This is a genomic window from Paenibacillus planticolens (assembly GCF_013141725.1).
In the GTDB taxonomy this organism is placed as follows: Bacteria; Bacillota; Bacilli; order Paenibacillales; family NBRC-103111; genus Paenibacillus_E; species Paenibacillus_E planticolens.
The window spans coordinates 230,686-346,028 of sequence record NZ_WHNZ01000007.1; the positions used below are offsets into that span (position 1 = coordinate 230,686).

Consider the following 115,343-nt stretch of genomic DNA (forward strand, 5'->3'; position numbering starts at 1 on the left):
TCCTGCATCACAAGAAATTATTACATATATTAGCAATGGCTTCATAATTGATCCCCGTAATAGACATAATACTTTTAACGAGGCTTAGTATGATAAATAAGAATTTGGTAACGAAATTTTGGGAGGTATAACTCCTTGCTGATTCGAAAAATTGAAACATTTCCACTCCTTTACCTTCTTCCCAAGCGATATGGGGACGCTAACGGTATGAAAGCATACCGAACTTGTTATCTGATTCGAATAACGACAGATGCAGGCGTCGAAGGTTGGGGAGAATGCGTTGATTGGCTGCCGACCTTGCATAAAGGTTTTCAAGAACGAATCATTCCCTTTTTGATTGGGAAGTCAGTAGCTGACAGAATTACTTTGGTTCGGACATTGAAAAAATGGCATTCCCGTTCGTCTGCGGCTGTAAGTATGGCATTAACAGAAATTATGGCCAAAACATGCTATGTATCCGTGTGTGACCTTTGGGGAGGCAAGTTTCGAGAGAAAGTGCCGGTATATGCTTCGTTTCAGTCTTATTCAGAAGAGACAAATTGGCAAAAACATTCTCTGAAAGCTATTGAGCATGCAATCCATCAAGGTTTTGACAAGATTAAGGTAAAAATAGGCGGAAAATCTATCCCCGAAGACAAACAGCATATCGAGTCGGTGCAGACATTGTTACAAGGAAAGATCGGTTTAGCATTGGACGCTAATCAAAGCTATGACGCAACTGCTGCTTTACGTTGGCAGCCTCTGCTCGATGCTTTGCCTAATCTTCTATGGTTGGAAGAGCCGCTGCAGATCAGCCGCATTGCTGACTATGTATGGCTAAGAAATCGTTTGTCCGCTCCTCTTGCCGGCGGCGAGAATATCGAAAAAGCAGCAGATTTTATCCCTCATCTTCTCCAACAAGCTCTGGATTATATCACTCCAGATCCTCTGCATGTGTCCGGCATTGACGGTTACCGGGAAACATTAAGTCTCGCTAGAAGTTTTGGCGTTCGTGTAACACCACATGCCTATGATGGCGCGTTATCACGCCTATATGCTATTTTCGCTCAATCTTGTTTGGAGCCTTGGGGCAAGATGGAAAATGACGCAATCGAGCCTTTAGAATGGGATGTTATGGATAATCCTTTTGCAAATTTAATTCCAATTCAGCCTTCGAATAGTGAAATCACTATACCCTGCGGCAGTGGCATTGGGGTCGATATTGACATTGAGATGCTTGCTTTCTATCGATGGGACGGGAATAGTTATGGATGAATTCAAAACGAGCTCTTCTACCCTATCCCAAATCAGCAGCTCCATCATCAATGCGGCGTATCTTACCACATATGTGCCTGCACGCCTAATCTCAAAACAAACAAGCAAGACGCCGAAGCGCTTGCTTGTTTGTTTGTTTGTTTTGAGATTAGGATCAAACATCACCCGGAATGGGAGCAACATCTATTAGGGTATATAACTATTCCTACATAATATATTGAAATGAGGACTATTCATAAAAACTAATAATCACCTAGTAGGAGGCTGCACCTTTGAATACATATTTATCGTCTGCTTTGTTTGAACATCGGTTTTGGTTACAAGTAGCAGGTGACCATGCCAGATTTATCAAGAATGCATTAACTGTAAATGAGGTTCAGGAGATTGAAATGTCGATTAGGTTTATTCATGTTTTTGATGAGCTATTAAATCGCGTTCACGTTGCAAACGAATTTGAAGGAATGCACAAATTAAATCATGATGCTTATCGATATGCACAGGAACTTCGTACTTTTAAGTTACATTTACTTCGCAGAGCATTGACTGGAAAGATCGGCTTGAGCCTTTCTCAAGCATTTTTGAACCATATGATCAATGAGATCGAGGAATATCTGCGTGTTCTGGAATCCCTTTTAGCAGGGCAACCCGCCCCCATATACAACGATATACACCATCATTTATTATGGCTTTTTGATGCTTCAGGACATGCCGCAACTATCTTGGGTACATTGGACTTTTCTGAAAAACAGTTGATCGAGAAAAGTCAGGTATTTGAACTTCATTTTCGCGATTTCTATTTGAAGGCCGTTGAATTGGCAGGCTACTTGCGAACGAATTTAAACCAATTTCCGGCTTTGGCACGGTTCAATAAGGATGTAGAGGTTGAAATGATTTTGTTTCGACAATTCCTAAAAGAACTTGAAGAGTTAGGAATAGGACGTGAGGCTTTGGGTGTTTTACAGCCATTGATGGCAGATCATATGGCCCGTGAAGAGTGCTATTATCTAATCAAACTTGCACAATTAGGCGTTATTAGTCCAATAAGCTGCGATCCAGCTAGTCCACGTATTAGCGAATAATCATCCAAACTGCAAAACAATGTAGACCTTAATAAAGATTGAAATATGTTGCTCTTCTCCTCATTATACATGTGGTATAAAAGCTATATGTGAGGAGTGTGTCTGAATTGTCAAATGAGTTTGTTGTGCGTTCATTGGATGAGATCCGATTCTGGTCACGCATTATGAAAGAACATTCCTTATTTCTAAAATTAGGATTTCGTTGCGAAGATACGCTACTAATCCAAGAAGCAAATCATTTTTATAGTATTTTTGAGCAGATTGAAGACACATCCCACTCATTTACCGAAGCAACGGATCCTGAACAAATCAGACGCTTTAACATAGAAGTACATTCAGCAGCTTCTCACATTTGGGCTTTTAAAAGGAAGGTTCTTGGACTAATCATCCAATGTAAACTTCCTGGTGCAAATAACTTTCCTTTGTTAGTTGATCATACGAGTAGAGAGGCAAAAACGCCAACTCGTTGAGCAAGCACGAAATTTTAGTCGCGATTTTGACCAGCTCTTATTTCAAGCCATTGATTTAAGTGGAATGCGACCTCAATCACAAACTACACCGCTGCTAGAACAATTCCTTGACCAAAATCGGGTTTCAGTCGCTTCACTCCGTGATTTTAAAAAGACAGCAAGAGATTTAATTGATGCATGTCGTATCAAGAGTATTATTCATCCATTGCTTACCGACCACGTCTTTCGTGAAGCAGAAAGATTTTTGTTCATTATTGATATGTTTGAGGCCTGTTTAACAGGAAAATATGTACAGCAAAATCCAATATAAGAGTAAAAAACAAAAGAGAACTTTACCTAATGCCCGAATAGACATAGGAAAGTTCTCTTAATTGCATTTTCCCCATGCAACACATCATCATTTAACTTTACTGCGGGTGTATAACAGATAGGAATAAATCACAGGAATAATAGATGCAGTTAAAATCACTATGAGAAATACGATTACTGCTGCTGAACCGCTTAAGAACGAAGAAATCACGGCAATGATCCCACCGATCATCATAAGAGGGCCTGCTAGTCTGTGGGTTTTTCTCCATATTTCTTCATTCGCCAGCGTCCACGGGGTTCGTACGCCAAACATATAATTATGCTTAACTTGGGTCATGTAATTGCCCATAATCGCGAAAAACAGACCCACAACGAACAAGATCACCTTCGTCATGTCGACATGATATCCAAGGTTGTAAGCAATGATCATCCAACCAATTACAGTTAACAGAATAGCGATACCGGCTCGAGATGCTTCAAATGCTTTTGAAAATTGTTCGTAATTTGCTCTCTTGGGGTCGACGAAACGTAAAACACGGAGTATAACCGGAATAAGACCAAGCAAAATAAGCATGACGATCAACATTCCTCTGCTCATGGTACCGTTCACTTCGTTATTCACACTAAAGTGTGTAGCCATCGTTTCAGGAAGCTGGTTGTATAGAAGTAATGCCCCGACAGCCGGCGAAACGCTAATCAATATAAGAAAAATTTCTCTTATTACTTTCATCATTTTTCACCCTCACTTTTGTTAATAATATTGAACATCCATCCGATAACATCTTCTACAACTGTCGTATGCAGCGTATAAATGATGTTCTGCCCTTGCCGTTCGTCTAAGACTAGTCCTGCCTGCTTGAGCAAGTTCAAGTGATGAGAAATGCTTGGCTTGCTAATCTGGAAATGCTCCGATATTTCTCCGGGACTCATACTTTTGTCCCGTAACAACTGCAAAATTTGCCGACGAGTCGGATCCGATAATGCTTTAAAAGCCTCATTCACAACATATCACCGCCATATATTTTGAAATTTAGATAAATTTCTAAATATCTAAATATATAGTACACATATATGGATTGGACGTCAATAAGCATATGTCAGAAAAGCAGCAACAAATGAAAGACCCTCTGCCAATACATGGCGAGGGTCTTTCTGTTATTATTCGCGTACAACGAATGTTAAAATCAACTGCTCCAAAATCTGCTCCGGCGAATAGCCGCGCACATCTCTTTGATATAAATAGGAGTCACTGCTTAAAGCCGTCAACAGCATATCGGCCCGGAAGACACTACTCACAGAGTTCTGCTCGGATGCACGCATCTCATCGAATAGCTCGACAATCGGTTGATGCAATTCATGATAGAGAGGTCCGCGCTTTAGAGACCTGACCGGGTTGGTTGAAGCAAAATCCTCCACCCCTTTAAGGAATTGCGCTTTCCGCTCCCTGAATCGAATAAACAATTCGAGAAGGCCCTTCAATCGATGTGCCGGCGGCTCCGCGCGGTTCATTTGCAAGTAATTTTCAATATCCTCGAAAAGGTTGACTACGTTGTCTTTCATTAAATCCAGACATAGTTCCCCTTTGTTGCTATAACGACGATAGAGCGTCCCCGGACCGATCTGAGCTTCCGTCGCAATTTGATTCATACTTACATGTTCAACACCATTCTGCTCAAATAATCGAAGTGCCGCATCCAATATTCGTTGGCGATTCTCGGCGGCATCACGTCGTTCAGAGCGCGGTTGGGTTCCCTCAGCTTCATTCACTGTATCATCACTTCCTAGTTTGAATTACGACCTGGCTTGACAAACGGAGAGGTCTCCGTTTAATATCAAGTGGAGAGTTCTCCGCTTAATAGTAACATATCAAGAAGGAGATTACTAACCATATTAAGGAGTGTATCCCCTATGCAAAACCAACACGCTACTACCGCACTATTGCTCATGGATATGCAGAACGGCATTGTTTCCCGTTTCTCAGATAACGAGGAGGCGCTTATTCCTTTTCAAAAAGCTATGCAAGCCGCACGTCAACATAACATCCAGGTAATTTATGTACGGGTCGCCTTCCGCGAAGGGTATCCGGAGGTCAGTCCTCGCAACAAATCTTTTGCGCGAATTGCGGAGTTTGGCGGCATGACCATAGATGACACAGCTACACAAATTCATGAATCCGTACAGCCTCAGCCAGGCGAGCCGATTGTGACGAAACGCCGCGTGAGCGCATTCGCCGGCAGCGACCTTGAAGTTATCCTCCGGGCCCGCCAAATTGACACGTTGATCCTCAGCGGCATTGCTACAAGCGGGGTTGTTCTATCCACATTGCGAGAAGCGGCGGATAAAGATTTTGCCATTAGTGTGCTTTCAGATGCTTGTCTGGATGCTGATCCGGAGGTTCACCGTGCCCTTACGGAGAAAGTGTTCCCACGTCAAGCCGATGTTCTAACCGTTAATGCGTGGATTGATACTTTAATATAGACAGAAGGCCATCGCCATGCCCATTTGGAAAAGAAACTTATACGTTTGCTGGTTCGGTTTATTCGTCTCAAGTATAGGCATGAGCCAAATTGCGCCTGTCCTACCGCTTTACATCCAACATCTAGGCATTCATAGTTCCGCTTCAATTGCTCAATTCTCAGGTCTTGCGTTTGGGATTACGTATATCATTTCCGCAATTTTCTCCCCGGTCTGGGGGAAAGCGGCAGATAAATACGGACGAAAGCCCATGCTGTTACGGGCAAGTCTGGGTATGGCCATTGTTATTTTTAGTATGGGTTTTGCATCGAACGTGTATGTACTGTTGGGGCTACGCTTATTACAAGGCATTATCACCGGTTACGGGACCGCCTGCACCGCGCTGATTGCGACTCAGACAGATAAACAACACGCTGGCTGGGCGTTAGGCACGCTCTCTACGGCAAGCATTTCGGGCTCTTTGCTGGGACCTACGATTGGCGGTTTCATCGGTGAGAATGTTGGATTGCCGGATGTTTTTTATATCACAGGCGCCCTGTTGTTGGTTTCGTTTCTGACAACTGCGTTGTTCGTGAAGGAATCCTTTACCCGGCAAGATAAAAAGATACTCAGTTTCAAAGAGATCTGGCCTACCATCCCTGAGAAAAGCTTAACGATTGTGATGCTTGTGACCTTTTTTGTATTATCCCTGGCCTTATATTCCATAGAACCGATTATGACGGTATATGTGTCGCAAATTTCACAGAATTCCAATCATATTGCCTTGATCGCCGGCATCACGTTCTCCGTATCAGGTCTTGCCAATATTATTGCTGCTCCCAGGTTAGGAAAGCTGTCCGATAAAATCGGTGCGCAGAAGGTTATCTTAGCCGCACTTGTCGTGGCTGGCGTTATTTTCATTCCTCAGGCCTTTGTCACCCACCCTTGGCAGCTCATCGGGCTTCGCTTTCTATTTGGCTTAGCAGCGGCAGGTTTGATGCCTTCTGTCAATGTTTTGATCAAGAAAGTGACACCTGATGCGCTTACAGGCAGAGTTTTTGGTTTTGCCATGTCTGCCGGGTATTTAGGCGTGTTCGGGGGTGCTGTGTTAGGCGGGCAAGTCGCCGCGCATTTAGGCACGCGGTATGTTTTTTTTAGTACTAGTGCCCTGTTGCTTCTGAATGCCGTTTGGGTTTACTTTACCGTGTATAAAAAGCTGAGCCGGTCTGCGGGTAAGCTCCCGAGCTAGTCGCTCCTTATTTTTAAAACGAACCGTTGCCATTTGCGCTATTCCGACACTCAATTTGGGGCATACGTCCAATCAAACCCGATGTAACGAACATACTTTATACCGTAATGACAATTCACCAGAGGGGAATGAGAAAACATGGGTGCAGTTGGTTATGGTGCAGGTTGTGCAGGTTACGGTTCAAGTGCAGCAGCTATTTTGGTTCTTTTTATTCTTTTGGTTATCATCACTTCAGCTTTCGTATGGTAATTTCTTAATCCAACACAATGAACAGAGAGAAAAAAACGGCCGCGCAATTCGGGTCGTTTTTTTATGGAGACACATAGGGGGAATTTGCAGTTTTTTTTCGGATATTATGAAAAGGTATTAATCTAATCCTGGCACTTAATAACTCAATTCGGGTCAAACGTCCAATCAAAGCCGATGTAACGAACATACTTTATACCGTAGTGACAAATCACCAGAGGGGAATGAGTAAACATGGGCGCAGTTGGTTATGGTGGAAGTTGTGCAGGTTATGGTAACAGTGCAGCAGCTATTTTGGTTCTTTTTATTCTTTTGGTTATCATCACATCGGCTTTCGTATGGTAATTTCGTAATCCAACACAATGAACAAAGGGAAAAAACGGCCGCGTAGTACGGGTCGTTTTTTTCTTTCTCTTACCCCGGCCGTTATCTTCGAGTTTGGTGGCTGTGGAGCAATTTGGTGCATACGTCCAAGCAATCGTTATTTAACGAACATACTTTATACCGTAGTAACAAATCATCTGAGGGGAATGAGAAAACATGGGTGCAGTTGGTTATGGTTCAAGTTGTGCAGGTTATGGTAACAGCGCAGCAGCAATTTTGGTTCTTTTTATTCTTTTAGTTATCATCACATCGGCTTTCGTATGGTAATTTCTTAATCCAACACAATGAACAACGAGAAAAAACGGCCGCGCAATACGGGTCGTTTTTTCTCGTGGTGGACACATAGCACTGAATGTGCGGATCAAGATATTTAGTCAAACGTCCAATCAAGCATTGTTAAATGAACATATTTTATACCGTAGTGACAAATCACCAGAGGGGAATGAGTACACATGGGTGAAGTAGGTTATGGTGCAAGTTGTGCAGGTTACGGTACAGGAGCAGCAGCAGTTTTAGTTCTTTTTATTCTTTTGGTTATAATCACAATGACGTTTGCTTGGTAATACCTTAAACCAACACAATGAGAAAAAACGGTCCCTTTCGCTGAATTAGATTCGAATACGGACTGTTTTTTCTTCGTTTCAAAGCTCCCTGACAACATTAATACACTTTCACGTGGCTAGCCCTCTCCCTCACCGGGATTCCCCTCTCGCAGCAACACCCCAAACACTCCTGCCAGATCCAAGACCAAGTTTCTCTTACGGTAACTTCCTCTATTGTCACCTCGGGGAAAAACCGTGCAGCCAATAATGGAAAGTGGGTAAGGTACGTTCTACAATCGGGAAGCAAACCATATAGCAATCATAGGGGCTGCTTACTGGCAGTTCCTTCTCTTCCGCCTCGGGAGATTAGCGAAGAATCCCGTCAAAGATCGGGGCACATGGCTGCGAGATGAGGTGATCCAAGTGAATGCTATCATATCAGTTGTCGGAGAAGGTTTATTGGCCGACTTCGTATGCGGAAAGCTAGTGGACAGTTATCAGGTCCTTCGACAGACAGATTTCACTTTAGACCTACCTAAAGCGGCGAAATTGGTTCTGGTGCTGCACGATGAATGGCCTTCCTCCGGATACTTCGCGGCTGAAGAGCTTCTGCAGCAGGTCGGCATCCCGTGGCTGCGGGGCTTTATTTCAATGAACGAGGGCATCATCGGGCCTTTGGTTCGCCCGGGTGCGCCGGGATGCTCCCAGTGTGCGGATAACCGGCGTTTCACGGCGTCACCTGGGGATATACAAAGCGAAAAATCTTCGCCTTCAGGAATATGGCATACCGCCCACTTGCTGATTGCCGAAACGCAGCGAGTGCTGTTGGGCAGCCGAGCCTATACGGAAGAGCATATGTATATCGTTAACCTGAAAACTCTGGACAGCTCGCTCCATTTCATTCTGCCTGACCCGCTCTGTGAGGTATGCGGCAGTTTGCCCGATGATTCATCGGCGGCGGCAATCTTTTTGCTCGAACCGAGACCGAAAATAAACACCGACAGTTACCGCTGTCGTCCGATAGACGACCTGAAACAACATTTGTTCAGAGACTATTTGGATTCCCGGACTGGCGTTTTTAATGCCAAGATGCTTGACCTCGAGTCGCCTTTTGCCGGGGTGGGGGTCAATCTGCCGTCGTTTCTGCTGGGAGATGAGGTAACGGGAGGCCGCAGCTTCTCTTATGCGGAAAGCGAATTGACCGCGATCTTGGAAGGCTTGGAGCGGCACTGTGGTGTAACCCCTCGTGGCAAACGGACCGTAATTTATGACAGTTTCAACGGTATTGCGGATCACGCGCTCGACCCATCCAAGGTTGGGTTATATTCAAAGGAACAGTATGCACAGCCTGATTTCACGTTCGAACCGTTTGATCCAGACCTTCCGATCGATTGGATATGGGGCTATTCGCTAGTGCAGAAGCGTCCGATCCTTGTTCCGGAAAGCCTTGCTTATTACAGCTCGGGATTCGGCAGCGGCTTTGTCCAGGAAGGCTCCAACGGGTGTGCGTTAGGCGGGAGCTTGGAGGAAGCCGTCTTGCACGGGATTTTGGAAGTGGCGGAGCGTGACTCGTTCCTGATGACTTGGTACGCACAGTTGCCTATCCCGCGCCTGGACCCCTTTTCCGCTAACGATCAGGAACTGAAGCTCATGGTAGAACGGCTGCGCGCAGTTGCCGGATATGATATACATTTGTTCAACATGACCATGGAGAATGGGATTCCAAGCATTTGGGCGCTCGCGAAAAGCGTAAGCCCGGGGAAGTTGAATCTGATCTGTGCAGCTGGAGCTCATTTGGATCCGGTACGGGCCGCCAAAAGCGCCATTCACGAATTGGCTGGCAGATATATCTTCCTGCAAGAGAAATTTGAAACTGGCCTGGAACATTTTAAGCAAATGCTCGACGATCCGTTCCTCGTTTTTCAAATGGAGGATCATGCCATGCTATACGGTTTGCCGCAAGCCGAGGAACGACTGAAATTTTTGCTGGACGGACAGCGTCCGCTCAGAACGTTTGACGAGGAGTTTAGGCGTAAGGCAGGACATGCGGATCTGACAGATGATCTGAAGGACATCATCGAGGTGTTTCGCAGCTTGAACCTGGATGTGATCGCGGTGGACCAGTCGTCGCTGGAAACGCTCCGAAACGGGCTTCACTGTGTAAAAGTACTGATTCCGGGAATGCTTCCGATGACGTTCGGGCATCATTTGCATCGCTTGACGGGGCTGGAGAGAGTATTGCGGGTGCCTGTGGAACTTGGGTATGCGAAAGATCCGCTGACTGCCGGGCAGCTCAATCCTCACCCGCATCCGTTTCTATAAGAATCGTAGAGATCAGGATTGTCAACAAATTAACGTTATCCTAACTCCAATGTGACAATCACTGTTGCACTAGAGGATTAACCTAAGCCCTCACATACACAATTAAACCAATACATCTCCTACTTGTCCCGTCTCGTTTGAGAGGCTATCCCAGTCATTTCTTGATTTGTGGGATAGCCTTTTGTGCAATATGCTTCTGTGGACCAAATAAAGGAAAAAGTCCCCTCTAAATGGAATGCAGATGCTTGTCAGATCCATTTAGAGGGAAAAACCCCTTCTATTTGCACTAATTTCGTCAGAATCTACGAAATCTGGTGAAATTACCTGGAGGTTTTCCTTCTAAATTCTCTGCAAGATCATCGCTCGATCCATTTAGAAGGAGATTTTCCAGTTAATTCACATTGCCTTTTCGTTAAGCATGGATTTTGGACCCTCAAGAAACTATTTTGGGGACAGCCTCAAATGACTCACTCTAATTCAGCGTAGACGCCGCTTGGCTAATTAGGGAGACAAACAGTTGGATGTCAAACTGTTGTCCCTGCCTCCTTTATTGAATAGGTACCTTATCTGTTCCTCAACATGCCAATCAGACTTCGCTCATACTCTAAGCCTTGGACGACGAACCGAAGACGACAAACTCGACATAACTGTCTAATAGCTTAATGAGGCTGCCGGATTATCTCCAGCAGCCTCTGATGTTCTTGCTAAGCTAGCGAACCTGTTTTCCCCTCATGATAGTCTTCCCATAGCGGGCCGATGTATTTTTCTAATGTTTGTACGACATCATCTCTTCGGCTCTCTTCGATATTTACAGTGTCATTTGAAATTTCATTTCTAATTCGTATCAGCACATATAAAGGGGGTAATGCAGCTTCACGGAGAGCCTTAATCATGTTTTCTTCTTGTGGAGTAATATCCATAACGTATCTTATTTCCTTTCATGTAGATATTTGCTTGAGATAATCTCATTATAAACCCTGACCTCAGTGTTAAGGTCAAGAGAAAGTAATCTACTATACACAAATAAACCGGATTCCTGTGTAACTAAGATTCCGGTTTATTTATTTCGCTATCTTTTACCATTCGACCTACTTACTTATCCGTTCTAGGGTAATAAGAAAATCCCGAATTGTTTACTATAAATTGTTTTTCCTTTTTCAATGAGTTGATTAATTCTGGTCCTACATGTAAGTTGTGTTGTACTATTTGATGAGGTGTGAGCGCCAACCACTGATTTAATGAAATATCTTCAAAGCGGTCACTCTTAAACATCTCCAAAGCCCACACGGTTTCATTGCCTGTGTTTTGAATATAGTGTCCGAAGGCACGCGGTACATATCCAACATCCCCAGCACGATAATCGAATGTACGAGCCGTACCATTGGGTGCCAGAACCGTCATTCGCGCCGTGCCTGAGATATAATACTGCCATTCATCATTGTTTGGATGCCAGTGCATTTCTCTCATTGCGCCCGGCTTGATCTCCAGTAACGATGCGGCAATTTGAGTCGAAATTGGAAAGTTGGTTGAATCCACTATACGTACTGTACTCCCGCCAGGAGTAATAATCGGCTCTTGTGCAAACAGTCGATGTGTAAAGGTTTTTGGTACCATACCTTGAGGGTCTGCTACTTGTTGGGTTTCGATTGGGCCGGGAACGTTTGCTTGAAAAATGTACAACTGATGGTTCGGTATATGGGCAAAAGTGCTTGTTGGAACACCAAAATTCGCCGATAATACGTCCTTTGGCGTATGTGCGAACCAATCAGTGAGTGATAGCGTATTGAGGTCAGAGAAATTACCGTCCGGGAAGACAAGCAAAAACTCACAGCCTTCCTCAAGTCCTTGAATCGAATGCGGAATTCCGGGAGGGAAGTACCAAAGGTCGCCTTTGCCCACGTCAGCAATGAAATTCCTCCCGTTCTGGTCAACGGATGTAATGCGCGCTCGCCCGACAAGCATAAGTGCCCATTCCGCTTGCTGATGCCAATGTAGCTCTCGCACGCCACCCGGAGTCAGGGCCATATTCACCCCCGCAATTGTGGTTGCAATCGGCAGCTCTTTAACCGTCACTTCCCGCGACCAGCCGCCATGATTCAACTGCATATGAGTGTCAGAGAAAGAGAACTTCATATTAGGCAGCGACCCAGCATCGGTGACAGGCGAAACAAGCATGTCAGGGTTCTCCAGATCTCGCATGACGTCCCGTGGGCCTAAATCCCACCAACCGGCACCATCGCTCCTGAATGGCTGTGGTACATAACCATTTCGTGATTCGTTTTCCATAATTAGTTACACCTCTTGTTCAAATATCATACTTGTCACTGGTTAAATGCCTATTTTAAGGTATGATTAGAGTGAGGTTTTGGAAATTTGTCCCTCAAAGACGTGATGTTTGAACTAGGTTAATAACGCGCTCGCTCGAAATAATCCCAGGACAAATACATACAAATAATTGCAACTACGAAAAAGATCACAGTAATCAGAGTGTTTCTACGGAATTTCACGCCATATGCAGTAAAAAAAATAGCTGCCGCTAATTTAGCAATACTTTGGTAATAACCATTATATGAAAAAAATGAACTGCTAAATATTATCGTAATAAGCAAAGTTAAAGAAACTAAAACCTTAAACCACAAAGGTTCCCTTAAGAATTGTTTATACATAAACTTAATCCTCTGCATTGCGGTCAATCCCTTCTCATTTTTACTTTTATTTCTATATTAGCATGAAAAAACCGAACCCGTTCCTTGAAAATAGTAGCTCCCCCACTGACACATTGAATCTTGTGTTTTAATCACAAACGCACACGCCAATGACAGGGATTTTCCCACCGTCAATAGCGTGTGCACCGGAAATTTCAAACAATAATTGAATCAAAAATTAATTTTCCGAAAGCCAGCTGTCAAGAATCATTCTTGCTACTGCCGCAAGGACTTGAATATCGATTTTGCCGCTATTAAAGATATCCGCTGCTTCGATTTCACTCCAGTTGGCATCTGTTGACTTCGTTCCATAATGCTTGGCAATGATTGATAGATCACTGATGGTGACATTTGTTTGACCAGGAACTAGAGTAACCATCTTCGTCTGGAACGATTGCAGTGCCGTATTCACATCTGTTATCGCCGTATTCACTTCCGTCTGCGTTGCCGCCGAACTGTTAAATACTGTGTTAGCGCTCGTTATAGCCGCCTGCAATGCCGCTCTCGCAACTGCCGGATATTGACCTATTTTGTTGCCTTCGGTCACTGCATCATACTTGCTTTGCGCAGCTGTAATCGCTTTGCTCAATTCTGATTTGTCTACAGTCCCAGGATCAGTGTGTACCGAATTATTAAACGTTGTCAACGCCGCATTTAACGCACTCAACGCATCCGCGACTTCCGATTGCGTTGATGCTGCGTTATCGTGTACCGCTTTGGCGTTGTTAATGGCTGTCTGTAATATCGCTTTCGATCCATTCGGATACTGGCCGATATTGTTTCCTTCCGTCGCTGCATCATGTTTACTCTGAGCAGTAATAATCGCTGCGTTCAATTCCGCTTTATTCACATCTTTAATTTGAATGCTGAGAGATACTCCGGTTACTGGCGTACCCGAACCCGCGAGGGAAACGTTAAAGTCCGATAACGATACGGTCGTTTCCCCTGCTGCAACCCCCGCCTTGATTTTGGCGCGTACGGTTAACAGATTGCCAATCGTACTTATCGCATTGTCATTTCCCTTACTGGCCATAATGATACGAATCTGGCCTTTATCGGCCTTCATCCCGGTCCCCAACACGTTGAAATGACTTCTTAGTGAGCTCAGGGCACTGTCAGCCAAGGAGATAGAACCGTTGCTGTTGATTACTGTGTCGAACTCCAACAAGTTCGGATCATAATTCAGAATGACATCGAGTGTCGTGAAGCTTGTGAGCAAGCTGCTCAGGCCAATCGTTAAATCGAATGGTTGTTGTTGATTGACAGCCTTCGGACCGGTTAATGCAGCTGCGGTTACATTTTCAATTTTCGGAGTAGAAAAAGGTATCGTGCTGCCGTTCAAAGTAAAATTCGTAAATTCAGCAGTTTTAACAGGAATAGCAGAATTGAATTTTCTTGTAAATATGCCTACTTTGGGATTCGTTAACGTAATGTCGAATGTATCGGCAACCTGAGTCCAATTAGTACCGTCGCTGCTATAGTAGCCCTTGTAAATTGTTCCGGATTTTTCAATTTTCAAGAAGATATCCGCAGGAGCCACTAGGTCATTGTAGTTTTTATCCGTTTGAGCGGCATTTTTTATTTGAGAAAATCTGAGCTGTTTGGAAGCACCCGGGTTAGCACCGTTAGCTTGACGTCCCAATGTAATCGCATTGCCATCATCCTGATAGACGATCAATCCAGCCCATTCAAACCCATTGGATGCATCAAACTTGAGCTTGGTGGAAATGGTGAAGTCGCTAGTACCGGGATTTCTCAGCAAAATATTACTCGGTTTAGATCCGCCCCAGCTTCCCTCGCTTGTCATCAATCTCATTGCGTCCGGACTGCTTTCTGCGAACCAATTGCTGCTGATTTCTCTTATCCAAGACCAGCCGTCGCTCAAGTTTTTCCCCGGACGCGGACCTGGATCCGGGTATTGCCCGTTATAACTATATACTCTGACATAATCTACAAGCATTTGTTTTGGTTTCGTCCAATCCGTCGTCGCGTCAGGATTGCCCGGCCAATCGCCTCCGACCGCCAAATTCAATTGAAGATAGAACAACTGATCGAATGGAGCGGGGAAAGGGTAATCCGACGGTTTACTGTTGTCTTTGCTGAACCAATCATTTTTAGTTAAATAAAGAATGTCGTCAACATACCATTTGATTTCCCCTGGGGACCATTCCATTTTGAATGTATGGAAATCATCTGAGAATTTCTGATTATTGGGGAGAGTATAATTTCCTCCCGTATGTGTCCACGGATTACCGTAATGGATTGTACCGTATACCGTGCCCGGATCATGTCCGAGCAACTCCATGATGTCGATTTCACCACCAACCGGCCATCCACCGTAAACATTTTGATTGGTTGGCATCATCCAAATCGCAGGCCACATTCCTTTGCCTTCCGGTAATTTAGCCCGTACTTCGTATCGGCCATATGTCCAATCGCCTTTCGATTTTGTCTCCAGTTTGCCGGAAGTATATTGGCTGCCTTGATAGCTTTCCTTGTGTGCTTCAATAATTAAATTCCCATTCTCGACACGGACATTCTCGGGGCGATTCGTATAATTCTGCAGCTCGTGATTGCCATAACCGCCGCCGCCTGTGGTGTAGTTCCACTTGGATTCATCTAACTTAGAATTGTTAAACTCATCATTCCATACTAACGTCCATTGAGAGTCATTTGTGGCTGCTGCAGCATATCTCGGTGATAACGACGCTGCCAACGCAAATAGTACAATAACTAGAAAAGATGTGATTACTTTTTTGAATGTCAAGGTTTCACACTCCCAGACTCGTTCTTATCTAATGCCATATAAATCAAGGAGGACGACAGTTGCGCCATCCTCCCCCATCTTGAAATTAATTATCTAAAAGCCAGTTGTCGAGAACCATTCTTGCTACTGCCGCAAGGACTTGAATATCGATACTGCCGCTATTAAAGATATCCGCTGCTTCAATTTCACTCCAATTAGCATCTGATGATTTCGTTCCATAATACTTGGCGATGATGGATAGATCATTGATGGTGACACTTGTTTGACCCGGCACGAGAGTAACCATCTTCGTCTGGAACGTTTGCAGTGCCGTATTCACATCTGTTATCGCCGTATTCACTTCCGTCTGCGTTGCCGCCGAACTGTTAAATACTGTGTTAGCGCTCGTTATAGCCGCCTGTAATGCCGCTCTCGCAGTCGCCGGATATTGACCTATTTTGTTGCCTTCGGTCACTGCATCATACTTGCTTTGCGCAGCTGTAATCGCTTTGCTCAGTGCTGATTTGTCTACATTTCCAGGATCGGTGTGTACCGAGTTATTGAACGTTGTCAACGCCGCATTTAGAGCACTCAACGCATCCGCGACTTCCGATTGGGTTGATGCTGCGTTATCGCGTACCGCTTTGGCGTTGTTAATAGCTGTCTGTAATATCGCTTTCGATCCGTTCGGATATTGGCCGATATTGTTTCCTTCCGTCGCTGCATCATGTTTGCTCTGAGCAGTAATAATCGCAGCGATCAATTCCGCTTTATCCACATCTTTAATTTGAATGCTGAAAGATACTCCGGTTACTGGCGTATCTGAACCTGTAAGGGAAACGTTAAAGCCCGATAACGACACCGTCGTTTCTCCTGCTGCAACCCCCGCCTTGATTTTGGCGCGTACGGTTAACAGATTGCCAATCGTACTAATCGCATTGTCATTACCCTCGCTGGCCATAATGATACGAATCTGGCCTTTATCGGCCTTCATCCCGGTCCCCAACACGTTGAAATGACTTCTAAGTGAGCTCAGGGCACTGTCAGCCAAGGAGAGAGAACCGTTGCTGTTGGTTACTGTGTCGAACTCCAGCAAGTTCGGATCATAATTCAGAATAACATCGAGTGTTGTGAAGCTTGAGAGCAAGCTGCTCACGCCAACCGTCAAATCGAATGGCTGCTGTTGATAGACAGCATTCGGACCGGTCAATGTAGCTGCAGTTACATTTTCAACTTGTCCGCTGATGGTAATCTTCGCTTCTCCTTTGACACCTGAGCTGTCATGAGCTGTCGCAATGACTTTCACCACGCCATCCTTAACAGCGGTTAACAATCCTCCGCTACTAATCGTCGCCTTATCCGTTGCCGTTCCATCCTCATTGACGACGGACCAAGTGAACGTTTTATCAATGGCATTCGCAGGCAGTACTTCTGCAGACATCTGCAGTGTGCCGCCTTTCGTCGCGATCGCTGATGCTCCGCCCGCTCCGGATACAGAGATTGAAGAAACAACTCCAAGTTGGCCAGTGATGTCAATCGTAGCGCTTCCGGTTTGTCCAGATCCGTCAATGGCAGTCGCGATGACTTTTACCTGACCATTCTTAACAGCGGCAATCACGCCTGCAGTACTGATGGTCGCCTTATCGGTAGCCGTTCCATCCGTGTTCATAATGGACCAGATGACTGATTTGTTATCCGCATTAGCAGGCAATACATCTGCCGTCATTTGCAATGTGCCATTCAAAGCTGTAATTGCCGTTGCTCCACCAGCTCCCGTAACAGCAATAGAACTAACTGGATTCCAGTAGGGGATAACGCTGCCGTTCAAAGTGAAATTCGTAAATTCTGCCGTTTTTGGAGCGATAGCTGTATTGAGCTTCCTTGTAAAAATACCGACTTTGTTATTTGTCAACGATAAGTCGAACGTATCGGCTACCTGCGTCCAAGTGGCTCCGTCGCTGCTATAATATCCTTTGTAAATTGTACCTGTTTTTTCAATTTTCAAATAAATATCCGCAGGATACACGCGGTCGTCGTAGTTTTTATCCGTTTGCGCGCCGCCTTTGACCTGAGAGAACCTGATCTGATTGACGCCAGGGGTACCGTTTGCCTGCCTTCCCAATGTGATCGCATTGCCATCATCCTGATAGACAATCAATCCAGCCCATTCAAAACCATTCTTCGCATCAAAATTCAACTTCGTGGAGATTGTCAGGTCGCCTGTGACGGGACCTCTTAGAAGGATATTACTAGGTTTAGAGCCGCCCCAGCTTCCTTCAATCGTCGTTAATCTCATACCGTTAGCATTATTGGGAACTGTCGCCCATTCTGCTTGGCTTTCCCTCACCCATGACCATCCACTGGCTAATAAAACGGACTGACCTATGAAGGTGATGGTTTTCTCTCCTTTTACGCCGGAATCGTCGTTAGCTGACGCGATCACTTTCACGGTTCCATCTTTAAGAGCAGTTAACAAGCCTCCGGCACTAATTTTAGCCTTATCTGTCGTTGTTCCGTCCGCATTCACAACGGACCAAGTAACCGATGTAACGTCTGCATTCGCTGGCGCTACTGACGCAGATAGTTGCAAAGTGCCGCTTTTCATTGTAATCGTTGATACGTCGCCAGAAGAAGATACGGAGATAGCGGAAACTTTCGTAAATTGATTGCTAATGGTGATCGTTGCTTCACCTTTCACTGCTGTACCGTCTTTAGCTGTCGCGACAACTTTCACCGTGCCGTCATCATAAGCGGTTATCAATCCTGATGAATCAATTGTAGCCTTGTTCGTTGCCTTACCGTCCGTGCCTACGACCGACCAAGTGACATTCTTATTCTCCGCATTCGCGGGCGTTACCGCAGCAGACATTTGCAGAGTGCCGCCTTTTGTTGTAATCGTCGTTGCGTTGTTAGCTCCTGTTACTACAATACCCGTCACGGGTACGTTCGGACCGGATGCTACTGTAATAACAGCTTTAGCCTTCAACAGACTGCCGGCAATTGTTCCATTAACAGTGAACACTCCTGCAGAAGCATATTTGGAAGGATCGATGCTATCCCATGCAACAGGTACCATTCTCGTACTTTGATCGTTGTACACTTGGGCAACCAGTGCAGGTAACACAGGTGCTTTCTGAGCAATCGTGTTTATTTCTACATCTTTAATGCTTTGAATTGTTCTTGGTACGTAATCTGTCAATCTCTGATTTTGTCCTCCTACGATTACGGCACCACCCATGTTATTCACAATATGAGTGATCTCGCTTCCAGCCATACCGCTTAAGAAAACAGTCGTCGCATGGTGGACCTTAACCCCTGGCTTATCCGGAACTTCTATTGCGCTCTCAAGTTTCACAGGTGCATCTCGGAAGAAGGAATATACTCCTAATCCGTAAGCTTCATGTTGATTCACCGAGTCCGCTACTTTGTAACCAGCATAACCATTAACAGTCCCGAAATTGCTCATCCAGCTTTGTTGATCCGGAACGTCGTATGGAATTTCACATTGATAAAAATACATCTTGCCGCGTTCACCATTCCAAAGCGTCTGATACTCATGGAAATGCTCTACAAAGAGGCCGTATATCGTTACGTCATTTCCATTTACGATCATCCCATTGGTCGTTAGGTTTGAATTCCATGCAGCACCCGTGCCGTGATCTGCGCGCCATACCCAGAAATGATCGCCAATGACGTGGTTGCTGTTGATTTCGATACATACTTCGGCTAAGGCAAGAGCATCCCCACCCACTCTAAAGTAGAGGTCATGAAGAGAAATTGGATTAGCAGAGTGATCAGATGAACTGCCTTTTGGTCCAACCTCTAACAAAACAGGCGAGCTCTTTGACCCAGCTTCGAACAACAGTCCGGCAACTTTAACTCCATCAACATCAGCAACTTGCAGCGCCACAGATCCATTGTCTGAGTGCAAAGTAGCAAGTCCCAGCCCCAACACAACCGTGTTTGGATTTGTTACCACAATCGGCTTGCTTACATGATATACGCCCGGAGTAAGCAGCAGGTGCTTACCTTGACTAAGCGCGGCATTGACTTTATCTACGTCGAAAGTATCAACGTCTGCGATATAGAACTGATCGATCGGAATGGATGTTCCATCTGCAACTCCGTTCGCCCAACTGGTTCCTTGCGCAGCAAGGGAAACATTCGGAACGAAAACGCTGTATTTATCGGAAGCGTCAATGGTGAGGAAGGGTTTCTCCCGAATAATTGGCGTTTGATCGACGATTGTATAAGCGTTTGTTGGGTAGTTCTCCACTGGATTATTCGTGTTCCCAACAAGCGTCATATTCCATAGCGAACCTGCCCATTCACCCCAATTGTTATTTCTGGAAAACCACTGCTGTTGTGATCCAGGAACCACTTTTCCATCGATCTTGGAATCGGATAGGAAGCCACCGCTGGCCCATCCTCCTACATCGTGAAGTGACAGATTTCCTTTAACATGCAGACGTCTCATAGATGCGGCCTGTGATACAGCATATTTCATATCTCCGCCTTGTGGCGTTACGGCGAAGTTCTCAATGGATCGCCAGAAGTTTTGAGTTGCATTATGGTTCGCCATCCAGTTGGCATCAACCGTTACCCCGCCATTGATCATGACATCGTCAGGCATTTTCCCCAGACCGGCAACATGTGTGTAGAAGCCCACTCTAACTGCCGTACTGTATGTGCCTGGTTTAAAGAGAAGCGCGTACCTCTCGGAACCAAATTGATTCGTTTCCTGTTTAGTAAACACGTTTGTAGCAATTGTCTGAATGTCTGCTGCTGGCATTGCCGGATCAAACACATAGACATTTTTACCAAACTCAGGAGGAGTTAATGCAGCAATCGCAGTAGATAATGCTGATTCTACGCCTCCGCTCACGGATGATACTTTGTAGTAGTATCTAGTATTTGGTGTCAAACCCGTATCCGTGTAGTTGTATGTCGTTATCGCTTCAGTGTTAACTTTGTTGAATATTCCGTCACTAGTAGTGGATCGGTAGACGTTATAGCTTGTTGCGCCGGGCACGGTTGTCCAGGCCATGCTTATCGTTTTTGTAGTCGATGTGCTTATACCGAATTGATCAGGCAGCGTAGTTGCTAAGGCCGCAGCTGACATCGCTGATTCTCCGTCTAAGCCGACCGCTGTAATTTTGTAGTAAAATCCAGAATTTGCGGGCAATCCCGTATCTACAAAGCTGGTTGAGCCAATCGCTGTCGTATTGATCTTGACGAAAGTACCGTTACTTGTTTTCGAGCGGTACACGTTATAGCTGTCTGCACGAGTTACGATTGCCCAACTCAGAGTAACGGAGTTCGTTGTTGTGGCATCGACGAATGGTGCTGCTGGTGTATCCGGTGTACCTAGTGAGGTGTGGATCATGAATGTTTCGTTGACACCTATTGTCGTGCTGGATGCAGTTAAATAGGGACCACTAGGATTCGCAGTATTAACCGAAACATACAATTTTTTGCCACCGATACTTTTATTTGCCTTTATCGCTACATATCCAGTCTCAACTCCGTTGCCATCCTTTAATTTTTCAATATAGAATTTTTCCCAGCTAGTGGTTGTCACTCCAGGTGTAGCTTTTGTTGGTTTTAATGCTTCGGTTTGAATAGTAACACTATTTACTACGTAATTTTCTGTGGTAAGAAACATGTTGTTCGCCTTGGACTTAATATTGATTGAGCCGTCCAGATTTCCATTTGAATCTTTACCGTCAACGATCAAAAATGATTCCGCATCAGCTGCTGTAGTGTTATTAGCTGTACTATCAGCTGTTATCCCATTTGTACCAGAAGCTTTTACCATTTTTGAATTGGCCGACGCAGTGATAGAAGAATAATCTTTGGCGACATACGCATGGGATACATCAGGCATCGTCATGAAAAGGCTTACAACTAAGGATAAAACTAAAATGATAGATAAACCTCTTCTCAGCATTTACACAACCTCCAACGAATGAAATAGTCATGACTTGATACTTTTTCCTGCTATGTAGTTTAAAACGATCCAATATGTGTCGCTTCAACTTACAATTTGTTACAAATCGTATCATTAACTTCAAAATAAACGAATACACCTTTCATTCAGCCGAACGACTTGCATCACGCCACTAAGTAAGCGGTTACATTTCTTTGCCGATCACCCCCCTTTTTCCAAAAATTGAATGCTGTCTCGTTGTTGATATTTTCATCATAAAGAAATTCCGACTAAATTGAAAGCTGTAAACTTAAGAAAAATAGGAGATTAATTTAAGGTATTGGCTAAATTATGCTCATAATACGCTTAAATAGAAAAAGAAAAGCCGCCAATAGATGGCGACTCTCTTCATGACGATGAATCTCAGTACAAAGTGCCGAGCGCTTGAGTTGTAAATGGTAGAAGTTCATTTAACCGGCCTTCACGTATTTTTTTAGCCCATGCAGGATCGGCCAAAAGCGCCCGTCCCGCAGCTACCAGATCAAATTCACGGTTGTTATCGAAAGAGATTTAAGGACACAATTGGAACAATTCCTCCTCCCGCTTGTCTAAAGTAGAAATCACCAAGCAGATCCAAAAACGTTGGGAATGGCTGCTACCATATTAAGCTTGTCGATCTATGAAATCACCTATCAATGGAATCTGGGAGGAAAACAGGAATCTCCCAATGATTTAGCCGGGAGGGTATTGCCTTTGCTGATGAATGGGGTTGTGTCGTTGAAAAATTAAGGAGCTGCCACTGGCAGCTCCTTAATTTTTCGATCATTTAGTTGCCGACAGAAGATTTTTTTCTTTTAGTGAGGCGAACGCTACGAGAATACCAAGCAGCGCAAAAACCGCATCGATAATGAAAGCTGTGTATCGCTCGGTTCAAATCGATAGGCTTCAGCATTTCCAATGTACCGCTTGTGCCCAAGTCAAAAAAGAATTATTGTAATTCTAATTTATCAAATATCTTAATAAATATCTTTGCGATATTACGAGCATCATCAATACCTCTATGGTGTGTCCCATCTAGCTGTAATTTAAGCATATGCAGAGCCCTCTCCATGCCAACTCCGCGCTCATTACCAATCATCTTACCATGTTGATGTTTGATGCTTATATGGTTCTTAATCCATTCTTGACGTACTCTATTCAGCTCACAATCTTTCTTCAGCTGGCTTTTATCATAGAAGCCCCATGAACAAAGGAAGTAGTCCTCCTTTCCGATCCATTCTTGAAACTTGCCGATTGCTTGTGGAAAGTAAGGTGCAGCATTTACATTTTCCTGAGTAATGGACGTAAGTTCCTTGCAAAAATCAGACAGCCACGGATGAACCTTTGGCTTGATAAACGTTTGAAACTCATCAACGAACTCAAGCTTAGTATTCATCTTCACTGCACCAATCTCAATAATTTCATTCTGCTTTGTTCGGTCATTCTCCCAACATGTTGCTTCTAAATCAAAAATGATATAGTTCATAAATATCACATTCCATTCTCTCCGCTATTTTTACTTATTTTATATTTTTCTTGGGGTGAATGCATGTGAAATAACAGTTGAATAAAAACTTTCCAAACAGAATTTCAGAGAATGTTAAATGAGCGTTTTGGTCATTATAAAATCTATTTGTTCATCATCACCCATAAAGAAAGTGTGGGCCCCTGTTTGAGCAAAACCCATTTTAGTATAAAAGGCAATTGCGCTCTCGTTTTTTTCCCAAACCCCCAGCCAGATCTTCTCCTTCTTCCGTTCTTTCGCTATCTCTATAGCTTTATTTATTAGATATTTACCAAGCCCCTGCTTATGAAATTTTTTCCTTATGTAAATCCTCTCGATTTCAAGTGAATCATTGCCCATTCTTTCCGTTTGAGCCTCATTGATGTTTAGCTTCAAATACCCGGCAATTTCCTCATTCGAATAAATAAAATAAAATTCCGAAGAAAGATTCGATAACTCTTTTTCTAATTGTTTTAGGTTAAATGCTTTTTCCAAGTAGACGTTCATATTTTCAGGCGAATTGTCATTTTTAAATGTCTCATTATAGGTTTCAAGACCAATTTCTTGAAGTAATACTAAATCTTTGATTGTGCAGTTTTTAATAATTATAGTCATTTCACTTGTTCTCCTTTTACTGAATCAATAATTTCTCTTACTTCCCTTTTTTACAAACTCCCAGTCTTTTTCTACATTTTTTCTGACTCTTTGCAGCAGGTCAAAAATCGTTTCGGCTTCACTCTCAGAGAATCCAGATAGTGCGACGAGATTGGAATAATCATTTTCCTTTTTTATAAAAGGGTAAACCGTCTTCCCTTTCTCTGTAGGAAATAGTTTTTTAATTTTTTGGTTATATGGATCATCATGCTTTTCAATAAATCCATTAATCTCCAGTTTCTGTATAGCGCGAGCAGCTGTTGTCCGGTCTACTTTTATCATCTCAGCTAACTTTTCTTGAATAATTCCTGGATTTTCACATATTCGCACGAGGTACAAGTACTGTCCTTTTGTAAGGTCATATTGTTTAAATTCGATATTGCTTATAGAATCCAAAGCCCTAGCAATCATTCCAACCTCACGAAGAATTTCCTTCATAATAGCAACTCCACTGATATTTTATTTTTCAAACGTCATAAAAAATAGTACATTATTTTTGTTGTATTTACAACAAAAATTATAGCCGCTTTGACATACTAAACTTATCGTTCATTCAATTCAAAAAGAAGAACTGCATTGCTGCTGTCCCATAAGCAGATTCTTGATGATATCATTACTGAAGGCTACAGCGAAGAAAGAAATAAATGGAAATTATCCATCTAAACTCCCTGTAAATGGACTTTCAGGGAATTTATAAAGAAAAACTCCCGTTAATTTGACCGGATTCAGAGAATTCTCATGAAATCGGTGCAAATACAGGGAGTTTTTCCTGTTAAATGGATCTAACAAGCTTCTGAAGTCAAATTAGAGGGAATTTTTTCCTTAATCTGACCATAGAAGCATATATGCACTCCTCATTCCTATTCCCAGTTCAGAATCCGGGTAGCAAGAATAGCCAGATCCTGAATGTCTACCTTGCCGTCGCCGCTCAGATCGAACTGCTGCCACGAGCTCCAGTCGGAATCCGCGGACGACTTGCCGTAGGCTTGAGCCAGCATCGCCAGATCACCGATGCTGATCTTGTTGTCATTGTTGAAGTCGCCGCCGATCGGTTTGATTACCGAATCCAGGAACGTCTGCAGCGCCGTCTGCAGTTGTGCTGCAGCCAGATCCACAGCCGCCTGATCGGCTGCCGGGTTATTCGCGACCGCCTTGGCCTGATCGATCGCAGCCTGCAGCACTGCCTTCGAGCCTGTCGGATAATTACCAACTCCGCTGCCCTCCGACGCTTGGTCATGCTTCGCCTGGGCGTCCGCAATCAACGCATTCAGAGCCGTCTTATCTACCACCGCCTGCTGCTGAATGCTCAGGCTGTGGCTTGTTCCGCCGACCGTCGTCTCAACGCCGTTTGCATCCGCCGTAACCAGCTTGCTGAGCAGGATCGACGTATTCCCTACCGATCCCGGCTTCGCCCGCAGGGTCAGCTTCAACAGATCCCCGTTCGGATCTGTTTGCTTTACGCCAAGATGAACGCCCAGAACGCGCAGCTTGCCGCCCGCCTGTTTGTGATCAATGATGACAAATTGCCCATCGGCCATCGTGACAGGATCGGATGCCAGTTCCAGCATCGTCGGATCGAACTCGAAGATCAGATCCTGCGCCAATACTCCGGACTCCAAATTCTCCCCGCTGTAGATCAGCTCGAACGTTTCACCAGGCTGTACCGTGGCCGGTGCCGTTAGCTTGATCTTGCTCTGGGTATTCGGAGCCATCGTCGGAATAGCGATGTCGTTCCTCATGGAAGGCAGCTTAGCCTCGTCGCCTAGATAGAAACTGGCGAATCCCATCTGATCATAGCCGGTGTTCTTGTTCGCCACGCCGTTGCGATACATCGGGTCGTGCATCAGCGTGCGGATGCCGTACTCAGTCGGCGACAAGGTCGTGACGATGGCCAGACGGTTATTGCTGGCCCGGAGAATGAGCTCCTCGCGCCAGTCTCCAAACATGTCGGCCTTGAGTGTAGGTGTGCTCTTATTGCCGGTCGACGTAAGGCCGGTCGCGAGGTATGAGGACGTCGCGAAGGTCAAATCGTTGACCGTGTTAATGGTGGCGCTGTTGACAGCCATGGCCGTCAGGCCGCCACCGAACCAGATGGCGTTCTGGCCGCTGCCCAGGTTTCGACTGCCGTTCAGGAGCTCGCCGGTGATCATGCTCCTGGCACCGTTCTGCGAGTATCCCTGCGCACCGGGCCAGCGGTTAGAGAAGTTGCCGGCCACCGCGCCCTCGGCGTCAGTACCTGCGTATACGCTGAAGATGAGCGAGTTTTCATAAATAATCTCGCCCTGCTCGTTCAGCCGCTTGCCCTTCATCGGGTCGTGTGCCTCCGGACCGGGCATCCAGCCGTAATGCTTACCGTTACGTATGTCGTCCAGCATGTGCTCCTCGCTGCCGGACCACATTCTGATGTTGTTATCCTTGGCTACCGGGAGCAGCGCGCTGCGGTCGCCGTGACGGAGCGGAGCCCACACGTTCAGTGGATTGTTCCGGACCGCGTCGGTGGCGAACTCAAAGCTGTCAACAACCGGAGGAATGCCGTTCTGCCCCTCGATTGTGGGCATGATGTCGCCGTTGAGTACCTTGGGCAGGATCATGGTCTTGTCGGCATTCAGGCCGAGGACCATGGCTTTCATCACGATCTCATCCCGGCCGTCGCCGTCAAGGTCTGCGGATTGGGTTTGATGATTGCCTCGGTTCTGGTAATCATAGGCCGTGCCGCCAAGCGCCCAGTACCGCGGATCGGCCGAGTCGAAACTAGCCTGAAGGTTGACCTTGCCATTCACGATGTTGTAGGCGGCGAAGGTCGTCCTTGCATAGTAGCCACGCTGGGAAACAGCGTAATTGTTAACGCCGTCAAGTGCGGCCACGACGCCGAGGTAGCGGTTGGCGCGGTTGCCTTGTGCGTCGCCCCATACAGCCGCCTTCCAGGGATGCTCAAGCCAGTAGGCTTCTTTCTCGGCCATTATCTGCGCTTTATAATCACTAGACGAATTGCCAGCGCCGGGGCCAGGGAAGGCCAGATAAGAGAAATTGCCGCGCTGGGATTCTGGCGTCATGGCCCAGTTCTCGCCGTCGACGCTGCCCTCATATGGGAACGGATATTTGGCGCTGTCCACGAGCACGCCCTTGCCAGCTTTGGCGTCCCATTTATAGGCAGAGAAAAACTCCTGATCGTCTTTAGCGGGGCCGATCGGGCCAACATGGTATGTCTTAATCCACCGTTTAACAGCCGGATCATTGACTCCGTCATTGCCGCCCCCGGCTATCGGGCTGCGGTAGGAGATGGTGAAGTTGTTAAGAAGAGACCAGTAGGTGTCAAGGGCTTGTTCGTTGCCAGTGGCAAAGTATTCTTTAAACTTGTCCGTGGTGGCGTTCAGACCATCCTGGCCGCCCACGACGGTATTAAGGGTGTCCTGATATTTGATGGACTGCGACTCTTCGTCCCAGTTGCCGATACGGGTGCCTAGGGCGGTCTTGAGCATCAGCTCGGCCTTGCCGTCACCGTCAAAGTCTTCGCAGAACAGGGTGGTCTCGTGGTCGTTGCCCGCTCTCACGTTATAGCCCATGTCGACGCGGAACAGCAGGGTACCGTCCAGCTTGTACACGTCTATGTACTCTGGAGCGGTTGTGGTGTTACTTCCACCGAATATCGGTTCGGAGTACATGGGGTCTTGCTGGGTACTACGCCACTTAACGACGATCTCGTATTCGCCGTCTCCGTCAAAATCTCCAACCGTCATGTCATGGGTGGAGTAAGCGGCACTTTGTGACGTATATATCGCGCCGGTGCTGGTTTTCGCATAGGGGAGCTTGGTGCCTTTGTCCAGTTCCTCGACGTACTTTATGAACTTCGCTTCCAGCTCAGTGTACAGGGCGTCGCTGATGATGCGGTCGGTCCCGAGGGAATTGGTCGGCTGCCAAGTTTCATGGTTGTACCCGTTAAGTTTATCGACCCATCCGCTCAGATCTGTAACGCTGACCGGGGTCTTGTTGTCATGGGGCTCGCGGAAAGCCCTTAGCAAATCCATGTCGACGACGTACCAGTGCTGGCCCCCCGTACCGGGGATAACCATGTTAGCCGTGGTCAGATTGGTGCCCGGGCCGAACCTGTAGCCGCGGTAGGTGAAGTGCGCGAGCGGCACGGGGTCCGGAGCCGGCTTCATCGGAATATAGTGAACAGCGCCCCTGTTGGCCTGCCCCGAGCTTCCCGCCAAGGCCGACAGCATGGGGACGGACTGGCCCTGCCTCAATCCCTCAACGCCGCCTATGACCGGCGCCACCTCATAGATGGAAGTTATGAGGCCATTCGGGTCGGTGTAGTTAGAAGGAGTGACGTTTTCTTTCACAATGCCGGGGTTTGTCGCGTAATTGCTCTCGGGCTTTACATCCCGGGGCGTGATCGTGGTAATCTTCATAAAGTCCGCGTCACCGTCTTTGCGGTAGACATTCCAGGAAAGACCATCGGGCTCGTTTCCAAGGAAGCGCCAGCTCAGAAATATGCCTTCTGGGATCTGGGCAGCGACCAGGCCTCGTGTCAGATACTCCATCTGACGTAGACTAGGCGCCGCATGATCAGCCGAGGCCGGGACGCCGAAAACGAACAGAGATAGGCACATGGCCAGCGCTAGGGACAGAGATACGAGTTTGTGCAGTGTCTTTTGCATTTTTTGCTTTCCTCCCTCTAAAAGGTTGATAGATCAAAAATATGATACAAAATGTATCTGAATATAGCTTATGAAGACATACTCTCCAATGTCTCAGGGTATCTGTGTGTCTACATTTTTTCGTTTCAATCATCATTCATTGTGCTTCAAACGATTTGTGCTTAGTGCTGATTTCATGTAATACTTTTAATAGTTTTCCGCATTACCGTTGATAGCCATTCATACACGACAGATTTGCAACCATTCGATTCCCCCTTCCTGATTCCATTTCGTCTTAAACCACCAGATTCGCTCCGGGTAATCCCACCTTACACCACGTGTCAGGCAAGGGGTAGGCTAAAAATCATACCTTTTTGTTCAAAAAACAGAGGTGTTAGTCCGTCGTTATTCGGAATCTATACGTCAAGCTCCTATTGGTCTATATTAGAAATAGGAGATAATCGAAAAAAGGAATAAAACCAATCATGAACCTTTTAAAAGAACTATATGCAGAACGGAGAACGTACGCACCTGTAACCGAATCGCATACGCATAACTATGCGCAATTAATCGTCCCCATGGATGGGGAGATGTCGATACAGACCCAATCGCAACGGCTGCGGCTTACATCGGATACATTATTTCTCGTGCCGCCGAATTGCGAGCATATATTTTGCTCGAACGGTCATCCGAACTCTTTCATCGTGCTCGACATTCCTTCTGAAATGCTCCCAACGACAGGGATTTCCGCTCCTAACGAAGGTATGGTGTATTCGGTGACAAACGAGTGGCGTGGTATCCGTAATCTGCTGCACAGCGAGCTCGAAAATGCACCGGAAAGTAGAGAAGGTGTTCGTTCGCTCTTCCCTTACATTTCACGGCAACTAACGAAGAATCCCAGCCTGCCTGCTTCTATCCAATACATTCACGAACACTTTGCCGAATCCATCACCGTCGAGCAGCTTGCTGCTGTGGAGCACTATAACAGGACGCACTACAGCGAATGGTTTCGCAAAATGACCGGAAGCTCTCCGTCAATGTATATTCAAAAAGTGCGCCTTACGAAAGCGAAGGAATTGCTTCTTCACACGGATTGGCCGATTCTTCATATTGCTATGCAGGTCGGCTTGGAGCATCAGGCTTCCCTAACGCGGCTTTTTCGGCGATTAGAGGGGACAACTCCTAGACAATACCGTGAGGGTATTCGATCAAGCGAATAGCCGTCATTGGGTTAAACCGTTACAGTTATCCAGACAAAAGCCTTCAGCAATCCTTTCGTACAATTGATTACATGCCAACGCAATCGAGCAATCACAATTGTATGATAAGGAGAGCAAGACACATGATAGCTATAGAAGATTTCGACAGGCTGGACATGCGAATCGGCACGGTCATTGAGGCGGAGTCATTCCCAGAGGCGCGCAAGCCAGCGATTAAGCTGCGCATCGATTTCGGCGATCTGGGCATTAAACAATCGTCCGCACAGATAACACGCCGCTATTCACCTGAGTTGCTTATCGGCAGACAAGTTGTCGCTGTTGTCAATTTCCCGTCCAGGCGTATTGCCGGGTTTAAATCCGAGGTACTCATCTTAGGCGGCATCCCCAGCGAAGGAGATGTCGTGCTTCTGAAGCCCGATCATCAAGTACCGAATGGATCGCCGATCCATTGAAAAAAGATCGTTTCATCCCCAAAGAGGTTGAAACGATCTTTTTATATTACAATTCCATTATCTCACTGTTATTGTCCCAAAATACATATACATACCGCAGTGAAATTTATAGGTACCCGGTTTTAAATCTTTTAATGTAATGAAATTATCGCCTTTTTCCAAATAGACATCTATCCCTAAATCAGGAGAGGCTACACTTTTAATACAAGTAAAACCGCTTTTCTTTTTGAAATTCAGCTTTGTTGGCACACCAGCCTGAACCTCGATATTGGCAGGATAAAAGCCGTTATCCTTCACATTTATCGTAGCAACTTGAAATCCATCTTGTTGAGTAACCACGGGTTCTTCGGCTGATGACTCCGGCTGCTGAAAATAAAATAAAGCAAAGATAAAAAGACAAATCATTAGGACTCCCGATACAAGACCTATCCTTGAGAACTTGGACATACGATTCTTCATGCCAGTATCCCCTCTCACTTCATTATTTTGCATAAAAAAATCAACCTAGCCAATGAGCGGCAAGGTTGATTATACACCTTTTCATGAAATTAGAGTGTCTCTCTAGTGCTAATAGTATGAATGAATAATGAAAATTTAGTTTCAATCTGATGAACTATAGGATTGATTGCTGATATTTTAAAAAAATACTCGTTCCCCTAACCAAATTGCCCCCAATACAAACGCCACTATTGATCCTGCATAAACGGCATGCTTTGAAAATTTCCAACGGTGCAACAGCAGCAACAAAGGGAATAGAACCCCAACAATTGTAATTTGAACAGTTTCGATGCCAAGGTTAAAGCTGATAAGAGCCGTAGCGAGCTGCGCTTTCGGAAGGTTCATTTCTACCAATAAATCGGCAAAACCCATACCATGAATTAAACCAAACAAAAAAGTAATGACCCAACGATAGTTAACCTGTTTACGTACAACATTATCGACGGCTACAAAACAGATGCTAAGCGCAATCATAGGCTCGACAAACCATGCCGGCACATGAATAATTCCTAATACAGTCAATGTTAATGTAATACTATGAGCAATCGTAAAGGCGGTAATCATGGAAGCATACTGCTTAAACTTCTGACTAGCGATGATTAGCGAAAACAAGAATAAAAGATGATCATATCCACCTAAAATATGCTCCATTCCTAGATTAAAAAATGAATACCAACCTGACATTTTATTTCCTCCTTGTTCTGATTGCTTAAACCCGTGGAAGTAAGCAAATATGCTTTAATTCTATAAGATCATTATTAAATGAAACTATCATTTTTGTTAACCTACTGTTAAACCTATTACAAATCTAAAAGAAGCGACGATAAAGTTCTTGTCGACATTCTCCGCGAAGTTGAGCATATTTTCGTTGTCGATGCTTTGCGGCTTTGTATATGGGCTAAGAGCTCAATGCGACACCTATTCCGAATTATTCGGGCCAGGTGTCGCATTTTCGTTCTCATAACAAGTTATATTAATTAAAAACCGTAAGCTGCTTCTTTCCTTTCCCGAAGATCGGAATAAACTTCCGTTAATAATACAGTATCTTCAACTAAACGTTCAATTCGGAAAATGACATCATCATTTATAATTTCTTTGAGATGAAAATCTTTTTCTTCTATGAATACATATGTTTGAACGATTTGTGCTTTCATATAAGCCAAAATTGGCTTCAAATGGTGTTCCGCAACCAAATAATGTTTGGATGAACCTGCGGTTATAAGCATGGACAATACCTTATCGCGCAATGCATCCACGGGCAACAAATCAAAAAGGTTTTTCAAGGTACCGGGAATAGATGCCTGAAAAATAGGTGCTCCAATTACAATGGAATCCGCTTCCATCACGCTTCTTGTAACATAACCCGTATCGCCTGCATACTCCATATAATTTCTGCCATCGCTAAATTGAACCTGATAATCAGCTAAATCAATAATATTTGTCTCCACATCCGGATATTTCTCAGCGAAAGCTTTCTGATATAATTAATAGCTGTTCTTGTTTTTGATCCCACGACCGAAGCAGATAAGAGAACAATCTTCATTTTTTACACCTCCGCTGTTTTTCTCGATGTATATTTTTTGACTGCGGGCAAAATCTCATTGCCGATAGTTTCGATCATGCTCCGTATTTTTTCAAAAGGTACGCCGCCGAAATCCACTTGCGCGAGATAACGCTGATGGCCTAATTGTTCATGCTGATAGAGGATTTTTTCAATAATTAACTGCGGACTGCCGACATTCAATACATTACGGGCATCGGTGCTTTGTGCAAACAACTGCTTCGAAAAGCCTTGTCCGTTTGTCAGCCTTATTCCTTCATTGAGATGAGGATAAAATTCCTGAAGAGCTTGTTGAGTCGAATCGGATGAATAAAAGAGACCAGTGGTACCAACCGGTAGCGTGGCGGGGTCGAAACCATTCGCTCTGGCCGTTTCACGAAATGCGTCGATCGTATTCTTAAATACGCTGGCAGGGCCAGCCAGCATAGCCGTCATCATTGGAACGCCGGCGTAGCCTGCTTTTATTGCGCTTGCAGGCGATCCGCCAACAGCGCGCCAAATCGGCAGCCATCCATGTAATGGTCTGGGAATCACACTGGCATTATTCAATGGTTTTCGAAATTGCCCTTCCCAAGTAACGACTTCTTCCTTGTTTATTTTAGTTAATAAATCGAATTTTTCTTCAAATAATTCCTCGTAATTTCTAAGATCGTAACCCAATAATTCAAATAAGCCAACGCGAGATGCGCGGCCGGCAATGATTTCTGTGCGCCCCTTGGAGATCAAATCAATCGTTGCGAAATCCTCGTACACCCGAACTAGATCCGATGTGCTTATGATCGTGGAGGAGCTTCCGATTTTCATTTTTTCTGTGGCCTGAGCTATGGCTGACAGAACAACCGTATGCGCTTGGTTACGAAATAGCTCTGGTGACTTTCCCCAACGCTAAAAAAGTCAACACCCGCTTGCTCAGCCAACTTTGCCATTTCAATGATTTCAAGAATGCGTTGCTCGGCAGATATACGTCTTCCAGTATGGGGATTAGGGAGATGGTCCCCTAATGTATATATGCCGAACTCCATGCCTTTACTCGGATCAATCCTGTACTTATCCAATATTCTCACCTCTGTTTAATGTGATTCACAATTCATTATTTCATTTATGGGAGGAAATGATACAAAAGAACTATATTGGAAAAGACGAATTATCAATCGAACATCCTAAAATTAACTGCAACCCTTCTCTAATAAATTTCGTCATAGATATCGAATACAACATAGAGAGGCAGGACGAATAGCCATGTTAAAAAGAACGATTGCATCCACCGCTATGGCAGCCGTGTTACTGGCCCCAGTCTTGATTGGAGCCCCGGTTCAAGCCATTGAAAATACATCTAGTCATACCGTAGTCAAAACATTCTCCCTTTCTGCGAACACAGGGGAATCATCTCCGTATCTAGAAGATGGCAATCTTATGGTGCCGGTTCGCGAAATCGCTCAAGGGCTCGGCTGGGATGTCACATGGGACGGGAAGTCCCAAGAAATAAAGCTCGTTAAAGGAAATAGTATCATCCGGCTCGTTCCGAACAGGATCCACGGAACAATCGGCGATTTCGAGCCGTTTTTGCTGACGACACCTGTTGTATTAAAGAACGACATTTCCTTCGCTCCTCTCAGAGTATTAGCTGCCAGAATGGGGGCGGAAACGTTGTGGGATTCCAAAAGTAGTATGGCGTCTATCGCGATTCCAAATGAACTGCAGCAATCTCACCTTAACTTCGATTTCAGCAAAGATAATGAAGGATGGAAAACCGGCGTCGCCGATCTCCCGGTCGCCTATCAAGACAAGGACTACCGAATAAACGCTAAAGTGGATACGGTTAACCTGAACGATGGCACAGAAATACATGGCATGATGTTAAGCGGAATGAACCGCAGCGACGATCTGTTCATGTTTATGTCCAAAAAGCTTGACAGCCCAGCGGGTTTGAAACCGAATACGGAATACGAAGTGAAATTACGTTTCGACATGGCCACCAACGAGGCTGAGAGCTCCATGGGAATCGGCGGCGGTCCCGCTTCTTCGGTATATGTGAAAGCCGGCGTTGTGGACCGAGAGCCTTCTGTCATAGAAGACAGTACTTATGCGAACACGCCTTACTATCGCCTGAACCTCGACAAAGGCAACCAATCGACGGATGGTAAAGAAGTAGCTCTCCTTGGAAACATCGCCAAACCGGACGCTGAGAAAAGTGGATTCCAGCTGAAAACCTTCGAACGTTCGTTCAATGTAAGAAGTAACGCTGCCGGCGAATTATACGTCATAATCGGCACGGATTCCGGCTTCGAAGGGTTGCAGACGATCTATTTCACTAACATCGATTTGACACTCGTTTCTAAAGGTTAACATATCTCATCGTTCTCAATAGATAAGAGAAAGATCGTTCTCCCGCCTTCTCGGCTGGTCAGAACGATCTTCTTATATTCGAAGGGTCACCTCCATTATTTATTGACACCCATAAACTTAACTGCTATATTTCTATAAAACATACTATTCCTATAAGAATTATAAATTTGGAGGTGTTTCATTCTTATGAAACCATTGAAATCTCGTAAGCCCTTGCAAATAGCCGTTTTAACAGCTGTCCTCCTATCCTCAGTAGGCACAATAGGCAGTGCGTCCGCAGCAAGTGATTCAGCAGTCTCATACAAGCAGTTTTTGAATGATCAGTATGCCATCACATTGTCAGACTCCATATCAAAAGGCGATTTCGTTATCGCTGTGAACCGCATCTTGAAAGCGGAAGCGAAAGATCAGACCAATGTATTTACAGACTTACAAAAGGACAGTCCTTATTACAATGCTGCACTTGCTTTACACGAAAAAGGTATTCTATCCGAAGGCAAACTGCAGGGTGATCAGCCGCTTACCCAGCTGCAAGCGACTTTCATAGCTTTGAAAGCCTCCGGCTTGAAAGAACTCGCCTACACCTATCCCAAGGATAAAATCAAGGCCGCTCTCGCTAAAGTACATATTGATTACGATCAAAACAATCAATTAACGCTGCAAGCCGCCCAAGAGCTGGCCGCCGCAATTGATACTGGTCTTGTCTCTTCTGGTTTTGAAGCGAATGCTGCGGCTAGCCAAAGCTTTGCTAGCGAACTGCTTAGTAAAATTCTGACTTTCAACGGACAATACAAGCATTTTATTGGAACAACTTCCGATGATGATATTTTCCGCAAAATTAACGATGCCTGGCGTACGGAGGATCTAATCTCATCCACAGATTTGCGTTCTGTCTTCGATGAAGCCTTGAAAAAGAATCTCATTACTGGCTACAATCTGAAGGATTCTCGTTTCGATGCAAACTTTGATCCAAAGCAATCTCTCACCTATGGACATTCTGACATTACGCATGCGATTCAGTTAATAGGATTGCTGCGCAGCGAGAACATACAGGCAAAAGTACAGCTGGAGCCCAAAACGTCTGCCTTTATTTATCTGAAAGAATGGGGCGAGCCGACACAATCCGACGATTATCAAGTCGTCCAAATCGAGAACGGCAATTTCATCGCCTATGCCAAGGAATACGACATTGAGTTCGAATTCGATAACGCTGAGCAAAAGAACAAGTTCCAACAGGTCATTTTCCAATACGCTAAAAAGAACAGTAATGACCAAACAGGACTCATTTTTTCTTCCTGGTGGCAGCCACTCTACTATTCATTATCCGATGTGAAAGACTATAAAGTGATCGCTAACAATAAAGTCAGTAAAGGCCATTATTATGCACAGTCCTTCTCACTCAGCGATAAATCTGACGAAGTTGTTGCTGGGCTAAAGAAAATTAACCCTAGCTTGAACGTCGACTCCTATAAGTTCTGGGTGGACGAACCTTTCTACAATTATCTGCTAGGTGAGTATAAATAAAAAATAAAACAGTTGCCCGGGATTCCTATTCTCCCGAGCAACTGTTTTTTTACAAACACTCAAATCTCTCTCATATACATGTTCTGATCCTGCAAACGAATCAGTACTTTGCCGAAACGTCCCCCCTCCTCGATGACTACTTTGCCGGACGGATATGCTTGCTCCAAATAGTCAGCAATTATGTTCCGATTCCGTTCATCTACAGGCAGCCGGTGATGGTGCAACCAAGTCAGCGCTTCTTGCAGCGCCGCTTCTCTGGAGACTTCCGTCGTTTTCGTTTCCCGCGTGATTAGCGATTCGTAGGCATAGCCTTTAAGATACAGCAGATGCTGCAAATATCCCATTTCCATATGTTTCGTATGGAAGGGCTTGCCGGTGACGAGCGGCCAGATTTCATTCACTAGGCTGTTCTCTGGAGAACTTGCCGGCATACTGATATAACAAAACTTCCGAGCACACTTAAGTATCTTTTCCACGCTATCCCAATTGTGAATGACCGGGCACATTGAGACAAAGACAAGATCGAAGGACTGACTCCAGCCTTTGGTCTGCACGTCGATCTCTTCAAACAGTTCGGGTACAATATTCACTTTGTCTTCGGCGAACTTCGAGATGTTTTCTTCCAACAACTCGACCAGAGGAAGTGAGGACTCTACAGCGGTTACACGGGCTCCCCGCTCCGCAAACGGCACTGAAAACACTCCCGAAGCAGCCCCAATATCCAAAATGGAGGCGTTTTCGAATCGAACCCCTTGTCCTTCAAGCCAATTCATGACTCGTTTGGTGCGTTTTCTTCCCTCTTCGTTAAACGATTGTTCGTTGAAAGACTTGGCCTTATGGTCAAAAGATCGGGCAGGATCGACTCCCGCCTTTTGCATCTTGTTTAATATCGTATTGGAATCGTCTTTCCAAGCTTTTTCCCAAATAGCCGCATCAAAAAAATTGTTCATGATCGTTCCTCACACTTTCTATATAGTATATGGACTTTCCTAAAAGGACAGCAGTCCTAACCTGCCGCCTGTTCATGTTGCGGCGACTTCTCTTTACGGAGGAAAAGACCGAGTACGACCGCAATAAGGGCGATGAAGACGCCGATCCAGAACGCATTATGGATACCGGCTGCCAGCCCTCTGGCTATTTCCGCTGGAGACTGAGGATCGCTCGCTCCGCTCAAGTACTTTTTCTGTCCACCTGACATAATACTGATGTACAGGGCAGTACCGATTGCGCCGGACACCTGCTGCAGCGTATTCAAAATCGCTGTCCCGTGCGGGTGCAGATGGTTCGGCAGTTGATTGAGCCCAGCTGTCTGTGCGGGCATCATCACTAGCGTGATGCCAATCATCAGCGCGATGTGCACGGCGACGAGGAAGCCGGTGCCCGTCGTTTCGTCGAACCGGGTAAATAGCCACAGTGAAGCGGCGGCAGCAGCATGCCGGTCCCAATCGCTTGAATAATCCGGCCTACCAGCAGCACGCCGAAATCCGGCGACATCGCCGAGATGGCCGTACCGACGAAGAACAGACTCATCGCCGACAGAAACATTTGCCGGGTCGTGTACCATTGCTGCAATACCGCCGTCACCGGAACGAGCACACCAACGACGAGCAAATAGGCGGTGGCAAGCCATTGAACCGTCGTCGCAGACACGCCGAACGATTTCATCAGTTCGGGGAGGGCATTGCCCATTAGCGTCTCGTTCAAAGCGGCAACGAACATCCCGATGATCAGTGCGAACATGATCGGACCGCGCTTTACATTTTTTATATCTATCATCCGTTTCTCCTCCAAGTCTCTACATTCAGTTCAAATTCAACTATTATAGATCGATAATATCTATAATTATAACAAAAAAAAAGAATTGATCCTTTACGGATCTTCATTATCCTTAATTAAAACGCAAGAAGTGCATCACTTCTTGTTTACTTCGTGACTGCAACGTTTGAACGCCTCATCCAATACAGACTGAATCGTATGTTCCCTCAAGTATTGGTGCAGATGCTGTTCCGCGCCGTTCATAACTTTCTCAACCAAACATTCATTTTTTCCCGGTCGTTGCTGATCTTGCTGGGGAGCCCCCTCTTCCGCTAACAACTGATGCTGCCGCGAACTCGAATTCGAGCATTCGAATAGCTGTTGTCTTCCTTCAATCACTTGAATCACATCAAAAAACGTAATCTGATCCGCCGGTCGTCCAAGCTCGTAACCGCCGTTCACTCCTGTCACAGCACGTACGATTCCATCCTGCCTTAGCTTAGACATGATTTTGGATAAATAGCTTTCAGAAACACCAAGTGCACCAGATAACTCCTTGATCCCGACGTTGTTGCAACGCTCCGAGTGTCCCAGATGCATTAAGGCGTGCAGGGCATAATCTGTACTTTTGGAGAACTGCAAGGTTTCCTCCTCCCTCCTCAAAATTATCATTATTATGGATCTTCATTATCTATAATATTGGATTCAATTCCAAATCGCAATGTCTTTCTTGTTTCTTGCGGTCTCGCCCTCCTTATATTGCCCGGCTGAGCGTTAGGCTGGGAAGACATCTTCAATATTCGAACGTTCAGCCGGGCAAAATTGGAGGAATTCCTCTCTTGCGACAGTCTTTAAATCAGAGTAACTCCAGAGCTTTCAATAAGGCATATTCACTTGATTTGGCGCCTTCTTGAGAATAATGCGCATCCGGAAACATTGGAGCCAAATGATGATATCCAGGGTATACATGTAATTCAACTAAGACACCGTCAAATGCTAGTTGTTTTGCAAATAATATAGCTTCATCTATGAACAAATCAATGCTTCCTATGCTTATATAAGTGGGTGGTAAACCAGCAAGTGATTTTGCGCGCGCAGGCACATAATACTCGCTTGTCCCCTCTTGGCCGGGCTCATGTCCTAGTACCGATTTCCAGCCGAAATAATTGCTGTTTCTTGTCCAAACGAACTCGCCGGCATATGGATGCTCTGGCGAAATACTCGTTCGATCATCGAGCATTGGGCTGCGCAGTCTTAGATGATGGATGTCGAATTCTTTCTGATCCCTAACATACAGGGCTAGTCCCGCCGCTAATCCACTACCAGCGCTGCTGCCCGCAATAGCTACTTTCTGAGTATCTATCGCTAATTCCTCGGCATGTTCAATGCACCATTTTAGGCCCGAGTAACAGTCTTGCAATTGACTGGGCTGAATATGTTCCGGTGCTAGACGATAGTACACAGATACGCAGCAAAAACCATGCTGCACAGCTAGTAGCGCGTTCCCTCGGCGATCAACGACCGGACTGCCCAAAACCATTCCCCCGCCGTGAATCGAATAATATAACGGCATCTTACTGTACTTTGATTCGCGGGGCTTAATAATTTCTATGCGAATATCGGGACCGCCAAAATAACTTGGCACCGACCTTTCTTCGAATGTGACAGGAAACAGCTGCGTTACATCGATTTGCGGCAGCATTTTTGATTGATTTATCCGTGATTCCATTAGTGTAGTTTCGGAAAGATCGCTTGTCGGTATTAGATCAATCGCGCGAATAATCTCGGGATCGATCAGATGCCTGCTTCTGTTTTTTGGTTCGTTCATCGTTACCGTTTCCTCGCTTTCTTGATGTTGGGTCCAGTATTCCCCGTCTGAATTGATTTCAATAGTTACATTTTTCTCCTGCGGCATTGATTCCTCGTCCGCTTATGTATTATTCTAAAGAACATAATAAGCTATTAAAATGAAAACAATAACTTAGAATCATTTTCGACATAAAAAAACACTGATGAAAAAACTTCACCAGTGTCGTTTGCTACTTATTTCGAGAATAAACAATTTTCTTAATGGTTTCAATGGAGAGAAAATAGTCCTTAGCAAGCTGTTCAATATTGCTCTTAGTCTTGAAAGCGTGTCTAATAGCGGCATTTCGGTGATCTATCCACTGCCTTCCGCCACTTAAGCTTCCCCAATGATTATATTCCTTCTCCTGCTTAGGAATATAAATCGTCTCACCCTGGACATATTGTTGAATTTCCATAATCAGCTTTTCGGGTAATATTTTTTTGGCATTCGTATATTTCATTCCGCTTCACTCCTTATTTTGGATAATAAGGTGCAAAGCCAAAATATTAGAAAAGTTTATTCAGCGTTAGATAAAATTCCGCCCCATGCAAAGTAACGCCTCTCTAATACTGGCTTTGCATGAGTGTAAGAAGTCACAGACAATCTCAAGAGATTCTCCATCAGTAAAGCACCTCCTTTTATTTTGTCAGTATACCATATTTCAAATGAATTCGCCTGGATAGAAAGCAATCTCCCATCAATCTTTAGAAAGGCCATTTGTATTTTGCAATACAATTCTCCATCCGTCCGGATCACATATAGTGATTCCATTCCGCTTCCAATAAGGGTTTTCGGGTTCTACTTCGTAATAGCCCATCGAAGCTAGTCTAGACACGATTCCATTCCTAAGTGCTAGTACTGGAATGTAAAATACTAATAAATTATCTTCTGATGGAGGCAAAATGGGAGTTGCATTAGTATGTTGAGTAAATTCCAAATGATAATGAACACTTGGCATACCAAACATAACACCATCATAACCATCATGATTTGTAAATGAACCTACAATTTCTAGACCAAGACCTTTATTATAGAATTCAATAATCTTTTCTAGTTGGTGTGTAGGTCGAGCTACACGAAATTGTGTTGCAGGGAATTGTTCTGACCACTCATTATTCATATAGTCCTCCAAATTATTAATGGATTTCAGTGATTGGCGAATCGATGCGCCAGCCCTTTCCTTCAACGAAACGGACCTTAATGTCCTTTTGTTCCACCTGGTTGTTCCCTACTGGCACTGTATAGTGGTAGGTCTTCTCATCGATAGAGTCCTTCAACAAAACGGCTGTGGAGTCTCCCCAGCTCATAAGAGAACCGCCATCCGCATTCACCTGGGCGAGCTTGTTGTCAACCTCAATGTAATCACCAGCCTGAACAAGCTGATTCCAGAAAGCTGCCACCTGTTCCGACGTGTAGATCTTTTCCAAAAAAGCGATGAGCTTCTCCTTCGAATTTAAATCGTCCCCCATCCAACGAAACTCATGCTGCTTACCTTTTACCGTAAAGGTCTTCACAGGTCCTTCAGGATGCTGGGTGCCACCGCGGCCTACGACCCAGTAGAGCTTCTGAGCTAAGCCGGCCAGTTGTACAGCTCGCTTCGGATTCATATCCGTTAATTTGGTGAAGGGATCGGACTCCACAATCACAGCTTGGTTACCCGGATCCCAAGTAACGAACGCGCCCAATGCCTCGGCGAGCCCTCTTGCCGGAATCATCGTACTGCCGTTGATGATCTGCGCCGGCACTTCCGTATAAAGCTCTGATCCGTTAACGATCAGTTTGATGGTGTTCGGAGACGCATAAGACACGACCGAGAATGCCAAAGTACCCACCACAATACCGCTAACAAATGACTTCCAATTCCAATTTACCATTTCCACCACTCCTATATTTGTTATCACTCTATGCGACAGACAGATTCACATTTCGCTCTTCAATATAGAGAAGTACACCACTAATGACTAGGGTGGAAAGTACATAACTTTTGGCTAAACTTCCGGAACCATTGCAGATGCTGCGAGTTTATCTTTGAGAATCAAGAATAAACATAGATGCATCTTGCCCCATAAATATTTTACTTCCATGATAAAATGTTTTGGATTGAATATCCCTGTACCCTATTTTAGCCATCATGTCAGCTAGGTCATCTTGATTAAATCCGTTATGAACGATATCTGAAACAATTTCCTCATTTTTATTAAAATCCACGATCAGTAAATGTCCTCCTTCATTGAGAACATCGAACAATTTTGATAACACGAACTCAACATCTTTAATGTGGAGCAGAACCTGAGCCATAATGATATAGTCGGCATGCAAATCTGAAAGCCCTTCCTTTTCAAAATCAAAGCATAATGTATCTACATTCGGAATATTAAAATCAGAGATTTTTTGCTTAATTTGATTAATCATGTTGGGTGAGGTATCCAGAAAAAGCATAGAATTAAACTCGTTTAGCAAGTTCATTCCAACAAGACCGGTCCCACAACCAAAATCAATAGCATGTTTATCTTTAGCGTCGACTACATATTCACGGATGGCATCTGATGATACCTTTGCAATTTGAATTCTTTCAGAAGTGTCATATATATTAGCTATCGTTTCAAACTTATCTGTATTTCCCATTCTTATCTCTCCGATCTAAAATTTACATTAGTATTTAAATCCAAAGCCACTCCTATACAGTGGTTTATTGAATAGAACTTCTCTTTACTCTAGGAAGAGACCTTCTTCTACATACAAAAAAGACGGCTTCCCGATGAGAGGGTAGCCGTCTTTTTCAATAAAACTACGGAGAGGCGATGAGGGTAATCTGTACCGTATCGCTTGTTTCTTTACCAGGAACTGTTGCCTCTAAAGATAACTGATCGCCTATTCGGTAGCCTTTATAATACCAGTAGAACGAATAGCTGCCATCTGCTGCGGCGACTGCAGTTTGAAGGCTCCCTGTTGTATCGTTCGTTAATGTAACAATGGCCCCAGGTTCTGCAATTCCATTGAAGGATTCTGTTTCTAAGATGTCATCGTTAATGGTTGGAACTTCCGTCTGACCCTTTGTCGCTTGTACAACAAATGGGACAGGATTGCTCCTTGTCATGCCGTTAACTTGAGCTCTTAGTTCAACAACATCCCCTGCTTTCAAATGGACATAGGATTGGAAGAGCTGAGAGGTTGAGAAATTACGATCCCAACCTGTACCAAAAGATCCTACAATAGAGTCGTATTTATTCGTCAGGGTCATATTCGTGTAACTTAATTCTGAATTCAAAGTGCCTTGCAGCATAAATCCGTTCGTATATACAACTCCAGTAACCGTCGGTGCCGCAGTCTTAGGTGAGGCTTCTAACGTCAAATAGACCAGGTCGCTCGTTGCTTTGCCAAAGCTTGTAGCGTTGACTTTTATTTGATCGCCTGCATGAAGGTAACCCGCAGGAAACATAGAAAAGCTGAATGATCCGTCAGAAGAAGCAATGAGCCACGAGCTAAAACCACTTGGCAAAGCACGAAAACTTACGAAAGCTCCTGGTTCAGCCCAACCGGAAAAAGCAGCCTCTGTAGCCTTAGCTGTTAATTGTAGTTCCTCACCTTCAGTTAGGTTGGCAACTGGATTTTCAAGCAATCCGTATGCCCAGAAACTGCCTTCTTGCGCTACAGCCCGAGAGGTTACATAAGTTCCATCTTGTTTCTTCAGATAAACATATGTCCACTTGTTCGTCATCCCAGGCACTGTGTTTCCGCTAATGCGGAAGAAATTCGTATAAATGTCGCCTGTTACCGTTGGTTTTTCTGTTCGCTTGGCTGTGCCCACCGTCACTTCAATCGGCACGCTGGTATCCTCACAAATCACAGCCGCTATAATGGTCATGTGGTCTCCGCTCTGTATTACATTGTTTGCATCAGGATAGAAAGTAAAAAATCCATCTACATTGGAGGCTACAGTTCTCATCTCTTTACTGCTGGAGTCGGATTTTAGGATGACAGTTGCCCCAAATTCTGCCCAACCACTAATAAGAGTTTCATTGACGACATCTGTCATGACAGATGCGGTGCGACCTTGAGTAGGTTTTACAATAAAAACAGCAGGGTCGCTGGAATTTTTACCCAATCACCAATTAATTCATTTTGGCTCCATGCGAGAGTGAAAACAACACTGCTTGCTCTGTATCCATTCGCAGCCCTTTGATTGTGATGGCTTTGAAATCCACACCTTCCATTTTAGCTCCCCTTACATCAGCACCCTGTAATTTCGCTTTAGCTAGCATTGTTCTCGTAAGATCACAATTTCTTAAGTCGGCTTTTTCTAAATTGGCTTCGGTTAAATCAGCTTCCAAAAATTTAATTCCACGTAAATCTTGTTTAACCAATCTGGCACTTCTCAAATTCGTATAAGACCAATCCCCTTGGTGTATGGTGATTCCATCCAGATTGGCACTGGAAAAATCTGAGCCCGTCATTTTGCAGTTTTCAAACTTCGAGACAAATAGATTGGCTTCGATAAAGTTACAATTTTCAAACGCGGATTCCATATGAATGGAGCTGTTTAACGCGGCCCCCCGAAAATTACATTCAACGAAACGGCAGTTCCTCGTTGTGATCTCCTCTAACGACCCGTTAGCAAATGTACAACGATGAAACGTGCAACTTAATAGCTCGCCATACCTCAAATCTTGATTGCTAAAGTCTACTCTTTCATAATTTTGATTGATATGTTCAAACATGATACTCCTCCTCATTGCCCAATAGTTGACCCATCAACTATTGGGCGTGTACAAATCATTTTTTCATATTATCGCGCATTTTCATAAGAAGCCTGTGTAATTCATTCATTTCTTCAAGTGAAAATCCTGTTTGAAGTACATCAATAGTTCCTGAAATACAAGGTATGACATTTGCAGCTAAACTCTTACCTTTATCTGTTAATGATACTTTATAGTAACGGCGGTCATAACTACTAGTAATTTTGTGCATTAATCCTTTATTTTCAAGGCTCACTAGCATCCGAGTAATGCTTGATTTGTCTTTTCTTAAAGCGGAAGCAATTTCGCCTTGAGACAATCCATCTCGCTCATTGAGCAGAATAATGATAAAAGCTTGTTCAGGCGTAATATCATACGGAGCTAAACTTTTAGCCATATACATAGCTACTTCTAATTTGACATCATGAATTAAGACAGCAATATTATCGAGTAAATCCATTTTGCAATCACATCCCATGAAAGAATATACTACAGTAGTTGATAAGTCAACTAAAAACGTGGTGCGTTTCTCCGCGCTGTCTGTAACGGCATATTTGAGGCCATCCTAACAGGATGCCCCCTTGTTATTCAAGTAAATAGGCAGTAACATTTCGTCAACTAACAGGTTCAAATAGGACTCGGTCAAGTTTCCACCTTGAATCAAATATTCATACCGCATTATGCTAAAAGGCAGCTGCATTTGAAAAACAGTAAGATCCCCTGCTATTTCTCCGCGTTTTTCTGCAAATCCATGAATCTTTTTCATAATCTGTTCATTTCCTTCTTGCGCATGAAGGCCAATTTCTTTCAATGCATCCTGATTCCGACTAATTTCAATCAAGACGGCACTAAACAATTCTGGTCCAATAGCAATCAAAAAACGTTGATAAATTTTTAACATTGCAAGCAAATCCGATCGCAAGCTTCCATGATCTTCTATGAGTTCAAGTAATGTGTGCTCTCCAAACACTTGTGTTAATCGATAATGAGCCATGGCATGAAGTAAGTTCATTTGGGTCTCATACTGACGATACAATACCGTTCGACTTGTTTTTGCTTTTTTTGCAACATTTTGAAAGGTCATCTCTTGATATCCGGACGTTTGAAAAATTTCAAATGCCGCTTCCAATATTGCGCTTTCAAGCTCTTTCCCTCGTTTTCTAATACTTGGCATTTCAAAGCTCCTCGCAGATTCTATATAGTCAAATATAGCATGAATTTAAGATACACATTGCACCTTTTATAAAAACTCCAAAAAATTACATATCCCCAAAAAAGAAATATTGCAACTTGTTTCTAATCGATGTATAGTTCAATATGAGAATAAGGTTCAAATTGTATCTTATTTAGAAAGGGGCTTTTGTAATGGCCACAAAAGAAGAAGAAAAAATACCGAGATCATTATTAACAATTGCAATTGTGCTTGTCCTCGGGGCTATTGCCCCCATGTTGGATGGAACCATGGTGAACATAGCACTGAATGATTTTTCTAAGGCTTTCAATACATCACTAGATAGTATTCAATGGATCGTAACGGGCTATGTATTAGCTACAGGAATAGCTGTTCCCTTTTCTGGATGGCTCATTCAGCGATTTGATGGAAAAAAGGTGTATATGGCCGCACAAATCGTTTTTCTTATCGGTTCGATTACCTCAGGACTTTCATGGAATTTATCTAGTATGATCATTTTTCGTCTTATTCAAGGCTTTAGTGCTGGTTTGATTATTCCCTTGCTAACAACGCTTTTGATACAGGCAGCCGGGCAAGAAAAACTTGGTCGATTAATGTCTATCGTAGGCTTACCCATCGTTCTTGGACCAATCCTTGGACCCGTAATTGGTGGGGTTCTTGTGAATTATCTTTCATGGCATTGGATTTTCTTCGTCAATGTCCCGGTTGTATTCATCACGCTATATTTTATATTTACAAAGCTGCCAAGTTTTCCACCTGCAAATCAACAAGCAAAGCTTGACTGGTTTGGGATCTTAATACTCGGGGGTATTTCAGTTAGTTTTATCTATGGTATCACTGAAGCAGCGCAGATGGGGGGTTTTACGAGTACGAAAACAATAACATTCATTCTCGTTGGCGCCTTTTTAACGTTCATTTACGTGATATATGCACTTAAGAATGAAAAAACTGTCATTATGCCTCTGAACTTATTTAAGTTTAAAAGCTTTAGTGCATCGTTCTGCGGCTTATTTCTTGCAGGAATTGCAACCAATGGTCCAATGCTTCTGCTACCCCTTTTATTTCAAAATGTTCGCAACGATTCCATCATTTTAGCTGCATTATCATTAATTCCTCAGGGATTAGGCATGTTGATCGCAAGACCTTTAATTGGAAAATTGATTGACCGAATTGGTGCCAAAATTGTTGTAGTCATTTCGATTGCCATTTCTCTAGTCGGAACAATTCCATTCATTTGGGTTGATCAAAGCACGAGCTATTGGATCCTTGCCATTATACTCCTTATTCGCGGTATCGGCGTAGGTGGCGTCACAATTCCATTAATGAGCGATGCCTATACGGGTTTGGCAAAAATGCAGATTCCACAAGCCAGCATCGCCACCCGCATTATTCAAAATATCGGTGGCGCCTTCGGTTCAGCCGTATTAGCTACCATTGTCGCAAGTCAAATAAATCATGCGTCTCCGGATGTTTCTCATTTGACATCTGCTTATCAATCCGGCTTTTTGACAGCGAGTATTCTCATGGTTGTAATGATCGTTCCATCATTATTCTTAACCAATAAGTTGGCCTCAAAGGTTGCTTCGAAACGAAAAGGTGACTGATCTTTTAGAGTTACGACAAAACCACTCCTAACATTGGAGTGGTTTCTTTGTTAACTTCTATTTACGGATTTATGCTCACCCTTTAACTGCACCAGTCGTTAAGCTGCGCTCTACCTGGGAACTCATAAGCAGATACAGGACGATCGTCGGCAGGGTTGACATGAACAGTCCTGCTCCGATAGGTCCCCAAGAAGTTGCGTGTTGCCCTGACAGCGACATGATCCCAACCGTCAAAGTCTTCAGGTTGTCACTGCTGATAAACGTAATAGCGAACATTAATTCGTTCCATGAGGACAAGTACGTAAATATGGAAACGGTTGCGATAGCCGGCGCTACTAGCGGCATCATGATCAAAGCAAATGTACGATAAATTCCGCTGCCGTCAATAAATGCGGACTCTTCAAGCTCCCGAGGAAGTGTAACGAAAAAATTAACGATGACAATTATCGCGAGAGACAATCCGAACCCGGTGTAAGGAAGAATCAACGCTAGTCTGGTGTCCAGAAGACCCGTAGTTTTCAGAATAAGAAATACAGGAAGCAAGGCTGCATGAATAGGAATCATTAGGCCAATCATAAAAACCGTCAGTGTCACTTTACTAAGCTTCCATTTCAACCTGGACAATGAATAGGCGGCCATAGTCGCCAAGATGGCGGTAAGTACCATCGTAGCAAATGTGACAATCACACTATTGACGAAATATAGACCTAGTTTGCCGTCTGTAAACAAGGAACTATAATTGTCCCAATGCCATACCTTCGGAAAACCGATTACGTTTCCACTGAATATATCTGCGTTATCTTTGAAAGAAAAAAGAAAGAGCCATACCAAAGGAAATAGTTGAATAATAGCAATTACGATGAGAAAAAACTGCATGATCAAGGTGCTGATCCTGATTCCGCTTTTTCGTCGTGAAGCAATCGTTGCCTGTTGCACAGTCATATTTAGGCCTCCGAAACGAAAGTATTGGTCTAGCGTCTTTTCGACAAAACTTCCGATGAAAAGACTCCCTAATCCGTTTTAAACATTTTTTGAATCATAACTGTAAACAATAAACACTCTAGAATGATGATGATCGCAAGTGAGCTTCCGTATCCGTATTGATACTGCTTAAAAATATTGCTGAACATCCACGTACTTGGTACTTCAGTTGCATGCATAGGGCCGCCGTTCGTCAACACATAGATGAAATCAAACGTTTTTAATGATCCAATAACGGCAAAGATCGTCGATAATTTCAACATCGGTTTAATTAGCGGAATGGTAATATACAGAGAGGATTTCACACCCGTTGCTCCATCTATCCGCGCAGCTTCATAAAGATCCTCCGGTATGGACTTTGCCGATGCAAACAGTAGAAGCATGTGATAGCCGATATATTGCCAAACGATAGGTAAGAAAGCGGCAAGTAAAGCGGTTTTCTCGTTGCCTAGCCATTCACCCTGCCAGGATTCCAACCCTAATCTCCCCAAAACCCCATTCAGAAGACCAAAAGAAGGATGATAAATTTTCATCCAGAGTTGCCCGATTACAACCGTGGACATAACAACTGGGATAAAATATACGGTACGATAGAAACGGTTGCCTTTCACGTAACCAGCCAGAATGAGTGCTAAGACAAGCGAGATCGGGAGCTGTACAAACACAGAGAGGATTGCAAGCAATATGGAATTCCATAACGACTGCCTGAAAATATCATCATCACGAAACATGGTTACGTAATTCTCGAGACCGACGAATACGCCCTTTCCTACGCCGTCCCAATCCAGCAGACTATAGTAGAAGGAGATAAAAACTGGCAGCAGCACAATAACTGCGTACCACAGTAATGCCGGCAATGTAAAAAACAGTATCGCTTTCTTGTTGCTTAACACGCGATCCATGATAAGATCCTCCTTGAGGGAAAGGAGGAGAGCGATATACTCCCCTCCTCACGGATATGGTTATCTCTCTAATGCCTGCATTTGAACCCCAAATTCTTGAGGTGTTATTTTGTTTGCCAATAGCTTCGCCACAAGGTTCATATGCGCTTCCCCTTGTTTGCCTCCCAGGTACAAATCATACAAGGGCACAACACCGGTTGATTTATTGAAAGCCGCCAGAACATCTTTTAATACCGGGTCGATTTTCGACTCGTCGACCTTCGTTTTCCAAGTAGGCAGTCCAGCCCCCGCTTTGTAACCTTCGCTTGAGAGATTTTCAGTCAAATACTTTAAGAATTGAACGGCTTGTTCCGGATATTTGGTTTTTGAGCTTACCATGAATGTATCAAGCACGCCGCCAACCCATTCATTTTCGGTTCCCGCAGCTCCGTCAATGACAGGAAATTTCATAACCTTAACTTTGGCTTTAACATTCGGAGCAGCGTCCAATGTTTTTGCAAACCAGCTGCCATTGTAGTACATCGGGATTTTACCTGTCAGAAATACCGCTTCCGATTCATCCCTGGATAAACCCATAAAGCCTTTCATAAAAGCATCCGCTTTTGCTAATTCCTGAAGCTTCTCACCCGCTTTGGTAAATGCAGCATCTTCAAATGATGCTTTGCCTCTCAAGGCATCGAGATTCAGCTTGGTTCCGCCTTCACGCAGTGCGAATATGTTTTGATAAAACTCGCTTGTCCAGAGATCCTTGCCGCCTACCGCCATCGGATCGATTCCTTTGGCACGGAATGCTTTTACAGCTTCAAGGAGCTCGGTATATGTGGTTGGTACTTTTATATTATTCTTGTCGAACAGTTCTTGATTGACGAAAAAAGTTCCGAGCCACATGGTATACGGCAAGCCGTAAACTTTACCGTTGTAGGTTAAATTGTCCAGTGAACCGGCTGTAAGTTTGTCCTTTGTTCCATCGTTCAGGTATTCGTCCAAAGCGAGAACCTTTCCTCCATCAACAAATGGCTTCGAGAAGCCCGCGCCATAACTAAAGAAAATGTCCGGAAGTCCACCAGCCGCTGCTGCAGTTTGTACTTTCGTTTTATAGGCGTCGTTCTCGGCGGACTCTACTTCCACTTGAATATCAGGGTGGTCTTTGTTCCATTTTCCTACTAGCTCATCCCGAATTGGTTTGAAATCTCCTGAAGGCCAAATGGTCCAGAGCTTCAGGCTGACTTTCTTAGCCGGCACCGAAGACGACCCGGCATTCCCAGGCTCGTTGTTGGTGCCTTTACTTGACTCATTGTTGCTGCTTGAACATGCAGTTGCAGACAGCACTAGGAGTAATGCTAATACCAGGACCCAAAACTTTTTCATCTTGCAGATTCCCCCTTTTATTAATTGCACTTTTTTAATCGCTTTCACAGTTAAGCATAATCGCCAGGCTGCGTCTTGCTCTGCATCGCAACCCCAAAGTCGGTGTAGATCCGGCAGGTCAAATCGATGCCCCGTCCGCCTGCGATGTGATGAGCAAGGATCTGGAAAGGTACGATGAGCGCCAGAGGAGCTTGGTATTCATCCAACAATACGGGCAGCGCTAGCGTTCGTTCATCGGTATCATTGCCCAGCTTTATGGTGTACGTATACGGTGTGACCCCGGATTCATAAGCTCTCAAAGCATCAAGCCGATGCTTGACAGGGCTCTTCGTCTCCAAGAAAAAGATGCGGTGCTCCCTATTAACTTCCAGATACGGACCATGCATGAAGGCTTCCAGTTCGATCCCTTGCGTCGGCAGTCTGACCGTTTCAGAGAACTTCGTCTCGATCTCCTTCACTGTGCCAACGGCCGGTCCATTGCCGATCGCCGTGAACCGAGGAGCCCCTGTAAACTCCTCCTTAAAGCGCTCGTAGAAATTTTCTGTAGCCGATATGATGTAAGGCAGTGCCGCCCCATACTTCCGAAATGTCTTCAGCTCCCTGCTTACTTGGTCGCTTGAAACAATTCCTTTGCGCTCGGCAAGGCGGAGTCCAGCGAGCATGAAGGTGAGCACCGTCGCAGTGAACCCCTTGGTCACGTACCCGACCCGTTCCTTGCCGCAGCCGATGTCCGTCGTCGCATTCGCCACCCCGGCGATCGCACTGGCGGTATCGCTTGCCATCGCAATTGTCCTGATATCGGATTCCTGACGCATGCGGGCCAAAGCGCCGATCGTTGATGTGCTCTGACCGCTCTGCGAGATGCCTATGGCAAGATCAACATGCGGGGAGATACGGTCATAATGCGTAAAATGAAACGGCTCTTTGATTTCCATCCGGACGTCCGCCCGATTCTCGACATAATACTTAGCGCTTAATGCGGCATTATAGCTTGATCCGGTGGCGAATACGAGCCAGTCAGACGTACCGAGCGCGATGTCCACGAATTCCTCCACATTGTCTGGAAAGCGTGAGAGGATCGATTCGACCATCTCCGACTGCTCCAGAACGTATGTCATCATTGTAGGTTTATCCATATAGCGCAGCCCCCTCCCCGGTCATACCGATCGCTTGCATGCCTGCCAATGCCGCACCGACGAGTCCGGCCTCAGACAGCTTCGTCTTCACAAGAGGTCTGGCAACGAACCGCATCGTTTTCGGATTCAAATACGATTTGACTCTGCGGACAAAATAATCACTCTTCGTAACGCCGCCACCAAGAACGATCGTATCGGGATCGCTGACACGCACAAGGTTCATGACGAGCGCTGCCGTGGCGCTGGCCGCTTCTTCGCAGACGCGTGCGCAGAGCTCGTCTCCGCTTTCCGCCGCAGCGAAAATGGCTTGCGCAGTTACGCGTTCGCCGTCACGAACAGCAAGAGACGAATTCGGGAATTGGCTCCTCAACGCCAATATCCTCTCATGAAGGCCAAGACCCGAAGCGATCCGTTCTACGCATCCTCTGCGACCGCAGCCGCAGACCACATCGCTGTGCAGATCGACAACCATATGGCCGACTTCGCCCGAGTTTAGACTCGCGCCGCTCACGTAATGTCCATCCACAATGAATCCTGCTGCGATTCCAGTGCCGATATTCAAGTAGATGAAATTCTCGGACTGTTCTCCCCATCCGAATCGCTGTTCAGCCTTCGTTGCACAAGCAACGTCGTTCTCGATACCGCAACGGATTCCGAACGTTGACTCGATGATTGCCTTAACGTCGGTCTCTTCGGATTTTCCCGGCTCGATCTCTAACCATACGCCTCGCTTCACATCAACACGGCCGACGACCCCAATGCCGATTGCCACCGGTTCCGAACGGAACGGAGAGGTCTTCATGTAGTCCGCTATCGCATTGATAATACTCTGCAGCGCGATTGCTTGGCTCGTCGTATCGCTTGGATAGGATTTCGTTCGAATGACCTCTCCCTCTAACGTGACCTCCCCTAACAGAATGCTGGTACCTCCCAGATCGACTGCAATAACCGATCCTGAAAACTGTTTTTCCATCGAAAACATCCCCTGACAATTTGGTAACGTTACCAAAAATAATTGTGTAAACCGGTTACAAGTGAAAGCTTATCAGGTGATGATAACGCTGTCAACCTATGTTTTATTGATAAAATGAAATTTCACCACCAATTCTTGTTGAACATTAAATTTTGGTATCGTTACCAAATATCTATTGCGTCGTTTGACAAGTTGCGCTAAAATTTAACTAGTGCCTAGGTTAGCAAAAGGAAGTGACATATTGAAGAGCAAGATCACAATTACAGAAATCGCCCAAAAAAGCGGCGTATCCGTATCCACCGTATCGCGCGTGCTGAACAATAGTCCCTCTGTTTCACAGAAGAAGCGAGAGCGTATCCAACAGATCATTGACGAGTATAATTATACGCCTAGTGTATTCGCCAGGGGGATGATCAATCAAACGACAAAAAACATCGGAGTTCTTCTTCCGGATATTACGAATCCTTATTTCGCCTCGTTATTTCTTGAAATCGAGAGTTTCGCCTTGAAAAACATGTACGCCACTCTCATGTTTAACACGATGTTCTCTCGTGACTCGAAGCGCTTCGATACGCACTTCACAGAAGAAGATTATTTCAAGATCATTCTCGAGAAACAAGTAGATGGCGTGCTGATCCTTGGCGGCCAAATTGATAAAGAGGATATCCCGGCTTCATTCATTCTCGCCCTTAACCAACTTCATCAGCACGTGCCAGTCGTCATCGTCGGCAGCCGAATTGAAGGATGCGAATGCCTGTTCGTCGAGAGAAATCTTAAGCAAGGCGTTACATCCATTGTGCACCACTTCATCGCACTCGGTCACAACAAGATTGGCTTCATTGGAGGAGAGCCCGGCATTCGCATCACCTCTTCCCGGATCGAGGCGTTCTCACAGGCGATGAGCTCGCTCAGACAAACTGTCTATGCCCCCTACATCGTGACCTCGGACTATTACGCACCGGACGGTTATGCCGCGATGACTCAATTGCTCGATGCCAACCCGGACAACCTGCCGTCGGCACTCATTGCCCATAACGATATGGTAGCGCTCGGTGCGGTTCGCGCCCTGAAGGATCGCGGGCTGCACTGCCCCGAGCAGATCGCCATCGCGAGTTGCGATCAATTTCCGCTGAGCGAATACAGTATTCCGCGTCTGACTTCGATGGATCAGCATAACGAGTATTTGGGGCGAATGGCCGTGCTGCAGTTGATCAGCGCGATTAACGGCTCGGACGAGACGATTACCATCAATCACTCTCCGGAACTCGTAGTCCGCGAATCATGCGGCGCCACGTTCAAATCCCGTTAAGAAAGTCTCCCTCTGAAGTTTAAATACCAGCAATACACGAATATCAAATATGATTTAAAAGGAAGAGGATGCCATTCGGCATCCTCTTTTCATTGTGAAAATATTTGGCTTAAATATGATTCATGCAACTTTTAAATGGACATTATTATTTATCTCGACAGGATTTAAGTGGGGTTTAACCCTATTTGATATCCATCGGGTATTTGAAAAATTATCCGCATAAAAAAATCACTTATTTTGACGGTATATAAATATCAATTTGATTATCTACGTTTTCTAATGTATGAATATCGTTCCAAAATTCAATATCGATATGCCTGCCTCCATACGTGTTATTGATGAACTCATATGTGATACCAATTTGCGATTCTGGGCCTTCATGTACAATTTTGATAAAACGTCCAGCAGATAAAGTGTATGTAATCATATCGTTTGGAACCTCGTTGAAAGATTCCACTTCATAGGCAATGACATGCTGATACGGAACATCGGGAGTCCAATGACCGTCATGAGGATATATTTGAATTAAATACATCCCTGACCCTATCCTGCCTTGTATTTCAAGGGCTCGTTTCTGTAATTCCTCACGGAGTATTCCGCCAATCTTCGTTTCAATAACGTTGTTGAGACTATCGATTATTGAAAAACCAATTAGCTTAATCGCTTCTCTTGTTAGAACGTTGACTTGGTAAGTATGAATAATGAACCCTCCCATTATGGAAAATACACCCACCTCTATAATAATCGAATGTATGTTCCTATGTAAAGATGAAAATTACGAAAATAAAGAAAGAGGCTGTCCCATAAACTTTCCAAAGAAGGCGAAGCAAGTTAACGGGATAATTTCCCTCTAATTTGCTCGAAAGATGACCTCGCGGGAAAATAAAAGGATAAAATCCCCTTAATTTGACCGGATTTCGTAGATTCCTACGAATCCGGCCCAAATAGAGGGAGTTTTTTCCAGTTAAATGGATCCGACAGGCTTCTGCAGTGAAATTAGAGGGAATTTTCCCCTTATTTTTAGCACAAAGCATAACTATAACGAAGAGATTGTCCCATAAGTCACGGAAATGACTGGGGACAGGACACCCTCTCATTTTTTGCTAAAGAAAGCGGCAGTAGACGCAAAAAGCAAAGGAGTTAAGCGCATGAAAGCCGCTTAACTCCTTTGCTCTTTTTTTCTGAAAGGCAGCCCTGTCCTAAAAGTCATTAATCCTTACTTTTGGGGCACCCTCTTCCGCAACACTGCTCAAGAGTAATTCGTTTTGGGATTACCACTCAAAAATCATCCGTGCAAGCATAACCAGATCTAGAATATCGATTTGGTTGTCGCCATTCAGGTCGAAGTGTTTTACTTGATCCCATTCTGCATCTGCCGAAGTGATGCCGTATGCCTTGGCCATAACGGCCAAGTCGCCGACACTGACTTTGCCGTCGTTGTTATGATCGCCAGGAATATTAACGATGACGGAAACCTTGAAGGCGAGTAAAGCGGCATTCAACTGCGAAGCAGCCGAGTCAATCTGAGTCTGGCTGGCAGCCGGATTGTTCGCAACTTCTACTGCCGCATTAATGGCTGCTTGCAGCGTTGCTTTGGAACCTGCCGGATATTGTCCGATCAATTTGCCTTCAACCGCTTGATCATGCGCATTTTGCGCCTCGGCAATGAGCGCATTCAAAGCTGTCTTGTCCATGGCGGCAATTTGAACGGTGTGTACAGCGCCGGATTGCACGGTTTCCGCTTCTGTACCGTCTGCCGTCACCAATCTCGTGACCTTAATGTCGGTCGAGCCGGTTTGCGCATTGCCTTTTGCTTTGAATGACAATGTGATTAGACCTGCATTCGGATTGGATTGCCACTCGCCAAGATGCACGCCAAGAATACGGAGCGTACCGGCCGGATCTGCCTTGTAGCCAACGACGAGAAACTTTCCTTCGTCTACCGAGACTGGCGGTGAAGCAAGCTCCAGTTTATCGGCATCGAATGTGATTGTAACATCTTGAGCCAGCACGCTGCCCTTCATATGGCCCAAACCATAGACAAGGTTGAAGGATTCGCCAGCCATTACATGGTCTGTGCCGGTTAATACAGCACCTCCATTGTAGCTGAACGTAACAGCAATCGTATGGTCTTCCTTTACCTGATTGATGGTATAAGTGCTTACCGCGCCTACGCTGACCCCATCCACAAGCACATTGGCAATCGAATAGTTGCTGTTGGCCGTAATCGTAAAGGTTTGGCTCGCACCAGAAACGACTTCGACCTCGCCGGACGGAGTAATCGTACCGCCTGTTCCCGCTGTCGCAGTGATTTTATGCTTGGTTGCGTCCCCCTCCTTCGGCCAACTGACCATAAGTTTATCGGCCGCGCCGCCAGTACCGATCTTTTCCACTTTGATCCAGTTGATCGAGTAGGCGTTGCCGCCACCGCCGCCTCGGATGGCGATGTTGCCCAATAAGCCATTGGCAGGCTGGGAACCATCCAATTTGATTTCAGTAGTTAAGGTGTAGCTCCCCATATTCACCATTCCGCTGTTGAAGTACGCAGGTATCGTAGTAGCTACTTGGCTGGCTGAATACTGGTAGCTGTTGACAACCGCTCCATCGGCATCCGTGTAGTTGCCGTTTGAGTCGTCTTTGATCCAACGTATACGAAGGGCAGTCGTACCTTTCGCGGTGTAGTTGAACGTGAGACGGTATTTCGCGTCCTTCTCCGGGGTGAAGGCCACTTTGCCGTCGGCACCCGCCGTCGACCAAGGCCACGCGTTGGCGTTATTGCCCAGGATGATATTCGCGCCGGTCCAAGCATCTCCTTTGCCCGCGTCATAGACATAGACGCCGTCAACGGGCTTTTGCTCCGGCTCTGTCTCCGGCTCAATGTATTTATGCGTCTCAAGAAACGCATTGGGATCCAGAACCGCCACCAACGCTTGTTTTGCCAATCCGTTGGAGGTGAACAGCAGCGCGAATTCGCCGGCACGCCAGCCTGTAGTGGCATCTCTCACGCCGCAAATGCTCACGCGGTCGATGACTTTCGGATTGTTCGTCTTGTTGGCTGGACCCGCGGCGTACTTTCTGTAAATCTGGAACAACTCGGCGAACTTCACGGCCTGGTTGTTCTCATTCACCGGGGTGAGGACGCCCACTGGAGGGCTGCCGATATCCATCTCGGTAATGTTGATGCTGACGCCGGGGAGCGTCGCGAACAGCTTAATGGAGTTCTCGACATTCGCGGCGCTCGTAGTGAGATTGTAGTGCGCCTGCATGCCGATGACTTCAATCAAGGGTTTGCCGTTCGGGCGAACGCCCGCATAACGTTCGTTGATGCTCTTGACCATCTCGTAGACAACACGAGCTTTGCTCGGTGAATCAAGACCGAAGTCGTTGTAGATCAGCTTGCTTTCCCATTCAGGGTGACTGTCAACCACGCTGGCCGCTTTCAGGAAGGCGAGCTCAACCCACTCCCAACCGAGCGCCATGTACCAGCCTTCCCCTTTAGCCAAAGAGGCTTTCCAGTCGTTCGGGTTTGCGGTGCCAACGGCTTCATTAACCACGTCTATGCCTTTAAGACGTCCGCCGAAGTTCCCGAGTACATTCTCGATATGATTATTGAGATTGGCCAATGCGGTTGCCTTGTCGAATGTACCCGGCTGTCCGTATCTAGCCGGCGGCGCATCCCACATCCACGTAGGTGATTGCGAATGCCATGCCAGTGTGTGCCCGTAGAATAGCATGTTCGGGTTCTTGCTGGTAAGATTGTAGAACGCATTGTTCACGCTGTTGTACGTAAAGGTGCCTTTTACGTTTTGCGTGCTTTCTGGCTTCATCTCATTGCCGGGCGTATACGCGGCGAAATTGTGGATCAGGGCATTGTTCTCGCCCGCGCCGAAAATACCCATGGTGAAGTAATCCTTATAAACGCCCTTCAGCGGTGGGTACGCTTCATAAGTCTGGCCCGCAGGAGGGATTACGATGACGGGTTCTTCAGGTTCCGGCTCTTTAATTCCCACCGGCCAATTGACCAGCAGCTTATCTTCCTTGCCATCAGACCCTACCTTCTCGACTTTGATCTCATTGATCGAAAAGCTGTTGCCGCCGGCTCCTCCGCGAATGGCGATGTTGCCAATCAGGCCGCCCGCAGCCTGGGAACTGTCCAGCTTGATTTCAGTGATTAGCGTATAACTGTTGCCAGTAGACATGCCGTTGTTAAAATAGGCAGGAATTCTAGTAGCCACTTGGCTAGGATTTAAAGAAGAGTTATACGGTGGAGTGCTGACGACTTGGCCGTCTTGGGCGGTGTAGCCGCTATTGGATTCATCTTTAAGCCAACGCACACGTATGGCATTTGTGCCCATCGATGTGTAGTTGACGGCGATACGATATGTAGCATCCTTCTCAGGGGTAAAGGCCACTTTCCCGTCCGCGCCCGCTGTCGACCAAGGCCACACGTTAGCGTTATTGCCCAAGATGAGGTTCGCACCGGACCAGGAGTCTCCTTTACTTGTATTGTATACATAAACTCCGTTGATCGGCTTATTCTGCTCCGGCTCCGGCTTAATTACGACGGGATTCATTTCGAGATAGGTGTCGGGTGCCAATACTGCCACCAGCGCTTCCTTGGCGGTTATGCTTGTCCCGTTGGGCGCGTTGAAAAGCAGCGGATATCCTTCGCGTTTCCAACTATCCGCATCATTTGTGCCCCAGAACGTCACGCGCTCGACGACCTTCGGGTTTGCCGTCTTATTCGCCGGACCCGCAGCGTAATTCCTGTAGATTTGAAACAACTGCGCATACTTTTGGCCCTGCGCCACGGCCTGTTCCGTAGTAAGCGAACCCAAATTCGGCCATTCGATATCCAACTCGGTGACACTTACGCTAACGCCGGGCAGGGTAGCGAACAGTTTAATGGACGTCTCTACATTCTCAGGCTTTGTGCTGCTGTTGTAGTGCCCCTGCATGCCAATGCCTTCAATCAAAGGTTTGCCGTTCGGACGTGTGCCGGCGTATCTTTCATTGATGTCTTTGACCATCGCGTAGACCGTCTGGGCCTTGGCTGCACTGTCTAGGCCGAAGTCATTGTAGTACAACTTGGTGTTCCAGCCATTGTCGTCAATGACCTTTGCCGCCCTTACGAAAGCGAGTTCAACCCATTCCCAGCCAAGAGCCAGGGTCCAGCCCTCCCCTTTATCCAAGGATGCTTTCCAATTGGTCGGGTTTGCGGTGCCGATGGCTTCGTTGACCACGTCAATGCTGTAAAGCCGTTCGCCGTATTCGCCGAGAATACGATCGATATGAGCATTGAGATTGCCCAGGGCGGTCGCCCGATCGAAATTTGGAGCGTCCCACATCCAGTTAGGCGTCTGCGAATGCCAAGCGAGCGTATGTCCGATCAGTTTCATATCGCCGGACAAAGCGGTAACATTTCTCAGCAAATTGTTCAAAGTGTTAAAAGTAAACGTGCCTTTTACGTTCTGCACACTTTGGGGTTTCATTTCATTTTCGGGCGTATATGCGTTGAAATGGTAACCGATGAGGCCTGACCTGGGGCCAGTCAAAGCTCCGACCGTACCGATCATGAAGTAATCCTTGTAAACGTCCTTCAGCGACGGGTATTGATCATAATTCAGTCCAGCGGGAGTAACCTGCGTTTTGGGAATGGGATCATTCACGGCAGCCGTTGCGGAGATCGCGAATGAGAAAACCAATGTAACGATGAGTACTAGAGAAAGGTACCGTTTCAAAAATCGCATAATGGATATAGCCTCCTTTATCAGTTGTTTTTAAAGGGAATTTCTCGCTTTCCCGGGATGGTGTGCATGATTTGCGAAAGCTTCAATTGTTGTCCGGGCGATTGCGGAGCCATTCTTGTTCATTTGCTCACTGGAGCAGCCCCCTCCTCCTTTCATATATTTAAGAATTCCGCGGTTTATTGCAAAGAAGATTATGGGTTATCGACAAAATACGTGCTCATGAATGCGGTTTCATTGGTATTATTATAGTTGTTCGCATAGAAACATTCTTCGTAAATCTTGCTTTATACTTCTCAAATATTGCGATTTTCCTCCTAAAGGCATGGTGGATTTTCCAGGGAAAGGGTTGGACAACTATGATTAAAGTTCTTAACGGAACGAAGGAAACCGTATCGTATGACGAGCATTTCGGCATCCGGTTGTATATCAACCATGAAATCGAAAACTACCCGGTGCATTGGCATACCGCCGCAGAAATCATTATGCCGTTAGAAAATATTTATACAGTCATCGTGAATGATGTGAAGTTTGTGCTGAATCCGGGCGATATTATCGTGATCCCCCCGGGAGAGCTGCATGAAATCTACGCGCCGAATACCGGGGAACGGATTATTTTGCAATTCGACTATTCTCTGCTTTACAGCCTCAAGGGATTCGACTCGACCTTTCATCTGCTGCGCCCATGCTGTATCATTGCCGCCGATCAGAACAAAACGCTCGGACAGACGCTGCGGAAACCGCTGATAGATCTGATGAACGAATATTTCAGCCGTTCCCTGTTGAAAGAAGCTGCTGCATACGCCCTGCTCATCCAGTTCTTCGTGCTCATCGGCAGGAACGTCATCCATGGCGAGCACCGTGTCCCGCGAACGAAGAGCCAGAAGTATCATAAGAACATCGACACATTCCTGAAAGTGTGCAACTACATGAACGAACATTGCACCGAGGATATCCGGGTTGACGAGCTTGCCGAATTAGCCGGTTTCAGCAAGTTCCACTTCACCCGCTTGTTCAAGCAGTTCATCGGCATATCCTATTACGATTACCTCAACCAGAATCGCATCATGTATGCGGAGAAGCTGCTGATCGATCCGAACATGTCGGTGACGGAAGTCGCCATGCGGTCGGGCTTCGGTAGTCTCTCCACTTTCAATAGGGCTTTCAAAATATATAAGAAATGCACGCCAACACAATACAAGCTGCTGCACGACAGCCATCCGCATCGCAAAGAGACTTCTCAGCAGAACAATTTCTACAAGCATGAGCCGACAAAAGCAAACGATAAATAGCCCCCACCTTTTCGAAAAGATGAGGGCTGCGTTATGCTAGGTTATGATTTAAGCGTGATTTTTTAATACGAGATGTAGTAAAGGAAAAGGCCGTCCTGAACTGTCTAGTTCCGATCGTCCTACCTGTACAAAACCAATCCGTTTATAGAATGCGAACGCTCCATCATTTTGCTCATTCACATCAACTTGGAGATTGCTGCCTTTGATGTTTTCGATATGTTTGATTAGTCGACTGCCTATGCCCTTTCCATGATATTTGGGGTCTACGAAAAGCATCTCTATCTTTGTCCCGTCAAGCCCAATAAACCCTGCCGGCTCTTCATTTTCGTTCAATTCCAACCAAATCTCAACTTGCTTTAGTGCTCCGTTTTGAAGCATTTGATGATAAAATTCAATATCCTCATCCGTCAAAAATGTATGTGTCTGACACACAGCCTGGTACCAAATATCTATTAACTTATCATGAAAATGTTCTTGATAAGGCACAATTTTGTTTAGCATTACTCCGCCTCCATATTTATACTTTGATGAAAGATTAATCTATTGATAAATTATCTTAGATACTATCTCACAAAGTCAAGCGGGGAAAAGGGAAGCTTTTGCTATAATAATCAATCGGCGCACGTTTCAGCATTTTTAAAGGAAATGGGATATTAAATTGGCTGACAATGTAAGCGCAGCAGAATCAAAACCACCTTGCCTTTTGTATTGGCGAGGTTTTTTGTTTTACTTGGCTGTGATCGGACATTTAGCGAGCTTTAAGGCCAAATTCATAGTTTATTCATAAATACTTCTTATACTTGGCTTATATCAGCAAGAAAAAAGGAGGTTTACTCTGATGGGGTAGCTGCCGAAACAAAGACAAAAGAACAGCTAAATATCATTTATATCGTTCGAGCACTTGCCATTCTCGGCGTCATGTTTGTTCATGTCTCTTCGATTCCGGTCGGAGAAATTGTAGATAAAACCTCTTCGATGTTTTTTTATTTTAATTTTTTAAACGTCTTTAACAAATTTGGAACGCCGACATTTATTTTCTTAAGCGCGCTTGTATTGTTTTACAGTTATTATGATCGACCTTTGAATGGAAAATTAATCGTCCGGTTTTATCAGCGGCGCTTCTTATATATTTTGTTGCCTTATCTCATATTCTCGGCATTCTATTACGTTATTCAGATTTATTATTCGTTCGGAGAAACGTGGGAGCAGTTTTCTCAAAATGCCTCCTTAACAAATTTTCTCCAATGGTCTTATACGGTAAATCTTTCTATCATCTTTATTTTGTTTTTATCAGTGCCCAGTTTTACATCCTGTTTCCCATTTTATTGTGGTTTCTGCAAAGAAACCCTCGGGTAACCAAACATTTAATCTGGATCGGATTCGTGATTCAGTGGGCATTTGTGCTATATAACCATTATTACATGCATTACGAGGATAAAGGACAGCTGGCAATCAGTTATAGCTCCTATTACTTTATGGGCGCATTTTGTGGAATCTATTATCATACGTTTAAAGAATGGATTACCGTCACGTGGACCAATCTGCTTTCCAAAAAAGTACTGCTCTGGATTCCTCTATGGACTTTATGGATCGCATCGAGCTTCGGAGATGTGAATCTATGGTATCAAACTCGTGTGAATGATTTCAGCGCAAACGCATTAATATACGAGTGCTACTGGTTCTTCCATACGTTTACTTCACCGTTGATTTTGCTTCAAATCTCAATCTTCTTGTATCAAAAATTAAATACTAGGCTCATCAATACGATTATCAATCTTGGCGTCGCTTCTTTCGGAGTCTATATCATACATGCAGCTATTCTTTTCTATTATTTCCGATTGCCAGTCAGCTACACCCCGGCCGCTTACTATCTATACATCGCCATAGGCTATGCCTTCACATTACTCTTCTCATGGGGGATTGTGGCTTTGGCTCAAAAATATATAAAAGGCTCATGGATACTCTTCGGGTCCAAACCTAAAATTTCACCATACATTTGAAAGAAGCCGTCGATACTGAATCGACGGCTTCTTTCATTCTTAACTTTTCATTTTTCCAGAAAATAACCTTACTCCTCTTCTTGCTCTTGCTTGGAACTTTTCAAAGTATCTGCAGTTTGAGCTTGTGTTCCTGCACCATTTTCAGCTGAAGTGGCTCCTTGAGTGCTGGCTAGTTGAGACTGTGATACTGCATTACTAGCTTGATTGTTTGCTTGATTGGATTGTTGGCTGGTCATATATGACTCCTTATTAAATATTATTTGTACTTGAAAACAGCACATTTGTAATATTTACAACAAGTTGCTTTTTTATGTATTATTTCAAAATTAAAACCTCTATTTTTTACGCACCGGGTATAACATCGTAAAGTCTATAAATACATTCACCGGTTTCCAGAAAAACCTACGCGCATTCTCCGTTAGTTCAATGCCTCTTCTAAATCAATGATCCGTCTGTTTACCTCAACCCAATTAGAAGCACAATAAACTAAATCAATGTTCAGGCAAATATTATACGGCTGTTCAAACAATATTACTGGAATGTTCTTATCGGCAAATTCTTTTGCATAATGGGGGGCATCATCAATTAACACATTGATCTCGGAATCTATACATTCTTGGAGCTTATTCTCAGTAAAAAATAGATTATGGTATCTAATCCCATTTTGTTTAAGCCAATCAATTGTAACATCACGAAAAAGTAACGGACGAGCAGTAATAATTGATATTTGATGACTTTTAAATAATTCCTGTAATACTTCCACTGCCATAGGAAAAGGCTTTGAGCTCCAATGAATCTCGTGGCCGTATTGATGATAAATTTTTTCACGCTCCGTATTATCCCACCCATACAGACGATAAAAATAAAAATCGTTAACATCTTCAGGAGTGAATGATAAACCAGAAGCTTTATTACAAAAAATGCAAATACGACGAAGTGGCATCAAGAACTGTATTGTCTAAATCTATTCCAATATGCATTTTCTTTCATCCTCTACTTTCCTGTCGTTTAAAAGAGAAGCATTCTCAGCACCCTTCAGAATTAATTTCGATTCTACACCCATTCTTTGAAACGATCTGTTACAAAAAGAATCTCTTTCTCATAGTGCGCCAGGTGGCCATCGTTAACCATTTTTTGAAAGGCAGGGTTTCCGGCGGCGGCGCCATTTCTCAAAGTATCACACAAGACTATCAAACGTTGAAGAATCCACTGTTGCAAATTATTTGGGACGAGGATTCCATAAGATTCAAAAAATAAATGAATTCGCCGACGACGTTCTGCGGCGTGAATTTCATTTTGGTATGCTACCGTTGTTCCAGAAAAAGGGTCAGGTGCGAAACTTGCAAGAGGAATCGATGTGTAAATCGTGTACGCAATATCCCACATACGTGGACCTGGACCTGCCATATCAAAATCAATCAGTGCCACAGGAGCCCCATTTTGAAAGACAATATTATATAACGCTGCGTCATTATGACAGATAACTTCGTGTTCGGCATCATCGGCATAGCTTAGCTGCCATCTGTCTTCTGTATTTAAAGTGAGCTCTTGACTCGAATCATGGAACCGACGCAAAAGGCGTGCCAATCCCATAAGAGTTTCGTCTGACCACATATAAGGTTCAAGTTTTGGATATTTGTTACCAGGAACCTCCCCCGAAATATATGTCAATATTTCACATCCAGCGTCATCGATTCCGAGAAATCTTGGACATTCGCACGATGCGATTTACATTACCGCCATTTAACACTTCTTCCTGAGTCAATAAGTTTCATTCCTCGCTCAATTGCAGATTTTTGCCCGTTAGTTATGGAGGCTGCTCCCCTATCATAACAAAAACCTGCAAGGCATTTCTTATAGAGAACAATTATAACTAAACTGTCCGTTACGACAAAGACAGCCGAACTTGTGCCGGCTGCCTTCAGGTACTCGATAAATTCAACTTTCATTAACCCATACATTTTCCCAAAAGCCAGTTTTTTCATTCCATCTAAATTCCCAATAGGCCGTCTCTCGAACAAATAAAACTTCTAATTTTGGTTTCTCCCAAATTCTTTTTTTCTGTTCACCATTATTATTCAAGTCTTCCACCTCGTTTATTTAGGTTAACTTCACTTATTCTCAAAATTTACCTGCGCCAGTAAATATCCCTTTATCAAAATCCATCTTGTTAATTGGACTCTCTGCATTTCCCGCTTGATCTGTACTGAAGTATTCAACGAGATGCGTTGTCCCCGCATAAATCGTGAACGGACCTGTATACGGGAACCAAAGGCCACCGTTTATTCGATATTGCGTTGCTTTCACGCCAGAACCACCGCCATTATCCGCTGCTTGAAGCGTGAGCATGAATCCCTTAATATAAGTATTTCCTTTTGAATCCTTTTCAGTGAGCGGATCTAATCGATACATTGTGACAGGCGCGACTTTATCAATGATGAAAATCGTCGATTTGATTGCTTCAATGTTGCCCACCCCGTCTGTACTTCGGTATTCCAATTTGTAGGCACCGGCGTTCTTGAGAACAATCGTTCCTGTGTATTTTTGCCATGAACCTTCGTTGACTCGATACACTGTTTCACTGACACCTGTATAAAAATCATTCGCTATCAGGTTAATCGGTATATCCGTATTTGAAATCGTTGGAGTTCCCGGAGCGACTGTAGTAATCGGAGGGGACTTATCCATATTAATGGTGATGCCGGCCTCTCCGCTTAATCCAAGTGAATCCGTAGCATATCCTGAAATATATTGGTTGGCACCGTCAGTGGTGACGACGATCGGGCTGGAAATGAACTGAATAGGTGTATCATCATCATCTGTGGCCGTAAAAGTAACCGTTACATCATGATTGTACCAACCATTTACATCAGGGGCTCGGTCCGCTGTTGCATGAACAACCGGAGCTTTATTGTCTTTTTCGGAGAGCTCAACATTAATACAGCTCCCAGGATTAACGTGATCAACCTGTACAGGTTTAAATTGCGCATCGGGTGTAATTTTCAATGTATTGTTACCTTGATTAACGTTATAAAATGCAAACTGGCCAAAATAGTTTACTTTCGTGGTCCCTACTCCTACAAGTTCTACAGTAGCATCTGCTTGCGCAGGCCACACATATCCGCATACCATGTTCCCAGATGGCGAAGAAACAGAGAAGAAACCATCTTTTACAGGCTGAGTATAAAAAGGATCAATTTCTCCCAGAGTGACGTAGACAGGGAAGTTATCCATAGCATAATTGACAAAGGGAATGGAATACTTTCCATTTTGATCTGTAACTCCTGTGTTCAATGTGTATCTTGTACCGTAATGAACTTCTACCTGAATTCCCGGCACTGGAACTCCTCCATGTAGGGTTACGATACCTTCTGCTTTATCAAGATTCGAGGGGAACTTAAAGTTGTATGAATTGAGGTCGCTCCCATACGTTGGTTTAACGACAGTAATGCCCTTCATGGTGAAAATCATAAAGGTATCAACGAACTCATTTATTGAACTGGGCACTGTAAAATATCCGTTTGAATCCGTTATGGCATATCCATAATATTGAGAGTTCAGTGCGAATGTGATCGACAATCCAGGAACTGGGTAACCGTTTTCATCCGTAATTACACCATGACGCTCCTCGTCCTGATTCATGTTCAATGAGCTATAAACGTTGCTGGTGACACTGCTATCAGTGATATTGTTGGTGGCAGCTTGTGTAGTTTCTACGGTTAAAAATCCAAAAATCGACAATAGCAACAGCAAACAAACGCAAATTTTTCCCATTATAATACTTTTCACCCTTATACCTCCTTTTGATTCTTTATTAAGAATATCACATTCTATACCAAGAACATAGTTGAAAATTGTAAGATGAATTTCAAAGCAACGCGGCTGCCGATTCATACCGGCAGCCGCGTCTTAGTTGTTTATTAAGCTAAACTTATTTTAAGATGTGATCTCTTTTCCGTTAATTCAATCATTGCATATCCCATCAAAATAATCGCCTGGAGATGTCCGAATTCTTCCCTTCCGCTAACAGAACACGACATAATACTACCGACGCTGGACAGCCAGTTTAACGGCAAGTCCTGTCAAGACCCCGGACATGATCCAACGCTGTGCTTTTAGCCATTTCGGACGTTTGCCAAACCAACCTACAATCTTACTTGTAGTAAGAACAATAAGCAGATTCACAGTAAAGCTGATTAAGATTTGCGTCAATCCCAAGATAATGCTTTGTTCCAGCAAGGAGCCATTTTCAGGATTCTGAAACTGAGGTAAAAGCGATATATACAGTACAGCGATTTTAGGATTAAGCAAATTGGTTATAAAACCCATCATAAACAGCTTTTTTGGCCGTTCAGCCTTTAGAGCGACTGGTTCAAGCAAAGAAGCTGACCCGGGTTTGATTGTCTTCCATGCAAGCCAAAGCAAGTATGCCGCACCAGCCCACTTCATTATGCTATAAATAACCGGTACCGTATTAAAGATCGCGACCAGCCCCAGCATAGTTGCAATAAGATAAACGACAAAGCCGAGCACGACTCCGATTAAAGAAATTATGCCTGCCTTACGCCCTTGGGACAGTGTGCGCGAAATTAGGTAAATCATATTGGGACCAGGAGAACAAACCATCCCAAGCGATACAATTCCAAAAGCAATAAGTGTTCCTATACTAATCAATTTGCGTCCTCCTTTTAGTTATCATATGAATTCAAGATATATTAGCATATTCGGATATGGATGTATACCGAAATTAGTCCTTTAGCTGCAAGCTTTCATTGATCATTCCTCGAAGAGTCATTAGCCGTTCGGCGGTTGAAACTTCTGTTTCAATGCGGTAGTCTTGAAGATGGAATAGGAGATGAGACAATGAAAACGATAGCGGTATTTTGCGGATCTGGAACTGGCAATGACGCGGTCTATATGGAGGAAGCAAGAAATTTGGGGAAAGCCATAGCAGCGCAGGGATGGGCGCTCGTCTACGGGGGAGCAACGGTAGGCTGCATGGGGGCTGTGGCGGACGCAGTTATGGAAGCCGGTGGAAAGGTGATTGGCGTGATCCCCAAAAAGCTCTCGGATATCGAGATCGCCCACCCCCGTCTTTCCGAGCTCCACGTCGTTGATACTATGCATGAACGTAAAGCGATGATGGCCGCGCATGCAGACGCCTTCGTCACACTTCCTGGCGGGGTTGGTACACTTGAGGAGTATTTCGAAGTACTGACCTGGGCGCACATCGGCTATCACAATAAACCTTGTGCTCTGCTAAACGTGAATGAGTACTACACACCGATGATATCCTTGATCGATCATATGATGGAGCAAGGCTTCGTGAAGGAAAGCACGCGGAAGCTCATGATCGTCGAGAACGAACCGATCTGCTTGCTTGAGCGGCTGAAGGAAGGCTGGATAAAAGCGAACTATTGAATTGCCCCAAGCACCTATCAAATTGTGCGGCGACTTGAGCATATATGAATAATGGACAGTCGCGGGAAATCAGGCGGAGACGGATTAGGGGCTGTCCCCCCTACTTTAAGCTTGTTTTACAGCGTTAACTTCAACTTTTTACCCGCTCCGCCTACGTTAACGCTGAAAAACGACGTCTCAGCTCAATAACAACTGGATTACTTTCGCTTAAAGTGTCGAACAACCGAAAAAATTACTGCATATAACATGAAGGTAATCAAAGCCAGCACAGGATATACGTATGGATCAATATGCATTACGACGAAGTAAGAATCGTGATATTGAAAATCTTTTGGTGTCCCCAGTACGTCACCGAGATTAGAAATGCCTACAATTACTAAGTACACAATTATCGGTACACCCAAAGACAAAAGTATCCCGGAAACTATACTTTTTCTGCTCATTCAGTCTTTCCTCTCCACTTCTTCGTCTTATTTTAGGGAAATCAACTTCATGCCTGGCTGAAATGGGAACTACAGGGCGCTATTTGGCCAGAAACAGCTATTTGGGCAAGGGAAAGGGAACTAGGATCCGCTATTCCACCACTCCGAACAGATAACTAGATCACGGAGGTGAGATAAGACCCTGTAGTTCCCCTTGTGCGCTCGAAATTTAGATTTTCGCCGAAATAAGGGAATGGAGTTCCTTTATTTACCGCAACAGCCAATGAAGTCTAGATCTTCTTACCGGCCCCAGCCATCACAATATTTCGATGTACCCCTCTGTTCCATGCACGCGAATGTGCTGCCCGTCTTTGATCAGTTTGGTCGCATTATCCACCCCGACAACTGCCGGCAAGCCATATTCACGCGCGATAACCGCTCCATGGGTCATCAGTCCACCAACTTCGGTGACTAGTCCTTTAATGGATACAAACAATGGTGTCCAGCCAGGGTCGGTAAAGGAGGTGACTAAGATATCTCCATCTTCTAAATTAGCATCATCCATACTTAAAATGACACGCGCTCTCCCCTCAACCACTCCGGAAGAAACAGGCAGTCCTGCAATAGCTTCCGCAGGGAGATTTTCACGGTTGTACTCACCTGTAATGATTTCCCCATCAGACGTGATGACACGCGGGGGAGTTAGTTTTTCGTAAACTTTGTAATCGTCCTTACGTTTACTGATGACTTCGTAATCTAGTTTATTGGCGCGTACGACTTCGTGTAGTTCTTCAAAAGCTAGATAGTAGATATCTTCTTTCTCATGGATAACGCCGGCTTGAACGAGCTGTTCGGCTTCTTTCAGTAAGGCCCTCTTATAAACGAAATAGCGACTAATCATGCCGTATTTAGGATATTCGCGGTAGCCGATGAAATTCCGGATGATGTCGATCATTCGTTTGGTTTCTTTGGCTTTTTGCTCACCATCCGGTAATTGCTTCAAGCGATCTATGATCTCTTGTTCTTTTTCCAAAGCTTCCTGACGCCCTTGCTCAAATCTTCGATTGCCGGCATTAGGCTCAAAATTCTTGATGTTGCCAAGAATCATAGGGACAAGTGTAATTGGTTTTTCACTCCAACGCGTTTTCGTAATATCGATTTCTCCGGCACATCGCATTCCGTATTTGCTGAGATAATCAAGGATAGCGTCTTGGGCTTCCCTTCCTCCATCAAACTTAACCAGTTCATCCAAAAAGTTATCTTCTTTGGCATGCTGCAAATAATCAATCACTTCTGGATAAGGGCGAATCACATCCGCGACATCCAATAGCGCCAAACCCATCTCCGAAGTAATATTGTGGGGTACAGATTGAGAAAGCGTATCTGCTGCGTTTTTTTCGCCTAACCACTCGTTCATGTTTTCATTGATCCATAATGAAGCATTTATAGCTGCCATAAATACAGCCGTACTTTGTGGGTTAAATAAGATCTTCTTTAATTGCTGGATATCTTCCAGAATAAAATCTAACAAATCCGATCCCGATTTCGCTTGGATGTTTTGTTTCAACTCTTCTATCGATGATTGATTACGCTTAATCAAATCAGAAACGATCGTCGGATCGTTCTCGAATTGTGCCAGCATATCGCTATTACTTCTGCTCGGAACCGGTGCTGTTTGATCATTCGGTAACAACTTTATAAAATCTCGCTCTATTACGGTCGTAAGTGCGCCTATAATGAGCGGGTCGGATGCCAGGGTATTTAATAAAGCTTCCCGACCAACAGATGTAGTCAACCTAGGCGCAACATCAACAAACAACCTCCCACCGGCTTTACGCATAGGTGCAGGAGTAACTAACAGGTAAAAGGACAATCCCAATGGTTTTATGGGATCTGTCATCATTTGTTGATGACCAACAGATAGATAGACGTGATTATCTTGATCATTCGCTTCTGGGATCGGGTATAACGTAGTGATCGGCCGACTCTGGACAATGTAAAATGTATCATCAGCCAAACACCATTCGATATCTTGCGGGCTGCCAAAATAAGCTTCGATCTGTCTACCGATACGTGCCAGTTGTAAAATTTGTTGTTCAGTAAGTGTTTGAGTCTTTTGCTGATCAGGATCGATCTGCTTTGTCTCTGTTCCGCCTTCTTTCCTTCCGTAGATAGCCATTTTTTTGGTCGCTATCCTCTTCTCGACGATTTCCTCTTCCCGCACTTGGTAACTATCGGCAGATACCAAGCCGGAGACCAACGCTTCTCCAAGTCCAAAACCGGCATCGATGGATAGCAGCTTTCGGTTGCAAGTAACTGGATCCGCGGTAAATAAAATACCCGAAGCCTGCGGGAAAACCATCCTTTGAACAATAACGGATAAGTAAACTTGTCTGTGGTCAAATCCATTTTGCATACGGTAGACTACCGCGCGATCCGTAAATAGGGATGCCCAACATTTGCTGATATGCTGCAGGATGGCATCGACCCCGATGATATTTAAATAAGTGTCTTGTTGACCGGCAAAAGAGGCATGCGGCAAATCTTCAGCAGTCGCACTGGAACGCACTGCATAAGCATGTTCCACCCCAAGCTGGGCATGATAGTGAGTAATTGCTTGCACAACATCGGAAGGAATTTCTGCTTCCATAATGATTTGTCGAATCTTCCTGCTAATTTCTCCAATTTGATCTCGATCTTCTACTTGCAGCAAGGTTAGCCGTTCCAACAACGCATGATACGTTTCGTTTTTTCCGATAGCTTTTTGATATCCCACTGTTGTAACACAAAATCCTTCAGGTACTTGTATGCCTTCAATTTTTAATAATTCCCCTAAATTCAACCCTTTCCCGCCAACGAGCAAAAGCTGTGTTTTTTCCATTTCCTGAAAACTGAGAACCAAAGAACTCATTCCATATCTCTCCTCATCATCAATTTGAGAAAACATTTGACAAGAGCTTGCCGGCATGGTACACTTAAAGTGTAAGATAACATCCTTATGTCCATGAAACAAAAATAAACACAATCCGATTATATCATCGTGTCTGTTTATATGCAATATGAAAGAACCTGATAATACTATCCAGGTTCTTTTTTGATTTCCCGCCTATTTTTCCAAACCAATATCGATCTGCTTGATAACCACTGCTGGGCAACCGCCTACAACCACGTTATCCGGGACATCTTTCGTAACAACGGCTCCAGAGGCAATCACCGAATTATTTCCTATCGTTACGCCAGGATTAATGACAGCCCGACCACCAATCCATACGTTATTGCCAATTGTAACAGGCTTACCGAATTCAGCGCCGGAGGCTCTTTCCTTAGGGTCTAAGGGATGTGCAGCCGTATAGATATGCACCCCAGGGGCCAGGAAACAATTCTCCCCTATCCGAATTTCACACACATCGAGAAACACGCAATCGAAGTTTGCATAGAAGTTCTCACCGACATGTATGTTATACCCGTAATCGCAACGGAGTGTTGGCTCTATGTAATAATTGGCCCCTGTTGAGCCGAACAATTCCTTCAAGATTTCTTTTCTAGATGTTTCCTCTGTCTCAATCGACTGATTGTATAGCCGCGTTAGCCGGCGCGCATTCAAACGATCCTTCACTAACTCCGTATCACCCGCTTGGTAAAGTTCACCGCTAATCATCTTTTCTTTTTCTGTTTTTGCTTGCATAAAAATTCCTATCCTCTCGTAGCACCTAGTTGTTATTTTAGCAATTAATGCCAGTAGATTTCGTTTGATTGTTCAAAATATGATTTACTTTCTCTGCACTCATCATCATCAGAATAATGAAAGCAATCACAATAAAAGGGAATGCATGTATGGTCGTCTGTGCAGCGAGCAATCCAAAGAGCGGAGGTAAAAACGTCGTTCCCGTATACGCGACTGCCATCTGATATCCCATTAGCTTGGCGGAATTATCACGACCAAAGCGTGTTGGTGTTTCATGCAGCAGACCAGGATAGATGGGTGCAAGCCCAAGGCCAATAAGAATAAGCCCGACCAAGAAAAGTTGAGGCAGCGGAAGCAGCAGCATTCCCCCACCCGCAATGGCAATAATCTGACCGCACCGGATCAATACACGATTGTTGATTTTCAAAGTAATAAACCCTGTTATCAGTCTTCCCATCGTTATTCCGCCATAGTACAAAGATATCCACCCGGCAGCCGTCTCCGCAGTCATATTTCTTGCACCTACCAGATAGCTGGTCCCCCATAATCCTACCGTGGATTCAACTCCGCAATAGAACAAAAAAGCGATAAGTGTCTGTTTAACACCTTTGATCTGGAGTACGTTAGCTTTGGAACTGATTGCCGGTTGTTTCAACTCAGGTCCGACTTGGTCTTGTGGAATCATACTATCCAGACGCTCATGCTCTCTACTAACAGCAATACGTTTCCATAGGGGGAGCGTTACTAACAATACAATTGCGAGTGTGAACTGTATCATAGATACAGCTGTATAACCATCTCTCCAGGAGTTATGTTTAACCATATAAAATGACATGATAATTGGCCCCAGAGTTGCCCCAACACCCCAAAAACAGTGCAGCCAGTTCATGTGATGGGCTTTGTAATTTTCAGCTACATAATGATTTAGTGCCGCATCAATTGCACCTCCGCCTAGACCAAGAGGAATGGCCAAAAGAACAAGCCAAAATATCGAGGGTGCCATAGAGAACCCAAGCAGCGCTCCTGCAGTAAGGCAGCAGCTGATTAGTGTAATTTTACCCGTCCCCAATCGCTGGACCAAACTCCCACTTACTAGACTGGATACGATGGTTCCCCCTGCCACTACCATCGACAAGATTCCCGCGAAGCCGAATGAAGCACCCATATCAGGTCGTATCACGGGCCACGCCGATCCCAGCAAAGAATCTGGAATTCCCAGGCTAATGAATGCCAGATAGATAATACCTAAAAACATCGTTGCCACAGCGACACTCCTTCTAGAGAGCATTAGTGTTGTCTACATGAGATCTAATTTCTAGCAACAGTCCGTAATCATCAAATTAAGTGCTAAATGCTGCAGGCCTGTCAAGTAATCCTGTCTCCAATTGCTCATCAGAAGCTTTGGCAAATGGTTTTGCGGGATATAGGCCGAACCTCGATCTGCGATTCTAGCCAAAAGTGCTTCGTCTACCTCATCATCGCAGAAAACAACGACCCGCGGGTTAAGAATGGCTGCGAATGTGGCAATTAAACGAGCAACGGCATCAATCTGACTGTCTTCTGCAATTACAACCCGGTGATTACGATCTTCCATCAGCAGTGCTTGGTGGAAAGTTAGATTATCGTACTGAGGTACGAAAGAAATCTCACCCGAGAAGAACGTGCTGCCTCGCACGACATCGCCATTGATCATAATACCGGAACCCGGTCCGTTCTGACCGAAGTACAGATAAACCAGTGATTCGTTCTCCATCTCAAAGTTCGACGCATATCCAAGCACCGATGCATTCATATCGTTTTCGACAACGACAGGTATCTGGAACCGGGATTCAAATTCCCCTTTCAAATCATAGTCAAAAAATTGCTGATATGGCGGAATAAAAATGATTTTCCCATTATTAACGGCGCCAGGCACTCCGATTGCGATGGAACGAAGCCTTGGGTATTTCTCAATCAACGATTCAATCAGGTCCGCAAGCAGTTGAACGTCTTGTTGTAATACGCTTGGCTTTGTTCCCTGCTCCTTGACCTCTCCAATACAGTTAAATATCGAATAATTCGTCTCGTTCTTTTCGATGAAAATAGCTAATCCCAACATGTATTCCGGATCATACGAATACCGCTTTGCCCTCCTGCCTCCGTTGGAATCATCATCGCCTGTATAGCGGATTTCTCCGTCTTGCTCCATCTGAGCCATAAACTTGCTGATCGTCGGAAAGCTGATCCCCAATCGCTGACAGAGCTCCGCTTTCGTAGCGCTTCCCATCATGATGAGTCCCGCGCGAATACGATGAATTAACGGCTCCCTCATCTCTTTCGGCGTCTTAATCACGTTCGTCATGTAGATCAAAGCCTTTCATCAAAATAGTAACCGAACTTATTAAAGTGTTTTAATAAGTTGAGATCATCTTATCAGAAGTTGCATGCAAGGGCAATACGAATTTTGGTTACTTCAATGTCAGTGAAATTTTACATTTGCATGAAAACTAGTTTTGATCTTATTTACATAGCTCGACAAGGATTTATATTCTGCCGTTAACTTCTCATTGAACGGATCATATTGTACATCACCCGGAGTGCTTATTGTAAAAACTCTATCTCCTAATTCTCCAATTTTCGATATATGACCGACCTCCATAGCTGTTTGACCATTTTGACTCCAGTTATCTTTTGTCCATATGCCAATTGAAAAAACTACTCCCCCGTACCCTTTGTTTGCTATGTCAATAAAAGAAATATTTTCGAATTCTGAAGCTTCATCTATGGCTTCCACTACCTCATATTTCCCTTCCCAGCTCTTCGGAAGATTGAGGGTGAAATTGTTTTTTCTGTTTTCATAAACCATGCTTGGAGTCGCACTAATCATCTGGCCATTTACATTACCAATATGCAGGTTAACCGTTGAATACGTCCTAAAATCCCCTAAGCCCTCCGAAACGAAGGTTTGAGCGTCTACCCCAAAATCATTTCCATAAATCGCAACTTCGCCGATTTTTTCACTGTTATCATTGTAAAAAGCAAGGGTTGCCTCGACGGAATTTGTTGTATTCCCTACACCTTCGATTTTCAATTGACCGGTAACTTTGGTGTTACCGCCGTCTTTAGTTAAGATTACATTGCCAACAATAATCCCTTGGTAATCTGGATCCGATAAGTCAAGCTTCCTATTTTTCACAAAAATCTTTTGCTGCTCCTGCTCAAAGTCGATCGTAGCCCCCAAATGCTCAGCTACGAATCGAATCGGTACGTAGGCATGACCGTCAACATTAAGTACTTTATAATCATCGTCCAAGGAAATCTTACTTCCATTTATTTCGAAACTTGCAGGAAATAATAACGCCTGGATAGAATCTGATGCGATTGCAACACATGAACTTGCCATGACGAAACCACAGCATAGGCCCAGCACAAATTTTTTCATATAAGCACCTCTTTTTTTGTTTACCCCCTTAGACGTTAATTTGTTGATATAGTTGCTGAAAAATGTTAATAATTCCCTGACATTGAAAACTAATATCCGAACCGAAAAAGACTGCCATCGGCTGAGATACCGATGCAGTCTTTTTGCGAATGATGATTAGTTATTGGCAATTATTTTGGTTACTGCCGATGCATAATCATTTTTAAGTGCTGTTGCTTCATTCTCGGACAACTCGCCGTAAGTCACGAAGCCATTGATTTCCTTATCCGCTTTTCTGAGCAGCTTAAGCAGCAGCGAATCAGTATCAACGCCTAAGGCTTGCTGCAAGCTTCGACCGCTCGCCAAACTTTTCAGTACCTCGTCGCTCTTGGTGTCAGTCACTTCAACGGCATCATCGACGATTCGATTCAGACGGTCGACCAGGTACTGCTTGGCGTCGATAGTAGCTTTATAGTTGGCGGTCGTTACTGCATCGTTGAGCAGTACGTATGCTTCGTCCTTCGTCGCTTGTTCGTTATCTTTCGCGAGCCAGCCCTTTTGAACGGCGGCATTCAGAAAGGCGTCAATCCGAGGTTGCAGCGCACTGGTCAGTTCTGCTTGATCTACTGCCGTGGCTCCAACAAGCGTCTGTCCGGTTGCTAACTTATCATGCAGATCCGAAACAGACATTCCTGCGTAACCTGCACTATCAGCCACAATGGAACGGATGCTCTCGGCTGCAAGCGCCGAGCTGCTCGTTCCGGCTGCAGCTTGCGTTCCGTATCCGCTCTGCTCAACCGCCTTTTGGAGCACATCCCCTGCATGTTGTTCGAGCTTGGTGAGCAGTTTCACAGTCAAGTTGCCGGCTTTCCATTCGTTCTCCAATACTTGGTTGACGTTATCCGTCAATTGGGAGGTCAGATCGGATTCTGCCATTCCTGTCGCTGTACTTAGGTTTTGGCCATCTGAGAGATTGGACTGAACATCGCCAATATCTTTGCCGCCTATGGCTGCAGCGTACTGTATGATGGAGATCGGATCGAGTCTATCCGCCAGCAGCCGCTGTCCATATTGTTCCATCCACAGCGTAGTTTCGGGATCGTAGCCTTCGGTATTCGCCGCGTCCCATAATGCCGAGGCTCCGTCCTTCTCCGCTTTCTCCAACTGATCGGCTGGAAGCGTTCCTTCCTTGACGGCAGCTTCCAAATCCTGGTTGAGCAGCGCTGTCAGCGCATCGTTCAGGGCGGATCTGTCCATCCCAGTAGCCTCTACTAAGCTTTCACCGTCACGCAGTGCCCTGCGCAGATCAATGGAACCAACACCTGACGGCAAAGATGCGTCGTCAGCTATAGTACGTAATCGGCTATGTATGATGGCCGATGCATTCGTTTGAATAACCACCGTATGGCTTCCCGCAGACCATCCGGAATTGACGAGACCGGCAATTCTCTCATTGGCCGTTTGTGCCAAAGCCGCAGCTTCCTGCGCCGTCAAACTGCCCGATTGCACCTCGCTAGCCATATCTTCGCTAAACAGTGCATTCAGTTTTCCGATTAAGTCGGAGGCCTCCAGCTGCGATGCTGCTGTTAAAATCGCTCCCGATGCGAGAGCATCTGCAAAATCTCCAGAGTTTCTGCTCGATAACGCCTCGGTGTGGATATCCAGCTTACTCAGCCAATCGTTCAATAGTAACGTACTGTAGTCACTTGTAGTGGAAGATGTGTCAGATTGCGTATCTGACAATGACACTGCCGCTGCCGTTCCTGTCTCCGCCGCATACGCCGACAGCACAGGAAGCGCCATACCGCTTGCTCCTGCCACCAGTAATGTCGCACCCATCAATACGATCAATTGCTTTCTCATTCCAATCTCCATCCTTCCGTTTCTATGTTTTGCCTACAAGTCGAAGTATAGAGATGTTTCCTGAAATTTACATGAATTCACCCTAAAAATTGGATGATTTTAACATTAAACAGAGCTTAATTTCCGCTGAATGAATGCTGAAAAAGTTGCGCCCGGGAAACTCTTTCGGGGGATTGGGGCGAAATATAGAATGAAATTGAAAACGGAGCCCGCGAACCCGCGGTGCTCCGTTATTGATGATGGCATGTCACAGCCATAAGGCTGTCCAAAAGTGCCAGAAACGAAGAGGCTGTCCCATAAGCGAAGGAAGCTAATTGGAATAACAGGAAAATCTCTCTCTAAATTGCTCAAATGATGGCCTTGCAGGGATTTTAGAAGGAAAGACTCCCGTTAGTTTGACCGAATTCGAGAATTCTCACGAAATCGGTACAAATAGAGGGAGTTTTCCGTCTAAATGAATTCTAACAAGCATCTGCAGTCCATTTAGAGGGAGATTTCCCCTTATTTTGACCGTTGAAGAAGCATAACTGCACAGGCACTGGCAGCCCCCTAACTTTTTTGCAAAACAATTGCTCAATCTATTTGATGAGCTTCACTACGATTTCTGTATCAATAATATGTAAATTCTGCCTTTATCGAGGCCACAATTTTCAACTCACCGGGCTGAATTGGCGTTGCTGCACTCGTGGAATACGATATCGCAGAGAATGGAATCGGTTCTTGTGAACGGGAAGTTTCTTGAACAAGGCAAGGAGCCGGATGAAGCGTTACCCCTAATGTTTGGGCGATGTTCATTGCTTTGAGCAGGCTATCTTTTATAGCTAGTGATAAGGCATTCTTATAGGCAATTTCCGGGTGCGCCAATGTAAATCGAATATTCGACACATTGTTGGCACCGTTCATGACGGCCGTATCCACAACAAGTCCAGTCTGATTGATTTGATCGATTGTGAGTTGGAGCAAATGGGTGACTTGATATCCCCGAAAAACTTGCTTGCCATCTTCATTGTTATATTGGATGTCGATGCTGTAATGCGTCGTTTGAATATGCTCCTTCGGAATGGATAGTTCAACCAATGCATTGACGATATTGGTAATTGCATTTGCATTTTCTTTCTGAGCCTCTGCCAGGCTTACTTTCTCCGTTATCACACCAAGAACAATAATGGCTTTGGTGGGAGTTGCCGAAACCGTTCCCTCCCCCGTGACTTCGATCGTGTGACGACATTTTGAAAAAAAGGGTGATGCGATCGGAGGAGATGATGACCATGGTTGACCGTACATTTGCCGTCCCCCATTCACTTGTTTGCTACAACTAATGTATTTATCAATCTCGTCCATGATTCCTATCGTCGGGATGTTGGCTGCCTAGGGCAGTACGACCTCTCCCGGCGTAAGAAGCGAATTACGATATGGCAGCGCTCCGAGCCAGTATACCGTATCGTCCTCCGCGACGAACAGATGCTGAAAGAAGGTACGGCCTTCAATTGGGTAATGATACATCGATGCGGAAGATCTCAGTCGAACCCCTGCCGGAAGCCTCGCTTCTACTTTGAAGCTGCCGTTCAGATCGCGAATCCGGCCGTCTTGGCCAATCTCAACCCCTCCAGTTAGGCGGATGGCCGATCGACCCGTCTTCTTCACTTGGACAGAAGCCGTTTCATTGTCATTAGTTCCATCACGTTGCAGCTTCAGTTCAACCTCATACACCTGGCCATTTACGTCCAATGCTTTGCCGATGTAACCAATACCATCAAAAAATACATAATGCATCGGCGACCACATCTCAACCGGCACTTCGAATGAAACGAGCCTCATTAAAGGCGCGCCATCTTGTGTTCGTTCCTTGAAATAAAGCTCCCCTTGGTCGGTTCGTACGAACGGAATCGGATCGCCGGATACTTCGATGACTTTCCCTTTCGGCTTCGGATCGAATCGGAGCTCGACGCTGTTGCCTAACCCCGATATGCTGCCTTCCACATGGAATACGCTTCCGTCCGACAACGCCATCAAGACACCGTTCAAGGCAACGGATACGTCAGTAATTGGCGCCGGCGTTTGCAGCAGCTTGCATGGCTCCGTCTCGTCGGGGTTCGCGACCATGAGTCTGCCATCCTCGAGTAACACGGAAAAATGCCCCAACGCCATGATGACCTTCTTCGCTTTCTCGCCCAGCAAGACGGGTTTTGCTACGGTGCCGTCCTGGAGTGTCCACACATCGCCCGCTTTCAGAGCATACGCTCGCCCATACGTTGGAAATAAGGCGTCAACCCCCTTCCATGTGCCGATCGCAAGCAGGTCATCTGCAAAGATCGGCTGCCGGCCAAGCTGGCCATACATATTGGAGCCGATCGTCAACACGCGGCCATCCGCCGTTAAGGCGAGCAAATGGTCGGAGCCTGCTGTCAATGCCGCTACATTGTTCAATGCGGGGTGCCGCTGCGGTGTTTCGGTTATAGCAGGCTTCACCCCAAATTGATCATAGGCTCCCAGGTCTTTCCCCCATACCCATACATAGCCGTCCTTATCCAGGGCTGCCGTCAAACGCGACGTTGCCGCTACTTGCGTGGTGCCTTGCGGCAGCACGGTCGGCTTAAGAGCTCCGCTGCCGTTCATCGTGTACCAAGAGCCTTTATCGGATAAAATATATGCCGCTTCCTCATACGACATCGTAGCTTCCATTCTTGCCACTTTTCCGCCGTCAGGCAGCTCAAGCGGAGCAGAATCAGCATTCGGAACCGATGACAAGGTCGACTGTCCCACCCAAAGCATCCCTTTGCTGTCAACTGCCAGCATGATATAGGGGCTGGCCGTGACAGATACTGCACGGAAAGAAGCCTCAACCCGCTTCACTGCTGGCTTGCCCTCCTGCCCATACATGGAATATAGCTTGATGACTCCATCGGAATCAATGGTAAATACCGACACATCGTCCGCCTGAGCGATCGACTTTACGCCGGATAACCCCGCTATTTTCTCCGGGCCGCGTTCAGCATTCATGTCGATGACTCCCCCGGAATCCACTAATGCGAATCGCCCTTCGAGCTGAATAACAGGATCGCCTTCCGGCAACCCTTCGACCTTCTTCGGAAAAGCGTCAGGCCTCCGGCCTTCTCCCCAACCGAATATCCCCCACCGGTAAACAGTTCCGTCACCGGCTAATGCGTAAGAAGAGCCGAATTCCATCCCGTAACCGGCACCATCGAACATGTGGCCTGCAGAAATTTGCTGGATCCCCTTAATCGGCGAGCGAGACGGTGGCTCGGCAGGCGTAAATCCGGAAGCCTCTTCCGTAGCCGGGTACCATTTCATATCCGGCGGGCATGCCGCCAAACTGAATAATGGATCGGGAGTTGGCTTTTGTGTCTCTATTCGTACAGTCGGCGCTGTCGATACTAATGGTTCAGCAGGCGTTGGTTCTGCACTAGGCACAGCTGGTGTGACACTAGAAGCAGGCGCGACGACCACGGAGGTACCTCCAGTTCCCGCCGAATTCTGCAGCGTCCTGCTGTATACGATTGTGGACAGCAGCACGAGTACCGCCAGCAAGCCTCCCACCATAAATTTGTACTTTATGAGAACGTGCAAGGCTTTCCGGTAAAAGGACATAACCGACACCTCTTCCAATTCATTTCCATTCATTTGGTTAGACGATCAGGTGTGGCGGAAGGTTGCGGGCACGGCACGATGGACAAAAAAAAATCGCCGACCGCATTGCCGAAGGCACGCGGAAAGCGATCACATAATTCTCCGTTATTTTTCCCAAAGCTCGATAAGTCGACCTTCAGGATCTTCAATCCAAATAAACTTTCCATAATCACTGATCTCTTTTTCCCTTGCAAGAGGTACACCAATCTGTTCAAGATGCGTAATCATCTCGTTAAGATCATGTACTTGGAAATTTAACATCACTTGTTGATCTATTGGAAAATAACTGTCATTCTCGGTAAAAAATGAAAAGATAGTCTCACTTCCTAATTCGGGTTTTATCATAGTCCCATTCCAATTTTCGATTTCAATCTTCAACACTTCACTGTACCATTTTTTCACAACTTCAAGATTCTTCGTTCTCCAAAATATTCCTCCAAAACCTTTTATCATCGTATCAAACTCCTGTCTGTCATTAAATTATTAGCTATCCGATTACATTAATTATTCGAGATTTATATGTATTTTCCTTTTTCAAAAAAACGGCCGGTTGATCCGCTTAGAGTTTCTTCGGCCCCTCGTCGGTGCGATAAACAAGTTCTTAAAGGCACATTCTTTACATATTTCTTAGGCTAGGGTGAGATTGCTGCGAATAGGGAGAGGTAACAATGGTTCTATACAAAAAAGCGAACATCGAAGGGTTGGATATCTTTTTTCGCGAGGCCGGGTATCCGAGTTGTCCGACCATGGTCCTCCTTCATGGTTTTCCGAGCTCCTCTCATATGTTTAGGGATTTGATTCCTTTGCTGGCGGACCGGTTTCACGTCATCGCTCCCGATTACCCCGGATTCGGGAATAGCAGCATGCCTTCGACGAAAGAATTTTCATACACCTTCGAGAATCTTTCCCTCGTCATCGAAAAGTTACTCGACAAGCTCTGTATTCCTCATTTTTTCTTGTACGTCCATGATTATGGAGGGCCTATCGGATTCAGACTGGCCGTACGCCATCCGAACCGGATTCTCGGATTCGTCATTCAGAATGCCGTTGCCGACGTGAAAGGGCTCGGACAGCCTTTCGACCTCTTCAAAGCGCTGTGGGTGGACCCGAGTCCGAAGACAATAGCCTCGTTTTCCGCGCTGACCTCCTTCGAATTTACAAAGAAGCAATATTTAACAGGAGTATGCAACCCCTATTTGATTAGTCCCGACGGTTATTCGATGGACCAGTTCTTCCTGGACCGTCCCGGCAATGGCGAAATCCAATTGGCGCTAGGCTACGATTATCTGAAGAACGTAGAGCAATATCCCGTTTGGCAGCAATACATGCGAACCTATCAGCCTCCGACGCTGGTCGCCTGGGGCAAAAACGATTTTATCTTTACGTTGGAGGGGGCACTTGCCTTCAGCAAGCATTTATCATATATCGAAACATGTTTTCTGTGCGGCGGGCACTTCGTGCTGGAGGAACAAAGCCGGCATGTATCGGATTTGATCAAGAGCTTTTTTGCAATTCACATATAGTATTCCGCGTATTAATACAAAGATATGTACCCTTACATCCTTTGGGGGGTTCTGTAAACTCCTCGTTATTTCAACGAAACTAGGGATCAGTTCCCGTATAGCGAGCTGCTCCCTGACTATTGCGCTATAGTTTTGTGTTAGTTGAATAACACACCTCTATGTCTTCAGAAATGATTTCAAGAGAAGCATCATCTTCATCACGCCAGTTTGCAAAGCGAAACTTGCGATAAGGCCCGTTCCTCCCCATCTCACTGATGGCATAAAGCATCATTCCGAGTGCTCTATTGGAATTAACGGTTAGCACTCCAATGAACTTTATTACTATTCTATAGATTATTATGCACCTAGAGCTCAATAGACTCAAGAGGAGGCGTTTCAGAAAAAAACAACATGGATTATCGCGAGTTAGGTTGGAATATCAATAGATGAAAGTGACAGGGAGTTGGCGTAATTCATGAATATCGTTTTATGGATCGCACAAGGGACATTAGCATTAGGATTTATTTATTCCGGTTGGTTGAAGGCGTTTCAGTATGAAGCAGCAAAAAGGTCCTGGACATGGGTGAGTGATGTTCCCAAAAACCTCGTTTCCTTTATTGGTTTATCAGAATTGCTTGGAGTAATAGGTTTAATTTTGCCTCAAGCAGCAAACATCGTCCCTGTTTTGACGCCGACTGCCGCGGTCGGACTTGCTGTAATCGTTCTTTTTGGTGCGGTATTCCATATTAAGCGCGGCGAATATCGAGAAATTGTCGTGAACATCATTTTCTTAGCGTTGGCGCTATTTGTTGCGATTGGCCGCTTATTAGAATAACTCGAAAATAGAAAGCAGCGGCGACCTAGGACTATGTCCTAGATTGCCACTGCTTTATTAAGCTAGCTCGGTCCCTGCCTTATTCTGAGCTTGGTGCTCAGAGAAACATGCCGCCGGAAGCCTCGATTCGCTGCGCATTTACCCAGCCCATTTCGTCGGTGCAGAGCGATGCGACGACACCGCCAATATCATCGGCTTCCCCAACTCTGCCTAGCGCCGTTTGAGAACCAATAAAGTCGTTTATCCCCTGATTGTCCCTTACTGCCCCTCCCTGGAAGTCCGTAGCAATCGCTCCCGGAGCGATCGCATTAACCCGGATGCCCCGACGTCCCCATTCTTTTGCCATATATCTCGTCAATACTTCGATGGCGCCTTTCATGGCGGCGTAAGCTCCATAGCCTTCTAAGGCAAACCGGGTCAATCCAGTCGAAACATTGATAATTCTTCCGTGATCAGAAATACGGGAAATTAACTTCTGTGTTAAGAAAAATACACCTTTAAGGTGCACGTTCACCAAACTATCGAACTGTTCCTCTGTGGTATCAACAAGCGGCGCGTGTACCCCAAATCCAGCATTGTTTATCAAAACGTCGAAATGTTCAGTATGCCATTTTTCTTTAAGCACATCGGCAAGTAAGACTGCGAAGTGTTCGAAGGTGGCGATGTCACTCGCATCTAGCTGCAGTGCGGCAGCTTTTTGACCGTTAGCCTCAATTTCTTTGACGACTAACTCTGCTTCGTCCTTGCGAGAATGATACGTAACGATGACATCAAATCCTTTTTTAGAGAGCGCAATAGCGGAATTTCGTCCAAGCCCGCGGCTACCTCCCGTTACCAGCGCGATCTTATGTGTTTTTTCCATTGCTGTACAGCCCCTTTGAGTTAGGATTGACCACTTGAATGTTGTAAACATGTGATCTATAGTTAGCATAAACGTTAAAGTTAACTTTAAGTCAAGGGGTTGTAAAAAAAATGATTTATACAATTAATCAGGTGGCTGATCTATTCAGTCTCCCCGCTCATACGTTGCGTTATTACGACAAAGAAGGCCTATTGCCTTTTATCTCAAGAGACAAAAACGGCAACCGCCTTTTCAGTGAATTGGACCTAAATTGGGTAGCGTTAATCTGCTGCCTAAAAAACACCGGTATGCCAATCAAAGAAATCAAACAATACAGCGATTGGTGTGCGCAAGGCAGTCAAAGGTTAGACGAGAGAAAAGCCATGCTCATCTCTCACCGCGAACACGTGTTGAAGCAAATCGAGGACTTCAAGAAAAACCTTGAACTCATCGATTCGAAAATAGCAACCTACGAGGACCCGGTATTGGCCAAAAAAATGGATGAACACGCGGAATTAGCTTCACGCCAATCTCGTTAATTGAGAAAACGAGGCTATCCCCGTCATATCTATGTCTGAAGGCGCTGTCCTTTGTGCAGGTAGGCTTCTACGGTCAAAATAAGGGAAAAATTCCCTCTAATTTGTCTACAGAAGCTTGTCAGTTCCATTTAGCCTGAAAACCTCCCTCTAATTTCGCCGATTTCATCAGAATTCTCTGAATCCGGCCAAATTAACGGGAGGTTTTCCTTTTATTTCCTCACAAGGTGATACTTCGAGCCATTTAGAGGGAGATTTTCCAGTTATCTTCCACTACCTTCTTCAGAATGCTCGGATACCTGAAATTCAATCTCATTATCCTTGCACCATTCAATTACCAAGTCTTTTATCCTACTATTTTTGTATGAATACCATTGGTTATCGACATCATGTTCAATAACCCCATCTTTAAATCGCCGGAATGCACCTTTACCTTGGATAGCTGCATACAGCTCATCTTGGATATCTTCATCTTCTAAAGTTCCTATGAAATCCTCCATGATTTCATATTCATTGAATTCATTTTTTAACGTAAAATCAACGTAAATCCCGTCCTCATCTTCAATAATACTTATTGCTGCTTCAATGTTATCCCTTTGCCAATCAGGGAAATTATCTAGTGGCTCATCCTCTTCTGCTGCACTATATTCTTGTTCCGTTATTGTAATAACTTCCCCTGTTGTCATATTAATAAATGTAAAAGTATTTACCATGTGCATCTGAATCTCACCAACAAGATCATCCAAGTTAACAGGTTGCTTTCCCTGCATATTCGCTCTCGCTCCTTCTATTTGAATTCATTATTAAACATTTTATCCAATTATTATAGTTTAGATAAGACGATTGAAATTACGATGCCAACAATTGAAATCCATACGAAATAAGATTTAAAAATCCTAGAAATAATCGTATCCTGCTTAATCAAGTCATTCTTGTGATTTTGTTGCATTTGTATATCAACATTTCCTAAACCGTTAGAAGCTCCTGTTGAACCTAGCCCCTTAAAAAGTAAAGTTACTATCAATAGAATCAAAGACCCCATAAACAGATAATCAGAAACTTGCTGTATGATAATCACTCTCCTTTTTTATATTATAACATATTTTCCCATCAACCTTTCCTCCTGGTAACGTATTCAAAACACAAAAAAATGCCCCCCATCCCATAAAAGGATAGTTGGCATTTTCATTTCATTACTTCTTCCAATTTTGAGTAATAAAAGCATCACGTCCGGAAGTGATCCGTTCTTCCTTATAATGCTCGGGGTTTTTGATGTGATAATTCTGGTGATATTCCTCTGCAGGAAAAAAAACAACGGCAGGCTTAATCTCCGTTACAATCGGCTTATCAAAACGCCTGCTATTCGCAAGCTCTTCTTTCGACTTTACGGCAAGCATATGCTGCTCTTCATTGTGATAAAAAATGGCCGTACGATATTGGCTGCCGCGGTCAATATACTGTCCTTCATCATCTGTAGGATCTATCTGTGGCCAATATAGCTCAAGCAGTTTTTCATAAGGAAAAATGGCCGGATCGAACGTAATTTGGACAACTTCCAAATGACCGGTTTCCCCGGTTTTTACTTGTTCATAAGTAGGATTATCAACCGTTCCACCCATGTAACCGGATAGAATGCCATGTATACCTGGTTGTTCTTCGAACGGGCTTACCATACACCAGAAGCAGCCCCCTGCGAATGTTGCTTTTTGCATCACATTTTCTCCCTCGATCCCTTAGTTAGCTAATAAAACATTTGTGTTTGAGTGACATTTTTTATTATAATTCTTTACCTTCTATAAGTATACTGGAGTTCCCTAGAGCTTTGTGTTTATGGAATAGATTAATACTTTTTATATCTAGTTATTATTAAATATCACTATATTATATTGTATTTTATTATGCGATCACTTATCATGGTTATTTAAATAGCAACATTTGAAGCTACAGCTAACTAGAAATGAGGAATGAAAATGCAGCAAAAAGCAACTTTTGCAGGAGGATGCTTCTGGTGTATGGTGACTCCATTCGAGGAGCAGCCTGGTATTCACGGGATCGTATCTGGTTATATGGGGGGGCATGTCGAGAATCCGACATATGAGCAGGTTCTGACCGGAGAAACAGGTCATTTGGAAGTCGTGCAAATTACCTTCGATCCGGAAGTGTTCCCTTACGAGAAGTTACTCGAACTTTACTGGCCGCAAATCGACCCTATAGATGCAACAGGTCAAGGCAACGATCGTAAAAGCCAATACCGCGCCGCTATCCTGTATCATAACGAAGAGCAAAAATTATTGGCGCAAGAATCGCGTGAAGACCTGGCAAAGAGTGGTCGCTTTGATAAGCCGGTTGTAACGGCGATCGAGGAGGCCTCGGTATTTTACCCAGCTGAGGAATATCATCAAAATTACCATAAGAAGAACCCTGCTTTTTATAAAGAATCCCGGATTTATTCAGGACGAGATGCAATTATCGAAAAATACTGGAGTAAGGATTAACGCGGTTGCTGTCCATTACTTGATCAGACAAAAGAGGAGCGTTGCTGTGAAGCAGGCTCCTCAATTCGTTTTAATTCTTACACCCAAACGTGTCACCGCACGCACCAAATTTTGAACTTTGATCCTTTAATAGCCCCTAGTTTGAGGATGAATTTGATCATTCAAAAAACTTGTTATTTCTGCCCAGGCATCAACGCTCGAGAACATGAAAAAATGATCACCGTAATGTATCGTCTTCATTTTCTTTTCACCGCCCCATTCAGCTACAAGGTTTTTCGAATATTCAATAGGAATATTTCGATCTAAATCCCCTGCTAAGCATAATAATGGTGTATGAATTGAAGGAGCTTTACTTATTGAATTGAAGGATTCTTTCACAAAAAGCGACAACGGAAACATATTGTGCAATTTTAAAATGTTTGATATTTTTTCGCTCTTTAACTTGGAATAATTATCATATGGGGAAACCAGTATTGTACTTACTGTAGGACGTTCACTTGATAAATTTACTGCGATCCCCGTTCCTAGGCTATATCCCATCGATACTATTTTTTTACTATCAATATCGCTTCTTTTTGAGAAGTAATCATAAATGAGATTAGCATCATTATATAAGTTATCTTTATTTGGCTCTCCTTCGCTCAGTCCATACGATCTATAATTAACTAACGCCACCGACCATCCATCCAATTTGTCTGCAATAGACATCATATCGGATACCTCTTCACCAGAGCCCCCGAAGTAAATAATTAGAGGCGATTTTAATTCGTTTGAATTATTTATTAACCATCCATGTAACTTGATATTGTCAATTGCATTAATTTCAATCTCCTCAAAATTGCCATAATTAATCTTATCTAAATCAGATCGGTCAATCTTCTTCGGTTGGTAAACCATATGATTCATTTCAATAATTTCGTTAATGTTTTGATAAATAATGAGGCAAAGAAATAAATACGTACCAATTACCACTGTAAAAATGAAGGAAAGGACGGTTATTAATTTCAAAATATTTCTTTGAATGGTTCTCAATAAAATAAAAATTGCCAGTATAACAAGAATAATGAAAAACACAGCGAGAATATTTATTTCTAGGGAATACTTTTTAAATACTTCAAAGTAACCTAATTTAATTTGCTCGATATTCTTAATCCACGAAGCTACTTTGTAAGAGATAATTAAGCTTGTTATTCCGAGAATACTCATCAATGTAGATACAATTATTATTAAAAGTAACCCCATTTTACTTAGCTTCATTCATACAACCTCCGATCTCATTTCCATTATAGATGTTATAATTTGGAAATGGACCGCAATTATTTAACCTCTTCCATAAAAAAAATGACCTATTTATCACACTTTTGATACTTGGTTAGTAATTACCTGTGCCTGGTCATAAGTTGTAGTGAGAGGATTAGGCAAACATTTGGCACGAATGGGATAACGGTCTCTTTGTCATCTGGTGCATAATAAGGATGTGATGACAGGTACTTCATATTAAAAATCGGAGGATTTTATATGCAGAAAGTAATTTTGAACAATGGTGTTGAGATGCCGATACTTGGTTTTGGTGTATTTCAGATTGCAGATCAAAATGAATGTGAACAAAGCGTATATGACGCTATTATGGCAGGCTATCGGCTTATTGATACAGCTGCCTCTTATCTAAATGAAAAAGCAGTTGGCAGAGCGATCAAACGGAGTGGCGTGGCAAGAGAGGAATTATTTATTACAACGAAACTTTGGGTTCAGGATACTGGTTATGAGCGCACAAAAAATGCCTTTAGAAAATCATTAGAAAGATTGCAATTGGATTATTTGGATTTATTTTTAATTCATCAGCCATTCGGGGATGTGCATGGTTCTTGGCGCGCTATGGAGGAATTGTATCGTGAAGGCAAAGTCCGCTCAATTGGCGTTAGTAACTTCCATGAAGATCGTCTGATCGATTTGATCATTCATAATGATGTAGTTCCAGCTGTAAATCAGGTTGAAACACATCCTTTCAATCAACAAATTGAAAATGCAAAATTCATGCAAGAGAATAGTGTTCAAATCGAATCTTGGGCGCCTTTTGCTGAAGGGAAAAACAACTTGTTCCAGAATGAGTTATTGTTATCCATAGCTGAAAAGTATCATAAATCCGTTGCTCAGGTCGTTTTACGTTGGTTGACACAAAGAGAAGTCGTTGTGATTCCAAAGTCGGTCCGTAAAGAAAGAATTATCGAAAACTTCAACATCTTTGATTTTAAATTGAGCCAAGAGGATATGGAGTCGATCACTGCATTAGATACGAAACAGAGTCTGTTCTTTTCGCATCGCGATCCTGAAATGGTGAAGTGGATTGCTAACCGTAAACTTGATATCTAATAATGGTTAAAGTTGACCCACAGCAACGTGCTGAGGGTCTCTGATTTATTCCTGAGCACCGGCTTGAATGAGGAGTTCAGCCACCGCATGATAATTCCCGGCCGAATCTCGAATGTTAACAGCTCCCCACTTGCAGCAGCCCAATGCAGCGCCGCCGTGCCCGTGGGTTAAGTGAACGGATGCGCCATGCGCAAGCAGCAGACGCACCGCTTCGTCGTTTCCTCTCATAGCCGCGTTATGAAGCGCTGTAAAATCGTTGTCATCGCGGCGGGAATCCGCGGGGAAACTGGCTTCGAGCATCACACGAACGGCTTGAACCTCATTGTTCCAAGCGGCATCGGCAATTAAGCTCAGATCCTCGAGCAAGAGTGACTGAAACAAATTCGAATCCTGCTCAAGCAGAGTCTGCACGGCCACCAGATCGGCTAACATGCAGGCTAGCAGCAGACGCTGATTTGGAGGACTGTGCTTCGCAATCAGATCGACGATCTCGGGATGATTGCGGCGCGCTGCAAGATGGAATGGTTTCGTATTTGAGCCTATTTTATATGCATAGATATGTCCACCGTCCGAATCGCCGGACGTGAAGCTGCCCCGCCCCACTTGAGCTTGAAGGCACTCGGGGGAGGAACGAATGAATGAGCTCACCAGCTCCGCATCTCCGATATTGATCGCCATAAAAATATCCGCAGCCGCGCCACGCTCAATAAGAAACCTGCATTTAGCCTCGTTATCGATCGCCCATTGAGCCGGAGTGCTGCCATGATCGATATCGCGCCTATCGATATCGGCGCCATGAGCGAGCAGAAAATCCATGATTTCATAATCAGTGGCAAAATGAAGCGGAACCTGACCATCGGGTCCGCGCTGATTGACGGCAGCGGGATTCATCTCTACGATTTCTTTCACTGTATCTAACATACCGAGTTCTGCCGCAGCATGAATATCGACAAAAGCTCCTCGCTCAATCAAATATCGGGAAAGCTCATGATGGCCATGATGCAGAACCCCAAATCCCCCGGCCCACCAACTGCTTTTTGCATTCAAATCTGCGCCGTACTCCAGCAATATATCCACGATTTCGCGATTGCCTTTTGCCGCTGCAGCGACGATCGCAGGGGTTTCGAAGGAAAACCAAGGCTCGTTAATTTGTTTGACCAGAAAGGGATGCTCGTTTAGGCATCGTCTCGTCGCGACCGTATCATTGCTCATAATCGCCTGTTTGAACTGTTCAATGACCATTTGCTCGTTCATGTCTTTAGCCCCAATCTTCATCACTCTATATAAATTATGATACCACAAAATAGGATTTTACTTTATTCGAACGACTACCTTTCCTTTGGCGCTTCCGCTTTCAAGGTAATGAAGCGCCTGATCGGCATCTTTCAAATTATACACCTTATCAATAACCGGCTTAATGTGACCTCTTTCAATATATTCCTTTAAAACCTTCAATTGCGCTCCACTTGGTTTCATAAAAAGGTAACGATATCTCGTCCGGCTCTTCTTCTCAAGAGCTGTGATCTTTCGGCTTACGATGGACAAAACAGCCGTTTTCATCCAACCCAATTGTTCATCTTTTCCAAATGCTGCATTCGGTACGCCGGAGATGGATACGATTTGTCCGTTTAGTTTTAATATCTGGAATGATTTTTCCAATATATCTCCTCCTAAAGTATCAAAAACGGCATCATATCCCGTAAGCAGCTCTTCAAAATTCTCTTTTCTATAATTAATAATCAGATCGGCACCCAGCGTTTTGACTAATTCATAACCTTTATCGCTTGCTGTTGTGGCGACAAAAGCTCCCATCAACTTGGCCAGTTGGATAGCAAAGGTGCCCACGCCTCCTGAACCTGCGTGAATCAAAATTTTTTGACCTTTTTGAAGATCCAAAATTTCTGAGAAAGCTTGGTAAGTCGTAAGTCCGACCAGCGGTATGGAAGCCGCTTCTTCAAAGCTTAGATTCTGCGGTTTCAACGAAATATCATCTTCATGTATAGCAATATACTCGGCTAATGTGCCGATTCTGCTTTTGCGGGGTCTCCCGTAAACTTCATCTCCGGGTTTAAATGCACTCACCCGTTTGCCAACCTTGGCAACAACTCCGGAGAAATCATTTCCTAAGATTAGAGGAAACTTGTACGTTAACAGGAATTTTACTTTACCTTCCTTTATTTTAAAGTCGATAGGATTTAAGCTGGCAGCATGAATTTCCACGAGCACATCATGTTCTCCGATGTCAGGCGTTGGACGTTCTGTCATAATTAATGGAACATTTTTTCCGTATTTCTCAATGATCATGGCCTTCATTTAAAATCACTCCAATAAGATTATTCGTTTAAACATATAAACGGATTATGCAAAAAAAGATATTTCCATATCTTCACTATTCCCTTATATCTTTAACTTGTCATTGAGACTTGTTGCACTCAGCTTCAACGGCCGCAATTAATAGTTTGAGTTGTTCAAGAGGTTTGCGAACAGTCAACAGATAGTAATTTTCTACGCTTTTTTTCTCTGAACTAACAAAGCCAGATTGCTTCAACACCTTCAAATGATGGGAAACAGCCGGCCTGGACAAATTAATATGCTCCGCTATCGTATTAACATTAAGTCCTGATTTGTGCTGTGCCAGCAGTATAATAATGGCTTGCCGGTTTTCATCAGTCAGCACTTCCAGCAGAGGGATGCACTCTTTGAATTGTTGCAGAACATGCTCGGTTTGTTGGCTCATACGCTCTCCACTTTCTGTTCATTCGTTTAATCACTTAAACATTTTATAATTATTTGTTAAATAAAATCAAGTGCATACTTTGAGTTTTCCAAAAAGTGCTTCAACATGAAGTGATCAACGCACATAAAGGTGACATTCTGATACACCTTCTTAATCAAATTAAATTACGATGTATCTTATGTAATATATTGTTCATGTGCTTGGATAAAGTATCACGGCTTGAACAGGCTGCCCAAATTGCCGGCAGCCTGAATTCTTAAGTGTAATAGTTCTGTGTTTAGGTATGATCAGATACTGAGTATGACTCACATTTACCACCAAAATAATTTCTTCAGCGTTTTTATTGTTTCAACTCTATAAGTTGTAGATAAGTATGCAGCATTAATCGCAGTTGTTGATGCTAAAAAGACTGTAGCAAAATTACTACCATAAAAGAGAACGTTCAGCACAAGCATAATTATTGAACCCACTACAAGAGAAAAGGTCCATGCGAACATTTTATTACGATCATTCATAGCATCACCTCATAAAATAATTAAGATTAATAAATATTTAGCCATAATTTCAGAATTAACGTGTCCCTTTAGTTTAATCAACTTTTCTATATCGAGAATTGAGATATAACACGAACAATACAAGCCCAGCGATACAGAGAATTATACTTATAATAAGCGTGTAGTTTACTAAATTCCAAATGTCAGGAGGGGTAAAATTCTTCAATTGCTCCATTTCTGTAAACTTAAAAGAAATAGCTCCAGCAATGTAGATCAATACTTTTTCTAATCCACTTATGCCAAACAGAAAAATCCCACAAATAAATAAAGTAATTCCACCTATCTTCATGAATAATAAACCTCCGAGCCCATAATATTATCGTATATAACTGATACTACCATAAATTGGAATACCGCACCTACTTTTAACTCGAGTGTCAAAAGCAATGCTACCTTTTAGTTCAATAAGCAAAATAAGGATCTGCCGTGAGCAGATCCTAAACGCCAATTTTCCACAGCCCCCGATTATTTCTAATTCGGCCAGTTAGCCTTACTACAAATACTATAAGTATGGGACAATTGTTTTTATCCAATATGCTGCAGGTATTAATATTACTTGTGCTAATAACGTCCCACAAAATCTTGAGAACATAAGAGCACCAAAAACTTTATTAATTGAAGACAACTTAGCTTTTTTACTCAAAGCTTTATCTGTCAGTAATGCAACCTGCGGATCGATCAGTATAGTCAATAGAATAGTAGCCATTCCGTTTATTAATCCCGAAGATTGAGAAGCCCCAATGTTATAATGTCCTGGCAAAAATGCTGCATATAAAGCTGCCAATACGCCTACGGTATAAATAGCGGTCACAAAACATTCTCACCGCGTATGAGAGTGTTTCAGCAGAATGGATAATCAGCGTAAGCAACGATATTATAGCGATACGTTCAATCATCGGTACAGCCTCCCCCGTCTGTTGCATTTTTTATAAAGCTCTCTCTCAACTTAACTTCCTTACATATATTAACCTAGTTATTTTTTCCAAAAAAGAGAAATTCCCTTAGTATTTATTTCTTATTTTGATCTTAGTGCCAAATACGTTATCCTGAACCTTGTATTATGAGGTCTCTACATCTTTTTATTAGATCTTCCAGTTCAATAAAATGAGCAGGCTGCCGTGGCACCTGTTCGGTTAGCAAGGAAATCAGGTAAGTTATGGAACACATCCGCAATATTGTTTATCTCAATCATATTTATTTAAGGCTGGACCCAGGATGCAGGATTCCACCATTGAATACGATGAGCATAAAAAGCTCCGAATATCTAAAAGAACACAATAAAATAAATATAAGTAGGCTCTGTCCTTAAAAATCTCCGTCTTCAACCACTCCCCCATGTAAATTCAATTCGATTTTCTTTGTTATTTCGGATTTCATTATTGACCTTCTTTTCACAGTCATTATCCCTTTAGTTGTATTAAGAAAAAAAGGAATTGCCGCGGGGCAAACCCCTCAACTGGTGTTCGCTGTTACGCACTTTTTACTTACTGTATACAACGATTATGTTTGTGCCGCCGAAAAAGAAAAAAACCCGCAGCATGAAGCATGCCGTAGGTCTCTAACTTGTAACTTCCTTGAATTTGCTCCGGGCTTGGGCTTGATTGTTCAGTTGCTTAACAATTTGTCCTGTGCCATGAGCTCCTTGATGTCCTCTACTGGATGTCAATATATATCAACACCAACAGATACAGCTACTGTTAATTGAATGGTTCGCTGAAATGTTTTTAAGCATCACCTGGTTGATCGTGTGTATTATTTTGTGCAGATTGGTCTGGCGATTTTTGAGTTCGAGATTGCAGTTCCTTATCTACGGATCGCTGAGATTTGGTTATCTTAGTTTTAGTTTTATCGGACATTGAGATTACCTCTTTTCTATCTTGATGAAATAAGCTAAAAAATTTAGCCTGTTCTGTGGGAAAGTTACCTCAGACTTTTATATAGCTTTATATGTGAACCATTTTATTAACTAACCACCTTAATTAATATTTGCCTCATCAATTTTACCCTTTTGATTTGGTTTTTGGTTTTTTTGCTTTTCGGATTTCACGCTTTTCTTTTGATTAGTCATAACTTTAGCACACCCCTTTGAGTAATTGGAAACATATATATTGTACTCACTTAAGAAGTAATATAAGCAGACATATTGTGCCAATCACTTAGTTGGTCGGCGAAATTAAACAATAATTTCTTACTGAGAACTAAAGCTTTTCAAATGAGATTATTCTTGCAGAATCCATCCAACCATCAGTAACCAAATTTTTCTTCGAATCAAACAATTTAATTCCTGAAAAGTTCTCAATAGAATCGTCCATAAAATGTGCACACTTTCCTTCAATACAGCTTTCTGACCAGTCAAAAGATAAACTCTCTTTATCATTTCTATATACAAGGAGATCGCTGAGTAACTGGGACTCCACCTCATGCCTTAACTTCAGCCCCATACACGTTAGTTTAATGAATTATGGCCGAATGGCCCGAAACGTGAGTATGGTGTTAGGTGATACCCTCTTCGAATTACATACAAGATTACTTAATCTTCATAAAATATCTGAACTTGCTTTTTTAATCTAATTATTATTATTCCTAGAACTGTTCCAATCAAGAGACTTATTACTGAATAAGGAATACCAAGTCCGACTAACACTAGTCCTTCAGCAGGATTATCCTCAACATCACGACTCGGATCACCAGTTACTACCATGAAAAACAGATGGAGTGCATAAAAGATAATGAAAGACATTAAAGAAATTAATAGTTGCCTCCACTGACCACGTGAAACAATCAAACTGGTAATGGTATTTGTTAATAATAACACTATAAATCCATGAAATAGTCTTGTATCTAAATAATCTCCATTAGATCCAAATATATATTTAAAATATAGTAATGTTAATATGAGGTGTAAAATTGATGGAATAGATCTAACTATAATACTAGTCATTTGTTTCCTTTCTTTGGGTTTATAACAAGAATTTCGATTATTCATCGGCAACTGTCGCAGCAGAACTGCTCCTCATTTTCTTCAACTATCTTCTTCGTTAGCTTAGCAATCTCTTTAGTCAATTATTTCCCATGTCACTTTAAACCTTCCCTTTAAACCTCCTTCACCGACTGCAACAATTTTATATATTCCATCCTCATCAATATTAACTGATGACTTATGTTCAATTGCTTCTTTCATACCTGCGTAAGTTCCACTGGGCTTTATTACATGCTGACCCGTTGATGAACCACCACGAGTATCCCAATTAATTTTAAAAATAAGTGTCTGTCCTTTTCGAACGTTAATTGGTACTTCCTTCGATCCATTAAACAAGTCAAAAGCGGCTTCATAAGTCGTTGCAGTGTATGTTTCAACCCAATTTAATTTTAGATTGTTAACGATAGTCATAGAGATTAACAAAAGCAGAGGAACACCTACACCAAAGAGATATTGAAAAGTCCACTTTTCCCTGCCAATTCTTGTCCACGAATAGAAAATCATAGCAAATATCGCTCCAAAGGTTCCTGCAAAGAGGAAGCTGGAAAGCAACTCTCTAGAAGATAAACTAAACCCGTCACGAAAGTAAGCAAGCCCCGGGAAGTAGGCGTAGCCACAAGCGATATAGAGGAGAATTTCAAATAAGCGCTTTTTAGAAGGAATAAACCTCACGATTAGATCTATGAGTAGCGAACAAGGAATGCTGTAAAAATAAAGGATATTACACAATGAGACTTCCTTCATTCCTCCAAAGACACTATAAAAGTTCAAACCGTTAATTATCGAAAATATAGTCCAAAAACTGAATAAAGTAAGTCCAGAAGCAGCAAGTTTCGTCATAACATATTGCCATAACTCATTAATTCTCATATTCTCAATTCTTTTCAAAAGAGTGCTCCTTGTATTCAAGATCCTTCGCTAACCAATCTACAACCTCATTATTAGGGCAATTCATCTAACAATACCATAAATATAATGCTTATTTTTTAATGGCTTTCATAATCACTCGTAAGCTAAGCTCGCGGTTCGTGCTGATTTTCTACATCCTTCAGTCATCCGAGAAAGCAATAAGGCTGCCGAATGAGTTTATCCAGCAGCCTGTGTTTATTGAAGTATAACTGTAATATAGGTATCTAAAAAATATTTGGCCGTTATTGTCATTCATCTTGCGAAAGCAACTTTTGGGAGACAATGTAGCCCGATCCTCCATTGATCCCATGACCCGGCCACGTTGCAGCGCCCAACATAAATAGGTTTGGCACCTCGGTCTGATGGCTGGGCTGCGCCGGAAGCGGCCTTAACAAATAGCTCTGCGCTAAATCATGTGCGCCGCCGTACGGATCGCCAGGGCCTGAATTGGGGTTGTATCGCGCAATCGTATCAGGAGTTACAACCGAGTGGCCGATAATAGCGCTTGGGATATTAGGGATATGCTTGCTAACGATGGCTAATACTCGCTCGGTGAAACGCTTGGTGAGATCCGGTGTCCAGGCGCCGTCGCCGACATCGATTTGCCCGGCAGCATCGCCGCGAGGACGGCACGGTACTTCAAGCACTTGAATCCGCATTACAGCCTTGCCTGCAGGCGCGCGAGTCGGATCGAGATTAGTGGAGCAATCCACAGTAAAGGTCGGCTTCGCCGGAAGCAAATCCGACATCCCTTGCGCAATTGCCTGTGTGAAACCATCTAGCCCATCCGTCAAATGCGGCTGACCCACTCTGGTAAAGCGTGCATCCGGCCAGCGCGGCGGCTCGCTAAGCGCGAGGTGGATTTGTACACAGCCCCGACCATACCGGAACTGCTTCGCTTGCGCAAGTAGAGGAGGGCTGACCTCCTCATTCGCCAGTAGCGAGAGATAGAGTTGGTCAGGACCGGTCGATGCAATGACCGCCTGTTTGGCATAAAACTCCTCGCCTTCCGATGTCCGCACGCCGATGGCACGTCCATTCTTTACAACAATACGCTGAACTTGTGTATGGGTGCGGATGTCTCCGCCCTGGTCTTGCACCAGCCGCGCTAAGGCCTGTGCAAGCTTCTCACTGCCGCCTTCAGGTATCGGCATTCCGCCACCCATCAGTGCCATCGCAGTAAGCGGAACCCAGATGCCGCTTCCAATTTCGTCCGGAGTACGTCCAAGATGAGTAACCCACGACGCAAGCATCGCGCGCAGCACAGGAGATTTAAAGGAGCTTACCGCATAGCGGGCAGTTGAAAAGGCCGATGCCGCGAACGCCGAGTAGCCTGGACGACCATTGTTTTGAAGAAGCTTTTTAAGTATGTTGGAAGCTTGAGGGCTGGAGAGGTCCAAATTAAATAATGAAAACACATCACCAGCATGGGGATTGAATTCTTCGAACATTCGGACCAAAGCGGCGCCGTCACCCAGAGTCAGCCGCTCGGCTTCTATAACGAGGTCTTCAAATGAACGGGGGAATACTCCTGTTTGTCCGTCCTCCATTGAAACTCCGGTTGGAAACTCTGTGTTTATGTACCGCAGGCCTCGTGCTTCAAGTGCTTCCCCAAGGTCTGCATAAGCAGGCCCAGTAAGCAAAAGCGGGTGGGCCGCTGCATACACATCGTGCTTAAAGCCCGGGAGGGTGAGCTCCTCCGTTCGGAGGAAGCCGCCTGGACGATCGTTTTTTTCCAGAACTAATACGCTGCGGCCAGCACGCGTCAAATAAGCGGCAGCAATCAAGGCATTGTGGCCGCTCCCAATCATAATGATATCATAGGTTTTCATCATATAATCCTCCTATACAACATCGTTAAATCTATTCTAAACGAAGCTGTAGGAGACGTATGTCTCTTAATGTCGACAGGTTAACAAAGACTGAAATAACATGAAACGAATTTAATTTTTGCTTATTCAGCTTATTCACCCCCGTTAGCGAAATGACCTTTACCTTATTTACGGTAAGGTTCACCCTATTGTATCGAAGGATAAAGTTCGATTTGACCATAAAATTCACATTTCTTTATAGACACAAAGCCACTCCAAACAATAGAGTGGCTTTGTTGATGTAACTTCTCTTTATTTGAAATAGTATTTCACGGTCTGCCATCAAACTGTGTATCGCATCCAACTCCCGACCAGAACGAACCTTTTCAAAAAAAATAGCGCACTACTTCGGCTGATATCATAATGACACTCCCATATTTTTTGATTCTATCTTAACAATGTAAGTATTTCTTTTACAGAATTATCAACAAATACTCGTTCAGGACGAGATTTCATAAACACAGTAAGTCCTATTAACGATATGACTAGTGTCTGCGCTAAACCCTTTGCGTTAATACCGCTATCAAGCTCACCTGAGCGCAAACCTCGTTCAATCGTTTCTTGGAATATTACCGAGAGATACATCTGATGTTCTCTTGTTAGGATTTCAAATTTCTCATCATGAGGCGCAAGTTCCACCATCGAATTGATGCAAAAGCACCCCCAGTTCGGACTTTTTTCATATTCTTTTGCCACCATATTTTCAAAAAAGGCACGGAATGCCTCTTTAACAGAAGAATTGTTTTGAAAATTGGTGCGAACATAGGCAGCATGGGAACTCATATATTTTCGCAACGCAGCTTCAAATAATCCTTTTTTGTCTCCAAAGGTGGCGTATATGCTTGGACGCTGAATGCCCATTCTTGATGTCAAGTCGCTTAAAGAAGTAGCTTCAAACCCTTTTTCCCAAAATAGTTGCATAGCATCATCCAATGCTTTTCCCTCATCAAATTCGCGTCGTCGAGCCATAGCAACACCCTCTTTTCATATCGAACGGTATATTATAATTTTATTATGTGAAGATTATCCTGTCAATAAGATTAAGCTTTTACTGCTCTTAGATCTCATATAAGAGCAGAATAAAAAGAGTTTTCGCTCCATTTCAGCTGTCCTCTACAGTAATCTCTTGACAGTTATCTTTTTTTAGAGTTATATTTGTCAGGCAATATTTCATACCGATCAGTATTTTATATTGTAAATCTGATAAACATAAATTTAAGGAGGCGTTATCTTTGGGGAAGTTTGTTGAAGAACCGAAAGTCCTTACTGTGGATTATACAGACAAACACGTTGAACCAGCTCAAAAGGCGCTTATAGCATCAGAATCAGCGCCCGCATCTTTAATGTCTCGCAATGTTGCACTCTTATTCGCGATCGCTTGCGGACTGGCAGTCGCCAACATATATTATGCGCAACCCTTGCTGGACGCTATTTCAAACGAGTTCGGTATTACTCATTCATCCGTCGGCATTGTTATTACAATCACTCAAGTTTGTTACGCACTTGGACTGCTATTGCTAGTGCCCCTCGGCGATTTATTAAATCGACGCTGGCTGATCGCTGGACAGCTGCTAGTATCCGTGTTGGCTTTGATTGTGGTTGGCACCGCCCCCACCAGCATGGTGTTATTCATAGGCATATCTGCGGTTGGATTGCTTGCCGTAGTGACACAGACGCTCGTTGCATTCGCGGCAACTTTGGCTGCCCCAGCCGAACGTGGACGTGCCGTGGGTGTTGTGACAAGTGGAATCGTAATTGGTATTCTACTGGCACGAACTTTCGCTGGCGTATTAACGGATTTAGCCGGTTGGCGTTCTGTCTACCTTGTCTCTGCGGTATTAACGCTAATCATAGCATATGTATTGTTTAGGGTACTGCCGCATTATGAGCACAAAAGTGAATCATTATCCTACCTACAGTTGCTTCGTTCGCTGCTCACATTGTTCGCACAAGAACGAATCCTACGAATCCGTGCTGCACTAGCCTTGATGATTTTTACCGCTTTCAGTATATTCTGGACTTCCATAGTGCTGCCTCTCAGCGCTCCGCCGCTTTCTCTTTCACATACTGCGATTGGAGCGTTTGGTCTCGCTGGAGTTGCTGGAGCGTTAGCAGCAGCGCGAGCAGGTCGTCTTGCCGATCGAGGTTTAGGGCAGAGGACCACGGGTGTGGCATTGATTCTGTTGCTTATATCATGGTTACCAATAAGTTATACTCAACATTCGCTTCTCGCATTAGTCGTCGGTATTGTCCTTCTTGACCTGGCAGTACAAGCCGTACATGTCACCAACCAAAGCATGATCCTTACTTTGCGCCCTGAGGCACGCAGTAGGCTTACTGCTGGTTACATGATTTTCTATTCTATTGGTAGCGCCACCGGGTCAATCGCATCTACCAGTATCTATGTTTACTCAGGCTGGAACGGAGTGTGCTTGTTAGGTGCAATTGTCAGTGCTTTGGCTCTTCTATTCTGGGTATTGACCCGTCGCCTTAAATAATAAAATTCGGGTGAATACTATGCTCGCTGTTGGTACGCGCATTGAGATGAAGTTATCACTATTCTAACCGCTAAGTCCAACCACAACGTATTGAAAGGGAAGAGCCCCAGAAATGGGGCTCTTCTTTTACTCTTTACCACTAGTTGTGATACGGTTCACCGCGCTACACGTAACGGCAAGTTTTAAATCCCTCCCTTTCGGGGTGGTTCTTTGCTAGATAGCAGCACGCTACGCCAGGTGCATAAAAATGGTTTCCTTTGCTCCCCAAGGTGCTTCTTTCTCATCTATCTTCACGAAACCATATTTTTCGTACAAATTAACATGGTCACTAACAAGGTATACTTTATCAAAACCCAGTTCCTTCGCGTATGCCACGGCAGATAAAATCAACTTTTCACTTAATCGATTTCCTCTGTACTGCTCTCCCACAAACAAAAACCCGATATAAGGTGTATAGGAAACATCAGGTATACAGTCGTTTTTTGCTAAAGTGCAATAACCAGCAATGTGATCAGCATCAAGTGCTGCAAAAACTCTTTCCAGTCTGAAATAATGGCATTTTTCATTTGTTTCGCTAAATTGGCTAAAATCCTTCCAAATAACAACATTGTTTTCCTTATCAACTTTTACAGAGTTAAATCCGCATTCTTCATCCCCACACCACCAGCAAACCATGATGGGATATCCATACCACATTGTTTTATGCGGTTTTCTAAGTAAAAATGATCAATCATTTCTCTTTGATATTCGTTGCTCATCCAGCCGAGGGAAGGAACTTTATCATACTTTCGCAGCATACTATAAAGCGATTTCCCATCTATAATCAGATCAGCAAATTTTGTGTTTTTCTGCCCATCCTCGATTGGCTCAAATCAGCGCGACTTGAGGGTTTAGTTGCTAATGTATTCATTTTCTTCATGGCTGTTAAACCTCCACAGACATATAGACATCTATGTGATCCTCGCTATCAACTTTAAAACCAAACCGTTCATATAGACGCTTAGCAGAGCTTCCTTGTAACACATTTAATGATACACGTTTTCCTTGTACCTCATCTTGTTCAAGCAATTTCTTTAACACATAACTACCGACCCCTTGACCTTGGTAATTGGGGGAAATATAAAAATGTTCCAACAAATAACCATCCAACGTTGGTTTAAGAGCTACGCAGCCGACAAAAGAAGATTCTGACTCAATGATCCAAGTGTGAACGGGGTCAAATGAATTACGCAATCGTTGACGAACCTTCTCTTCATCAAACCTTCCTAACCTCGTTAAATCATTTCTTAGTACAACTGCCCGTAAATCAGCAATTGTCTCAACATCGGAATTTTGGGATTGGCGAAGGGTAATCTTTTTCATCTAACATAACAGCTCCTTTATTCGTTATTTGCTAGCGGTTTGGGCAATAATGGCACTAATCCGTTCTATTCCCCTCGCAATATCCTCCTCGTTTACGTTGGTTGCGTTTAGCTTCACGATATTTTCCCTCTCGAAATTCTGCAAATAATTCCGGTCGATTGATTCCAGTAGGATCGATTCTTTCTTTAATTTTTCGATAAGATGTGTTGCGGAAACCGCTTTATCCAGCAAAATATGCGTATGAATGAACGGATTTTTCGAGCGCTCATAGAGGAAGGCACCGCCACTGTGGGCAGCCTCCTTCGCAAGCGCAGCATCGAGCAGCTTCGCTCTTGCTGCGTATCTGCTGCGGATTTTGGCAAGATGGCGATCGAACATGCCGCTGCGCAAATAAATTTCAAGCGCAGCCTGCGACAGCATGGAGCTGTCGATATCGTCTTGCTTCTTATACAGCCGGAACGCTTCAGCGAGTAGATCAGGGATGACCGCAATGCCGATGCGCAGGCCGGGAAAAATAATTTTGGAATAGCTTTTTAAATAAATGACATGCGACGAATCGTCATGCGTAAAGATTGGATCGGCCTTGCTGTCCTGTTCGAAATCGGCCAGGTAATCATCCTCAACGATGTATACATCGTATTTGGCGGCAAGCCTGGCAAGTCTCTTCTTTTCTTTGTTCGTATAGGAACAGCCCAGAGGATTGTGGAAACGCGGCATCGTATAAAAAAACTTGATGTCCTCCGTACGAAAAATGTTCTCCAGCCTGTCAAAATCAATGCCCGAAAAACGTCGCTCGATGCCGATGACAGGCACGCGGCGCGTCTCCAAATATTCGATAAACAGATGGTAACCAGGCTGTTCGATCAGCATCTTCATCTTGCCATTTGGGAAGGGCATCGCTGCAAGCAGCGATAACGCCTGCTGAACCCCGGAGACAACAAAAATATTCCGCTCCTCGGTAAACACCTGATAGTCCATGAATTGCCTGCGTACGATATCGATCAGGGAAGCCATTCCTTTAACAGTACCATAAACAAATAAATCCTTTTGATAAGTATCGATCGCTTTATTGATGCAATGCTGAAAATCCAAATACGGAAACACATCTGGATCAGGAGCAGCTGCCGCGAAGTTCAAAATAGGTGACACTTCGCCTTGGGCGGAATTCGACCCTTTAACAACATAATAGCCGCTCTTTGGCATCGCATAAATGAGATGGCGCTTCTCTAGCTCGTCCAGCGCTTTAATAATTGTACTCTTGCTGCAGCCGTACTGCTCCGAAAGCGTGCGGATCGAAGGAAGCTTCTGTCCGTCCTTATACGGCTGCTTCAGAATCAGTTCCTCAAGCTCATTCATGAGCTTCAAATACATGTACATCGGACAAGCCCCTTGCTCGTAATCTGTAACGGTACAGATGTCAGTTTTCCTTATTGTATCATGCATAGCTGGGAGATACGATATACCTATCATCAAAAGTCACTAGGAGGAACGTTATGACAGCACCCCAAATCGATTCCAAAACAAAACGATTCGCATACTCAGCCATCGTTATTTATTCCACTATCGTAGGACTCTCTTTTCTTTTCGGAAAATTAGCTTTATCGGTGGCAACGCCGCTGGATAGCCTTGCTCACCGCTTTACCGTCTCCCTTATCGCTGCGTCCATTCCTGTCCTGTTTGGATGGATGAAGCTTCAAATTAAGCCGCGGGATGTGCTCGCTATTCTTCCGCTTGCCGTCTTATATCCGTCGATGTTCTTCGCTTTCCAAGCATTTGGCTTGCGATTCACAACCTCTGCGGAGGCAGGTATTATCCATGCGACGGTGCCAATCTTCACGATGGTTGCGGCAGCCTATTTCCTGAAGGAACGTACTACGAGGCTGCAGCAGCTTTCGACGCTTCTCTCCGTAGCGGGAGTCATCTTCATCTTTGTCATGAAAGGTACGACGATTGATCTAACCAATATGAAAGGCACGCTGCTCATTCTCTTGTCAGCCCTTGCATTAGCCGGATATAGCGTGTTTGCAAGGAGGCTTACTTCGCGTATGAATGTGATTGCCATGACCTATGTGATGACGGTGATTGGCTTCCTTGTCTTCAACTTGATGGCAGTCGGCCAGCACTTGGCAGAAGGTACGCTACCTCATTATTTTGAGCCGTTTGCAAGCCCGGTGTTTCTGTTGGCAATTCTTTATTTGGGCATACTCTCCTCGCTCATTTCCAGCTTGCTCAGCAATTACGCTTTATCGAAGCTGGAGGCATCGAAGGTGAGCGTGTTCAATCATCTTGCCACATTGGTTTCAATTGTTGGGGGCTTCGTGTTCTTAAACGAGCAGCTTGCCTACTACCACCTGATCGGCGCGGCTGTCATTATCGCAGGAGTGTTAGGTGCGAACGCGGGGGCATGGGGAAGGAGGAAGACCGCGCTTCCTCCCAAGGGGTCTGTTCAAATGAATAAGAATGAATGATAGCACTGTTTTTGCACAATTTTTAAAATTTCCATATCTTATTGCGGTATCGGATTTTCCGGCAACCATACAATACCGCTGTAAGTTGAAATATGATACCAGCTAACGCCTTGTGGGGAGATCCATTTCTCAAAAGACTGGGCATCTTGAAAAGTAAAGGTACCGGCAACATGACAAACTTCCCCCGTTAATGGAAAATAATAAGTTGTTGTTTCTGGTGTCAATTTTACCAGTTCTTTTGTTTCTGTAATTCCGTGAGGACGTTCGAGTGGCGCCCGATCTAGATTGACGACTTTCCATCCGTACGGCGTTTGGATACGTGCCCACCCGTTATTGATTTTGTCGGCAACATAGTCACCGGGCTGCAACCAATTTTGCAAAGTGGGTCCTGATTCTCCATCAATGTCAAAATAACGTGTTGCAGTCCGCAATTTGATTTTCTCGTTGGAAAGGTCGAATTGTGTCAATGGTCCGTCCACTGAAGGATAGTATAATAAATTTGCTAAAGCCCATTTGAACGTTCCATCATCCAATTGAACCTTGTACCATTGGGTACTTCCAACCCCCGCATAGATAATGGTGCGTGAAACCAATTGACTTAAACCTGCGTTCGCTTGAACACCTTTTCCTGAGCCAACGAATGGGTAATCATAAAGTAGTTCGTTTCCTTTAAATTTAATGATCATGTCACTAGGCTGCTCTATTACGTCTTCAGGAATAAACGGGTTTTCAATCCACTTCTCTCCGAATTCATCTGTAGATATACGGTACCATATGGGTGCCTCAAGCATCGCCCTACCCGTATGTGCCCCCTTATATAAATTTTGATACTTCGCAGTTACATGGACTTTTTGCGGCTTGAGCACTTGTGGCGACTCATTCATGAAAACACCGACATTGGGATGGTCATACATGTTCATTTCATTAACAATTGTAATGTCTCTTTCCGTTTCCCAGTATCCGCCTGCAGTGATTTTGTTGTCATCCTCAATCCATTTCTCGCCCATCCACGTTTTCACACGAATGTATTCTTTACCGTTCTCCTTTGCTAAACAATCTCCTTCCTGATAGCTGCATGCAACTCTTAACATTTGAATACCCGAAACTGAGCCTGCCACCGAATTCGGATTCTTATAGTCATCTAGCAATTTTGTCTCCGAAAGGACGACTAGCTGGCTATTTGCCATTAAATCGATGGTTGCAAACGCTTGATGACTAAACGAAAAACTCAACCCGCTAATTAAGATTAACATTATGTACTTAATGTTTTTTTTCATTTTGGCTCCCTTCCACTTGTTTATCATGGATAATTACACCAGTTGCTTATTGAAACATTGACTGTATTCAAAAAAGTCTAACCGCTCCACTTGATACAAATCATAAATCTGTTCCGCTTTATTGATTGATTTATACATTTCATGGTGTATATCATTTGCTAACTTGGCATACGGCAGTTTTTCTACCGCCTTCTTCGAGCGGATATTTTGTTTGCGGATTTTCAAAAAAACCGTTTCGATCTGATGTTCAAGAAATAGTTCAGTAAAAAAGGATTCCTTCGCTCGTTGGTTATACCCTTTTCCAAAATAAGGAGTTCCAATCCATGTGGCCAAGAAGCCTGTTTTATTCGCAATATCATATAAATCAATGGTACCAATCGGATGTCCCATATCGTCAAGAATTGTTCTAGAAATACACGTCTCCAGTTCTTCTTCAACGATCAACTGTTTGGTTACGAATAAATATTCCTCATAAAATTTGCATTTATAACGAACGTATGGAAAAACTTCAGGATCCATCATTAAGCTAAATAATGTGTGGCATTCGTTCAAATCACGTTTTTTTAACATTATGTCTATTACCACCTAGTCCTTTTAGTTCGCGATATCAAACAACTATAAGTATATAAAAGGACTTGGTGGATTTTATTAATTCTACATGTTTTTTGTGTAAAAAGTCATGTACCCTTACAGAGTTACTGCGGGGCATTGTTCTAAGCTCAGATGAATACTATTAAACGAAAGCATAATCTAAGGCGGAGCAAAGAACTATTACTGCTCTAAGGAGGAAAGTCAATACATGCCGACATCAACTGGAACGAGTATGGTTTACATCATGTCCAATATGGAACAAATGAATGAAGTCATCGCTTTTTACCGGGACATGAATGGCATGCTTACCTTTATGGGGGCCTACCCAACATATGGAAGAGGTACGGGGACAAAAAAAGTTTCACCTGCAACAGCAAACGACGGCATTGATCCCCTACTGTCACAAGGATCACTATCTTTATCCCGTGATGGTCGGTTCTTATTTGCAGTCAATGCAGGCAGCAATAGTATCAGCAGTTTCATCATTACTGACAACGGAGGACTCGTTCTCGCCGATGTGAAGCCATCGGGAGGCGCTCAGCCAAATAGCGTAAATGTATTCAGCAATCTACTTTATGTTTCAAACGTGGGAAATGCCGCCAATCATTATGCATCCAATATCACTGGTTTTCGCGTAGCGGATAATGGACGACTTACGAATATTCCGGGTTCCACCCATTCTCTAAGTACGATCAATGCTCAGCCTGCGCAGGTTTTGTTCACTCCAGATGGCAGCAAAATCGTTGTATCTGAGTTTACTACAGACCGTCTCAGCGTATTCCATGTGAATACAAATGGTACTGTTGCAAGACCAATCATTAACCAATCTAATGGTACGAGACCGTTAGGCGCTTGTTTCCTATCCTCAGGAATCCTTTTAGTTACGGAAGTATCTTCCAGTGCGCTGTCATCCTATTCTATGAGTGACAACGGACTGCTTCATGTTATCAGTGGCTCTGTGCAGAACGGCCAGCAGACTGCATGCTGGGTTGCTATTACGAGTAATGAACGTTTTGCATATACCACCAATACCTTAAGTGGCACAATATCCACTTATCGGATAGATGACAGCGGAGCGCTAACGGTTCTCGGACACATTACAAGTACACCTGTTGGCACACCTGCTGGCATACCGATAGATGCTGGTGTGAGTAAAGACGGACGCAATTTTTATACCCTTAACGGCAATCAGGGCACAGTCTCCGTATTTCATATCAAGGATGATGGCAGTCTAATCAGATTGCAGGTTGCCGCATCGACCAACTTTCCGTATTTTGGTTCACAAGGTTTAGCTGTTCTTTGATTAATTCTTTGAATCGTCCGTTTGACAAATAAACCGTCCCCTTCAATGGTATGATATACCACTAAAGGGGTTATTTGCGTGTGGATTTATAGCCCTATCGAGTCATGCTAAAAAAAGAATACAGACTTAGGTCCAGTGACAGCTCCAACGTTTGGCGAGTCTCTCTACCGAACCATAGACAGGTGATATGTTCATCTTGTTTTGTTAAATTTTATAAGTAAGCAATCTTGTTGGAAGGAGCGAAGTAAGTGAAAACTGTATTTCGCATCATGATCTATCTCATCGTTTTTGTCGTCGTCGTAGGGGGGACAGGCGCGGTCGGGTACGTCAATACGATGAATGCCGGAATGTCGGTATACGATAAAGCGCCACCTGTACTAACGGATGTGCAGGTGCCGAAATATGACCTGAACAAACCTACCGTGGCTGTGCTGCTGGCGAACGAATCAACGGAAGTGTTCGATTTTCTCGTCCCGTACGAGATGTTTGCGATGACTGAAGCATACAACGTATACGGTGTTGCCCCCGATCGCGAAATTAAATCACTAACCGGCGGGCTCGATGTCGTCCCGCATTATAATGGTCCATGAGTTCAACCCGTTCCTTCTCCGTAAACTAGAGATTTTTTCACTATCCACCTCTTCTATATATTTCATGAATTTATTATAAGCCTCATCTTCCAGTAATTCATTTGTATCATGTGTGTGGTATCTTAAAACAATCCAACCATGAAACTCATACATATTACCTCTCCTTATTCTTATTAAATATGCACTAATCGAACTTTTTAATAAAGTTCTTTTGATCCTTTGTAAAAATATAGCCACGTCGCTCGTAGAACTGGTGAGCCTGCAACCGAGTTGGATGGGATAACAATTTAATCCCGGAATATCCATTATTCATTGCCCATTGTTCAAGACTCTCTATCAACAAGCTGCCTAAGCCTTGATTTCTATACTCTTTCTTAACCACAAAGCCTAAGACGTTTACTAAAGAGTCGGAAAAAAGTAATTCATATGGACTTCCGTGAATATATCCAATTACCTCGTTATGTTGTTCATAAACATAGATGATATCTTTTGTTTTCTTTGTAATGATTTCAATCTTCTCTTTTACTTTTTCTTCAGAAAATAAGGATAAATTCGGATTAAAATCTTGGTTTAACAAATAGATATCAAGATAATCAGTTACCCTAATTTCCCTAATGTTCTTTTCTCTCATTTTTGAACGCCTCAATTCTTTAAATCTGAATGAACATCTCTTAATTGTTGGTCAGCTATCATCCGAGAATTATGTGTTTTTATATCCTCTCGTTCCCAGTCAATTTGCCTACGTTCGATTCTAGTCAATTTTTTTGATATGGTTTCCAGCCTGAACACCACATAAATCGGAAATAATAGAAATAAGATTAAAACCGGCCAATTAATCAATACCATCAAGCCCCTTTTTCCTTAATTTGCGTGACTTTTAATACGGAATGGATCCGCCAAGCAAGAAAGAAAACATATGAACATTATGACATTATTCGCTTACTCTAGCCCTGTTCCTTCATCAAAGCCAAGCATAATGTTCATATTTTGAATGGCTGCCCCCGAGGCGCCTTTTCCCAGATTATCAAATCTGGAAACAAGTAATATTCCATCCTTATTGCCAAAAACAAATATATCCAAATAATTGGTATTATTGCACTGCATAAGATTAAAGTAACCGTCTTCCAGATAAGCCTCAGAGTCGTAAGGGATAACTCGTACAAAACGTTCATCTTTATAATACGAAGCAAGCAGTTCTTGAACATCGCTAGCTGTTACATTCTTATTAAACATTTTAGGAAACAGAGGAATTGAAACCGCATCTCCCTGATAATAGTTCCCGACTATTGGCGTGAACAGCGGTGCTGAGTTTAACCCCGAATATAGCTGCATTTCTGAAAGATGCTTGTGGTTAAGGTTAAGTGCATATTGTCTTGGTGCGAAAAGCTGATCTCTAGTTGAGCTCTCATATTCAGATATAAGTTTCCTGCCTCCACCACTATATCCTGTAAGCGAATAACAAGTCGCAGGATAATCGCTCGGTATAATTCCTTCAGCGACCAAAGGGTGCATAGCTAAAATAAACCCTGTCGCGTGACATCCTGGGACAGATACTCTGGATGAATTTTGGATATTATTTCTTTGATTTTTATGTAATTCTGGCAATCCGTATGTCCACTCTTGGTTCGTCCTAAACGCCGTACTTGCGTCAATGATTTTGGTTTTTTTATTTGTTACCATAGATACGGAATCCCTTGAAGCGGAATCTGGAAGACAAAGGAATACAATATCCGCTTCATTGATTAGAGCCCTACGCGCTTCGTAGTCTTTTCGCTTTTCCGACTCAATTTTGATTACTTCAATATTAGAAATCTTAGATAAGTATTCATGAATTTTTAAACCTGTTGTACCTTCTTGACCATCCACAAATATTTTATATGTCATTTTCCCACTCCTTACCACTTAAGTTTATGTATAATTATAAATATTATTGTATATATATTCAATCCATTTATGATGTTTTCCTTCCAATTAGAAAAAAGACGCCCACAAGGAGCGCCTTACTTCTTCCATTAGCTATGACCTGCTTGGGGTTGTTTGTTAGCCGGTGCAAACCAGCCAATAAGTGCAATAGCAACCAAGACACCGTAGAAGATAAGCGTCCAACCTGTGCTATGCGGGAAATCATGATTTAAGATACCAATATCCCTATGCGCAAGGGTAATTACGGCAAGCTTCACCCCGACCCAAGCCACGATTGCATAAGCCGTTGTCTCCAAAGCGGGTCGTTGCCCCAGTAACTTTACAAACCATGTAGCCGCATATTTGATTAAAACTAGCCCGGCTATGCCACCAAGAACGACTACGATAAATTGTCCTCCGTCCATTCCACCAAATTCGCCAAGCGGCGAATCTGGCAGTCCAAGCGCAAGAGCTACTGCCGCAAGAATGGAATCAATCGCAAATGCAAGATCTGCAAATGCAATCTTTCCTACCGTTGGCCAGAAGCCTTTCCCGGTGGATTCTTTTGCCACCTCGCCATGAAGAGCTTCCTTTCCTTTGTTTATGCGTGCTTGTATGATGTGTTTTAATCCGAGATATAAAAGATAGGCCGCCCCAATCGCCTGTACTTGCCAGACATTGGCAATAAAAGAGATCGCAAAAAGAGCAACAAACCGGAAAACGAAAGCCATAATAATTCCATAGTTAATGGCTCTCTTCTTTTGATCCTCCGGTAAATGTTTGGCAATTACCGCCAAAACCAGCGCATTATCGGCCGATAACAAACCCTCCAATCCAATAAGAATTAATAAAGTCCATGCGTACTCCAGCCAAAGTGACTCCAATTTCTACTTCCCCTCTCTTTAATGAATGATTTCTGCAAAGTCCGTATTCAACGCAAGTTCAGGCAAGTTGGGGATTTTTATACCATCCCCATTTTTCCAATTTTTAAAGCATTCACTACAAAATTATCGTCACTTGTGATACGGTTCACCGCGGCTATGGTTTCGCGTCATTTGTGATAAGGTTCTCCTTATGAGTCTAACGATGAAATGTCAAAGGGCACCCTGATGGGTGCCCTTAATCTGATGCATACTTTATTCCATGTAGACAGTTGATTTCGTCAGCTCTTCATACTTTAAATCCGATTCCGCCAGCCGCTTTGCACCTTCCTGCGCAATCCGCCACGCACTTGTCCCCATTAATAAATGCAGCGGTGGTTCGGCCATCTCCGTTAGCTCATATATGGCTTCCGCTATTTTGGCAGGGTCGCTTACAATACCTATTCGCTTCTCGGGAGTGGAGGCCGTCATGTTCTGCAAGTGTGCCACAACTGGACCAATGACCGGAAGGTATGGATCGCTTATCTCAGGGATATTCATGGACGAACCTGCCCAATCCGTAGCAATACCGCCGGGCTCAACTGTCGTGACTTTGATACCAAAGGAAGCAACTTCTTTCGCCAATACCTCCGTAAAACCGTTGACAGCAAATTTGGAACTTTGGTAAGCGCCAAGACCTGCACTCCCGAAACGTCCGCCAATCGAGGAGATATTAATCATTGAACCCCGCTTCTGCTCTCGCATAATCGGCAGAACAGCTTTCGTCATATACACCACTCCGAAGAAATTCGCGTTTACTTGTTTTTGAAAATCAAGGATGTCCATATCCTCAATAGAAGCGACGTTGGCATATCCCGCGTTATTGACGAGAACGTCGATTCTGCCAAAATTCCTTAAGCCCTCTTGGACGACTGCCTGGACTTCTTCAACGTCCGTAACATCCAGCTTGAGCGTGAAGACCCGATCTCCATGCTTACCTGACAATTCCTCTAACGAGGCAAGATTTCGTGCAGTTGCAATAACACAATCGCCCTGCTCCAAAGCTCTCGATACAATTTCGCGTCCTAATCCTCGAGAACTACCGGTAACTAACCAAACTTTGTTTCCCATAACATTCACCTCATATGGTTTATTGAGATGTAGTATAATCTATTCGAGTTACTCGAAGTCAACTTTAATTTAAAGGTGGTTCATCCATGTTTTATTCCGTCAAGGATGTCTCTGAAATGTTCCAAATCTCGCCTCATACGGTGCGCTACTATACAGATCAGGAGCTGATACCTGGCGTTACACGTGATCAGAATGGCCATAGGATATTTGATGACGCTGCACTCGGATGGCTGAGAACCATTATTGCGTTTCGTACCGCAGGAATGTCTATTGATATGATTCGCCATTACTTGGATTTGTATAACCAGGGCGAAGAGACATTCCCTGCAAGGTATCAATTATTAGTGCAGCAGCAGCAACTCACCAAGCAAAAGCTTGACGACCTCTCGCGACAGTTGGAAGTTATTAACATGAAAGTCCAATCTTACAACGGTTGGATTCATCTAGCCGGATTTACCCAGGACGATAAGAAGCAGTAAGTTCATATCACTTTTTCACCCCATATCCATATCCATTCCCTTTCTCTTATCCCGAATCGGTGGAAGGAGTCCTATGTCTCAGCACGCTTCGGACACAGCGGCCGTTATATTCGCGAAAAGCGTTGTGTCTCACTGCTGACAGACACTAGCGTCCTTATTTGCCAATTTTGGAGAGAAATCAGTCCCCAAGTGAGCAAGTAACAGCGCTGGTGTCCGTCACATATTCGAAGAGTTTCTTTTACATCGAATAAGAGCATCTCAGTCCGTTAGCCAATGTATCCGTATTTCACCTGCATCAACTGCCTGATATTTTTGGAAATCTCGTACCCGTAGGATTCCCGTCCGTTGATTTTCAAAAATGTACCAATGAGAAAAAACAGAGAGGCGTAACGCGCCCCTCCGTTTCAACTTTACTTCTAAAATTCAAGAATTTTCCGCGCAACAATCGCAAGGTCGGCAATGTCGATGACTCCGTCGTTATTGAGATCCGCCGATTTGTATTGATTCCAATCTGGATCAGCAGACGATTTGCCGTAGTATTTCGCAATGATCGCCAAGTCTCCGACACTGACTTTGTCGTCTCCGTTCATATCTCCGGGAATACCGGTAATTACAGAATCTTTGAATGTTTGCAGCGCAGCGCTCAAGTCGGCGGCTGCCTTCTGCACTTGCTGCGTCGTAGATGCTGTATGATCGGCCACTATTTGCGCGCTGTGTATCGCTGTTAACAGATCAGCCTTCGAGCCTGCCGGATATTGGCCAGAATGCGTTCCTTCTACTGCCCCATCATGTGCCTGCTGCGCTTCGGCTATAAGAGCAAGGAGCGCCGCTTTATCCACATACGCAATGGTTAACTCATGTGAGGTCCCTGCGACTACCGTTTCCTCTCCCTCGGCGTTGGCAATCACTACATTAGATAGTGTGATTGCGGATGCCGAAGTGCCGGTAAGCGGCTTGGCGTTCCAGCGAAGCCTCAGAAGATCCCCACCTGATAGCGCTCCTGAATTGCCCCCGATATTTACTGCAAGTATGCGGACCTTTCCCGGTGTTTCCTTTTTGTCTACGACCAGGAAGCCATCCTTGATGGATTCCGCAGAGACGAATTCCACTTTCGACGGATCATACGTGAACGTCAAATCCTGAGCCAGAATGCCGGCTTTGACATTAGCCAAACTATACGTAACATCGAATGGAGCCCCGGCTATGACGTTATCCGATCCACTTAATTCTGTACGTACACCATCACGATCCATTAAATACAATCTTACGTACGACACGGCGATACGATTCAGGTTAGCGTTCGTTGAGGCAGCGGAAGGCCCTTTCATAATAAACTTGGCATTCACCTCACCGCTTGTTACATCAACTGTACCGGCACTTATGACACGGAAGGTATTGGTCGAAACTGTATAATCGGTACCTTCGCTTAGCTGGGTATCTATTTCCCCGCCTAGTTTAGCATCATTGATATACAGCTCTACTTTGGCTCCATTTCCTGCAGGCAGTTTTTCCAAAATCTCTGCCCGGTATGTTCCGGAAACCGCTACATTGCCTACCAGATTAAACCAAACCGGATTTGCTGCCGGGTCCGATTTTGTAATGACGTCGATATATCTGACTGTTCCCAGTACCGGGACATTGGAGGTGCTGTTTCCGCCCCAAGTCGAGAAATCCGTCGTTGGTGTTGATCTTGTTACGGTATTGAACAACGTGTTTGATGTTGTGGACGTAGCTCTTATTTCGACATACACATTGAACTTGTAAGATATAATTACTCCAGGTCTGGAAACAGGTGATACTTCCAACGTATCCGTACTTGTAATTGTGCCAGTTGTTTTCTTT

Annotated in this window: 99 protein-coding genes and 7 pseudogenes (1 of these 106 running past the window's edge); 29 read left to right on the forward strand and 77 right to left on the reverse strand. The window is 44.2% G+C overall.

Going from position 1 to position 115,343, the window contains the following annotated elements; translation table 11 throughout:
- Nucleotides 1-135: 135 nt before the first annotated feature.
- The 3 genes and pseudogenes from GC097_RS01585 (at nt 136) to GC097_RS01595 (ending at nt 3,113) form a co-directional block, all read left to right on the forward strand.
- Nucleotides 136-1,254, forward strand: a complete 1,119-nt coding sequence (locus GC097_RS01585; RefSeq protein ID WP_171681590.1) for a mandelate racemase/muconate lactonizing enzyme family protein — start codon at nt 136-138, stop codon at nt 1,252-1,254.
- 272 nt (nt 1,255-1,526) lie between these two features.
- Nucleotides 1,527-2,333, forward strand: a complete 807-nt coding sequence (locus GC097_RS01590) for a DUF2935 domain-containing protein (RefSeq protein ID WP_171681591.1) — start codon at nt 1,527-1,529, stop codon at nt 2,331-2,333.
- 164 nt (nt 2,334-2,497) lie between these two features.
- Nucleotides 2,498-3,113: pseudogene (locus GC097_RS01595) on the forward strand (DUF2935 domain-containing protein).
- An 87-nt stretch (nt 3,114-3,200) separates the two neighbouring features.
- Here the strand turns inward: GC097_RS01595 and GC097_RS01600 are convergent.
- The 3 genes from GC097_RS01600 to GC097_RS01610 form a co-directional block, all read right to left on the reverse strand.
- Nucleotides 3,201-3,842 (reverse strand): SdpI family protein, encoded by a 642-nt coding sequence (locus GC097_RS01600; protein ID WP_246293877.1) that lies wholly within the window; start codon nt 3,840-3,842, stop codon nt 3,201-3,203.
- Nucleotides 3,842-4,114 carry an autorepressor SdpR family transcription factor gene (locus GC097_RS01605; RefSeq protein WP_171681593.1) on the reverse strand — a complete coding sequence of 91 codons (273 nt, stop codon included), beginning with the start codon at nt 4,112-4,114 and terminating at the stop codon, nt 3,842-3,844. The genes GC097_RS01600 and GC097_RS01605 overlap by 1 nt, the downstream gene beginning before the upstream one ends.
- Before the next feature lie 156 nt (nt 4,115-4,270).
- Nucleotides 4,271-4,879 (reverse strand): TetR/AcrR family transcriptional regulator, encoded by a 609-nt coding sequence (locus tag GC097_RS01610; RefSeq protein WP_171681594.1) that lies wholly within the window; start codon nt 4,877-4,879, stop codon nt 4,271-4,273.
- Between the two features lie 141 nt (nt 4,880-5,020).
- On the opposite strand from GC097_RS01610, the gene GC097_RS01615 reads away from it, so the two are divergent.
- The 7 genes from GC097_RS01615 (at nt 5,021) to GC097_RS01645 (ending at nt 10,309) form a co-directional block, all read left to right on the forward strand.
- Entirely contained in the window at nt 5,021-5,590 is a 570-nt protein-coding gene (locus GC097_RS01615; RefSeq protein ID WP_171681595.1) for a cysteine hydrolase family protein, read from the forward strand.
- A 16-nt stretch (nt 5,591-5,606) separates the two neighbouring features.
- A complete protein-coding gene (locus GC097_RS01620; protein WP_171681596.1) occupies nt 5,607-6,815 on the forward strand; it encodes a multidrug efflux MFS transporter in 1,209 nt (402 codons plus the stop codon).
- 138 nt (nt 6,816-6,953) lie between these two features.
- Nucleotides 6,954-7,064, forward strand: a complete 111-nt coding sequence (locus GC097_RS01625; protein WP_171681597.1) for a YjcZ family sporulation protein — start codon at nt 6,954-6,956, stop codon at nt 7,062-7,064.
- Between the two features lie 231 nt (nt 7,065-7,295).
- Nucleotides 7,296-7,406 carry a YjcZ family sporulation protein gene (locus GC097_RS01630; RefSeq protein ID WP_079412561.1) on the forward strand — a complete coding sequence of 37 codons (111 nt, stop codon included), beginning with the start codon at nt 7,296-7,298 and terminating at the stop codon, nt 7,404-7,406.
- A gap of 195 nt (nt 7,407-7,601) precedes the next feature.
- Nucleotides 7,602-7,712 (forward strand): YjcZ family sporulation protein, encoded by a 111-nt coding sequence (locus GC097_RS01635; RefSeq protein ID WP_171681598.1) that lies wholly within the window; start codon nt 7,602-7,604, stop codon nt 7,710-7,712.
- 185 nt (nt 7,713-7,897) lie between these two features.
- Nucleotides 7,898-8,008 (forward strand): YjcZ family sporulation protein, encoded by a 111-nt coding sequence (locus tag GC097_RS01640; RefSeq protein WP_171681599.1) that lies wholly within the window; start codon nt 7,898-7,900, stop codon nt 8,006-8,008.
- Nucleotides 8,009-8,410: 402 nt separating this feature from the next.
- Nucleotides 8,411-10,309 (forward strand): TOMM precursor leader peptide-binding protein, encoded by a 1,899-nt coding sequence (locus tag GC097_RS01645; RefSeq protein ID WP_171681600.1) that lies wholly within the window; start codon nt 8,411-8,413, stop codon nt 10,307-10,309.
- Between the two features lie 704 nt (nt 10,310-11,013).
- Here the strand turns inward: GC097_RS01645 and GC097_RS01650 are convergent.
- The 9 genes and pseudogenes from GC097_RS01650 to GC097_RS34610 form a co-directional block, all read right to left on the reverse strand.
- Entirely contained in the window at nt 11,014-11,229 is a 216-nt protein-coding gene (locus GC097_RS01650) for a hypothetical protein (protein ID WP_171681601.1), read from the reverse strand.
- A gap of 172 nt (nt 11,230-11,401) precedes the next feature.
- Nucleotides 11,402-12,595, reverse strand: coding sequence for an oxalate decarboxylase family bicupin (locus tag GC097_RS01655; protein WP_171681602.1), 1,194 nt, complete (start codon nt 12,593-12,595; stop codon nt 11,402-11,404).
- A gap of 597 nt (nt 12,596-13,192) precedes the next feature.
- Complete coding sequence (locus GC097_RS01660) at nt 13,193-15,781, reverse strand: family 16 glycosylhydrolase (protein WP_171681603.1); 2,589 nt, start codon at nt 15,779-15,781, stop codon at nt 13,193-13,195.
- Nucleotides 15,782-15,866: 85 nt separating this feature from the next.
- On the reverse strand, nt 15,867-21,710 hold the full coding sequence (locus GC097_RS01665) for a pectate lyase-like domain-containing protein (RefSeq protein WP_171681604.1): 5,844 nt from the start codon (nt 21,708-21,710) through the stop codon (nt 15,867-15,869).
- A 402-nt stretch (nt 21,711-22,112) separates the two neighbouring features.
- Nucleotides 22,113-22,241, reverse strand: a pseudogene (locus tag GC097_RS34050) (12-oxophytodienoate reductase); the annotation flags it as partial.
- Nucleotides 22,242-22,677: 436 nt separating this feature from the next.
- Nucleotides 22,678-23,214: a 3'-5' exonuclease gene (locus GC097_RS01670; RefSeq protein ID WP_171681605.1), complete on the reverse strand. Its 537-nt coding sequence runs from the start codon at nt 23,212-23,214 to the stop codon at nt 22,678-22,680.
- Nucleotides 23,215-23,328: 114 nt separating this feature from the next.
- Nucleotides 23,329-23,847: a spermidine/spermine N(1)-acetyltransferase gene (gene paiA, locus GC097_RS01675; protein WP_171681606.1), complete on the reverse strand. Its 519-nt coding sequence runs from the start codon at nt 23,845-23,847 to the stop codon at nt 23,329-23,331.
- A 24-nt stretch (nt 23,848-23,871) separates the two neighbouring features.
- Entirely contained in the window at nt 23,872-24,324 is a 453-nt protein-coding gene (locus tag GC097_RS01680; RefSeq protein WP_171681607.1) for a MarR family winged helix-turn-helix transcriptional regulator, read from the reverse strand.
- Between the two features lie 422 nt (nt 24,325-24,746).
- A complete protein-coding gene (locus GC097_RS34610) occupies nt 24,747-28,547 on the reverse strand; it encodes a rhamnogalacturonan lyase family protein (RefSeq protein ID WP_171681608.1) in 3,801 nt (1,266 codons plus the stop codon).
- A gap of 464 nt (nt 28,548-29,011) precedes the next feature.
- On the opposite strand from GC097_RS34610, the gene GC097_RS01690 reads away from it, so the two are divergent.
- Nucleotides 29,012-29,746 (forward strand): AraC family transcriptional regulator, encoded by a 735-nt coding sequence (locus tag GC097_RS01690; RefSeq protein WP_171681609.1) that lies wholly within the window; start codon nt 29,012-29,014, stop codon nt 29,744-29,746.
- Nucleotides 29,747-29,868: 122 nt separating this feature from the next.
- A complete protein-coding gene (csaA, locus tag GC097_RS01695; RefSeq protein ID WP_171681610.1) occupies nt 29,869-30,198 on the forward strand; it encodes a chaperone CsaA in 330 nt (109 codons plus the stop codon).
- A 57-nt stretch (nt 30,199-30,255) separates the two neighbouring features.
- Here the strand turns inward: csaA and GC097_RS01700 are convergent, their stop codons facing one another.
- The 4 genes and pseudogenes from GC097_RS01700 to GC097_RS01715 all read right to left on the reverse strand — a co-directional run bounded on the left by GC097_RS01700 (nt 30,256) and on the right by GC097_RS01715 (nt 33,312).
- Nucleotides 30,256-30,657 carry a cupredoxin domain-containing protein gene (locus tag GC097_RS01700; protein WP_171681611.1) on the reverse strand — a complete coding sequence of 134 codons (402 nt, stop codon included), beginning with the start codon at nt 30,655-30,657 and terminating at the stop codon, nt 30,256-30,258.
- 177 nt (nt 30,658-30,834) lie between these two features.
- Nucleotides 30,835-31,380, reverse strand: a complete 546-nt coding sequence (locus GC097_RS01705) for a HupE/UreJ family protein (RefSeq protein ID WP_171681612.1) — start codon at nt 31,378-31,380, stop codon at nt 30,835-30,837.
- A gap of 293 nt (nt 31,381-31,673) precedes the next feature.
- Nucleotides 31,674-32,239 (reverse strand): annotated as a pseudogene (locus GC097_RS01710) (NADPH-dependent FMN reductase).
- A gap of 3 nt (nt 32,240-32,242) precedes the next feature.
- Nucleotides 32,243-33,312, reverse strand: a pseudogene (locus GC097_RS01715) (LLM class flavin-dependent oxidoreductase).
- Between the two features lie 184 nt (nt 33,313-33,496).
- Between GC097_RS01715 and GC097_RS01720 the strand changes: the two are divergent.
- Together GC097_RS01720 and GC097_RS01725 are read left to right on the forward strand one after the other, a co-directional pair.
- The gene (locus GC097_RS01720; protein WP_171681613.1) at nt 33,497-34,603 is read left to right on the forward strand and encodes a copper amine oxidase N-terminal domain-containing protein; all 1,107 of its coding nucleotides are present in this window, start codon (nt 33,497-33,499) and stop codon (nt 34,601-34,603) included.
- Nucleotides 34,604-34,789: 186 nt separating this feature from the next.
- Nucleotides 34,790-36,127: an S-layer homology domain-containing protein gene (locus GC097_RS01725; protein ID WP_171681614.1), complete on the forward strand. Its 1,338-nt coding sequence runs from the start codon at nt 34,790-34,792 to the stop codon at nt 36,125-36,127.
- A 59-nt stretch (nt 36,128-36,186) separates the two neighbouring features.
- Here the strand turns inward: GC097_RS01725 and GC097_RS01730 are convergent, their stop codons facing one another.
- The 13 genes and pseudogenes from GC097_RS01730 to GC097_RS01785 all read right to left on the reverse strand — a co-directional run bounded on the left by GC097_RS01730 (nt 36,187) and on the right by GC097_RS01785 (nt 45,641).
- A complete protein-coding gene (locus GC097_RS01730) occupies nt 36,187-37,077 on the reverse strand; it encodes a class I SAM-dependent methyltransferase (protein WP_171681615.1) in 891 nt (296 codons plus the stop codon).
- 56 nt (nt 37,078-37,133) lie between these two features.
- Complete coding sequence (locus tag GC097_RS35405; protein WP_446686391.1) at nt 37,134-37,487, reverse strand: MFS transporter; 354 nt, start codon at nt 37,485-37,487, stop codon at nt 37,134-37,136.
- A gap of 56 nt (nt 37,488-37,543) precedes the next feature.
- A pseudogene (locus GC097_RS35410) lies at nt 37,544-37,903 on the reverse strand (MFS transporter); the annotation flags it as partial.
- A 135-nt stretch (nt 37,904-38,038) separates the two neighbouring features.
- A complete protein-coding gene (locus tag GC097_RS01740; protein WP_171681616.1) occupies nt 38,039-38,524 on the reverse strand; it encodes an RrF2 family transcriptional regulator in 486 nt (161 codons plus the stop codon).
- 214 nt (nt 38,525-38,738) lie between these two features.
- Nucleotides 38,739-39,710: an alpha/beta hydrolase gene (locus GC097_RS01745; protein ID WP_171681617.1), complete on the reverse strand. Its 972-nt coding sequence runs from the start codon at nt 39,708-39,710 to the stop codon at nt 38,739-38,741.
- A 211-nt stretch (nt 39,711-39,921) separates the two neighbouring features.
- Nucleotides 39,922-40,191 (reverse strand): CD3324 family protein, encoded by a 270-nt coding sequence (locus tag GC097_RS01750; protein ID WP_171681618.1) that lies wholly within the window; start codon nt 40,189-40,191, stop codon nt 39,922-39,924.
- 237 nt (nt 40,192-40,428) lie between these two features.
- Nucleotides 40,429-40,851 carry a VOC family protein gene (locus tag GC097_RS01755; protein WP_171681619.1) on the reverse strand — a complete coding sequence of 141 codons (423 nt, stop codon included), beginning with the start codon at nt 40,849-40,851 and terminating at the stop codon, nt 40,429-40,431.
- A 16-nt stretch (nt 40,852-40,867) separates the two neighbouring features.
- The gene (locus tag GC097_RS01760; protein ID WP_171681620.1) at nt 40,868-41,605 is read right to left on the reverse strand and encodes a DL-endopeptidase inhibitor IseA family protein; all 738 of its coding nucleotides are present in this window, start codon (nt 41,603-41,605) and stop codon (nt 40,868-40,870) included.
- A 148-nt stretch (nt 41,606-41,753) separates the two neighbouring features.
- A complete protein-coding gene (locus GC097_RS01765; protein WP_171681621.1) occupies nt 41,754-42,356 on the reverse strand; it encodes a class I SAM-dependent methyltransferase in 603 nt (200 codons plus the stop codon).
- 163 nt (nt 42,357-42,519) lie between these two features.
- Entirely contained in the window at nt 42,520-43,836 is a 1,317-nt protein-coding gene (locus GC097_RS01770; protein WP_171681622.1) for a hypothetical protein, read from the reverse strand.
- A 7-nt stretch (nt 43,837-43,843) separates the two neighbouring features.
- Nucleotides 43,844-44,449, reverse strand: coding sequence for a pentapeptide repeat-containing protein (locus GC097_RS01775; protein WP_171681623.1), 606 nt, complete (start codon nt 44,447-44,449; stop codon nt 43,844-43,846).
- Nucleotides 44,450-44,504: 55 nt separating this feature from the next.
- Nucleotides 44,505-44,927 carry a MarR family winged helix-turn-helix transcriptional regulator gene (locus tag GC097_RS01780; RefSeq protein WP_171681624.1) on the reverse strand — a complete coding sequence of 141 codons (423 nt, stop codon included), beginning with the start codon at nt 44,925-44,927 and terminating at the stop codon, nt 44,505-44,507.
- Between the two features lie 105 nt (nt 44,928-45,032).
- Nucleotides 45,033-45,641, reverse strand: coding sequence for a TetR/AcrR family transcriptional regulator (locus tag GC097_RS01785; RefSeq protein ID WP_171681625.1), 609 nt, complete (start codon nt 45,639-45,641; stop codon nt 45,033-45,035).
- 191 nt (nt 45,642-45,832) lie between these two features.
- On the opposite strand from GC097_RS01785, the gene GC097_RS01790 reads away from it, so the two are divergent.
- Nucleotides 45,833-47,263: an MDR family MFS transporter gene (locus GC097_RS01790; protein ID WP_171681626.1), complete on the forward strand. Its 1,431-nt coding sequence runs from the start codon at nt 45,833-45,835 to the stop codon at nt 47,261-47,263.
- Nucleotides 47,264-47,338: 75 nt separating this feature from the next.
- On the opposite strand, the gene GC097_RS01795 is transcribed toward GC097_RS01790, so the two are convergent.
- From GC097_RS01795 to GC097_RS01815, 5 genes are all read right to left on the reverse strand, one after another.
- A complete protein-coding gene (locus GC097_RS01795; RefSeq protein ID WP_171681627.1) occupies nt 47,339-48,205 on the reverse strand; it encodes a carbohydrate ABC transporter permease in 867 nt (288 codons plus the stop codon).
- Nucleotides 48,206-48,273: 68 nt separating this feature from the next.
- Nucleotides 48,274-49,146: a carbohydrate ABC transporter permease gene (locus tag GC097_RS01800; protein WP_171681628.1), complete on the reverse strand. Its 873-nt coding sequence runs from the start codon at nt 49,144-49,146 to the stop codon at nt 48,274-48,276.
- 60 nt (nt 49,147-49,206) lie between these two features.
- The gene (locus GC097_RS01805; protein WP_171681629.1) at nt 49,207-50,514 is read right to left on the reverse strand and encodes an extracellular solute-binding protein; all 1,308 of its coding nucleotides are present in this window, start codon (nt 50,512-50,514) and stop codon (nt 49,207-49,209) included.
- Nucleotides 50,515-50,564: 50 nt separating this feature from the next.
- Nucleotides 50,565-51,650 carry an SIS domain-containing protein gene (locus GC097_RS01810; protein ID WP_171681630.1) on the reverse strand — a complete coding sequence of 362 codons (1,086 nt, stop codon included), beginning with the start codon at nt 51,648-51,650 and terminating at the stop codon, nt 50,565-50,567.
- On the reverse strand, nt 51,643-52,623 hold the full coding sequence (locus tag GC097_RS01815) for an ROK family protein (RefSeq protein ID WP_171681631.1): 981 nt from the start codon (nt 52,621-52,623) through the stop codon (nt 51,643-51,645). The genes GC097_RS01810 and GC097_RS01815 overlap by 8 nt, the downstream gene beginning before the upstream one ends.
- Before the next feature lie 241 nt (nt 52,624-52,864).
- Here GC097_RS01815 and GC097_RS01820 point away from each other — a divergent pair, with 241 nt between their 5' ends.
- Entirely contained in the window at nt 52,865-53,932 is a 1,068-nt protein-coding gene (locus GC097_RS01820) for a LacI family DNA-binding transcriptional regulator (protein ID WP_171681632.1), read from the forward strand.
- 232 nt (nt 53,933-54,164) lie between these two features.
- On the opposite strand, the gene GC097_RS01825 is transcribed toward GC097_RS01820, so the two are convergent.
- Nucleotides 54,165-54,647: a GyrI-like domain-containing protein gene (locus GC097_RS01825; RefSeq protein WP_171681633.1), complete on the reverse strand. Its 483-nt coding sequence runs from the start codon at nt 54,645-54,647 to the stop codon at nt 54,165-54,167.
- Between the two features lie 556 nt (nt 54,648-55,203).
- Entirely contained in the window at nt 55,204-59,682 is a 4,479-nt protein-coding gene (locus GC097_RS01830; RefSeq protein WP_171681634.1) for an endo-1,4-beta-xylanase, read from the reverse strand.
- 356 nt (nt 59,683-60,038) lie between these two features.
- Between GC097_RS01830 and GC097_RS01835 the strand changes: the two genes are divergently transcribed.
- Entirely contained in the window at nt 60,039-60,971 is a 933-nt protein-coding gene (locus tag GC097_RS01835; protein ID WP_171681635.1) for an AraC family transcriptional regulator, read from the forward strand.
- Nucleotides 60,972-61,019: 48 nt separating this feature from the next.
- Here the strand turns inward: GC097_RS01835 and GC097_RS01840 are convergent, their stop codons facing one another.
- Nucleotides 61,020-61,472, reverse strand: a complete 453-nt coding sequence (locus GC097_RS01840) for a GNAT family N-acetyltransferase (protein WP_171681636.1) — start codon at nt 61,470-61,472, stop codon at nt 61,020-61,022.
- Between the two features lie 417 nt (nt 61,473-61,889).
- Here GC097_RS01840 and GC097_RS35165 point away from each other — a divergent pair.
- A pseudogene (locus GC097_RS35165) lies at nt 61,890-62,971 on the forward strand (acyltransferase).
- Between the two features lie 68 nt (nt 62,972-63,039).
- Here the strand turns inward: GC097_RS35165 and GC097_RS01855 are convergent.
- The 6 genes from GC097_RS01855 to GC097_RS01880 form a co-directional block, all read right to left on the reverse strand.
- Entirely contained in the window at nt 63,040-63,207 is a 168-nt protein-coding gene (locus GC097_RS01855; RefSeq protein WP_171681639.1) for a hypothetical protein, read from the reverse strand.
- 182 nt (nt 63,208-63,389) lie between these two features.
- Entirely contained in the window at nt 63,390-63,914 is a 525-nt protein-coding gene (locus GC097_RS01860; protein ID WP_171681640.1) for a 5' nucleotidase, NT5C type, read from the reverse strand.
- Nucleotides 63,915-64,024: 110 nt separating this feature from the next.
- Nucleotides 64,025-64,642: a phosphotransferase gene (locus GC097_RS01865; protein WP_246293878.1), complete on the reverse strand. Its 618-nt coding sequence runs from the start codon at nt 64,640-64,642 to the stop codon at nt 64,025-64,027.
- Nucleotides 64,643-64,704: 62 nt separating this feature from the next.
- Nucleotides 64,705-64,956 (reverse strand): hypothetical protein, encoded by a 252-nt coding sequence (locus GC097_RS01870; RefSeq protein WP_171681641.1) that lies wholly within the window; start codon nt 64,954-64,956, stop codon nt 64,705-64,707.
- A 136-nt stretch (nt 64,957-65,092) separates the two neighbouring features.
- Nucleotides 65,093-66,760, reverse strand: coding sequence for an OmpL47-type beta-barrel domain-containing protein (locus GC097_RS01875; protein WP_171681642.1), 1,668 nt, complete (start codon nt 66,758-66,760; stop codon nt 65,093-65,095).
- A gap of 255 nt (nt 66,761-67,015) precedes the next feature.
- Nucleotides 67,016-67,645 (reverse strand): LysE family translocator, encoded by a 630-nt coding sequence (locus GC097_RS01880; protein WP_171681643.1) that lies wholly within the window; start codon nt 67,643-67,645, stop codon nt 67,016-67,018.
- A 189-nt stretch (nt 67,646-67,834) separates the two neighbouring features.
- On the opposite strand from GC097_RS01880, the gene GC097_RS01885 reads away from it, so the two are divergent.
- Nucleotides 67,835-68,392, forward strand: a complete 558-nt coding sequence (locus GC097_RS01885) for an LOG family protein (RefSeq protein ID WP_171681644.1) — start codon at nt 67,835-67,837, stop codon at nt 68,390-68,392.
- A gap of 738 nt (nt 68,393-69,130) precedes the next feature.
- Here GC097_RS01885 and ppsA read toward each other — a convergent pair.
- The 9 genes from ppsA to GC097_RS01930 form a co-directional block, all read right to left on the reverse strand.
- Nucleotides 69,131-71,725, reverse strand: a complete 2,595-nt coding sequence (gene ppsA, locus GC097_RS01890) for a phosphoenolpyruvate synthase (RefSeq protein ID WP_171681645.1) — start codon at nt 71,723-71,725, stop codon at nt 69,131-69,133.
- Nucleotides 71,726-71,920: 195 nt separating this feature from the next.
- Nucleotides 71,921-72,499 (reverse strand): maltose acetyltransferase domain-containing protein, encoded by a 579-nt coding sequence (locus GC097_RS01895; protein ID WP_171681646.1) that lies wholly within the window; start codon nt 72,497-72,499, stop codon nt 71,921-71,923.
- 37 nt (nt 72,500-72,536) lie between these two features.
- Nucleotides 72,537-73,763 carry an MFS transporter gene (locus GC097_RS01900; protein ID WP_312875594.1) on the reverse strand — a complete coding sequence of 409 codons (1,227 nt, stop codon included), beginning with the start codon at nt 73,761-73,763 and terminating at the stop codon, nt 72,537-72,539.
- 51 nt (nt 73,764-73,814) lie between these two features.
- A complete protein-coding gene (locus tag GC097_RS01905) occupies nt 73,815-74,840 on the reverse strand; it encodes an ROK family protein (RefSeq protein ID WP_171681648.1) in 1,026 nt (341 codons plus the stop codon).
- 117 nt (nt 74,841-74,957) lie between these two features.
- The gene (locus GC097_RS01910; protein WP_171681649.1) at nt 74,958-75,920 is read right to left on the reverse strand and encodes a stalk domain-containing protein; all 963 of its coding nucleotides are present in this window, start codon (nt 75,918-75,920) and stop codon (nt 74,958-74,960) included.
- Nucleotides 75,921-76,076: 156 nt separating this feature from the next.
- The gene (locus tag GC097_RS01915; protein WP_171681650.1) at nt 76,077-77,762 is read right to left on the reverse strand and encodes a hypothetical protein; all 1,686 of its coding nucleotides are present in this window, start codon (nt 77,760-77,762) and stop codon (nt 76,077-76,079) included.
- A 609-nt stretch (nt 77,763-78,371) separates the two neighbouring features.
- Nucleotides 78,372-79,046 carry an SIMPL domain-containing protein gene (locus GC097_RS01920; RefSeq protein WP_171681651.1) on the reverse strand — a complete coding sequence of 225 codons (675 nt, stop codon included), beginning with the start codon at nt 79,044-79,046 and terminating at the stop codon, nt 78,372-78,374.
- A gap of 84 nt (nt 79,047-79,130) precedes the next feature.
- Nucleotides 79,131-81,404 (reverse strand): RCC1 domain-containing protein, encoded by a 2,274-nt coding sequence (locus tag GC097_RS01925; protein ID WP_171681652.1) that lies wholly within the window; start codon nt 81,402-81,404, stop codon nt 79,131-79,133.
- Between the two features lie 111 nt (nt 81,405-81,515).
- Complete coding sequence (locus GC097_RS01930; protein WP_171681653.1) at nt 81,516-81,863, reverse strand: VOC family protein; 348 nt, start codon at nt 81,861-81,863, stop codon at nt 81,516-81,518.
- Between the two features lie 215 nt (nt 81,864-82,078).
- On the opposite strand from GC097_RS01930, the gene GC097_RS01935 reads away from it, so the two are divergent.
- Both GC097_RS01935 and GC097_RS01940 read left to right on the forward strand, forming a co-directional pair.
- Complete coding sequence (locus GC097_RS01935; RefSeq protein WP_171681654.1) at nt 82,079-82,933, forward strand: alpha/beta fold hydrolase; 855 nt, start codon at nt 82,079-82,081, stop codon at nt 82,931-82,933.
- Between the two features lie 454 nt (nt 82,934-83,387).
- Nucleotides 83,388-83,747 carry a DoxX family protein gene (locus GC097_RS01940; protein WP_171681655.1) on the forward strand — a complete coding sequence of 120 codons (360 nt, stop codon included), beginning with the start codon at nt 83,388-83,390 and terminating at the stop codon, nt 83,745-83,747.
- Between the two features lie 97 nt (nt 83,748-83,844).
- On the opposite strand, the gene GC097_RS01945 is transcribed toward GC097_RS01940, so the two are convergent.
- Nucleotides 83,845-84,609, reverse strand: coding sequence for an SDR family oxidoreductase (locus tag GC097_RS01945; protein ID WP_171681656.1), 765 nt, complete (start codon nt 84,607-84,609; stop codon nt 83,845-83,847).
- Nucleotides 84,610-84,719: 110 nt separating this feature from the next.
- Here GC097_RS01945 and GC097_RS01950 point away from each other — a divergent pair, with 110 nt between their 5' ends.
- The gene (locus tag GC097_RS01950) at nt 84,720-85,127 is read left to right on the forward strand and encodes a MerR family transcriptional regulator (RefSeq protein ID WP_171681657.1); all 408 of its coding nucleotides are present in this window, start codon (nt 84,720-84,722) and stop codon (nt 85,125-85,127) included.
- A gap of 260 nt (nt 85,128-85,387) precedes the next feature.
- Here the strand turns inward: GC097_RS01950 and GC097_RS01955 are convergent, their stop codons facing one another.
- A complete protein-coding gene (locus tag GC097_RS01955; RefSeq protein ID WP_171681658.1) occupies nt 85,388-85,894 on the reverse strand; it encodes a UPF0158 family protein in 507 nt (168 codons plus the stop codon).
- 423 nt (nt 85,895-86,317) lie between these two features.
- On the reverse strand, nt 86,318-86,836 hold the full coding sequence (gene msrA, locus GC097_RS01960; RefSeq protein ID WP_171681659.1) for a peptide-methionine (S)-S-oxide reductase MsrA: 519 nt from the start codon (nt 86,834-86,836) through the stop codon (nt 86,318-86,320).
- 258 nt (nt 86,837-87,094) lie between these two features.
- Here msrA (GC097_RS01960) and msrA (GC097_RS01965) point away from each other — a divergent pair, with 258 nt between their 5' ends.
- Nucleotides 87,095-87,619 (forward strand): peptide-methionine (S)-S-oxide reductase MsrA, encoded by a 525-nt coding sequence (gene msrA / locus GC097_RS01965; protein WP_171681768.1) that lies wholly within the window; start codon nt 87,095-87,097, stop codon nt 87,617-87,619.
- A 126-nt stretch (nt 87,620-87,745) separates the two neighbouring features.
- Here the strand turns inward: msrA (GC097_RS01965) and GC097_RS01970 are convergent, their stop codons facing one another.
- Nucleotides 87,746-88,876, reverse strand: a complete 1,131-nt coding sequence (locus GC097_RS01970) for an alpha/beta hydrolase (protein ID WP_171681660.1) — start codon at nt 88,874-88,876, stop codon at nt 87,746-87,748.
- A 261-nt stretch (nt 88,877-89,137) separates the two neighbouring features.
- Here GC097_RS01970 and GC097_RS01975 point away from each other — a divergent pair, with 261 nt between their 5' ends.
- Nucleotides 89,138-89,989 (forward strand): aldo/keto reductase, encoded by an 852-nt coding sequence (locus GC097_RS01975; RefSeq protein ID WP_171681661.1) that lies wholly within the window; start codon nt 89,138-89,140, stop codon nt 89,987-89,989.
- Between the two features lie 45 nt (nt 89,990-90,034).
- Here the strand turns inward: GC097_RS01975 and GC097_RS01980 are convergent, their stop codons facing one another.
- The 10 genes from GC097_RS01980 to GC097_RS02025 all read right to left on the reverse strand — a co-directional run bounded on the left by GC097_RS01980 (nt 90,035) and on the right by GC097_RS02025 (nt 100,009).
- Nucleotides 90,035-91,243 carry an ankyrin repeat domain-containing protein gene (locus GC097_RS01980; RefSeq protein WP_171681662.1) on the reverse strand — a complete coding sequence of 403 codons (1,209 nt, stop codon included), beginning with the start codon at nt 91,241-91,243 and terminating at the stop codon, nt 90,035-90,037.
- A 57-nt stretch (nt 91,244-91,300) separates the two neighbouring features.
- Entirely contained in the window at nt 91,301-92,302 is a 1,002-nt protein-coding gene (locus tag GC097_RS01985) for an NADP-dependent oxidoreductase (protein ID WP_171681663.1), read from the reverse strand.
- Nucleotides 92,303-92,402: 100 nt separating this feature from the next.
- Nucleotides 92,403-92,726 carry an ArsR/SmtB family transcription factor gene (locus GC097_RS01990; RefSeq protein WP_171681664.1) on the reverse strand — a complete coding sequence of 108 codons (324 nt, stop codon included), beginning with the start codon at nt 92,724-92,726 and terminating at the stop codon, nt 92,403-92,405.
- 311 nt (nt 92,727-93,037) lie between these two features.
- Complete coding sequence (locus tag GC097_RS01995) at nt 93,038-93,241, reverse strand: hypothetical protein (RefSeq protein WP_171681665.1); 204 nt, start codon at nt 93,239-93,241, stop codon at nt 93,038-93,040.
- A gap of 73 nt (nt 93,242-93,314) precedes the next feature.
- On the reverse strand, nt 93,315-93,569 hold the full coding sequence (locus GC097_RS02000) for a hypothetical protein (protein ID WP_171681666.1): 255 nt from the start codon (nt 93,567-93,569) through the stop codon (nt 93,315-93,317).
- Nucleotides 93,570-93,782: 213 nt separating this feature from the next.
- On the reverse strand, nt 93,783-94,091 hold the full coding sequence (locus GC097_RS02005) for a lipid II flippase family protein (RefSeq protein ID WP_171681667.1): 309 nt from the start codon (nt 94,089-94,091) through the stop codon (nt 93,783-93,785).
- A gap of 1,719 nt (nt 94,092-95,810) precedes the next feature.
- Nucleotides 95,811-96,266 carry a hypothetical protein gene (locus GC097_RS02010; protein WP_171681668.1) on the reverse strand — a complete coding sequence of 152 codons (456 nt, stop codon included), beginning with the start codon at nt 96,264-96,266 and terminating at the stop codon, nt 95,811-95,813.
- Between the two features lie 69 nt (nt 96,267-96,335).
- Nucleotides 96,336-97,148: a hypothetical protein gene (locus GC097_RS02015; RefSeq protein ID WP_171681669.1), complete on the reverse strand. Its 813-nt coding sequence runs from the start codon at nt 97,146-97,148 to the stop codon at nt 96,336-96,338.
- Between the two features lie 269 nt (nt 97,149-97,417).
- Nucleotides 97,418-99,001, reverse strand: a complete 1,584-nt coding sequence (locus GC097_RS02020) for a phytoene desaturase family protein (protein WP_171681670.1) — start codon at nt 98,999-99,001, stop codon at nt 97,418-97,420.
- Nucleotides 99,002-99,427: 426 nt separating this feature from the next.
- Entirely contained in the window at nt 99,428-100,009 is a 582-nt protein-coding gene (locus tag GC097_RS02025; protein WP_171681671.1) for a TetR/AcrR family transcriptional regulator, read from the reverse strand.
- 374 nt (nt 100,010-100,383) lie between these two features.
- Between GC097_RS02025 and GC097_RS02030 the strand changes: the two genes are divergently transcribed.
- Nucleotides 100,384-101,538, forward strand: coding sequence for an MFS transporter (locus tag GC097_RS02030; RefSeq protein ID WP_171681769.1), 1,155 nt, complete (start codon nt 100,384-100,386; stop codon nt 101,536-101,538).
- Nucleotides 101,539-101,766: 228 nt separating this feature from the next.
- Here GC097_RS02030 and GC097_RS33810 read toward each other — a convergent pair whose 3' ends face one another.
- The 3 genes from GC097_RS33810 to GC097_RS02045 form a co-directional block, all read right to left on the reverse strand.
- Entirely contained in the window at nt 101,767-102,213 is a 447-nt protein-coding gene (locus GC097_RS33810; RefSeq protein ID WP_216625612.1) for a GNAT family N-acetyltransferase, read from the reverse strand.
- 249 nt (nt 102,214-102,462) lie between these two features.
- On the reverse strand, nt 102,463-102,900 hold the full coding sequence (locus GC097_RS02040) for a GNAT family N-acetyltransferase (RefSeq protein WP_171681672.1): 438 nt from the start codon (nt 102,898-102,900) through the stop codon (nt 102,463-102,465).
- Nucleotides 102,901-102,924: 24 nt separating this feature from the next.
- Entirely contained in the window at nt 102,925-104,277 is a 1,353-nt protein-coding gene (locus GC097_RS02045) for an aminotransferase-like domain-containing protein (protein ID WP_171681770.1), read from the reverse strand.
- Nucleotides 104,278-104,393: 116 nt separating this feature from the next.
- Here GC097_RS02045 and GC097_RS02050 point away from each other — a divergent pair, with 116 nt between their 5' ends.
- Nucleotides 104,394-105,368, forward strand: a complete 975-nt coding sequence (locus GC097_RS02050) for a DMT family transporter (protein WP_171681673.1) — start codon at nt 104,394-104,396, stop codon at nt 105,366-105,368.
- 38 nt (nt 105,369-105,406) lie between these two features.
- Here GC097_RS02050 and GC097_RS02055 read toward each other — a convergent pair whose 3' ends face one another.
- Entirely contained in the window at nt 105,407-106,621 is a 1,215-nt protein-coding gene (locus GC097_RS02055) for a hypothetical protein (protein WP_171681674.1), read from the reverse strand.
- 57 nt (nt 106,622-106,678) lie between these two features.
- Nucleotides 106,679-107,215, reverse strand: coding sequence for a GNAT family N-acetyltransferase (locus tag GC097_RS02060; protein WP_171681675.1), 537 nt, complete (start codon nt 107,213-107,215; stop codon nt 106,679-106,681).
- Nucleotides 107,216-107,444: 229 nt separating this feature from the next.
- Here GC097_RS02060 and GC097_RS02065 point away from each other — a divergent pair, with 229 nt between their 5' ends.
- On the forward strand, nt 107,445-108,539 hold the full coding sequence (locus tag GC097_RS02065) for a lactonase family protein (RefSeq protein WP_171681676.1): 1,095 nt from the start codon (nt 107,445-107,447) through the stop codon (nt 108,537-108,539).
- 248 nt (nt 108,540-108,787) lie between these two features.
- Nucleotides 108,788-109,120 (forward strand): annotated as a pseudogene (locus GC097_RS02070) (DJ-1/PfpI family protein); the annotation flags it as partial.
- On the opposite strand, the gene GC097_RS35170 reads toward GC097_RS02070, so the two are convergent.
- From GC097_RS35170 to GC097_RS02095, 5 genes are all read right to left on the reverse strand, one after another.
- Nucleotides 109,085-109,282 (reverse strand): Imm7 family immunity protein, encoded by a 198-nt coding sequence (locus GC097_RS35170; protein WP_171681677.1) that lies wholly within the window; start codon nt 109,280-109,282, stop codon nt 109,085-109,087. The pseudogene GC097_RS02070 and the gene GC097_RS35170 overlap by 36 nt on opposite strands.
- Before the next feature lie 31 nt (nt 109,283-109,313).
- Nucleotides 109,314-109,760 carry a GNAT family N-acetyltransferase gene (locus GC097_RS02080; RefSeq protein WP_171681678.1) on the reverse strand — a complete coding sequence of 149 codons (447 nt, stop codon included), beginning with the start codon at nt 109,758-109,760 and terminating at the stop codon, nt 109,314-109,316.
- Between the two features lie 308 nt (nt 109,761-110,068).
- Nucleotides 110,069-111,013 carry an N-acetyl-gamma-glutamyl-phosphate reductase gene (gene argC / locus GC097_RS02085; RefSeq protein WP_171681679.1) on the reverse strand — a complete coding sequence of 315 codons (945 nt, stop codon included), beginning with the start codon at nt 111,011-111,013 and terminating at the stop codon, nt 110,069-110,071.
- A gap of 128 nt (nt 111,014-111,141) precedes the next feature.
- Nucleotides 111,142-111,915 carry a MeeY/MeeF family manganese export membrane protein gene (locus GC097_RS02090; RefSeq protein WP_171681680.1) on the reverse strand — a complete coding sequence of 258 codons (774 nt, stop codon included), beginning with the start codon at nt 111,913-111,915 and terminating at the stop codon, nt 111,142-111,144.
- 252 nt (nt 111,916-112,167) lie between these two features.
- Nucleotides 112,168-113,022, reverse strand: coding sequence for an SDR family NAD(P)-dependent oxidoreductase (locus GC097_RS02095; protein ID WP_171681681.1), 855 nt, complete (start codon nt 113,020-113,022; stop codon nt 112,168-112,170).
- Between the two features lie 86 nt (nt 113,023-113,108).
- Here GC097_RS02095 and GC097_RS02100 point away from each other — a divergent pair, with 86 nt between their 5' ends.
- Nucleotides 113,109-113,501 carry a MerR family transcriptional regulator gene (locus tag GC097_RS02100; RefSeq protein ID WP_171681682.1) on the forward strand — a complete coding sequence of 131 codons (393 nt, stop codon included), beginning with the start codon at nt 113,109-113,111 and terminating at the stop codon, nt 113,499-113,501.
- A gap of 416 nt (nt 113,502-113,917) precedes the next feature.
- On the opposite strand, the gene GC097_RS02105 is transcribed toward GC097_RS02100, so the two are convergent.
- On the reverse strand, nt 113,918-115,343 hold the final stretch of the coding sequence (locus GC097_RS02105; protein ID WP_171681683.1) for a glycosyl hydrolase family 28 protein. 2,360 nt of this gene lie beyond the right edge of the window; 1,426 of the gene's 3,786 nt are visible here — the last part of the coding sequence; its start codon lies off the right edge, out of view; it ends in the stop codon at nt 113,918-113,920.

Excerpts from the sequence above, each read along its gene's own strand:
- GC097_RS01600 (WP_246293877.1), bottom strand. The coding sequence starts at position 3,842 with ATGAAAGTAATAAGAGAAATTTTTCTTATATTGATTAGCGTTTCGCCG.
- GC097_RS01615 (WP_171681595.1), top strand. The coding sequence starts at position 5,021 with ATGCAAAACCAACACGCTACTACCGCACTATTGCTCATGGATATGCAG.
- GC097_RS01620 (WP_171681596.1), top strand. The coding sequence starts at position 5,607 with ATGCCCATTTGGAAAAGAAACTTATACGTTTGCTGGTTCGGTTTATTC.
- GC097_RS01625 (WP_171681597.1), top strand. The coding sequence starts at position 6,954 with ATGGGTGCAGTTGGTTATGGTGCAGGTTGTGCAGGTTACGGTTCAAGT.
- GC097_RS01630 (WP_079412561.1), top strand. The coding sequence starts at position 7,296 with ATGGGCGCAGTTGGTTATGGTGGAAGTTGTGCAGGTTATGGTAACAGT.
- GC097_RS01635 (WP_171681598.1), top strand. The coding sequence starts at position 7,602 with ATGGGTGCAGTTGGTTATGGTTCAAGTTGTGCAGGTTATGGTAACAGC.
- GC097_RS01640 (WP_171681599.1), top strand. The coding sequence starts at position 7,898 with ATGGGTGAAGTAGGTTATGGTGCAAGTTGTGCAGGTTACGGTACAGGA.
- GC097_RS01650 (WP_171681601.1), bottom strand. The coding sequence starts at position 11,229 with ATGGATATTACTCCACAAGAAGAAAACATGATTAAGGCTCTCCGTGAA.
- GC097_RS01655 (WP_171681602.1), bottom strand. The coding sequence starts at position 12,595 with ATGGAAAACGAATCACGAAATGGTTATGTACCACAGCCATTCAGGAGC.
- GC097_RS01665 (WP_171681604.1), bottom strand. The coding sequence starts at position 21,710 with ATGCTGAGAAGAGGTTTATCTATCATTTTAGTTTTATCCTTAGTTGTA.
- GC097_RS01670 (WP_171681605.1), bottom strand. The coding sequence starts at position 23,214 with ATGAACTATATCATTTTTGATTTAGAAGCAACATGTTGGGAGAATGAC.
- paiA (WP_171681606.1), bottom strand. The coding sequence starts at position 23,847 with ATGACTATAATTATTAAAAACTGCACAATCAAAGATTTAGTATTACTT.
- GC097_RS01680 (WP_171681607.1), bottom strand. The coding sequence starts at position 24,324 with ATGAAGGAAATTCTTCGTGAGGTTGGAATGATTGCTAGGGCTTTGGAT.
- GC097_RS34610 (WP_171681608.1), bottom strand. The coding sequence starts at position 28,547 with ATGCAAAAGACACTGCACAAACTCGTATCTCTGTCCCTAGCGCTGGCC.
- GC097_RS01690 (WP_171681609.1), top strand. The coding sequence starts at position 29,012 with ATGAACCTTTTAAAAGAACTATATGCAGAACGGAGAACGTACGCACCT.
- csaA (WP_171681610.1), top strand. The coding sequence starts at position 29,869 with ATGATAGCTATAGAAGATTTCGACAGGCTGGACATGCGAATCGGCACG.
- GC097_RS01700 (WP_171681611.1), bottom strand. The coding sequence starts at position 30,657 with ATGAAGAATCGTATGTCCAAGTTCTCAAGGATAGGTCTTGTATCGGGA.
- GC097_RS01705 (WP_171681612.1), bottom strand. The coding sequence starts at position 31,380 with ATGTCAGGTTGGTATTCATTTTTTAATCTAGGAATGGAGCATATTTTA.
- GC097_RS01720 (WP_171681613.1), top strand. The coding sequence starts at position 33,497 with ATGTTAAAAAGAACGATTGCATCCACCGCTATGGCAGCCGTGTTACTG.
- GC097_RS01725 (WP_171681614.1), top strand. The coding sequence starts at position 34,790 with ATGAAACCATTGAAATCTCGTAAGCCCTTGCAAATAGCCGTTTTAACA.
- GC097_RS01730 (WP_171681615.1), bottom strand. The coding sequence starts at position 37,077 with ATGAACAATTTTTTTGATGCGGCTATTTGGGAAAAAGCTTGGAAAGAC.
- GC097_RS01745 (WP_171681617.1), bottom strand. The coding sequence starts at position 39,710 with ATGAACGAACCAAAAAACAGAAGCAGGCATCTGATCGATCCCGAGATT.
- GC097_RS01750 (WP_171681618.1), bottom strand. The coding sequence starts at position 40,191 with ATGAAATATACGAATGCCAAAAAAATATTACCCGAAAAGCTGATTATG.
- GC097_RS01755 (WP_171681619.1), bottom strand. The coding sequence starts at position 40,851 with ATGAATAATGAGTGGTCAGAACAATTCCCTGCAACACAATTTCGTGTA.
- GC097_RS01760 (WP_171681620.1), bottom strand. The coding sequence starts at position 41,605 with ATGGTAAATTGGAATTGGAAGTCATTTGTTAGCGGTATTGTGGTGGGT.
- GC097_RS01765 (WP_171681621.1), bottom strand. The coding sequence starts at position 42,356 with ATGGGAAATACAGATAAGTTTGAAACGATAGCTAATATATATGACACT.
- GC097_RS01775 (WP_171681623.1), bottom strand. The coding sequence starts at position 44,449 with ATGTTTGAACATATCAATCAAAATTATGAAAGAGTAGACTTTAGCAAT.
- GC097_RS01780 (WP_171681624.1), bottom strand. The coding sequence starts at position 44,927 with ATGGATTTACTCGATAATATTGCTGTCTTAATTCATGATGTCAAATTA.
- GC097_RS01785 (WP_171681625.1), bottom strand. The coding sequence starts at position 45,641 with ATGCCAAGTATTAGAAAACGAGGGAAAGAGCTTGAAAGCGCAATATTG.
- GC097_RS01790 (WP_171681626.1), top strand. The coding sequence starts at position 45,833 with ATGGCCACAAAAGAAGAAGAAAAAATACCGAGATCATTATTAACAATT.
- GC097_RS01795 (WP_171681627.1), bottom strand. The coding sequence starts at position 48,205 with ATGACTGTGCAACAGGCAACGATTGCTTCACGACGAAAAAGCGGAATC.
- GC097_RS01800 (WP_171681628.1), bottom strand. The coding sequence starts at position 49,146 with ATGGATCGCGTGTTAAGCAACAAGAAAGCGATACTGTTTTTTACATTG.
- GC097_RS01805 (WP_171681629.1), bottom strand. The coding sequence starts at position 50,514 with ATGAAAAAGTTTTGGGTCCTGGTATTAGCATTACTCCTAGTGCTGTCT.
- GC097_RS01810 (WP_171681630.1), bottom strand. The coding sequence starts at position 51,650 with ATGGATAAACCTACAATGATGACATACGTTCTGGAGCAGTCGGAGATG.
- GC097_RS01815 (WP_171681631.1), bottom strand. The coding sequence starts at position 52,623 with ATGGAAAAACAGTTTTCAGGATCGGTTATTGCAGTCGATCTGGGAGGT.
- GC097_RS01825 (WP_171681633.1), bottom strand. The coding sequence starts at position 54,647 with ATGGGAGGGTTCATTATTCATACTTACCAAGTCAACGTTCTAACAAGA.
- GC097_RS01830 (WP_171681634.1), bottom strand. The coding sequence starts at position 59,682 with ATGCGATTTTTGAAACGGTACCTTTCTCTAGTACTCATCGTTACATTG.
- GC097_RS01835 (WP_171681635.1), top strand. The coding sequence starts at position 60,039 with ATGATTAAAGTTCTTAACGGAACGAAGGAAACCGTATCGTATGACGAG.
- GC097_RS01840 (WP_171681636.1), bottom strand. The coding sequence starts at position 61,472 with ATGCTAAACAAAATTGTGCCTTATCAAGAACATTTTCATGATAAGTTA.
- GC097_RS01855 (WP_171681639.1), bottom strand. The coding sequence starts at position 63,207 with ATGACCAGCCAACAATCCAATCAAGCAAACAATCAAGCTAGTAATGCA.
- GC097_RS01860 (WP_171681640.1), bottom strand. The coding sequence starts at position 63,914 with ATGCCACTTCGTCGTATTTGCATTTTTTGTAATAAAGCTTCTGGTTTA.
- GC097_RS01870 (WP_171681641.1), bottom strand. The coding sequence starts at position 64,956 with ATGAAAAAACTGGCTTTTGGGAAAATGTATGGGTTAATGAAAGTTGAA.
- GC097_RS01885 (WP_171681644.1), top strand. The coding sequence starts at position 67,835 with ATGAAAACGATAGCGGTATTTTGCGGATCTGGAACTGGCAATGACGCG.
- ppsA (WP_171681645.1), bottom strand. The coding sequence starts at position 71,725 with ATGAGTTCTTTGGTTCTCAGTTTTCAGGAAATGGAAAAAACACAGCTT.
- GC097_RS01895 (WP_171681646.1), bottom strand. The coding sequence starts at position 72,499 with ATGCAAGCAAAAACAGAAAAAGAAAAGATGATTAGCGGTGAACTTTAC.
- GC097_RS01905 (WP_171681648.1), bottom strand. The coding sequence starts at position 74,840 with ATGACGAACGTGATTAAGACGCCGAAAGAGATGAGGGAGCCGTTAATT.
- GC097_RS01910 (WP_171681649.1), bottom strand. The coding sequence starts at position 75,920 with ATGAAAAAATTTGTGCTGGGCCTATGCTGTGGTTTCGTCATGGCAAGT.
- GC097_RS01915 (WP_171681650.1), bottom strand. The coding sequence starts at position 77,762 with ATGAGAAAGCAATTGATCGTATTGATGGGTGCGACATTACTGGTGGCA.
- GC097_RS01920 (WP_171681651.1), bottom strand. The coding sequence starts at position 79,046 with ATGTACGGTCAACCATGGTCATCATCTCCTCCGATCGCATCACCCTTT.
- GC097_RS01925 (WP_171681652.1), bottom strand. The coding sequence starts at position 81,404 with ATGAATGGAAATGAATTGGAAGAGGTGTCGGTTATGTCCTTTTACCGG.
- GC097_RS01930 (WP_171681653.1), bottom strand. The coding sequence starts at position 81,863 with ATGATAAAAGGTTTTGGAGGAATATTTTGGAGAACGAAGAATCTTGAA.
- GC097_RS01935 (WP_171681654.1), top strand. The coding sequence starts at position 82,079 with ATGGTTCTATACAAAAAAGCGAACATCGAAGGGTTGGATATCTTTTTT.
- GC097_RS01940 (WP_171681655.1), top strand. The coding sequence starts at position 83,388 with ATGAATATCGTTTTATGGATCGCACAAGGGACATTAGCATTAGGATTT.
- GC097_RS01945 (WP_171681656.1), bottom strand. The coding sequence starts at position 84,609 with ATGGAAAAAACACATAAGATCGCGCTGGTAACGGGAGGTAGCCGCGGG.
- GC097_RS01950 (WP_171681657.1), top strand. The coding sequence starts at position 84,720 with ATGATTTATACAATTAATCAGGTGGCTGATCTATTCAGTCTCCCCGCT.
- GC097_RS01955 (WP_171681658.1), bottom strand. The coding sequence starts at position 85,894 with ATGCAGGGAAAGCAACCTGTTAACTTGGATGATCTTGTTGGTGAGATT.
- msrA (WP_171681659.1), bottom strand. The coding sequence starts at position 86,836 with ATGCAAAAAGCAACATTCGCAGGGGGCTGCTTCTGGTGTATGGTAAGC.
- msrA (WP_171681768.1), top strand. The coding sequence starts at position 87,095 with ATGCAGCAAAAAGCAACTTTTGCAGGAGGATGCTTCTGGTGTATGGTG.
- GC097_RS01970 (WP_171681660.1), bottom strand. The coding sequence starts at position 88,876 with ATGAAGCTAAGTAAAATGGGGTTACTTTTAATAATAATTGTATCTACA.
- GC097_RS01975 (WP_171681661.1), top strand. The coding sequence starts at position 89,138 with ATGCAGAAAGTAATTTTGAACAATGGTGTTGAGATGCCGATACTTGGT.
- GC097_RS01980 (WP_171681662.1), bottom strand. The coding sequence starts at position 91,243 with ATGAACGAGCAAATGGTCATTGAACAGTTCAAACAGGCGATTATGAGC.
- GC097_RS01985 (WP_171681663.1), bottom strand. The coding sequence starts at position 92,302 with ATGAAGGCCATGATCATTGAGAAATACGGAAAAAATGTTCCATTAATT.
- GC097_RS01990 (WP_171681664.1), bottom strand. The coding sequence starts at position 92,726 with ATGAGCCAACAAACCGAGCATGTTCTGCAACAATTCAAAGAGTGCATC.
- GC097_RS01995 (WP_171681665.1), bottom strand. The coding sequence starts at position 93,241 with ATGAATGATCGTAATAAAATGTTCGCATGGACCTTTTCTCTTGTAGTG.
- GC097_RS02000 (WP_171681666.1), bottom strand. The coding sequence starts at position 93,569 with ATGAAGATAGGTGGAATTACTTTATTTATTTGTGGGATTTTTCTGTTT.
- GC097_RS02010 (WP_171681668.1), bottom strand. The coding sequence starts at position 96,266 with ATGAATAATCGAAATTCTTGTTATAAACCCAAAGAAAGGAAACAAATG.
- GC097_RS02020 (WP_171681670.1), bottom strand. The coding sequence starts at position 99,001 with ATGAAAACCTATGATATCATTATGATTGGGAGCGGCCACAATGCCTTG.
- GC097_RS02025 (WP_171681671.1), bottom strand. The coding sequence starts at position 100,009 with ATGGCTCGACGACGCGAATTTGATGAGGGAAAAGCATTGGATGATGCT.
- GC097_RS02030 (WP_171681769.1), top strand. The coding sequence starts at position 100,384 with ATGTCTCGCAATGTTGCACTCTTATTCGCGATCGCTTGCGGACTGGCA.
- GC097_RS33810 (WP_216625612.1), bottom strand. The coding sequence starts at position 102,213 with ATGGTTTGCTGGTGGTGTGGGGATGAAGAATGCGGATTTAACTCTGTA.
- GC097_RS02040 (WP_171681672.1), bottom strand. The coding sequence starts at position 102,900 with ATGAAAAAGATTACCCTTCGCCAATCCCAAAATTCCGATGTTGAGACA.
- GC097_RS02045 (WP_171681770.1), bottom strand. The coding sequence starts at position 104,277 with ATGTACATGTATTTGAAGCTCATGAATGAGCTTGAGGAACTGATTCTG.
- GC097_RS02050 (WP_171681673.1), top strand. The coding sequence starts at position 104,394 with ATGACAGCACCCCAAATCGATTCCAAAACAAAACGATTCGCATACTCA.
- GC097_RS02055 (WP_171681674.1), bottom strand. The coding sequence starts at position 106,621 with ATGTTAATCTTAATTAGCGGGTTGAGTTTTTCGTTTAGTCATCAAGCG.
- GC097_RS02060 (WP_171681675.1), bottom strand. The coding sequence starts at position 107,215 with ATGTTAAAAAAACGTGATTTGAACGAATGCCACACATTATTTAGCTTA.
- GC097_RS02065 (WP_171681676.1), top strand. The coding sequence starts at position 107,445 with ATGCCGACATCAACTGGAACGAGTATGGTTTACATCATGTCCAATATG.
- GC097_RS35170 (WP_171681677.1), bottom strand. The coding sequence starts at position 109,282 with ATGTATGAGTTTCATGGTTGGATTGTTTTAAGATACCACACACATGAT.
- GC097_RS02080 (WP_171681678.1), bottom strand. The coding sequence starts at position 109,760 with ATGAGAGAAAAGAACATTAGGGAAATTAGGGTAACTGATTATCTTGAT.
- argC (WP_171681679.1), bottom strand. The coding sequence starts at position 111,013 with ATGACATATAAAATATTTGTGGATGGTCAAGAAGGTACAACAGGTTTA.
- GC097_RS02095 (WP_171681681.1), bottom strand. The coding sequence starts at position 113,022 with ATGGGAAACAAAGTTTGGTTAGTTACCGGTAGTTCTCGAGGATTAGGA.
- GC097_RS02100 (WP_171681682.1), top strand. The coding sequence starts at position 113,109 with ATGTTTTATTCCGTCAAGGATGTCTCTGAAATGTTCCAAATCTCGCCT.